Annotated in this window: 101 protein-coding genes and 4 pseudogenes (1 of these 105 running past the window's edge); 60 read left to right on the top strand and 45 right to left on the bottom strand. The window is 67.3% G+C overall.

The window, feature by feature from the left end; all coding sequences use genetic code 11:
- The 5 genes from BTE28158_RS24750 to BTE28158_RS24730 all read left to right on the top strand — a co-directional run.
- Positions 1–534: the 3' end of a maleylacetate reductase gene (locus tag BTE28158_RS24750; protein WP_151048279.1), read on the top strand. It extends 534 nt beyond the left edge of the window; 534 of the gene's 1,068 nt are visible here — the last part of the coding sequence; its start codon lies beyond the left edge, outside the window; it ends in the stop codon at positions 532–534.
- 28 nt (positions 535–562) lie between these two features.
- Positions 563–1,438 carry an intradiol ring-cleavage dioxygenase gene (locus BTE28158_RS24745; protein WP_151048277.1) on the top strand — a complete coding sequence of 292 codons (876 nt, stop codon included), beginning with the start codon at positions 563–565 and terminating at the stop codon, positions 1,436–1,438.
- Positions 1,439–1,443: 5 nt separating this feature from the next.
- Positions 1,444–1,755 carry a YciI family protein gene (locus BTE28158_RS24740; RefSeq protein ID WP_059504020.1) on the top strand — a complete coding sequence of 104 codons (312 nt, stop codon included), beginning with the start codon at positions 1,444–1,446 and terminating at the stop codon, positions 1,753–1,755.
- A 3-nt stretch (positions 1,756–1,758) separates the two neighbouring features.
- Positions 1,759–2,094: a Rieske (2Fe-2S) protein gene (locus tag BTE28158_RS24735; RefSeq protein WP_151048275.1), complete on the top strand. Its 336-nt coding sequence runs from the start codon at positions 1,759–1,761 to the stop codon at positions 2,092–2,094.
- 245 nt (positions 2,095–2,339) lie between these two features.
- A complete protein-coding gene (locus BTE28158_RS24730; RefSeq protein WP_151048273.1) occupies positions 2,340–3,428 on the top strand; it encodes a porin in 1,089 nt (362 codons plus the stop codon).
- A gap of 50 nt (positions 3,429–3,478) precedes the next feature.
- Here BTE28158_RS24730 and BTE28158_RS24725 read toward each other — a convergent pair whose 3' ends face one another.
- Positions 3,479–4,138, bottom strand: coding sequence for a glutathione S-transferase family protein (locus BTE28158_RS24725; protein WP_151048271.1), 660 nt, complete (start codon positions 4,136–4,138; stop codon positions 3,479–3,481).
- Positions 4,139–4,258: 120 nt separating this feature from the next.
- Between BTE28158_RS24725 and BTE28158_RS24720 the strand changes: the two genes are divergently transcribed.
- Entirely contained in the window at positions 4,259–5,074 is an 816-nt protein-coding gene (locus tag BTE28158_RS24720; protein ID WP_151048269.1) for an AraC family transcriptional regulator, read from the top strand.
- 120 nt (positions 5,075–5,194) lie between these two features.
- Positions 5,195–6,007, top strand: coding sequence for a hypothetical protein (locus BTE28158_RS24715; RefSeq protein ID WP_244108026.1), 813 nt, complete (start codon positions 5,195–5,197; stop codon positions 6,005–6,007).
- Positions 6,008–6,082: 75 nt separating this feature from the next.
- Here BTE28158_RS24715 and glmS read toward each other — a convergent pair whose 3' ends face one another.
- A complete protein-coding gene (glmS, locus tag BTE28158_RS24710) occupies positions 6,083–7,912 on the bottom strand; it encodes a glutamine--fructose-6-phosphate transaminase (isomerizing) (protein WP_151048267.1) in 1,830 nt (609 codons plus the stop codon).
- A 157-nt stretch (positions 7,913–8,069) separates the two neighbouring features.
- Between glmS and BTE28158_RS24705 the strand changes: the two genes are divergently transcribed.
- Positions 8,070–8,567 (top strand): Lrp/AsnC family transcriptional regulator, encoded by a 498-nt coding sequence (locus tag BTE28158_RS24705; RefSeq protein WP_124901492.1) that lies wholly within the window; start codon positions 8,070–8,072, stop codon positions 8,565–8,567.
- A 36-nt stretch (positions 8,568–8,603) separates the two neighbouring features.
- Here BTE28158_RS24705 and BTE28158_RS24700 read toward each other — a convergent pair whose 3' ends face one another.
- Together BTE28158_RS24700 and BTE28158_RS24695 are read right to left on the bottom strand one after the other, a co-directional pair.
- Positions 8,604–9,137, bottom strand: coding sequence for a methylated-DNA--[protein]-cysteine S-methyltransferase (locus tag BTE28158_RS24700; RefSeq protein ID WP_059601035.1), 534 nt, complete (start codon positions 9,135–9,137; stop codon positions 8,604–8,606).
- Entirely contained in the window at positions 9,134–10,612 is a 1,479-nt protein-coding gene (locus BTE28158_RS24695) for a DNA-3-methyladenine glycosylase 2 family protein (RefSeq protein WP_151048265.1), read from the bottom strand. The genes BTE28158_RS24700 and BTE28158_RS24695 overlap by 4 nt, the downstream gene beginning before the upstream one ends.
- Before the next feature lie 341 nt (positions 10,613–10,953).
- On the opposite strand from BTE28158_RS24695, the gene BTE28158_RS24690 reads away from it, so the two are divergent.
- Positions 10,954–12,246: an MFS transporter gene (locus tag BTE28158_RS24690; protein WP_151048263.1), complete on the top strand. Its 1,293-nt coding sequence runs from the start codon at positions 10,954–10,956 to the stop codon at positions 12,244–12,246.
- A 111-nt stretch (positions 12,247–12,357) separates the two neighbouring features.
- Here the strand turns inward: BTE28158_RS24690 and BTE28158_RS24685 are convergent, their stop codons facing one another.
- Positions 12,358–13,461 carry a LacI family DNA-binding transcriptional regulator gene (locus BTE28158_RS24685; RefSeq protein WP_124620660.1) on the bottom strand — a complete coding sequence of 368 codons (1,104 nt, stop codon included), beginning with the start codon at positions 13,459–13,461 and terminating at the stop codon, positions 12,358–12,360.
- 102 nt (positions 13,462–13,563) lie between these two features.
- On the opposite strand from BTE28158_RS24685, the gene BTE28158_RS24680 reads away from it, so the two are divergent.
- On the top strand, positions 13,564–14,400 hold the full coding sequence (locus BTE28158_RS24680; protein WP_059681075.1) for an NAD-dependent epimerase/dehydratase family protein: 837 nt from the start codon (positions 13,564–13,566) through the stop codon (positions 14,398–14,400).
- A gap of 28 nt (positions 14,401–14,428) precedes the next feature.
- Here the strand turns inward: BTE28158_RS24680 and BTE28158_RS24675 are convergent, their stop codons facing one another.
- Together BTE28158_RS24675 and BTE28158_RS24670 are read right to left on the bottom strand one after the other, a co-directional pair.
- Positions 14,429–14,749: a DUF1330 domain-containing protein gene (locus tag BTE28158_RS24675; protein WP_151048261.1), complete on the bottom strand. Its 321-nt coding sequence runs from the start codon at positions 14,747–14,749 to the stop codon at positions 14,429–14,431.
- Positions 14,750–14,969: 220 nt separating this feature from the next.
- Positions 14,970–15,431 (bottom strand): MerR family transcriptional regulator, encoded by a 462-nt coding sequence (locus tag BTE28158_RS24670; RefSeq protein WP_151048259.1) that lies wholly within the window; start codon positions 15,429–15,431, stop codon positions 14,970–14,972.
- An 84-nt stretch (positions 15,432–15,515) separates the two neighbouring features.
- Between BTE28158_RS24670 and BTE28158_RS24665 the strand changes: the two genes are divergently transcribed.
- A complete protein-coding gene (locus BTE28158_RS24665; protein ID WP_151048257.1) occupies positions 15,516–16,751 on the top strand; it encodes an NADH:flavin oxidoreductase/NADH oxidase family protein in 1,236 nt (411 codons plus the stop codon).
- A 36-nt stretch (positions 16,752–16,787) separates the two neighbouring features.
- Here BTE28158_RS24665 and BTE28158_RS24660 read toward each other — a convergent pair whose 3' ends face one another.
- The gene (locus tag BTE28158_RS24660) at positions 16,788–17,111 is read right to left on the bottom strand and encodes a hypothetical protein (RefSeq protein WP_059601050.1); all 324 of its coding nucleotides are present in this window, start codon (positions 17,109–17,111) and stop codon (positions 16,788–16,790) included.
- A gap of 620 nt (positions 17,112–17,731) precedes the next feature.
- Between BTE28158_RS24660 and BTE28158_RS24655 the strand changes: the two genes are divergently transcribed.
- Positions 17,732–18,364, top strand: coding sequence for a LysE family translocator (locus tag BTE28158_RS24655; RefSeq protein WP_151048255.1), 633 nt, complete (start codon positions 17,732–17,734; stop codon positions 18,362–18,364).
- A gap of 79 nt (positions 18,365–18,443) precedes the next feature.
- Here BTE28158_RS24655 and BTE28158_RS24650 read toward each other — a convergent pair whose 3' ends face one another.
- Complete coding sequence (locus BTE28158_RS24650) at positions 18,444–20,072, bottom strand: NADP-dependent glyceraldehyde-3-phosphate dehydrogenase (protein WP_124620667.1); 1,629 nt, start codon at positions 20,070–20,072, stop codon at positions 18,444–18,446.
- Between the two features lie 489 nt (positions 20,073–20,561).
- On the bottom strand, positions 20,562–21,512 hold the full coding sequence (locus tag BTE28158_RS24645) for a LysR family transcriptional regulator (protein ID WP_151048253.1): 951 nt from the start codon (positions 21,510–21,512) through the stop codon (positions 20,562–20,564).
- 228 nt (positions 21,513–21,740) lie between these two features.
- Between BTE28158_RS24645 and BTE28158_RS24640 the strand changes: the two genes are divergently transcribed.
- Entirely contained in the window at positions 21,741–22,769 is a 1,029-nt protein-coding gene (locus BTE28158_RS24640; protein ID WP_059601056.1) for a DUF1338 domain-containing protein, read from the top strand.
- A gap of 78 nt (positions 22,770–22,847) precedes the next feature.
- On the opposite strand, the gene BTE28158_RS24635 is transcribed toward BTE28158_RS24640, so the two are convergent.
- Genes BTE28158_RS24635 through BTE28158_RS24620 form a run of 4 tightly spaced genes read right to left on the bottom strand, consistent with a single transcriptional unit; the run spans position 22,848 to position 23,813 of the window.
- Positions 22,848–22,997, bottom strand: coding sequence for a hypothetical protein (locus tag BTE28158_RS24635; protein WP_156429781.1), 150 nt, complete (start codon positions 22,995–22,997; stop codon positions 22,848–22,850).
- Positions 22,994–23,191 (bottom strand): CsbD family protein, encoded by a 198-nt coding sequence (locus BTE28158_RS24630; protein WP_059601059.1) that lies wholly within the window; start codon positions 23,189–23,191, stop codon positions 22,994–22,996. The genes BTE28158_RS24635 and BTE28158_RS24630 overlap by 4 nt, the downstream gene beginning before the upstream one ends.
- A gap of 53 nt (positions 23,192–23,244) precedes the next feature.
- A complete protein-coding gene (locus BTE28158_RS24625; RefSeq protein ID WP_124620670.1) occupies positions 23,245–23,592 on the bottom strand; it encodes a BON domain-containing protein in 348 nt (115 codons plus the stop codon).
- A 56-nt stretch (positions 23,593–23,648) separates the two neighbouring features.
- Complete coding sequence (locus tag BTE28158_RS24620; protein ID WP_162840554.1) at positions 23,649–23,813, bottom strand: hypothetical protein; 165 nt, start codon at positions 23,811–23,813, stop codon at positions 23,649–23,651.
- Positions 23,814–24,199: 386 nt separating this feature from the next.
- Between BTE28158_RS24620 and BTE28158_RS24615 the strand changes: the two genes are divergently transcribed.
- From BTE28158_RS24615 to BTE28158_RS24600, 4 genes are all read left to right on the top strand, one after another.
- On the top strand, positions 24,200–25,768 hold the full coding sequence (locus BTE28158_RS24615) for a helix-turn-helix transcriptional regulator (RefSeq protein WP_151048251.1): 1,569 nt from the start codon (positions 24,200–24,202) through the stop codon (positions 25,766–25,768).
- Positions 25,769–25,925: 157 nt separating this feature from the next.
- On the top strand, positions 25,926–26,117 hold the full coding sequence (locus BTE28158_RS24610) for a CsbD family protein (RefSeq protein ID WP_059601065.1): 192 nt from the start codon (positions 25,926–25,928) through the stop codon (positions 26,115–26,117).
- Positions 26,118–26,546: 429 nt separating this feature from the next.
- Positions 26,547–27,698 carry a branched-chain amino acid ABC transporter substrate-binding protein gene (locus tag BTE28158_RS24605; protein ID WP_151048249.1) on the top strand — a complete coding sequence of 384 codons (1,152 nt, stop codon included), beginning with the start codon at positions 26,547–26,549 and terminating at the stop codon, positions 27,696–27,698.
- A gap of 193 nt (positions 27,699–27,891) precedes the next feature.
- Entirely contained in the window at positions 27,892–29,064 is a 1,173-nt protein-coding gene (locus tag BTE28158_RS24600; RefSeq protein WP_151048247.1) for an NAD(P)/FAD-dependent oxidoreductase, read from the top strand.
- 199 nt (positions 29,065–29,263) lie between these two features.
- Here the strand turns inward: BTE28158_RS24600 and BTE28158_RS24595 are convergent.
- Positions 29,264–29,594 (bottom strand): annotated as a pseudogene (locus tag BTE28158_RS24595) (glutathione S-transferase family protein); the annotation flags it as partial.
- A 363-nt stretch (positions 29,595–29,957) separates the two neighbouring features.
- On the opposite strand from BTE28158_RS24595, the gene BTE28158_RS24590 reads away from it, so the two are divergent.
- The 4 genes from BTE28158_RS24590 (at position 29,958) to BTE28158_RS24575 (ending at position 34,031) form a co-directional block, all read left to right on the top strand.
- A complete protein-coding gene (locus tag BTE28158_RS24590) occupies positions 29,958–31,217 on the top strand; it encodes an MFS transporter (RefSeq protein ID WP_151048245.1) in 1,260 nt (419 codons plus the stop codon).
- Between the two features lie 253 nt (positions 31,218–31,470).
- Positions 31,471–31,938, top strand: coding sequence for a RidA family protein (locus tag BTE28158_RS24585; protein ID WP_151048243.1), 468 nt, complete (start codon positions 31,471–31,473; stop codon positions 31,936–31,938).
- An 18-nt stretch (positions 31,939–31,956) separates the two neighbouring features.
- Complete coding sequence (locus BTE28158_RS24580) at positions 31,957–32,148, top strand: hypothetical protein (RefSeq protein WP_151048241.1); 192 nt, start codon at positions 31,957–31,959, stop codon at positions 32,146–32,148.
- Positions 32,139–34,031, top strand: a complete 1,893-nt coding sequence (locus tag BTE28158_RS24575) for an SAM-dependent methyltransferase (RefSeq protein WP_151048239.1) — start codon at positions 32,139–32,141, stop codon at positions 34,029–34,031. Before BTE28158_RS24580 ends, BTE28158_RS24575 begins: the two co-directional genes overlap by 10 nt.
- Positions 34,032–34,187: 156 nt before the next feature.
- Here BTE28158_RS24575 and BTE28158_RS24570 read toward each other — a convergent pair whose 3' ends face one another.
- From BTE28158_RS24570 to BTE28158_RS24550, 5 genes and pseudogenes are all read right to left on the bottom strand, one after another.
- Positions 34,188–34,760, bottom strand: a complete 573-nt coding sequence (locus BTE28158_RS24570) for a PAS and helix-turn-helix domain-containing protein (protein ID WP_124620675.1) — start codon at positions 34,758–34,760, stop codon at positions 34,188–34,190.
- Positions 34,761–34,795: 35 nt separating this feature from the next.
- Positions 34,796–35,368, bottom strand: coding sequence for a DUF5943 domain-containing protein (locus tag BTE28158_RS24565; protein WP_151048237.1), 573 nt, complete (start codon positions 35,366–35,368; stop codon positions 34,796–34,798).
- A 25-nt stretch (positions 35,369–35,393) separates the two neighbouring features.
- Positions 35,394–36,365, bottom strand: coding sequence for a dipeptidase (locus tag BTE28158_RS24560; RefSeq protein ID WP_151048236.1), 972 nt, complete (start codon positions 36,363–36,365; stop codon positions 35,394–35,396).
- A 56-nt stretch (positions 36,366–36,421) separates the two neighbouring features.
- On the bottom strand, positions 36,422–37,768 hold the full coding sequence (locus BTE28158_RS24555; RefSeq protein WP_151048234.1) for an MFS transporter: 1,347 nt from the start codon (positions 37,766–37,768) through the stop codon (positions 36,422–36,424).
- Between the two features lie 225 nt (positions 37,769–37,993).
- A pseudogene (locus BTE28158_RS24550) lies at positions 37,994–38,302 on the bottom strand (helix-turn-helix transcriptional regulator); the annotation flags it as partial.
- Between the two features lie 333 nt (positions 38,303–38,635).
- On the opposite strand from BTE28158_RS24550, the gene BTE28158_RS24545 reads away from it, so the two are divergent.
- From BTE28158_RS24545 to BTE28158_RS24530, 4 genes are all read left to right on the top strand, one after another.
- The gene (locus BTE28158_RS24545) at positions 38,636–39,835 is read left to right on the top strand and encodes an aminotransferase-like domain-containing protein (RefSeq protein ID WP_151048233.1); all 1,200 of its coding nucleotides are present in this window, start codon (positions 38,636–38,638) and stop codon (positions 39,833–39,835) included.
- Between the two features lie 13 nt (positions 39,836–39,848).
- A complete protein-coding gene (locus BTE28158_RS24540; protein ID WP_151048232.1) occupies positions 39,849–40,037 on the top strand; it encodes a hypothetical protein in 189 nt (62 codons plus the stop codon).
- A gap of 86 nt (positions 40,038–40,123) precedes the next feature.
- A complete protein-coding gene (locus BTE28158_RS24535) occupies positions 40,124–40,732 on the top strand; it encodes a pyridoxamine 5'-phosphate oxidase family protein (protein ID WP_151048230.1) in 609 nt (202 codons plus the stop codon).
- A gap of 171 nt (positions 40,733–40,903) precedes the next feature.
- Positions 40,904–42,181, top strand: a complete 1,278-nt coding sequence (locus tag BTE28158_RS24530) for an epoxide hydrolase family protein (protein WP_151048228.1) — start codon at positions 40,904–40,906, stop codon at positions 42,179–42,181.
- Between the two features lie 48 nt (positions 42,182–42,229).
- Here the strand turns inward: BTE28158_RS24530 and BTE28158_RS24525 are convergent, their stop codons facing one another.
- The gene (locus BTE28158_RS24525) at positions 42,230–43,621 is read right to left on the bottom strand and encodes an aminotransferase-like domain-containing protein (RefSeq protein ID WP_151048226.1); all 1,392 of its coding nucleotides are present in this window, start codon (positions 43,619–43,621) and stop codon (positions 42,230–42,232) included.
- A gap of 161 nt (positions 43,622–43,782) precedes the next feature.
- Between BTE28158_RS24525 and BTE28158_RS24520 the strand changes: the two genes are divergently transcribed.
- The 8 genes from BTE28158_RS24520 (at position 43,783) to BTE28158_RS24485 (ending at position 51,841) form a co-directional block, all read left to right on the top strand.
- Positions 43,783–45,069, top strand: coding sequence for a hydroxymethylglutaryl-CoA reductase, degradative (locus tag BTE28158_RS24520; protein ID WP_151048224.1), 1,287 nt, complete (start codon positions 43,783–43,785; stop codon positions 45,067–45,069).
- Between the two features lie 73 nt (positions 45,070–45,142).
- On the top strand, positions 45,143–45,640 hold the full coding sequence (locus tag BTE28158_RS24515) for a hypothetical protein (protein WP_151048223.1): 498 nt from the start codon (positions 45,143–45,145) through the stop codon (positions 45,638–45,640).
- Positions 45,640–47,019: a tripartite tricarboxylate transporter permease gene (locus BTE28158_RS24510; protein WP_151048222.1), complete on the top strand. Its 1,380-nt coding sequence runs from the start codon at positions 45,640–45,642 to the stop codon at positions 47,017–47,019. The genes BTE28158_RS24515 and BTE28158_RS24510 overlap by 1 nt, the downstream gene beginning before the upstream one ends.
- Positions 47,020–47,276: 257 nt before the next feature.
- Complete coding sequence (locus tag BTE28158_RS24505; protein WP_124901471.1) at positions 47,277–48,320, top strand: alpha/beta fold hydrolase; 1,044 nt, start codon at positions 47,277–47,279, stop codon at positions 48,318–48,320.
- Positions 48,320–48,856 carry a cytochrome P460 family protein gene (locus BTE28158_RS24500; protein WP_174920144.1) on the top strand — a complete coding sequence of 179 codons (537 nt, stop codon included), beginning with the start codon at positions 48,320–48,322 and terminating at the stop codon, positions 48,854–48,856. The genes BTE28158_RS24505 and BTE28158_RS24500 overlap by 1 nt, the downstream gene beginning before the upstream one ends.
- Before the next feature lie 278 nt (positions 48,857–49,134).
- Positions 49,135–49,491, top strand: a complete 357-nt coding sequence (locus BTE28158_RS24495; RefSeq protein ID WP_151050718.1) for a DUF4148 domain-containing protein — start codon at positions 49,135–49,137, stop codon at positions 49,489–49,491.
- A gap of 82 nt (positions 49,492–49,573) precedes the next feature.
- Positions 49,574–50,365 (top strand): alpha/beta fold hydrolase, encoded by a 792-nt coding sequence (locus BTE28158_RS24490; RefSeq protein ID WP_124901504.1) that lies wholly within the window; start codon positions 49,574–49,576, stop codon positions 50,363–50,365.
- Positions 50,366–50,437: 72 nt separating this feature from the next.
- A complete protein-coding gene (locus tag BTE28158_RS24485) occupies positions 50,438–51,841 on the top strand; it encodes an amidase family protein (protein WP_151050716.1) in 1,404 nt (467 codons plus the stop codon).
- 187 nt (positions 51,842–52,028) lie between these two features.
- On the opposite strand, the gene BTE28158_RS24480 is transcribed toward BTE28158_RS24485, so the two are convergent.
- Positions 52,029–52,643: a LysE family translocator gene (locus tag BTE28158_RS24480; protein ID WP_151050714.1), complete on the bottom strand. Its 615-nt coding sequence runs from the start codon at positions 52,641–52,643 to the stop codon at positions 52,029–52,031.
- Positions 52,644–52,869: 226 nt separating this feature from the next.
- Between BTE28158_RS24480 and BTE28158_RS24475 the strand changes: the two genes are divergently transcribed.
- Positions 52,870–54,021 carry a porin gene (locus tag BTE28158_RS24475; RefSeq protein WP_124620732.1) on the top strand — a complete coding sequence of 384 codons (1,152 nt, stop codon included), beginning with the start codon at positions 52,870–52,872 and terminating at the stop codon, positions 54,019–54,021.
- Positions 54,022–54,087: 66 nt separating this feature from the next.
- On the opposite strand, the gene BTE28158_RS24470 is transcribed toward BTE28158_RS24475, so the two are convergent.
- Complete coding sequence (locus BTE28158_RS24470) at positions 54,088–55,107, bottom strand: zinc-dependent alcohol dehydrogenase family protein (protein WP_151050712.1); 1,020 nt, start codon at positions 55,105–55,107, stop codon at positions 54,088–54,090.
- A gap of 127 nt (positions 55,108–55,234) precedes the next feature.
- Here BTE28158_RS24470 and BTE28158_RS24465 point away from each other — a divergent pair, with 127 nt between their 5' ends.
- Together BTE28158_RS24465 and BTE28158_RS32590 are read left to right on the top strand one after the other, a co-directional pair.
- Positions 55,235–56,188 (top strand): LysR family transcriptional regulator, encoded by a 954-nt coding sequence (locus BTE28158_RS24465; RefSeq protein WP_059601159.1) that lies wholly within the window; start codon positions 55,235–55,237, stop codon positions 56,186–56,188.
- 96 nt (positions 56,189–56,284) lie between these two features.
- Positions 56,285–56,446 (top strand): annotated as a pseudogene (locus BTE28158_RS32590) (antibiotic biosynthesis monooxygenase); the annotation flags it as partial.
- A gap of 22 nt (positions 56,447–56,468) precedes the next feature.
- Here BTE28158_RS32590 and BTE28158_RS24460 read toward each other — a convergent pair.
- Both BTE28158_RS24460 and BTE28158_RS24455 read right to left on the bottom strand, forming a co-directional pair.
- Positions 56,469–57,335, bottom strand: a complete 867-nt coding sequence (locus BTE28158_RS24460; protein ID WP_059601162.1) for a hypothetical protein — start codon at positions 57,333–57,335, stop codon at positions 56,469–56,471.
- 141 nt (positions 57,336–57,476) lie between these two features.
- Positions 57,477–58,409 (bottom strand): LysR family transcriptional regulator, encoded by a 933-nt coding sequence (locus BTE28158_RS24455; protein WP_059601165.1) that lies wholly within the window; start codon positions 58,407–58,409, stop codon positions 57,477–57,479.
- Between the two features lie 203 nt (positions 58,410–58,612).
- On the opposite strand from BTE28158_RS24455, the gene BTE28158_RS24450 reads away from it, so the two are divergent.
- The 4 genes from BTE28158_RS24450 to pdeR all read left to right on the top strand — a co-directional run bounded on the left by BTE28158_RS24450 (position 58,613) and on the right by pdeR (position 67,323).
- Positions 58,613–59,386: a putative hydro-lyase gene (locus BTE28158_RS24450; protein WP_151050710.1), complete on the top strand. Its 774-nt coding sequence runs from the start codon at positions 58,613–58,615 to the stop codon at positions 59,384–59,386.
- A 195-nt stretch (positions 59,387–59,581) separates the two neighbouring features.
- Entirely contained in the window at positions 59,582–60,880 is a 1,299-nt protein-coding gene (locus BTE28158_RS24445; RefSeq protein WP_059601170.1) for an MFS transporter, read from the top strand.
- A gap of 121 nt (positions 60,881–61,001) precedes the next feature.
- On the top strand, positions 61,002–64,640 hold the full coding sequence (locus BTE28158_RS24440; RefSeq protein ID WP_151050708.1) for a hydantoinase B/oxoprolinase family protein: 3,639 nt from the start codon (positions 61,002–61,004) through the stop codon (positions 64,638–64,640).
- A 679-nt stretch (positions 64,641–65,319) separates the two neighbouring features.
- The gene (gene pdeR / locus BTE28158_RS24435; RefSeq protein ID WP_124620746.1) at positions 65,320–67,323 is read left to right on the top strand and encodes a cyclic di-GMP phosphodiesterase; all 2,004 of its coding nucleotides are present in this window, start codon (positions 65,320–65,322) and stop codon (positions 67,321–67,323) included.
- A gap of 51 nt (positions 67,324–67,374) precedes the next feature.
- Here pdeR and BTE28158_RS24430 read toward each other — a convergent pair whose 3' ends face one another.
- Positions 67,375–68,238, bottom strand: a complete 864-nt coding sequence (locus BTE28158_RS24430; protein WP_124620748.1) for a crotonase/enoyl-CoA hydratase family protein — start codon at positions 68,236–68,238, stop codon at positions 67,375–67,377.
- Between the two features lie 714 nt (positions 68,239–68,952).
- On the opposite strand from BTE28158_RS24430, the pseudogene BTE28158_RS24425 reads away from it, so the two are divergent.
- Positions 68,953–69,618, top strand: a pseudogene (locus BTE28158_RS24425) (amino acid transporter); the annotation flags it as partial.
- 42 nt (positions 69,619–69,660) lie between these two features.
- Here BTE28158_RS24425 and BTE28158_RS24420 read toward each other — a convergent pair.
- Complete coding sequence (locus BTE28158_RS24420; RefSeq protein WP_059601183.1) at positions 69,661–69,906, bottom strand: hypothetical protein; 246 nt, start codon at positions 69,904–69,906, stop codon at positions 69,661–69,663.
- Positions 69,907–70,072: 166 nt separating this feature from the next.
- Between BTE28158_RS24420 and BTE28158_RS24415 the strand changes: the two genes are divergently transcribed.
- Together BTE28158_RS24415 and BTE28158_RS24410 are read left to right on the top strand one after the other, a co-directional pair.
- A complete protein-coding gene (locus BTE28158_RS24415) occupies positions 70,073–71,959 on the top strand; it encodes a DUF3857 domain-containing transglutaminase family protein (protein WP_151050819.1) in 1,887 nt (628 codons plus the stop codon).
- A gap of 56 nt (positions 71,960–72,015) precedes the next feature.
- Positions 72,016–72,183, top strand: coding sequence for a hypothetical protein (locus BTE28158_RS24410; RefSeq protein WP_170296458.1), 168 nt, complete (start codon positions 72,016–72,018; stop codon positions 72,181–72,183).
- Positions 72,184–72,276: 93 nt separating this feature from the next.
- Here the strand turns inward: BTE28158_RS24410 and BTE28158_RS24405 are convergent, their stop codons facing one another.
- Complete coding sequence (locus tag BTE28158_RS24405) at positions 72,277–73,326, bottom strand: AraC family transcriptional regulator (protein WP_151050813.1); 1,050 nt, start codon at positions 73,324–73,326, stop codon at positions 72,277–72,279.
- Positions 73,327–73,396: 70 nt separating this feature from the next.
- On the opposite strand from BTE28158_RS24405, the gene BTE28158_RS24400 reads away from it, so the two are divergent.
- Positions 73,397–74,608: an MFS transporter gene (locus BTE28158_RS24400; protein ID WP_151050811.1), complete on the top strand. Its 1,212-nt coding sequence runs from the start codon at positions 73,397–73,399 to the stop codon at positions 74,606–74,608.
- Between the two features lie 138 nt (positions 74,609–74,746).
- Here BTE28158_RS24400 and BTE28158_RS24395 read toward each other — a convergent pair whose 3' ends face one another.
- On the bottom strand, positions 74,747–75,214 hold the full coding sequence (locus BTE28158_RS24395; protein ID WP_151050809.1) for a MarR family winged helix-turn-helix transcriptional regulator: 468 nt from the start codon (positions 75,212–75,214) through the stop codon (positions 74,747–74,749).
- An 82-nt stretch (positions 75,215–75,296) separates the two neighbouring features.
- Between BTE28158_RS24395 and BTE28158_RS24390 the strand changes: the two genes are divergently transcribed.
- Both BTE28158_RS24390 and BTE28158_RS24385 read left to right on the top strand, forming a co-directional pair.
- Positions 75,297–75,665 carry a hypothetical protein gene (locus BTE28158_RS24390; RefSeq protein WP_124620756.1) on the top strand — a complete coding sequence of 123 codons (369 nt, stop codon included), beginning with the start codon at positions 75,297–75,299 and terminating at the stop codon, positions 75,663–75,665.
- A gap of 94 nt (positions 75,666–75,759) precedes the next feature.
- Positions 75,760–76,377, top strand: a complete 618-nt coding sequence (locus BTE28158_RS24385) for a glutathione S-transferase family protein (RefSeq protein WP_059601195.1) — start codon at positions 75,760–75,762, stop codon at positions 76,375–76,377.
- Positions 76,378–76,449: 72 nt separating this feature from the next.
- Here BTE28158_RS24385 and BTE28158_RS24380 read toward each other — a convergent pair whose 3' ends face one another.
- The 5 genes from BTE28158_RS24380 to BTE28158_RS24360 form a co-directional block, all read right to left on the bottom strand.
- Entirely contained in the window at positions 76,450–77,172 is a 723-nt protein-coding gene (locus tag BTE28158_RS24380; RefSeq protein ID WP_151050807.1) for an HAD family hydrolase, read from the bottom strand.
- A gap of 28 nt (positions 77,173–77,200) precedes the next feature.
- Entirely contained in the window at positions 77,201–78,172 is a 972-nt protein-coding gene (locus BTE28158_RS24375; protein ID WP_151050805.1) for an ornithine cyclodeaminase family protein, read from the bottom strand.
- A gap of 150 nt (positions 78,173–78,322) precedes the next feature.
- Positions 78,323–79,453 carry a DSD1 family PLP-dependent enzyme gene (locus BTE28158_RS24370; protein WP_124620760.1) on the bottom strand — a complete coding sequence of 377 codons (1,131 nt, stop codon included), beginning with the start codon at positions 79,451–79,453 and terminating at the stop codon, positions 78,323–78,325.
- Positions 79,454–79,566: 113 nt separating this feature from the next.
- Positions 79,567–80,493, bottom strand: coding sequence for a LysR family transcriptional regulator (locus BTE28158_RS24365; RefSeq protein ID WP_124901455.1), 927 nt, complete (start codon positions 80,491–80,493; stop codon positions 79,567–79,569).
- Positions 80,494–80,698: 205 nt separating this feature from the next.
- Positions 80,699–81,613, bottom strand: a complete 915-nt coding sequence (locus BTE28158_RS24360) for an NAD(P)/FAD-dependent oxidoreductase (protein ID WP_151050803.1) — start codon at positions 81,611–81,613, stop codon at positions 80,699–80,701.
- 143 nt (positions 81,614–81,756) lie between these two features.
- On the opposite strand from BTE28158_RS24360, the gene BTE28158_RS24355 reads away from it, so the two are divergent.
- The 4 genes from BTE28158_RS24355 to BTE28158_RS24340 all read left to right on the top strand — a co-directional run bounded on the left by BTE28158_RS24355 (position 81,757) and on the right by BTE28158_RS24340 (position 87,681).
- Positions 81,757–82,197: an RrF2 family transcriptional regulator gene (locus BTE28158_RS24355; RefSeq protein ID WP_059601208.1), complete on the top strand. Its 441-nt coding sequence runs from the start codon at positions 81,757–81,759 to the stop codon at positions 82,195–82,197.
- Between the two features lie 269 nt (positions 82,198–82,466).
- Positions 82,467–83,057: a DUF2760 domain-containing protein gene (locus BTE28158_RS24350; protein WP_151050801.1), complete on the top strand. Its 591-nt coding sequence runs from the start codon at positions 82,467–82,469 to the stop codon at positions 83,055–83,057.
- Complete coding sequence (locus BTE28158_RS24345; RefSeq protein ID WP_124901453.1) at positions 83,054–84,895, top strand: Hsp70 family protein; 1,842 nt, start codon at positions 83,054–83,056, stop codon at positions 84,893–84,895. The genes BTE28158_RS24350 and BTE28158_RS24345 overlap by 4 nt, the downstream gene beginning before the upstream one ends.
- Positions 84,896–84,900: 5 nt before the next feature.
- The gene (locus BTE28158_RS24340) at positions 84,901–87,681 is read left to right on the top strand and encodes an Hsp70 family protein (protein WP_174920142.1); all 2,781 of its coding nucleotides are present in this window, start codon (positions 84,901–84,903) and stop codon (positions 87,679–87,681) included.
- A 153-nt stretch (positions 87,682–87,834) separates the two neighbouring features.
- Here the strand turns inward: BTE28158_RS24340 and ctlX are convergent, their stop codons facing one another.
- Positions 87,835–88,836, bottom strand: coding sequence for a citrulline utilization hydrolase CtlX (ctlX, locus tag BTE28158_RS24335; protein WP_151049975.1), 1,002 nt, complete (start codon positions 88,834–88,836; stop codon positions 87,835–87,837).
- Positions 88,837–88,895: 59 nt separating this feature from the next.
- Entirely contained in the window at positions 88,896–89,975 is a 1,080-nt protein-coding gene (gene ocd / locus BTE28158_RS24330; protein WP_124901451.1) for an ornithine cyclodeaminase, read from the bottom strand.
- A gap of 295 nt (positions 89,976–90,270) precedes the next feature.
- Here ocd and BTE28158_RS24325 point away from each other — a divergent pair, with 295 nt between their 5' ends.
- Positions 90,271–90,702 (top strand): Lrp/AsnC family transcriptional regulator, encoded by a 432-nt coding sequence (locus tag BTE28158_RS24325; protein ID WP_006753967.1) that lies wholly within the window; start codon positions 90,271–90,273, stop codon positions 90,700–90,702.
- Positions 90,703–90,920: 218 nt separating this feature from the next.
- Here the strand turns inward: BTE28158_RS24325 and BTE28158_RS24320 are convergent, their stop codons facing one another.
- On the bottom strand, positions 90,921–92,342 hold the full coding sequence (locus BTE28158_RS24320) for a sensor histidine kinase (RefSeq protein ID WP_151049973.1): 1,422 nt from the start codon (positions 92,340–92,342) through the stop codon (positions 90,921–90,923).
- The gene (locus BTE28158_RS24315) at positions 92,329–92,994 is read right to left on the bottom strand and encodes a response regulator transcription factor (RefSeq protein WP_124901449.1); all 666 of its coding nucleotides are present in this window, start codon (positions 92,992–92,994) and stop codon (positions 92,329–92,331) included. The genes BTE28158_RS24320 and BTE28158_RS24315 overlap by 14 nt, the downstream gene beginning before the upstream one ends.
- Positions 92,995–93,230: 236 nt before the next feature.
- Between BTE28158_RS24315 and BTE28158_RS24310 the strand changes: the two genes are divergently transcribed.
- Positions 93,231–94,247 carry an ABC transporter substrate-binding protein gene (locus BTE28158_RS24310; RefSeq protein WP_059601225.1) on the top strand — a complete coding sequence of 339 codons (1,017 nt, stop codon included), beginning with the start codon at positions 93,231–93,233 and terminating at the stop codon, positions 94,245–94,247.
- 113 nt (positions 94,248–94,360) lie between these two features.
- Positions 94,361–95,680 (top strand): MFS transporter, encoded by a 1,320-nt coding sequence (locus BTE28158_RS24305; RefSeq protein ID WP_151049970.1) that lies wholly within the window; start codon positions 94,361–94,363, stop codon positions 95,678–95,680.
- 150 nt (positions 95,681–95,830) lie between these two features.
- Here the strand turns inward: BTE28158_RS24305 and BTE28158_RS24300 are convergent, their stop codons facing one another.
- Together BTE28158_RS24300 and BTE28158_RS24295 are read right to left on the bottom strand one after the other, a co-directional pair.
- On the bottom strand, positions 95,831–97,627 hold the full coding sequence (locus tag BTE28158_RS24300; RefSeq protein WP_151049969.1) for a sensor histidine kinase: 1,797 nt from the start codon (positions 97,625–97,627) through the stop codon (positions 95,831–95,833).
- Positions 97,624–98,271: a response regulator gene (locus tag BTE28158_RS24295; RefSeq protein ID WP_151049967.1), complete on the bottom strand. Its 648-nt coding sequence runs from the start codon at positions 98,269–98,271 to the stop codon at positions 97,624–97,626. Before BTE28158_RS24295 ends, BTE28158_RS24300 begins: the two co-directional genes overlap by 4 nt.
- A gap of 282 nt (positions 98,272–98,553) precedes the next feature.
- On the opposite strand from BTE28158_RS24295, the gene BTE28158_RS24290 reads away from it, so the two are divergent.
- Positions 98,554–99,006 (top strand): hypothetical protein, encoded by a 453-nt coding sequence (locus tag BTE28158_RS24290; RefSeq protein WP_124620809.1) that lies wholly within the window; start codon positions 98,554–98,556, stop codon positions 99,004–99,006.
- A gap of 102 nt (positions 99,007–99,108) precedes the next feature.
- Complete coding sequence (locus tag BTE28158_RS24285; protein ID WP_151049965.1) at positions 99,109–101,127, top strand: LssY C-terminal domain-containing protein; 2,019 nt, start codon at positions 99,109–99,111, stop codon at positions 101,125–101,127.
- Between the two features lie 179 nt (positions 101,128–101,306).
- Here the strand turns inward: BTE28158_RS24285 and BTE28158_RS24280 are convergent, their stop codons facing one another.
- Both BTE28158_RS24280 and BTE28158_RS24275 read right to left on the bottom strand, forming a co-directional pair.
- A complete protein-coding gene (locus BTE28158_RS24280; protein WP_151049963.1) occupies positions 101,307–103,787 on the bottom strand; it encodes a flavin-containing monooxygenase in 2,481 nt (826 codons plus the stop codon).
- A complete protein-coding gene (locus BTE28158_RS24275) occupies positions 103,774–105,501 on the bottom strand; it encodes a GMC family oxidoreductase (RefSeq protein WP_151049961.1) in 1,728 nt (575 codons plus the stop codon). Before BTE28158_RS24275 ends, BTE28158_RS24280 begins: the two co-directional genes overlap by 14 nt.
- 368 nt (positions 105,502–105,869) lie before the next feature.
- On the opposite strand from BTE28158_RS24275, the gene BTE28158_RS24270 reads away from it, so the two are divergent.
- Positions 105,870–106,913 carry an AraC family transcriptional regulator gene (locus tag BTE28158_RS24270; protein ID WP_124901442.1) on the top strand — a complete coding sequence of 348 codons (1,044 nt, stop codon included), beginning with the start codon at positions 105,870–105,872 and terminating at the stop codon, positions 106,911–106,913.
- 74 nt (positions 106,914–106,987) lie between these two features.
- On the top strand, positions 106,988–107,497 hold the full coding sequence (locus BTE28158_RS24265; protein WP_151049959.1) for a GNAT family N-acetyltransferase: 510 nt from the start codon (positions 106,988–106,990) through the stop codon (positions 107,495–107,497).
- 8 nt (positions 107,498–107,505) lie between these two features.
- Here BTE28158_RS24265 and BTE28158_RS24260 read toward each other — a convergent pair whose 3' ends face one another.
- Positions 107,506–108,459 (bottom strand): CgnE/CgnB domain-containing protein, encoded by a 954-nt coding sequence (locus BTE28158_RS24260; protein ID WP_151049958.1) that lies wholly within the window; start codon positions 108,457–108,459, stop codon positions 107,506–107,508.
- 58 nt (positions 108,460–108,517) lie between these two features.
- Positions 108,518–108,640, bottom strand: a complete 123-nt coding sequence (locus BTE28158_RS32840; protein ID WP_006752127.1) for a hypothetical protein — start codon at positions 108,638–108,640, stop codon at positions 108,518–108,520.
- A 192-nt stretch (positions 108,641–108,832) separates the two neighbouring features.
- On the opposite strand from BTE28158_RS32840, the gene BTE28158_RS24255 reads away from it, so the two are divergent.
- Positions 108,833–109,066: a hypothetical protein gene (locus tag BTE28158_RS24255; RefSeq protein WP_151049956.1), complete on the top strand. Its 234-nt coding sequence runs from the start codon at positions 108,833–108,835 to the stop codon at positions 109,064–109,066.
- A gap of 77 nt (positions 109,067–109,143) precedes the next feature.
- A complete protein-coding gene (locus BTE28158_RS24250; RefSeq protein ID WP_059601250.1) occupies positions 109,144–110,391 on the top strand; it encodes a YbfB/YjiJ family MFS transporter in 1,248 nt (415 codons plus the stop codon).
- Between the two features lie 45 nt (positions 110,392–110,436).
- Here BTE28158_RS24250 and hpaC read toward each other — a convergent pair whose 3' ends face one another.
- Entirely contained in the window at positions 110,437–110,982 is a 546-nt protein-coding gene (gene hpaC / locus BTE28158_RS24245) for a 4-hydroxyphenylacetate 3-monooxygenase, reductase component (RefSeq protein WP_151052638.1), read from the bottom strand.
- 331 nt (positions 110,983–111,313) lie between these two features.
- On the opposite strand from hpaC, the gene BTE28158_RS24240 reads away from it, so the two are divergent.
- Complete coding sequence (locus tag BTE28158_RS24240; RefSeq protein ID WP_151052636.1) at positions 111,314–111,946, top strand: response regulator transcription factor; 633 nt, start codon at positions 111,314–111,316, stop codon at positions 111,944–111,946.
- Positions 111,947–112,019 lie beyond the last annotated feature (73 nt).

Genomic DNA, 112,019 nt, shown 5'->3' with positions numbered 1-112,019 from the left:
CTCTACGCGGAAGATGCGAACCCGGTGATCAGCCTGATGGCCGAGGAGTCGATCCGTGCGCTCGGCGAGGCACTGCCCGCGATCGTTCGCGCGCCCGACGACCGCGAGATGCGCAGCCGCGCGTTGTATGGCGCATGGCTCGCCGGCACGTGTCTCGGCGCGGTCGGCATGGCGTTGCACCACAAGCTGTGTCATACGCTCGGCGGCACCTTCAACCTGCCGCATGCGCAGACGCACGCCGCGATGTTGCCGCATACCGCCCACTACAACCATGCCGCGGCGCCCGACGCGCTGCGCCGTGTCGCGCGGGCGCTGGGCGGCACCGACGCGGCCGACGCCGGCCCGCTGTTGTTCCGGTTGAATCGGCAACTGGGCCAGTCGGCGGCGCTTGCCGACATCGGGATGCCGGAAGCGGGCCTCGACGAAGCCGCCGACCTCGCCTGCCGGAATCCGTATGCGAACCCGCGGCCGATCGAACGTGCGCCGATTCGCGAATTGCTTCAGCATGCGTGGGAAGGGCGCGAGCCGCATTGAGCGGCCGGCTGCATCACAGGAGACGAACGTGACGAATGAGCATCATGATGACGGCGATACGCGGCTGACCGAGCAGGTCGTCGCCAGCTTCGACGGTACGTCGAACCCGCGCTTGCGCGTGCTGATGCAGAGCCTCGTGCGGCATCTGCATGCGTTCGTGCGCGAGACGCAGCTGACCGAGGCCGAGTGGATGGCAGCGATTCGCTTCCTGACCGAAACCGGGCAGATGTGCGACGACGTCGTGCGCCAGGAATTCATCCTGCTGTCGGACACGCTGGGCGTGTCGATGCTGGTCGATGCGATCAATCATCGCTTCGCCACCGGCGCGACGGAAACGACCGTATTCGGCCCGTTCTACATAGAAGGCATGCCCGAGCGCGCGTATGGCGAGAACATGGCGTTCACGCCCGGCACGCCCGTCGTCGTGCATGGCCGCGTGCTCGACACCGACGGCGCGCCGGTGCGCGACGCCGTGCTCGACGTGTGGCAGACCGCGGAGAACGGCATGTATTCCGGGCAGGACAAGGCGCAGCCGCACGGCAATCTGCGCGGCCGCTACCGGACCGATGCAGAAGGCCGTTATGCGATCACGACGATTCTGCCGGTCAGCTACCCGATTCCGACCGACGGCCCGGTCGGGAAGATGCTCGATGCCACCGGCCGTCATCCGTGGCGGCCCGCGCATCTGCACTTCATGATCGACGCGCCCGGCTACCGCAAGCTCGTCACGCATCTGTTCGACGAGGAGGACGCGTATCTGAACTCGGATGCCGTCTTCGGCGTGAAGCCGTCGCTGATGGTTGCCTATCGTCCGCGTGCGGCGGGCGATGAACTCGCGCGCCGGGTCGGATTGAGCGGCGCATACCGCGAAGCGACGTACGACTTCGTGCTCGACCGGAACTGACCAACATGGCGCGATTCTTTGCAGTGTTTGCGACGGACCAGCCCGGGATGCGCGAAGTGCGCGACCGCGTGCGGTCCACGCATCGGACCTATCTTCGCGCCGCCGCGCAGCACGGCGTGTATGTGCGGCTCGGCGGGCCGACGCTCGATCCGCAGGGCGATGCGATGAACGGCACGCTGCTCGTCGTCGAGGCGGACGACATCGATGCGGTGATGCAGTTCGTCGGCAACGATCCGTACGTGAAAGAAGGGCTGTTCTCGCGGGTGGAGGTTCGACCGTGGGACTGGAGCCTTGGCAATCCCGAGCGGAGAGCGTGAGTCATGGGTGACGCGCAACTCTGCCGCTTCTCCGATGTGCCGGATGGCGGGGCATGGGTCGTCGACGAAGCGTGCATCGGGCGTCCTGTCATCGTCGTGCGGCGTGGAGAACAGGTGTGGGCTTACGTGAATCGTTGCCCGCATTTCTCGGTTCCGCTCGACTTCGTGCCGGGCAACGTTTCCTGTTACCGATCCCAGGTGCTGATGTGTGCGCATCACAGCGCGCTTTTCAGGTTCGACGATGGCGTGTGCATCGACGGACCGTGTTCGGGTGCCGGGCTGGAAGCCGTGGCTGTCGAGGTGGATTCGGCGGCGTGGGTGATTTGTCGGAGCGCTTGATTCGGAAGGTCGGATTGCCCAGCGGAAATCGGGCCGTGCGGTAATCGAATCACGCGGGATGAAATGGAGAATGAGCGGGACTTCATTCGTTCAATTCAATCAGTAAAGCTAATCGAATACCAGTTTTCCGACCTGGATGAATGCGAAGCCGGGCCGGGGAAGTCGTTGTTTCACGAAGCATCGGGCGAGTACCCGCGAGACAGTGGGCGACCGGTTCGCATTGACAGAAAAAAGACGGAGACACAATGAAACTGAGGTTTGGAGCAGTCGCGATGCTTGTCATCGCGCAGGGTGCATACGCGCAGAGCAGCGTGACCATGTTCGGTCTGATCGACAGCGGCATCTCGTATGTCAGCAACGAGGCTGGTGGAAAGAACGTCAAGTTCGACGACGGCATCTTCACGCCGAACCTGTTCGGCTTGCGCGGCACGGAAGATCTCGGTGGCGGATATCACGCAACGTTCGCGCTCGTGAACCAGTTCTCGATGGCGAACGGCAGCATCGTCGGGACCGGACTCTTCGGGCGCAACGCATACGTGGGCATCGAGAGCGACCGGTTCGGCGGCGTCAGGCTGGGTAATCAGTACGACTTCATGGTGGATTCCCTGTTTGCGAAGGGGAACGCGATCTCGATGGATCTTACGGGGCTGTACGGGTTCAGGAATGGCCCGTTCCAGCGTCTCGCGCTGCCGGGCAATCCGACCGGCGCATTCGACTGGGACCGCACGGCGGGCAGCAAGCCGGTCGCGAATTCGGTCAAATACAGCTCGCCGACGATTGCCGGGTTTTCCGGGGGCGTGATGTATGCGTTCGGCGGTGTGGCCGGTTCCGTCGGCGCGGACAATACCGTGAGTGCCGGGCTGAACTACGAAGCCGGGGCGTTCGGTGTCGGTGCGGCCTATACGAACGAGAAGTATGGTCCGGCGCCCGGCACACCGTCGACCAGTGTGCGCAACTGGGGCGTCGGGATGCACTATGACTTCGGCGCGGTCACCGCGAAGGCGCTGCTGACCACCGTACGCAATTCGTTCAACGACGCAGGCGTGTGGATGGCCGAAGCGGGTGGGGTGTGGCGCATCCGGCCGGATGTCTTTCTCGGCGCGAAGTACATGTACATGAAGGGCAACGAAGCTGTGAACGACAACCACGCGCATCAGGTCAGCGTCGCGTTTCAATACCTGTTGACGAAACGGACGATGGTTTACGTGTCCGCGGATTATCAGCGCGCGAACAGCGGGGCGAACGCGCAGATCAACGGCGTGCTCGATCCGAACGGGGCGTCGAGTTCAGCGAGTCAGGCCGTGGCGCGCGTCGGGGTGCATACGATGTTTTGACGGGTTGCGGGGCGGAACATGCATCGAGGTCCGCCCCCCCCCGCACCGGACTATCTCGCAGCGGACGCTGCCTCCTTGGCCTTGTCCTGCTCCGCCGCGAGTGCCGCATCTGCCGCCTGCGCGCGCTGGATGGCCGGGCGAGCCAGCACGCGATCGATATAGGCGCGCATGCGCGGCGTCTCGGGCACCAGCTTGAACATCGTGGTCCAGTTCAGCGCAGAGCCCCACAGCACATCTGCCGCCGTGAAGCGCTCGCCCAGCAGCCAGGGCCCCTGTGCCAGTTGCGCATCGATCGCGTTGATGACGGCATCGAAGTCGCCGTAGGGTGACGTCGAGTAAGCCGCGGGCGGACGATTCATCGAGCGGTCGACGATGGCCGGCTCGAAGCACGAGCCATAGAACATCATCCAGCGCAGGTACGGGCCGCGCAGTGAATCGCCCGGCGCCGGCGACAAGCCGGCTTCCGGATACAGTTCCGCCGCGTACATGTAGACGGCGGCCTGCTCGGTCACGATCACGTCGCCGTGACGCAGTGCGGGCACCTTGCCCATCGGGTTGATGCGGAGGTATTCGGCGTCGTGATGTTTGCCTGCGGAGAGGTCGAACGCGTGCAGTTCGTAGTCGGCGCTCAGTTCCTCGAGCAGCATCCGCGCGCCGGCCGATCGGCTGCGCGGCGAGTGGTACAGGGTCAGGTGACGGTCTTGCGGCATCGCGGGCTCCGGTGTGCGTTCGGGACAAGTATTCCAATGTAGGACGGCCGTGCGGCTTCGTCTTGGAAAAATCCGCTGTGGCGGTGCATCATCACGCCGTCACCTCAACGGTTCGTCACCATGGCCGACTTGCGTAACGTGACCGAGACGCCCAAAGGCGTCGTCGGCCCGAAAGCCTTCAATCAGCGCTTCCGGCTGAATCGCTATTACCCGTGTGCCGAACTGGCCGGGGTGCTGGATCACCACTGGATCGTCGAATGGGATCTGCGCGACCAGCCGCCGTATGTGCAGCGCACGCTGCCGTATCCATGCGTCAACCTGGTGTTCGACCGGCGGCAGACGGGGATCTTCGGTGTGGTGTCGGGGGCGTTCGAGACGACGCTGGCCGGCGCCGGGAGGGTGATGGGCTCGAGGTTTCGGCCGGGGGCGTTCCGGGCGTTCTTCGGCAAGCCTGTGCATTTGTCCACAGACAAGGTGCTGCCCGTGTCGACGCTGCTCGATTGTGGCGATGCGCAAGCCGAAGACGCCGTGCTCGGTGCCGAGGCGGATGCCGGGATGGTGGCCGCCGCGGAGGCGTTGCTGTTGCGGGTGCTGCCGCCGGCCGATCCTCAGGTCGAGCGCATTCATTCCATCTTGCAGATGCTGCAGCAGGACCTCGGGCTCACGCAGGTGCGCGATCTGGCCGAGCGCGCGGGGTTGAGCGAGCGCACGCTGCAGCAACTGTTTTCCGACTATGTGGGCGTGTCGCCGAAGTGGGTGATTTGTCGTTATCGCCTGCATGAGGCCGCGGACAAACTCGCCGGCGGCGAGCCGGTCGATCTCGCGGAACTGGCTCAGGCGTTGGGGTATTTCGACCAGGCGCATTTCACGCGCGATTTTCGGAAAATGGTGGGGAAGGCGCCGGCGGAGTATCGGCGGGGGGATGGGCGGGGATGAGGGGCAGGCTATTGATCGGCGACCGTACCATGGGTAACTTCAAACGGTGGGTGCGTTGCCGGTCAATCCACCCTATAGTGCTCGTCGTTGACCGATCTGCGAGAAAATCAGGAGTTCGCCGTGCTTCACATCAAATCCGAGTTGCGTCGTTCGAACTTCGCGTGGGTCGTCGCCTTGGCGATGATGCTGGCGCCAGTGGCGGCGCATGCGGAGGCGGAGGCTGTCGACGGCACGGCGCGCATCGCGCCCGTTGCCGATCACGAGACCTCGCCCAGCCGGCCGATTGTCGGCGACGATCCGGTTGCAATCCGGGATGCGCTGAAGAAGCAGCACGTCAGCGCTGCCACGCCGTCCTTGAGTGCACGGGTTCGCGGCCTGGTCTCCAGCGCCACCGATCGGCATGGCCCGAACCCCGACCTTGCAGCCGTCGATCTCGATCGTGACGTGACGTTCGTGGTGCCGGTGCGGTACGGACTGAGGTACCGGTCGCAGCAGCACCTGCTGACGCTGGACGTCGACCTGTTCGACGCGGAGCGCGACGACCGGACGAGCATCCTGCTCAGAAAGGTCACGACGGGGCCGCGAGGACGAGGGCTCGTGATTGCACCCGAAGCGAAGGCAAAAGGGTACATCCAGCAGGTCGACATCATCGAACTCGAGTCCGGGCAAGGGAAAAAGACCACGGTTCGCAGCCGCATGCGGCTTTCGCCCGCCGTGTACGCCCAAGCGCATGGCGACTTCGCGCTCGTTTTTTCCGGGCGCTTGGTTCGGCCTTACCTGACCGAACAAGTCGAACACGCCGAACCGAGCATCGAGGAGCCCACCGACATTACGACCCGGATCTCCACGTTGCACATGGATCTCCAGTCCATCCGGCTGGTGAGCCCGTCGAGCGGTGTCGTGCTGTCGAAGAAGCTGAGTTTGTCGAAGTAGCGATTTTCTTGTGCGAGGCGATGATTCTGATTGGGCGCCGGCGTGGCCGTGGCGGAAAAAACCGCACGGCCACCCTCACTCCACCGTCACCGACTTGGCAAGATTCCTCGGCTTATCGATATCCGTCCCCCGCGCCAACGCCGCGTGATAAGCCAGCAACTGCATCGGCACCGTATGCAGGATTGGCGAAAGCGGCCCGTAGTACTCGTTAAGCCGAATCACCTCGATCCCCTCACTCGGCACCAACCCGCAGTCCACATCCGCGAACACGAAAAGCCTGCCGTTGCGCGCGCTGACCTCGTGCATGTTCGACCTGAGCTTTTCCAGGAGCACGTCATTCGGCGCCACGGCAATGACGGGCATTTCGTTACTGACCAAAGCCAGCGGCCCATGCTTCAACTCCCCTGCGGGATAAGCCTCCGCGTGGATATACGAAATCTCCTTCATCTTCAGCGCGCCTTCGAGCGCGATCGGATAATGCATCCCGCGTCCGAGAAATAGCATGTTGTCGCGTCGCGCGAGCAGCTCCGACCAGCCCATGATCTGCGGCTCCAGCGCAAGCACCTTCGACATCGCATCGGGCAGATGCCGCAGCGCACGCAGATGCGCCTTCTCGTCGTCATCGCTCAACCGCCCGCGCACCTGTGCCAGTGACAAAGTCAGCAAGAACAGCGCCACGAGCTGCGTCGTAAAAGCCTTTGTCGAAGCCACCCCGATCTCGATCCCCGCACGCGTGACGAACTGCAGCACGCATTCGCGCATCAGCGCACTCGTCGCGACGTTGCAGATCGCGAGCGTATGCGTCATCCCGCGCTGCTTCGCGACATGCACGGCGCCGAGCACGTCGGCCGTTTCGCCGCTCTGCGACACCGCGACGACCAGCGTGCGCGGATTCGGTACGCTGTCGCGATAGCGAAACTCGCTCGCGATCTCGACGCTCGCCGGCAGCTTCGCGATGCTCTCGATCCAGTATTTCGCGGTCAGCGCCGCGTGATAACTGCCGCCGCACGCGAGCAGCAACACCGAGTCGATGTCGTTGAACACGCGCCACGCCCCGTCGCCGAACAGCTCGGGCATGATCGACCCGACATCGAGCAACGTATCGGCCACCGCCTGCGGCTGCTCGAAGATTTCCTTCTGCATGTAGTAGCGATACGAGCCGAGGTCCGCCGCGCCGCTGTGCGCGGCCACCCGCTGCACCGCGCGCTCGACGCGCTGGCCGGCCGCGTCGACGATCCAGTAGCGATGCAGCTGAATATCGGCGACGTCGCCATTCTCGAGGTAAGCGATACGATCGGTGATGCCCGACAACGCGATCGCATCCGACGCCAGGAAATTCTCGCCGTCGCCGACACCGACGACGAGCGGCATCCCGTCGCGCGCACCGACGATCCGGTGCGGTTCGTCGCGGCACATCACCGCGATCGCATAGCTGCCGCGCAGCCGCGCGACCGCGCGGCGCACCGCGTCGAACAGGTCGCCGTCGTACAGGTGGTCGATCAGGTGCGCGATCGCTTCGCTGTCGGTCTGGCTCGCGAACACGTAACCGTGCGTCTGCAATTCCGCGCGCAGTTGATCGCAGTTCTCGATGATGCCGTTGTGCGACAGCGCGATGCGCGCGTTGTCGTCGCTCGGCGAGAAGTGCGGATGCGCGTTGAGCGTGACGGGCGCGCCATGCGTTGCCCAGCGCGTATGCGCGATGCCGGTGTAGCCGGACAGCGCGTGCGCGGCGATCTCGCGCTGCAGGTTGGCGACGCGGTCGACGCTGCGCGCCCGTGCCAGCGCACGGTCGCGATAGACCACGACGCCGCACGAGTCGTAGCCGCGGTATTCGAGCCGCTTCAGCCCGTCGACGAGGTTCGGCAGGATGTCCCGCTGGGCCACCGCCCCGACAATTCCACACATATCGCGCTCCGTAAATGTCCTGTCTGGACCCATGACAGCGATAGTAGAAGCGGTCGAGTGGAATTAAATTTCAAAATACACAAGAAAATGAAGCAGACGAGACGTCGGCTATTATGCTGAAATTAAATTTCACGAACCTGACCGGAAGGAGCCGCCGATGGCTGGCATCACGCTCGACGACCTCGACCTGCGCATTCTCGCGATCCTGCAGGACGACGCATCGGTGTCGAACCTGCAACTCGCCGAGCGCGCGCTGTCGTCGCCGCCGACGTGCATGCGCCGCGTGCGGCGGCTGACGGAAGCGGGCGTGATCCGCCGCCAGGTTGCGGTGCTCGACCCGGTCGCGATCGGCACGGCCGTCACGGCGTTGATCGAGATCAGCCTCGACCGGCAGACGGCGGAAGACTACGACGCATTCGAGGCCTACGTGTGCGCGGAGCCGGCGGTCACGCAGTGCTATCGCGTGTCGCCGGGGCCGGATTTCGTGGTGGTGGCCGATCTGGCCGACGTCGCCGAATACGACGCGTTCGCGCGGCGGCTGTTCACCGGCGCATCGAACGTCCGCAACGTGCGGACGTTCTTCTCGACGCATCGCGCGAAGTTCGAGGCGAACGCGCGGGTCACGCATGCGATGCGCAAGCGCGGCGACGCCTAGACCGCACGACACACGTCGAACGGCAGGCGCGCGGCGTCAGAACGCGAACGTCTGCTGCATCGGATGGCGCTCGCCGCGCGCGAACCCGGCGCCTTCGAGCGACAACAACGCGCGTTTGCGATCGATGCCGCCTGCATAACCGGTCAGGCTGCCCGACGCGCCGATCACGCGATGGCACGGCACCATGATCGATACCGGGTTGCGGCCGACCGCGCCGCCGACGGCGCGCGCGGCACTCATCGGCAGCCCGACGCGTTCGGTGATGTCGCCGTACGACACGAGCTTGCCGAACGGAATCGCGAGCAGTTCCTTCCACACGCTGCGCTGAAACGCGGTGCCGCGCAGATGAATGGGCACCGAGAAGGTTTCGCGCGTGCCGGCGAAATATTCGGCGACTTCTTCGGCAACCTTGCGCGCGAGCGGCGACGCGTTGCGTACGTCCGCATCCGGTGCGATCCCGAGCGACGGATAGTATTTCTGGCCGACGAAGAAGAGGCCCGTCAGGGCATCGTCTTCGATACGGATGGCGATGTCGCCCAGTGGGCTCGGAATCAGATGAGCGGGAGTCATCGCGAAGCTTCTCCATGAAGGCGCCACACATGCAGTGCGGCATACGCGCGCCATGGCGCCCAGCGCACCGCTTGCGGCGCCGATGATGCGATGCTGCGCGGACGCTCGGTGGCGGCGGCGCGCGGCGCAAGCCACGCGTCGTCTGCGGGGAACGCGTTCGGCCAGGCCATCGCACGCATCGCGACATACTGCACCGCGCGTTCGTCGAAGCCGGGCAGCGCGCGCAACGCAGCGAGCGTCGCATCGAGCGGCGCCATCGGTTCGAGCGCGAGCGTGCCGTCGGCGACTGCACGTGCGAGCGACACGATCGCCCGCGCCGCATCACGCGCCGCGCCGATCGCTTCGAGCGCCGCCGGCGGCACCCTCGCCAGCGTCGCGGCGGAAGGCAACGCATGCTTGAGCCCCGGCGGTGCGTGGTCCACCGGCGTGCCGAAGCGTTCGGCCACACGCGCCAGCACGGCGCCTGCCTGCATCGCAGCCAATCGTTCGCCCGCGATCGCACGAATCGCGATCTCGAGCCCGTCGAACGCGCCGGGCACGCGCAGGCCGGGCGAGCCGTCCGCGAGTTCGCCCAGATGCGCGTCGATCACGTCGGGGCGGCTGTCGAGATCGAACAGCCGCCGCACGCGCGCGAGCACGGCCGGGACGACGGGCGTCAGCGCGGGCGACACGGTCACCGCGAGCGCGAACCGCTGCGGCACGTGCGTGACGGACAGCCAGCCCGTCACCTGAGCGTCGCCGTGCCCGTTCGGCAGGGCGACGACGCGGGCATAGCCGTGCGCATCGATACGCTCGACGCCGTCGAGCTGCCGCTGCGCGAGGAAGCGCATCAATTCGGCCCAAGCGAACGGCGGCCGGTACGGTAGCGGGAAGGTCATGTCGCCACTGGCGGATGCGCCGGCGCCCTTGCGCAGGCGCAGCGGATTGAGACCGTAGCGCTGGCGGAACAAATCGTTGAAGCGTCGTACGCTGCCGAACCCGGCAGTCGAAGCAACCACGGCTACCGGCAGCGCGGTGTCGGTCAGGAGGCGCTTGGCCATCAGCAGACGGTGCGTCTGCGCGAATTCGACCGGCGACACGCCGAACTGCGCGGCGAAGATTCGGCGCAGATGGCGCTCGGTCACGCCGACTCGCCGCGCGAGCGCATCGACGGAGTGCGCGTTCAGGAAACCGTCCTCGATCAGCGAGGCGGCCGCGTCGGCGAGATTGCCGGACAGGTCGAGCAGCCCGTGGCCCGGTGCGAGCTCGGGGCGGCACCGCATGCACGGCCGAAAGCCGGCTTTTTCCGCGGCGGCGGCGGTCGGGTAATAACTGCAGTTCCGCGCCTTCGGTGGTTTCACCGGGCAAACGGGGCGGCAATACACGCCCGTCGTCGACACACCGACGAAGAACCAGCCGTCGAAGCGGCGGTTCCGCGAAAGCAGGGCGTCGTAGCAGGTGTCTGGATCGAGGTGCATGAGACGACTGTAAACCATCCGTGCCGCCGATTCCGGCTGGAATCGGACATGTGTATCGACGCGCCGGCTCGCGTCATGGCCCCCTTTCGCACACGGGAAAATCCCGAAAAAACGGTTAATGCCACTTTGCGAAACAGTCGTCTTTTTTGCGCGGCCGGATTTGAGATGACTCATCGAAATCCCCGACTGACACGGTACCGGGCCAAGCCCTATCCTTTGAAAAACGTTTTCCAGAACTCGACGGACGAGCGGCCGTGCCACGCAAGGGGCGGGCCGCCGTCCGCTCCGGCGCCCGTCGCCGGTCACGGACAGACAACATCCAGCGGCGCGACGGGCGCGGCCGCGCATCGGAGACACTCATGCAATCTGCCGTCGTCGGCGCGGTGCGCGCGGCCGCCAGCCGCTACCGCTGGACCGTCTGTGCGCTGCTGTTCTTCGCGACCGTCATCAACTACATGGATCGACAGATCCTCGGCCTGCTCGCGCCGATGCTTCAGCACGACATCGGCTGGAGCCAGGTGCAGTACGGCCGCATCGTGATGGCGTTTTCCGCGTTCTATGCGATCGGCCTGCTCGGCTTCGGGCGCATCGTCGACTGGCTCGGCACGCGCATCTCGTATGCGGTCGCGATGCTGGTGTGGAGCATCGCGGCGATGCTGCACGCGGCGGTCGGTTCGGTGATGGGCTTCGCGGCCGTGCGCGCGCTGCTCGGGATCGGCGAGGGCGGCAACTTCCCGGCCGCGATCAAGACGACGGCCGAATGGTTTCCGCGTCGCGAGCGCGCGCTTGCCACCGGTATCTTCAACTCGGGCGCGAACATCGGCGCGGTGTTCGCGCCGGCGATCATCCCGGCGATCGCGGTGGCCTACGGATGGCGCGCGGCATTCGTGATCATCGGCGCGATCGGCATCGTATGGCTCGCGGTCTGGCTGGTGATGTATCGCACGGCCGACACGCGCGCGCTCGCCGCGGAATACGACGAGCCGCGCGACGAAGCCGAAGCGCTCGACGCGGCGAACGCGGATGCCGGTGCGCCGCGCTGGGGCGAACTGATCCGCAAGCGCGAGACGTGGGCGTTCCTGATCGGCAAGTTCCTGACCGACCCCGTGTGGTGGTTCTACCTGTTCTGGCTGCCGAAGTGGCTCAACGAGTCGCGCGGGATGGACATGCAGCATATCGGCCTGCCGCTCGTGTGCATCTATGCGCTGACGACGGTCGGCAGCATCGGCGGTGGCTGGCTGTCGTCAATGCTGTTGCGCGCGGGCTGGAGCGTGAACGGCGCGCGCAAGACGGCGATGCTGATCTGCGCCTGCTGCGTGCTGCCGATCGCGTTCGTGTCGCAGGTGCAGAGCCTGTGGGGCGCGGTGCTGATCGTCGGCCTCGCGGCCGCCGCGCACCAGGGCTGGTCGGCGAACCTGTTCACGACGGCGTCCGACCTGTTCCCGCGCCGCGCGGTTGCGTCGGTTGTCGGCATCGGCGGGATGGCCGGTTCGATCGGCGGCGTGCTGTTCTCGGAAGTGATCGGCCAGGTGCTGCAACGCACGGGCCACTACTGGGTGCTGTTCGCGATCGGCGCGCTGGCCTACCTGCTCGCGCTGGCGGTCATGCACGTGCTCACGCCGAAGATGAAGCCAGCGAAGCTCGACGCTTGATCGCGTGCCGGCAAACGAACGCGCCGCCCGGAGGCGGCGCGTTTTTATTTGCGATGCACAGCGGCGCAGTGACGACGAAGCGTCAGCAGGCGGCGGACTCGACCGCGCAATTCAACCGGCCGCGGCCGTCGATGCACGCATGATCAGTCGCGGCTCGAACGTCGAATAGCTGGCGTCGGTGCGCCCGGCGAGCGCGTCGATCAGTTTCTGCATCGCGAGCTCGCCCATGTTCTCGCTCTGGATATCGATGGTGGTGAGCGCGGGTGCCGCGTATTCGCCGTACGGCACGTTGTCGACGCCGGCGACGGACACGTCCTGCGGCAGCCGGAACCCGAGCGACGCGGCTTCCTTCATGAAGCCGAGCGCGATCAGGTCGTTGTAGCAGATCACGGCTTGCGGACGGTTCGGGCCGAGCATCACGCGCGAGCATGCGCGCTCGCCGGCTTCGGCGGTCGGCGCATGCGCATCGTGCACGTCGAGCGTGAGCCCCGCTTCGGCGAGACAGTCGCGCGCGCCCTGGATCCGTTCGTCGTTGACGCGCGCGGGGCCGAAACCGAGGTACGCGATGCGCGTATGGCCGAGATTGAGCAGGTGGCGCGCGAGCATGTAGGTCGCGAGCCGGTTGTCGATGCCGACGCTCGGAATCGGCAGGCCGGGGCTGCGCCTGAGCAGCACGAGCGGCTTGTGCAGGTCGAGCATCCAGCCGGCCTGGTCGTCGGGCATCCGCGTGCTGACGATCAGCCCGTCGACGCGCTGCGCGAGCGCCTCGATCAGCGAGCGTTCGCGCGCCTGGTTCTCTTCGGTATCGACGAGCAGCAGCGTGTAGTCGTGCTGGAGCGCGACGCGGTTCGCGCCCTTGACGACGTTCGTGAAGTGCGGGTTGCTGATGTCGAGGATCACGAGGCCGATGGTGCGCGTGCGCCCGGTGATCATCGAGCGCGCGAGCGGGTTCGAACGGTAGCCGAGCCGCTCGATCGCTTCCTTGAGCCGCGCTTCGACGGTTGGCGAAAAGCGTTGCGTGCCGTTTACGTACTTGGATACCGTCGCGACCGACACACCGGCTTCCGCCGCCACGTCGCGGATCGTCGGGGAAACTTTTTTCATCGGAAGGGTAACGTTTTCGTTCGATTGCACCGGATTGTGGCAGAAAAAGCCGGCGTCCGGCCACCGACCGATATCGGGAAAGTGCGGATGGCTGCGGGCAGATTCGACCATTGACGTTCGGCTTTTGTCCCGCGTATAGTTGGAAAACGTTTTCCGATTCCGTCGGGTTCGGACGACGTCCAGGACACTTCAGAACAGATTCAAGGAGATTCGATGAACGCCACATCCACCGGCGCACGCAAGCCGTTCGGGCGCCTGCTGCTGACCGGCGCGGCCGGCAACCTTGGCCGTCAGGTGCGCGGCGCGCTGGCGAGCTGGGCCGACATCGTGCGCGTGAGCGACATCGCCGCGCTGGACGATGCGGCCCCGCACGAGGAAATCCGGGTCGTCGATCTGGCGGACCGGCCGGCGGTGATGGCGCTCGTCGACGGTGTCGACGCGATCGTCCACCTCGGCGGCATTTCGGTCGACGCGCCGTTCGACGATCTCGTCGATGCGAACATCACCGGCACGTACAACCTGTACGAAGCCGCGCGCAAGCATGGTGTGAAGCGCGTCGTGTTCGCGAGCTCGAACCATGCGATCGGTTTTCATCCGGTCACGGAAGTGCTCGACGCCGATTCGCCGCTGCGCCCCGACAGCCTGTATGGCGTGACGAAGTGCTTCGGCGAATCGCTGTCGCGCTACTACTTCGATCGCTTCGGGATCGAGACGGTGTGCCTGCGGATCGGTTCGTCGTTCGAAGTGCCGAAGAATCCGCGCATGCTCGTGACGTTCCTCAGCTATCGAGACTTCATCGAGCTGGTGCGCTGTTCGCTGCTGACGAACCGCGTCGGCCATGCGATCGTGTACGGCGCGTCGGACAACCCGGTGAAATGGTGGGACAACACGAAGGCCGGCTTCCTCGGCTTCCGCCCGCGCGACAGCTCCGAGCAGTTCGCCGGGTTGTTCCCGGTGACGGCGCCGACCGCCGACTACGACGATCCCGCGCAGCGGTTCCAGGGCGGCGGGTTCGTCGTGGGCGAGCCGATGGAGCGCAACGCGAAGTAAGGATCGCAGGCGCCGCCGGCGTCGCGGATCAGCGCAGGATGTCCGTCGCCTTGTGCCGTTCGTCCATGCCGTCGATCAGGATCAACGGGCCGCTCGCGTGCCGCGCGCGCAGCGGCTGGATCTGCCGGTAAGCATCCGATTCGTACCACGTGCGCGCTGTATCGAGATCGGGAAACGCGATCGCGATCAGGTCGCCGCGCCACACGCCTTCGCGCACGTCGGGCCGCGCGCCGTGAATCACGAAATGACCGTCGAACGGCGCGAGCGTGCCGTCGATGCGTTCGAGGTATTCGACGATGTCGTCGCACATTTCAACGTCGTGCAGGTGGGCGATGGCGTAGGCGGTCATGGCGGGCTCCGTGGCGTCGACGCGATGCGTCGATCGGTGAAGCCATGATCGGCGCGCGGGCGGCGCGCGTCGATTACCTGCGACGTAAGCACATTCATGTGGCCGTGCGCGATGCCGGCCGCGCGTGGGCCGCGCATACTGCATACCGCGTGTCGCGTGTCGCGTGTCGCGTGCCGCACACCGCGTGCGGCACGTCACGGACATCGGGCGCGCGACGCACTCACGCGTGCTTGCGGATCGGCCGCGGGTGCGGCACAGGTTCCGGCTCCGACTCGGCGGCTTCCTTGCACAGCTTGTCGAGCATGCGTTGCGCGGCGCCCGCGCAGTCCTCGCCGGCGGGCTTGTTCGCGATCTCGTCGATCAGCGCCTGCAGGTTGCGCCGGTTCTGCGCGAGCCGCTGTTCGAGCAGCGCGATTTCGTCGACCTTGTTCCGCAACGCCTGCAGCAGTTCGTCGCGCGGCCACGCGCCGAGATCGGGCGGCAGCACCGCGCGGATCTCGTCGAGCGCGAAGCCCGCGCGCTGCGCGCGGTCGATGATCGCGAGCCGCGTCAGCGCTTCCGGCCCGTATTCCCGATAGCCGTTCGCCTGCCGGCGCGCCGGCTCGAGCAAGCCGCTCGCTTCGTAGAACCGGATGCGCGATGCCGCGATGCCGCTGGTTCGCGCCAGTTCGCCGATCTTCATCTTTGTGCTCCAGGGGGGGGGGGGCTTGACCTTGAAGCTGACTTTAAAGTTATGGTTGGGCATCGTCAATCGAGGATGTTCACCATGAACCTGTTTGCGCCCCTCACACTGCCCAATGGCGCGGTGATCCCGAACCGGCTCGCCAAGGCCGCGATGGAAGAGAACATGGCCGATGCGGACCACGCGCCGTCCGACGCGTTGCTGCGCCTGTACCAGGCGTGGGCGGACGGCCGGGCGGGCCTGATCCTGACCGGCAACGTGATGGTGGACGGCCGCGCGATGACGGGGCCGAACGGCGTCGTGCTCGACAGCGACGCGCATCTCGACCGCTTTCGGCGGTGGGCGCAGGTCGCGCGCTCCGGCGGCGCGCACGTGTGGATGCAGATCAACCATCCGGGGCGCCAGATGCAGGCGGCGCTCGGCCAGACGACGCTCGCGCCGTCGGCCGTGCCGCTCGCGCTCGGCGCACTGTCGAAGCAGTTCCCGGTGCCGAAGGAGATGACGGAAGCCGACATCGTCGACGTGCGGCAGCGCTTCGTGCGCGCCGCGCAGCTCGCCGAGCAAAGCGGCTTCACCGGCGTGCAGATCCATGCGGCGCATGGTTATCTGCTGAGCCAGTTCCTGTCGCCGCTGACGAACCGCCGGCAGGACGCGTGGGGCGGCAGCATCGAGCACCGCGCGCGGCTGCTGCTCGACATCGTGCGCGACGTGCGCGCGACGGTGTCGCCGGCGTTCGTCGTGTCGGTCAAGCTGAATTCGGCCGACTTCCAGCGCGGCGGCTTCAGCGCGGACGATGCGAAGCGCGTCGTCGAACTGTTGAATCCGCTCGGCGTCGATCTCGTCGAGCTGTCGGGCGGCAGCTACGAAGTGCCGGCGATGCAGGGCGAGGCGCGCGACGGGCGCACGCTGGCCCGCGAAGCGTATTTCCTCGAATTCGCACGGGACATCACGGCCGTCGCGGCCATGCCGCTGATGGTCACGGGCGGAATCCGGCGCCGCGCGGTGGCCGAGCAGGTGGTCGCCAGCGGCGTGGCGATGGTCGGCATCGCGACCGCGCTGTCGATCGAGCCGAACCTGCCGCGCGACTGGCAGGCCGGCAAGGACAGCGCGCCGGCGCTGCAGCCGATCCGCTGGAAGAACAAGGCACTGGGTGCGCTGGCCAACATGGCCGTCGTGAAGTTCCAGCTCGCGAGGTTGAGTGTCGGGCGGCGCACGCACCCGGGCGTGTCGCCGCTGCGCGCGCTGGTGGCGCAGCAACTCGCCGCGCAGTGCCAGACGCGGCGTTACCGCAAGTGGATGGCCGGGCGGGCGGCGCGCTAGCCGCGAAGGCGCCGCGTTGGACTGCCCGATGCCCGCTCACACCGGATACGCATCGTCGACCTTCAGGTTCGCGAGCCGGAACAGCGTGCGCAGCGTCTGCGGATGAATGTCGCGGTGCGCGGCGAGCGACGTCAGCATGAAGTCGAGGACCTTCGCGTAGCGCAGCAGCACGAGGCAGCGCGCGAGATCCGCGTTGCCGCCGCGCATGCCTTCGGCGAAGTGGACCATCTGGGTCGACAGCGTGCGTGCCATCTCGAGTTCCATCTGCTGTTTTTCCGTCCACTCGGGCTGCGGCTGGTCGAGCAGTTTCGCGAGAAAGATCTGGAACGACGTATCGGATGAGTTGGGCAGCGCATCCATGAAGAGCCTCGTAACTTGCGTGGATCGTTCGGGCGTGTCCGATGGAGGGTCCCGATCCGGGTTCATGTCCGCGCCGATCGGTGGCGCGACTGTCATCCGACGGGAATGCACGTTCCGTACCAGCCCCGCGATCCAAGTGTTGAGCAATGTTGACGCCGGGCGCGGCAGCGGTCGTCGCGTCCCGCCGATACTGGCTTGCACGGAAAATCGAGAAGGGAATCCATACGCTGCGCGCGAGCGCGAGCGGCAGCGCGACAGGGGCCGGATGAATGAAATGCTTCAGCGATGTAACGTAACGCCGGGCTGAAACCGGCCGTGTGTTTCGGTCGACGAATCGGGGAATGTCGTGTCTCGCGCGTGCCGGTGCCGCTCCCGGCGTCGGCACGAGGTCGGGACGCTCTCGCGCGGCGAGCCGCGGCGTCACCCGCCTCACGATGAAAGCGCACGATGGATGCGCCGGATGTTTCATATCCGAGACGTCTCGTTCGCGGCCCGCCGGATGCATGCGCAACCTGTGGACGCGCGGCGCCCAACTGGCCCAGCGAATAACCGGACAACTGTCCATGGGCAGCCGCGTCGTGTTTGCGAACAATCATCGCATCATCTCCGCGAGGTTCGACATGAGCGCCCACGCCTTCTTCTCGGCGAATCTGCTGCTGGCCTACACGGCCTATTTCGTCGGTACGGTCAGCCCCGGCCCGAGCAATCTCGCGATCATGTCGGTCGCCGCGAACCACGGCCGCAAGGCGGCGCTCGCGTTCGCGCTCGGCGTCATCTCGGGCTCGATGTTCTGGGCGGCGGTGGCCGCGCTGGGCGTGTCGGCCGCGCTGCTCGCCTGGTCGCAGTTGCTGGTCGCGATCAAGCTGTTCGGCGGCGTGTACCTGCTGTGGCTCGCGTTCAAGTCGGGCCGCACCGCGTGGTCGGCCAAGGCGGCCGCCACGCCGAAGGCGACGGCCGATCGGAAGCTGTCGCGCTTCTACGCACGCGGCGCGATGCTGCATCTGACGAATCCGAAAGCGATCCTGGTGTGGGTGTCGATCGTCGCGCTGTCGTCGAACGGCGCGGGCGCGTCGCACGGCGCCGTCGTGCCGGGCTGCATCGCGATTGGATGCCTGGTGTTCGGCGGCTATGCGCTGGTGTTCTCGACGGACGGTGCACGCCGGCTGTACGTGCGCGGACGCCGCGCGATGGAAGCGTGTCTTGCCGTGGTGTTCGGCGTGGCGGGGATCCGGTTGCTGGCGTCGAACGTGTGAACGGACAACCCGCACGCGTCCAGCCAGACGAACGATCCGCCGCGCGAACACGCGGCGGATCGGCTTCGGCGCTTCAGATTCAGAAAATGAAGCCCGTGTTGATGAACTTCGAGTAGTGATCCGACACGATCGAATCGAGCAGCTGCTTGCTGCCGTCGGTCTGCTTCGCCGCGACCATCGAGCGGATCGAGAACGCACGCAGCGCGTCGGTCACCGACAGCGTGCCTTCCGCCGAATCCTTGCGCCCCGCGAACGGGAACACGTCCGGCCCGCGCTGGCACTGGCAGTTGATGTTCACGCGGCACACCTGGTTGACGAGCGGATCGACGAGCGCGCCGATCTGCGCCGGATCGGAACCGAAGATGCTGACCTGCTGGCCGTGCTCCGACGTCGTCACGTAGTCGAGCGCGGTTTCCACGTCGTCGAACGGCGCGACCGGAATGATCGGCCCGAACTGTTCCTCGCGATACAGCTTCATCCCTTCGGACACCGGATACACGACGGCCGGGTAGAACAGCGTCTTGCTGAATTCGCCGCCCGAATGGTTGACGACCTGCGCGCCCCTGGCCTTCGCGTCGTCGATCGCGTCGGTCATGTACGCGGTGCGATGCATGCCCGGCAGCGGCGTGATGCTGACGCCTTTTTCCCACGGCATGCCGATCTTCAGCTGCTCGAGCGCGGCGGTGAAGCGCTTCAGGAATTCGTCGACGATCGAACGATGCACGAGCAGCATCTTCAGCGCGGTACAGCGCTGGCCATTGAACGACAGCGCGCCGAGCAGGCACTCCTTCACGGTGAGATCGAGATCGGCGTCGGGCAGCACGATCGCCGCGTTCTTCGCATCGAGGCCGAGGATCGCGCGCAGGCGGTGCGACTTCGGATGCTGCTTCTTCAGGTGATCGGCGACCTTGCTCGAGCCGATCAGCGCGAGCACGTTGATCTTGCCCGACGCGAGCATGTGCGGCACGACCACCGCGCCCGGCGCGTAGATCGTATTGATCACGCCTTTCGGGAACGCGTCGCGGAACGCCTCGAGCAGCGGCTCGAACAGCAGCGTGCCGTACTGCGGCGGCTTGAATACCACGGTGTTGCCCATCAGCAGCGCGGGGATCAGCGTCGCGAAGGTCTCGTTCAGCGGATAGTTGTACGGCCCCATGCACAGCACGACGCCGAGCGGCGTGCGGCGGATCTGGCCGATCGTGCCTTCCGCGATCACGAAGCGCGAGTTCGCGTTGTCGAGCTCCTTCAGCGCGTCGATCGTCTGCGTCATGTACGTGACGGTGCGGTCGAACTCCTTCTGCGAATCGGCGAGGCTCTTGCCGATCTCCCACATGATCAGGTTCACGACCAGCTCGCGCTGCGCGACCATCCGCTTGATGAAGTCCTGCATGCACGCGATGCGCTGCTCGACCTTCATCGTCGGCCACTCGCCGCGGCCCGAGTCGTACGCGCGCACCGCGGCGTCGAGCGCCGCATCGCTTTCCGTCTCGCTCATCACCGGATAACTGCCGATCTCCATCTGCGCGACGCTGCCGTCCGGCTGTCGCACGCACACGGGCGACAGCACGGTCTTGGTCGCGCCGTCCCACGGGCGCAACTCGCCGTCGACCAGCGACACGCGCTGGTGGATCGGCGCGGCGAGCCGGAACTCGGCGGGGATGTCTTGATAGGCGGGAAACAGCTGCTGCAGGGAGGCGGAATCGGGCATGACGGTCTCGTTTGACGGGGTGTCCGGGAAGGACGGGCGATGCGGAATCCTGAGCTGAACGATCCTCGAACCTGAATCGGCATCATGACGCGCGGACGAAGCGGCGTCACGCGGCGGCATGGCCGAAACGCGGACTGGAACCAGTTCCATTTAAAAGGAACGCCGAACCGATTGCAAGATTTGCCGAACGCGATCGCACGATGCGTAAGCTATTTGAAGGAATGTGTCCGAATGGCGGGTATAAGTCGCCTGGTGCATGCGCAAACGTTTCACTTCGGCCGGATTGGGCGGATAATGGCCCGGCGCGGCGAAGCAAAAATTGCCCCGGAACCTGAGAGAAAACACACGCAGTGAAGAAATGAGAGAAGGTCCGCCGCGCTGCCGAAGCGAGGTCGGCTGCCCGGAGCGCCGGGTCGGGGTTGCCCGCCCGGCGCGCACCGGACTTTCGCAGCCGGCCACCCGCGTCGCCCGACCTCGCGATGCCTCGCGTTATTCGACGTCCTCGTCGTCTTCATCGTCCTCCATTTCGTTCTCGTCCCGCCCCGGCGCCGCATACGCGCTCGCCTGCTCCAGCAACCATGCACGAAACGACTCCAGCGGCTTGCTGTGACTGAGCTCCGTCGGATAAACGAGGTAGTACGCCGAATCGCCAACCGTGGCCGCGTCGCACGGCACGACGAGGCCGAGCTGCTGCAACTGCTCCTCGACGAAGAACTTCGGCACCAGCGCGATCCCGAGCCCGGCCGCGGCCGCGCTGATCAGCATCGTGTGCAACTCGTAGCGCACGCCCTGCATCGTGCGGATGTCCTCGATGCCGTGCGTCTCGAACCATTGCGCCCAGGCGCCGGGACGCGTGGTCGAGTGCAGCAGCGGATAGGCGAGCATATCCTCCACGCGTTCGACCGGCCCGTCGAGTAGCGCGGGCGAGCAGATCGGCACGACTTCCTCGCCGAACAGGTAATCGGACGACGTGCCGGGCCAGGTCGGCTTGCCGTAGTGGATCGCGGCTTCGAAGTGCGTGTCCTCGAACGAGAACAGGTCGGTGCGGCTGCCCATGTTCACGCGCACGTCCGGCGTGCGGTCATAGAAGCTCTTGATGCGCGGGATCAGCCAGTGCGACGCGAAGGTCGGCAGCACCGCGAGCTCCAGGTAGCCGCCGCCGCTGCCGTGCGCGATGATCGACAGCGTGTCGCGATCGAGCGCCTCCAGCGCGCGCCGCACCTGCGTGCCGTACAGTTTGCCGGCGCGCGTCAGCACGACGCGCTGTTTCACGCGCGCGAACAGCCGCACGCCGAGGCTTGCCTCGAGCGTCGCGATCTGCCGCGATACCGCGCTTTCGGTCAGGAACAGTTCCTTGGCCGCGTGCGTGAAGCTCTCGTGGCGCGCCGCGGCTTCGAAAGCCACGAGCGCACCCATGTTGGGGATCTTGAATTTGCGCATGATGCTCGTTTTGTCTGACGAACGGACCCGCCCGCGGCGGGCCGGAGGACGAGTGCGGAGACGGCCGATAATTCCAAAAACTCATCACGTCTCAATTTAATCTCGCTTTACGCCCCGCTGCAACCCTTTGAATAATGCATCCCACGCAAGGCCAGGCGCCCGCTGGGCGGCCGGCCAATCGAGTTGCCGGCACGCTTGCCGGCGGTCCCCCGAAACACGAGAATCCTGATGCGCAATCCGAATATCGAGAGCCTGCTGACGAAGCTGCTGGGACAGGCGAAGACCGACGCCCTGTTCGCGACCCTGAACATGCCGGCCATCCTCGACGAATGGGAAACCGACGTCGTCACGCGCGCGGAAATCGCGCAGGCGATGAACATGGCGCTGTTCGAAGGGCTGCTCGAACGTTCGGCGAACGGCCGCGCGTACACGGCCGATGCGATCGAAAACGGCGGCTCGGTCTACTTCGACCACGGCGCGCTGCGAACGGTGCGCTGGCCGCACACGGGCGCGCTGCCGCCGGGCGAAGCCGCGTTCACGCGCATCCTGCGTCCGCTCGGCTTCCGCCTGAACGGCCGTTATCCGCTCGACAAGCTCGGCATGACCGGTCGCGCGTATGCGCATGAAGACGCACCGGACGAGATTGCGCAGTTCTTCGTCAGCGAACTGCATCCGGAGCGCTTTTCCAGGGAATTTCAGCAGGCCGTGACGAATGTCGTGAGCTCGTCGCGCGATCCGCTGTCGCCGGCGTCCGTCGCGCTGCTGTGGGAGATCGAGCGTGAAGGCTGGCTCCCGCTCGACGCCGCGCATGCGCTGCTGCCGGAGATCGTCGGCGCATTCGCGCGCCAGCACGACCTGCCGAACGAACTCGACTACGAGACGCTGCTGCTCGAATCGGCCGAGATGGCGTGGATCGCGACCGAAGGCAACGCGTTCAACCATGCGACCGATCGCGTGGCCGACGTGTTCAAGCTATCCGATGACGAGAAGGCGAAGGGCCGGCCGATGAAGCCGGAAGTCGAGCGCTCGCGTTCGGGCCGCGTGTTCCAGACCGCCTATCGCGCGGACATCGTCGAGCGCGAATTCCGCACGCGCGACGGCGGGACCGTGAAACGCAACGTGCCGGGCTCGTTCTACGAGTTCATCACGCGCCGCCGCACGTTCGACCAGGCGGCGCGCCGCTGGGTGACGGACCTGCGTTTCGACGCGGGCAACGCGCAGGGCATCTTCAAGATGACGGCGAACGCGGCGAAGTAGACGCCACGCACGCAGACAAACGGGCCGGCGGCTGTTGAAAGCCGCCGGCCCGCTTGCGTTGGATGGGCGGCGCGATCGTTAGAACAGGTGCGTGACCAGGTAGAACAGCACCAGCACGCCGAGCGGTACGCCGAGCAGCCATGCGATCAGATATTTGCCCATGTCGTGGTCCTCCGCGTGGCCGCGATGCAGGACGCATCGCGGCGGGGTGAGGCGACGTCGCGTCAAAGGTCGCGATCGAACTCCTTCAACTGCTTCTCGGCTTCGTCGCGTGCGATCCCGTAACGCTCCTGGATCCTGCCGGCCAGATAGTCGCGGTTGCCTTCGGCGACCGCGAGATCGTCGTCGGTCAGCTTGCCCCACTTGGCCTTCAGCTTGCCGGTCAACTGCTTCCATTGACCCTTGATCTTGTCTTCGTTCATCGTGTGCTCCTGGAATAAGGGGAAAAAAGCGCGACGCTCGGCCGCGCGACGGTTCAGGCCTTCGCCTTCAGGCCGGATGCGTCGACGTGCTTCACGCCCTTGATCGAGCGCGTCACGGCGACGGCCTTCTTCACCGCGGTCTTCGACGGCAGCACGCCCGTCAGCGTGACGACGCCATCGACCGTCTTCACGTTGACGTGGACGCTTTTCACGCCGTCCGTGGTCGCGAGTTCGCTCTTCACCTTGGTCGTGATCCACGTGTCGGTGACGGGCTGGTTCGATTCCGCCTTCATGCCGTCGTCGGTCGACGACGATGCCTGTGCGTTCGTGAGCGGGGCGGCGCAAAGCAGGAACGCCGCGCTGACGGCGAGCAGCGCCGACAGGTTCGAGGTCTTGTTCATGGATGTGCTCCTTCGATTGACGTGGTGGATGGGAATCGGCGCAGGCGCGCCGTGCGTTACCGTGCAATCGGCGTGTCGTAGCCGGGCTCGCGCGGCGGCATGTCGGGGCGCGGCACGTCGGGCGGCAGCGGCACCGGCGGATCGGTGCCAGGCGACGGTTCGGGCGGATGGTCCGGGGCCGGCTCGGGTCGCGTCGGATCGGGTGTCTGATGCAGCTTCATCAGGGGATCCTCCTCTGCGGTATGAAAGGGCGGCGCATGGGCGCCGATGCACTACCAGCGTACCGGCGCGAATGCACGCGGACATCGCGCAAATTCACCGGATCGGCTAGTGCGTTTGCACGGGGACGGAACGAAGGAGCGGGAACGGGACGTGCGTCGTGATGCGCGCGATGCGGGATGATCGGCGCGCCAGTCGTGCCGCGCGCAGCTCGGCGGGATAGCGCACGCAAGCGGAGCGGCGTGCGAATGTACTATTGCGCATGGTGCATCCGCGCCTGTCGATTGCATCGGCCGCACGCGATCATCGCGTGCACGCGCCAGCCGGCGCAGGTTGGCGCGGAGGCGACCGGCCCGTCAACCATGTCGACCATGTGGACCACCGATCAATGGACGAACGCGTAAACGAACAGGCGCTGAAGTCGCATACCGACAGGCGCCAGCTGCACCAGATCATCGCGGGGCTCGCCGAGGGCGTGATCCTGATCGAGCCCGACCAGCGCATCGTGTGGGCGAACGAGGCCGCGCTCGCGATGCACGGCGTCACCGAGCTCGACGCGCTCGGCGCGGACGTCACCGAGTATCGCGAGCGCTTCCGGCTTCGCTACCGGAACAATCATCCGGTGCGCGACGGCCACTATCCGATGGATCGCGTGATCGCGGGCGAGGAATTCAGCGACGTGACCGTCGAAGTCGAATCGGCCGCCGACGAGAACGTGAGCTGGGTCCACCGCATCCGCAGCCTCGTGCTGACGAACGCGGCCGGCGAGCCCGACTGCCTCGCGCTCGTGCTGCACGATGCGACCGAATGGGCGAGCGCCGAGGACCGCTTCGAGCGCACGTTCAACGCGAACCCGGCGCCGGCCGTGATCTGCCGGCTCGACGACCTGCGCTACGTGAAGGTCAATCAAGGCTTCCTCGAGATGACGGGCCATGCGCGCGACGACGTGCTCGGCCGCTCCGTCTACGAAGTCGACGTGCTCGAACAGGCCGAGCGGCGCGAACTCGCGATCGAGCGGCTGGGTGACGGCGCGACGATCCCGCAAATGGAGGCCGTGCTCAAGTGCGCGGACGGCGGCACGAAGGCGGTGGTGGTTGCCGGGCAGCCGATCGACATGAACGGCGAGGCGTGCATGCTGTTCACGTTCATGGATCTCGAGCCGCGCAAGCAGGCCGAGCTCGCGCTGCGGCAGAGCGAAGAGCGTTTCGCGAAGGCGTTCCGGATGGCGCCGGTCGCGACCGCGATCGTCACGGCCGGCCGCTTCGAGCTGCTCGACGTGAACGATGCCTTCGTCGGGATGGCCGGCCATGCGCGCGACGATCTGCTCGGCAAGTCGGCGGACGAGATCGGGCTGTGGGCCGACCGCGGGGCCCGGCAGCGCATCGACAGCCAGCTCGCGCGCGACGGCAACGTGCGCAACGCGGACGTGCAGATCCGCACGCGCGACGGCGACGTGCGCGATTGCGTCGTGTCGGCCGAACCGGTCGCGATTCACGGGCAGGATTGCCTGCTGATCGCGCTGCTCGACATCAGCGACCGCAAGCGCACCGAGATGGAGCTCGTCTATGCGATCGAGACCGCGATGCAGGACGCGTCGTGGTTCAGCCGCACGCTGATCGAAAAACTGGCGAACGTGCGGCGCGCGAATGCGCCGGACGCGGGCGCGCAGTTGTCGGACCTCACCGCGCGCGAGCGCGACGTGTTCGACCTGCTGTGTCACGGCCTCGCCGACAAGGAGATCGCCGCTCGCCTCGGGCTCGCGCCGAACACGGTCCGCAATCACGTCGCGACGATCTACGCGAAGCTCGACGTGCATAGCCGCGGCGAGGCGATCGTGTGGGCGCGCGAGCGGGGGATCGTCGGCGCGTCCGACACGAACGGCGTGCGGGGCGAGAAGGGTGCCGAGAAGGGCGGCGAGAAGGGCGGCGAGAAGGGCGGCACGAGCGGCAAGGACTGACGCCAGGCGTCGGGCCATCGGTGCGAATGCACCATGCAGGCTGGTGCATCCGCATCTGCCGCGCGCGGCGCGCGGCTGCGATCCTGTCCACTCGGCGGTGCGGCGCAGGCTGCCGTGCCGTCGGCTCTCTCTCCCCAACTCATCGCAGGAGACGACCATGGACAGGAATCGCATCGAAGGCAAACTCAAACAAGTGAAGGGTTCGGTCAAGGAAGCGCTCGGCAAGGTGACGGGCGACCGCGAGACGGAAGCGGAAGGCGTGGCGGAACAGCAGGCCGGCGAGGTCCAGGAGAAGGCCGGCGAGGCGGCCGATGCCGTGCGCAAGCAGACGGGCACCGACAGGCATTGACCGGCCCCGCGTCATCGACCGAATCGCGCGATGTGCCGAGCGTTGCCGCTGCCTGATTCGGTGATGATTCTTCATCGGCATTACCCCCGCTCAGCCTCGGTGCAACGGGGCATGCGCGCACGCCGCTGATGTTTCTTCTCCCCGGCCCGCCGTCGCGCGGGCCGCGTGCCGTCGGTAGCGTCGGCACTTGATGACAATTCCTCACAACGTAGTTCCGATATTTCGTTTGCTGCACGCGTATTGGCTACCCACAATCGGTTCACCTCTTTCGCGCCGACAGGTTTCCCGGAGAAGGAACCGCGAAGATCGACCGGCAAGTGACGCGCCATCGGCGCCAGGCCGGCGACAGAACAATCACCGGCACGCGGGAGGTCGCCGGCGCGCGATGATCGCGCGTCGCATCCCGACCCACAGAAGAAGGATTGGCTGATGACGTTCCGCATTCGTTCGCTTTCCGGTATTGCACTGACCGCCGCGATCCTCGCGTTCCAGACGGGCGCGGCCCACGCGCAGGAGACGGTCGTCAAGGTCGGCGTGGCCGTGCCGCTGACCGGCGGCGGCGCCGCGTACGGCAAGGACATCGAGAACGGCGTGCGCATGGCCGTGGATGAAGCGAACGCCGCGCACACGACGATCGGCGGCAAGCCGGTGAAGTTCGTCGTCGCGTCGCAGGACGACCAGAGCGATCCGCGCATCGGCGTGCAGGCCGCGCAGCAGTTGACCGACGCGCAGGTGGCCGTCGTGATCGGCCACTTCAATTCCGGCACGACGCTGCCCGCATCGAAGATCTACGCGAAGGCCGGCATTCCGATGATCACGCCGTCGGCGACCAATCCGGACATCACGCGCGCCGGGCTCGGCACCGTGTATCGCGTGATCGCGACCGACGCGCAGAACGCCGGCAACGCCGGTTCGTATGCGGCGAGTGTGACCAAGGCGAAGCGCATCGCGATCATCGACGACCGCACCGCGTTCGGCCAGGGCGAAGCGGACGAGTTCGAGAAGGCCGCGAAGGCGAACGGTGGCACGATCGTCGCGCGCGAATTCACGAACGACAAGGCCGTCGACTTCAGCGCGCAGCTCACGAAGATCAAGAGCACGAATGCCGACCTGGTGTTCTTCGGCGGCCTCGACGCGCAGTCCGCGATGCTGGTCAAGCGCATGCGCCAGCTCGGCATCCGCGCGCAGTTCCTGGCCGGTGGCGGCGTGATGAACGCGAATTTCATCAAGCTCGCCGGCAACGCGGCCGAAGGCGCGGCCGTGTGGGAATACGGGCAGCCGCTCGCGCGTCTCGCGAAGGGCAAGCAGTTCGAAACGAAGTTCCGGCAGAAGTACGGCGTCGACATGCTCGCTTATGCGCCGTTCGCGTACGACGCGACGTGGATCGCGATCAACGCGATGCAGAAGGCGAACTCGACGAAGCCGGCCGATTTCAACGGCGCACTGAAGGGCACGCGCTACGACGGCATCACCGGCACGATCGCGTTCACGAACACGGGTGACCTGAAGAACCCGAGCTCGACGCTGTATGAAGTGAAGAACGCCGCGTGGCAGCCCGTCACCACGCAAACGGCGGACTGAATACCCGAACGCGCGCGGACTTTCGCGGCGACGCAGGACGTGCTGAAATAGCCGGAGCGATCGGATGCGGTCGCGGCGCACGTCGGGGCGATTCGCCGGGTGGTCCGCTCGCACGGCGCCGCGCGCGACGCGGCACGAACAACCTTCGGCGCGGCCGGCCGGCCGCGCCTTTCACGTGCAACTGGAGTCAGTCGTGAGTTCTCAAGTCGTCATCGTCGGCGGTGGTGTGATCGGCAGCTCGATCGCCTATTTTCTGCGTGCTACCGATCCGACGGTGTCCGTGACCGTCATCGAACGCGATCCCACCTATGCGAGGTCGTCGTCGGCGCTGTCGGCCGCGTCGATTCGCCAGCAGTTCTCGACGCCGCTGTCGATCGAGATGTCGCTGTTCGGGATCGACTTCCTGCGCACGATCGGCGAACGGCTCGAGGTCGACGGTACGCGGCCGTCGATCGATCTGCACGAAGGCGGTTATCTGTTTCTCGCGACGCCGGCGGGCGATGCGACGCTGCGCGAGAACCATGCGCTGCAGACGAAGCTCGGCGCGGATATCCTGCTGATGGATCGCGATGCGCTGCGCGCGAAGTTTCCCTGGCTGAACGTCGACGATCTCGTGTCGGGCTGCTATGGCGTGAGCGGCGAAGGGTGGTTCGACGGTTACGGGCTCGTGCAGGCGCTGCGCAAGAAGGCGCAAGCACTGGGCGCGCGGTATGTTCCGGCCGATGTGACCGGCGTCATTCGCGACGGTCGCAAGGTCACGCACGTGATGACGAACGACGGCGAGCGCTACGCATGCGACACGCTCGTCAACGCGGCCGGTGCGTGGACGCGCACGCTGTCGTCGATGATGGGCATCGACATCCCCGTGTATGCGCGGCGTCGCAGCATCTTCAACGTGTCGTCGCCGGCGAAGCTGACCGATTGCCCGCTGCTGATCGATCCGACGGGCGTGTATTTCCGGCCGGAAGGGCGCACGTACATCTGCGGAACATCGCCGAGCCCGGATCGCGATCCCGACGACCTGCCGCTCGACGAGGTCGATCACGACCTGTTCGACGAGGTGATCTGGCCGACGCTCGCCAATCGCGTGCCGGAGTTCGAAGCGCTGCGCGTGGAGAACTGCTGGTCCGGATACTACGAGTACAACGTGTTCGATCACAACGCGATCATCGGATATCACCCCGAACTCGACAACGTGGTGTTCGCGAACGGGTATAGCGGGCACGGGCTGCAGCAAGGGCCCGCGACGGGGCGTGGAGTGAGTGAACTGATCCTGGGCGGGCGGTATGAATCGCTCGACCTGTCGTCGCTCGGCTGGGAGCGTGTGCTCGAAAACCGGCCGATCGTCGAAAAGAACGTCGTGTAGCGCGGCGTGACCGCCCGGTGTGGGGTGGGCGGGATTCTCCTTGTGTCTCAATCTGATTGGCCCGGCTTCGCCGGGCTTTTTTTGCTCATCGCGGATTTCCGGGGAGATGCCCGATAAGGACGTCGGTGACCGGCCACCTGCAACCATTCTCACGAGTGCGTTCGAGATTCCTCATGTGACCGCCTGCAACCGGCTCGGGTCAACGGGTAGCGAATACGGGCGGATCCCGCACGCTCTCGCGCTCCGGCATTCTCGCGCACCAGGCTCGAGTCGCCTCGCATTCGTCATGCACCGGCAGCTTCACCAGCATCGCAAAGATTAAACCACCGATGACGGTGATGTCGGCCATCGAGAACTTGTCGCCCTCGACATCCTGTTGTCGTTGCGGCACGGCATCGACATAGCGCATGCCTCGTAGCGCCTTCGCGTCGACGAAACCCCCACTCCGGGTTTTGATACGTCTCGACGTCGCGGCCCAGCCCGGGCGTACCGTGGCGGAAATAAACGCTGATGGCGTCGAGCACCCCCAGCCGTCGATGCTGGCGCCTGGATTGACTGGTTCCTCGGATACGGCCCTTGATCCGCGTTCCCGATCTTCTTGTCGCGAGCACGTAGTCGATCCTGCCGGATTTGCCGGTCGCGCGGCAGCCTTTGTCAAGCGTTGCTCACGCACTCTTTCCGATTTCGCTTGCACCTGACGTTACGTCAGCTTTTATGTTCGATACCGACGAGGCGGTCCGGGCATGGCTTGGCGCTGGAGCAGGCTCGTGATCCGAACGACGCGTATGTGCATGGCCACCACGTGCTCCGCCCGTCGACCGCGCGCTGGCGCAGCGCGACCGGCGCGCGCGAATGCGTCCACTTTCCGGATTCATCAGTAGGGAGACGATTTCATGGCGTCAGCCGCCGAACTGAAACAGAACGCTTCGCTGTATTTCCTGGCGTTGGGCGCCTTTGCGATTGGAACCGAAGGATTCATGCTCGCGGGGCTGCTGCCGATCATCGCGACGGATCTGTCCATCACCGTCGCGGTGGCGGGGCAGCTCGTCACCGTCTTTTCCCTATCCTATGCGATCAGCTCGCCGATCCTGACGACGGTTAGTGCAGGCGTCAACCGGCGGCGCTTCCTGATCGTCGCGCTGCTGTGCTTCACCGCCGCCAATTTCGCGGCTTGTGCATCGCCCGGCTATCTGTCGCTGCTGGCCGCGCGCGTCCTGCTGGCCGTGTCGGCGGGCCTGTATATGCCCAGCGCGAATGCGCTCGCCGGCTCGCTCGTTACGCCGGAGCGTAGGGGGCGCGCGCTCGCGACCGTCCATGGCGGGGTTACAGTCGCCGTCGCACTCGGCGTGCCGCTCGGCGCGTGGATCGGCGGTCAATTCGGCTGGCGAGCGACGTTCGCCGGCATCGGTGTGCTGTCCGCGGTCGTGACGCTCGGGGTGATGGTCGGCTTGCCGCGCGGGATCGGCACGTACCTGTCGGTACCGTCGCTCGCGCAACGTGTGGCCGTCGGGCGGCAGCCTGCCGTGCTGGTCACGCTGCTCATTACGATCCTATGGGCCGCGGGCATCTGGTCCATCTATCCCTATCTGGCGCCGTTCCTGACGGGCCGCCCCGGCTTCAGCTGCGCGCAAGTGGGCGCCGTGCTGCTGTTGTACGGCGTGTTTGCCGGCGTCGGCGTGTTCATCAGCGGCCGTGCAACCGATCGCTTCGGCAGCGGGAGGGTGCTGATCGTCTGCCTGATCGTGATGATGCTGTCGTATGGGAGCCTGACCGCCAGTGCGCTGCACCTGGAACCCGCGCATGCGCGAATCGCGATCCTCATCGCGATCGCCGCGTGGGGCGCGGCGGGCTGGGCGTTCAACCCGGCCCAGCAAACCAATCTGATCGGCATCGCCGGCCTTGACGTCGCGCCAGTCTCGCTGTCGCTCAATTCATCGTTCACGTATCTGGGCTTCGCGCTCGGCGCGGCGCTCGGGTCGTTCATCGTTGCGTACCGCTCTGTGACGGACATCGGCGCGATCGGTGGACTGTGCGAGTTCGCCGCGCTGCTCATCACGCTGGCCGCGAACCGCCATGCCCGGCACGCGGCGAAGCGCGTTCACGTCGCGGTCCAAACTGCCGCCCCGCACGCCGAACGTTCGACGCAGCCATGACTCGGCGCGTACCACAAGACAACGCACGGGACACTCGTTCCGTTTGACATCGACGGCGTCAGACTGGCAGCGGTCTTGAACCGATTACCCAGATTCACGGACCGTTGTGAGCAAGTCGAACGTCGTCATACGAGGAAGATCGCCTCACTCACACGGAAGTGATTGTGAAGACGACGTCGACAGATGTGCCAAACTGATAACCGAAGCCGTTGCGCCTTTCCGGTTCAAACCGACCACTAAAACCAAGACTGCTATGACTACCGAAGAGCGACTCAAAAGTTTAGGGTTAGTGCTGCCTCCAATTCCTTCACCAATCGCCAACTTCATGAGTTGGCGACGATCCGGCCAGATTCTTTATTTGTCCGGTCAGGGGCCTCGCGATGCTTCTGGTGCGGTTATCAAGGGGAAATTAGGCCGGAACTACAGTGTCGATCGTGGCTATGCCGATGCCCGTCAAGTGGGTCTGCAGCTGTTGTCGACAATTCGGCAGGCGGCAGGGTCCCTTGATCACGTGGCGGGCGTTTTGAAAATCTTCGGCATGGTGAACGCCGAGCCGGATTTTTGCGATCATCCAAAGGTCATTAATGGCTGTTCAGACCTGTTTGTGGAGGTTCTGGGCGACCGCGGTCGACACGCCAGGTCGGCGGTTGGGATGGGTTCGCTACCCAATGGGATGTCGGTGGAAATCGAAGCGATCATCGAGATCATGAGTGGGTACTAACGCATCGACGGCGACACGATGACGAATGCAAACTCGCAGCACGGACCATTTGTCAGGGTGCATGCGCTTGTCGTAGAGCAACGATCGCAGATCATAGCGAAAACTATTTCCGTGTCGAGCGTTGCCCACGCAACCTTTGCGATTTCGCTTGCAACTGACGTGATGTCAGCTTTTATGGTCGATACCGACGACTGGGAAAAATGCGACTGAAAATCGGCGATCTGGCGAAGAAGGCGGGATTGAGCGTCCGTGCGTTGCATCACTACGATGCAATCGGATTGCTGTCGCCGTCGCAGCGCACCGACGGTGGCGCGCGCCTGTACGGGCGGGACGATCTCATCCGGCTGCATCGGATCGAGGCATTGAAGCAATTTGGGTATTCGCTTCCGGACATCAAGGCCAGCCTCGATGGTCAGTACGCAGATGCGCCGCTTCAGCTTCTGCAGCGCCAGATCGCGGAGCTCGACGCACGGGCGGCACGCGCGCATCGCCTCGGTCGTCACCTGCGATACATCGTGGACATGATCGCCACCGACGGCGAGACCACGACGACCGACTGGCTGAATGCTCTGGAGCTAATGAACATGGTTCAAAAACACCTCGATGACGACGAATTCGATGCGCTGCTGGCAGCCGGGCCGGCGTCGATGCCGTCGACCGATCCGGCATGGTCGGCGCTCATCGACGAAGTTCGCGAGGCCGTGCAGCGGCCGTTGTCGACCGACGGCGACGCGGCCATTGCGCTCGCGTGGCGCTGGATCCGGCTCGTGGTCCGGATGACCCGCAACGACCCGACGCTCGCCGCCAAGCTGATGACGATGCAGCTCGACGAGCCGCGTGCACCGCAACTCGTCGGCATCACGGCGCAGATGCTCGCGTGGATCGATGAAGCATTCGTGCACGCGCGCTGCGCGCTGTTCGCGAAGTATCTCGGCGCGTCGCAGATGGACGAGGTGCGGCGTCGCCAGTTCGCGATGATGAAAAGTCGCGCGTGGCCCACGCTGGTAGGCGATTTGCGCGCTCTGATGGAAGCCGGAGTCGATGCGGGTGCGGCACCGGTACAGTCGGTCGTCAAGCGCTGGCAGCAACTATTTCGCGACAGCTTCTGCGGAGAGGACACGGTGCTCGAGACGCGCGTACTCGATGTGATGATGCGTGAACCGGATCTGCAACTCGGCGTCGGCATCGACGATGCGTTGCTCGCCTATCTGCACAAGGCGAATTTCGCCGGCCATGACGTGATCTCGGCCAACGCCGCGCCCAAGCCGAGCGCGTTGATGGTGGCCACGCAGCGTGCTGCGCACCAGTTGCTCGATCGGCCGCTGGTGCTGGACGATCCGGTTGCCCTGGCTGTCCTCGGCGCGGCTGAAGCTCAGGCCGTGCGCGACGACATCGACCGGTTCCGGCATCCGGCTTCGGTCGGGCTGCGCAGCTCGGTGATCGTGCGTAGCCGGCTGGCCGACGACGTGTGGGCAGCGGCGCTTGAACGGGGTATTCGCCAGTATGTGGTGCTCGGCGCGGGGCTGGACACCAGCGCATACCGGCATCCCGACGCGCCAGGGCGTATCTTCGAAGTCGATCTGCCGGCGACGCAGGCGTGGAAGCAGGCGCGCTTGCGCGAGGCCGGCATCGCGGTGCCGCCGTCGCTGCATTTCGTGCCGGTTGATTTCGAGCGCGTCGGCTTGGCCGAAGGTCTTGCGCGTGCCGGTTTCGATGCGGATGCACCGACCTTATTCAGTTGGCTCGGGGTGACGATGTATCTCGACGAGGCGGCCGTCATCGATACGTTGCGCTTCATCGCCGACCGTGCCGAAGGCAGCGCGGTGCTGTTCGACTATGCGCGACCGCTGTCGAGCCTGCCTCCGATCCTGCGTATCGCGATGGAGCAGATGACGGTGCAATTCGCCGAGCGCGGGGAGCCATGGAAGAGCTTCTTCGAGTCCGAGGTGCTTGCCGGAACGTTGGTCTCGCTGGGTTTCGGCAACTGCACCACATGGGCGCCGAGCGATTTGAATCAGCTTTATTTCGCGAACCGCACCGATGCGCTGCTTCTCGGAGAGACACCCACACGTCTGGTGCTGGCGACGGTCTGAATCCCGTGCCGCTGTCGGCGCGGGTGTCGGGTAGTCGGTTGCCATCACCCGTGCGACAGCGGAGGCCGCAATCGCCCTCAAACGCTCCACGGTTTCCCGCGATGCCCCTTTTTTTCGGAGCGGGGATGCAGGATGCGCCGCTCTCGCGCGCGCAACTCACGCCAGCAGGCACGCGATCAGTTCGTGGGTCGTGCGCACCTCGTATTTCCTCAACAAGCTCGCGCGATGAATATCGACCGTGCGCGGGCTGATGCTCAGTTCCTTGCCGATTTCCTTGCTGGTGAGCCCGTGAACCAGGAATGCCGCGACGTCGCGCTCGCGATCGGTCAAGGTGCTGGTGACGTCGGGATGCTTTGCGTTCTCCGACAGGTCGGTGAAGGTCCAGATGGCCAGCTCGAAGGGCCGCTTCGGGTTGTAGCCGAAGCCGCACACGGTGACCCAGAAATGACTGCCGTCGACGCGACGCATGATGCGATCGTCGCTGAACCCCGCATGTTTCGCGAGCAGCGGCGCGAGGCGGCGGCCCGTCGTCGCGAAGTCCTTCTGCTGCGGATACAGCTTCGCGAACGACTGGTCGATGATGTCGTCGCGGGTCGCCCGGAACAGTTGCAGCGCCTTCTCGTTGCAGTCGACCATGATGCGTTCCCTGGCGACGATGGCCGCGACGGGCAGATGCCTGAAGAGATCTTCGTAGTCGAGGCTTGGCATCGTGTCGGTCATGGTCGGCATCTTGTCGACGGGTCCGAACCGTGTTCGGACCAAGGCTATCGGGCGGGTTCGCTCCCGTCGGATTGTAGCGCTTGCAACGGTTTGCGCCCGACATGAAAGACACAGCAGTAGTGTCCTTCTCCCGCGCACCGGACCTCCGAAGCATGCGCGCGCGGGCCCTTGCCCGCCGTGTCGAGCGCGGTGTCGTTGACCCAGTCCATCGCGCCGGCGAACCAGCCCGCGAACATGTAGCAGAGCTTGCCGTGCTTGTCGGGCTGCGCCAGCACGAACGACGAGTGGTGCAGATGGATGCGCGCATGCGACGTCGCCGGATCGGCTTCCGCGATGCTGAACACGCCCCAGCCGCGCTGCGACAGCCGTTTCAGATAATGTTCGAACACGGCCATGCCGCCGATGCCGTGCTGCTTCGCTTCCTTGTCGCACCAGTGATGGGCGGACTTGTAGCCGGCCGTGTAGAGAATCGACGCGTAGGCGGTGCGGCCGAGCGCTTCCTCGACGGCGACATGATTGTTCGTGAAGAAGTGACGCGGCACGTACAGCATCGGCAGCGCGTCGGTGGTCCAGACACCGGTGTCCGGATCGACGTCGATGGGCAATTGCGGTTGCATGGCGGGTGTGTATGCGTCGTACGATTCAGCCGTTCCAGACTTCGCCGAACACCCGCAGCCAGTTCTCGCCCATCACTTTGCGGATGCGCGATTCGCTCCAGCCGGCGCGTTGCATCGCGGCCGTGAGGTTCGGGAATTCGCCGATCGTTCGGATGCCTTCCGGATTGACGACCTTGCCGAAATCCGTCAGGCGACGATAGCGGCCCTTGTCGTGCGTGATCCAGTCGAAGAACTCGGTGCTGTAGCCCTGCGTGAAGTCCGTGCCGATACCGACCTTGTCCTCGCCGATCAAGTCGATCACATATTCGATCGCTTCCAGATAATCGTCGATGGTCGCGTCGGCGCCGCGTCGCAGGAACGGCATGAACATCGTCACGCCCACGAAGCCGTTTGCTTCCGCGATCTCGCGCAGCTGATCGTCCGTCTTGTTGCGCGGATGCGCCTTCAGCGCGGACGGGCAGCAGTGCGAATAGGTGACCGGCTTCTTCGAACAGGCGATCGCGTCGGACGACGTCTTCGCGCCGACGTGCGAGAGATCCACCATGATGCCGACCCGGTTCATCTCCTGAATCACTTCGCGGCCGTATCCGGACAGCCCGCCGTCGGGTTCGTAGGAACCCGTGCCGACGAGGTTCTGCGTGTTGTAGCAGAGCTGCACCACATTCACGCCGAGTTCCTTGAATACCTCGATATAGCCGAGGTTGTCCTCGAACGCATACGAGTTCTGGAAGCCGAGAATGATGCCGGTCTTGTTCTCCCGCTTCGCGCGCACGATATCGTCCGTCGTGCGCACGAGCGTGAGGATTTCGCCGTATTCGCGGATCTGCTGCTTCATTTCCGCGATGTTGTCGATCGTCTTCTGGAAGTCTTCCCACACGGAGACCGTGCAGTTGACGGCAGTGACGCCGCCCGTGCGCATGTCTTCGAACACCGAACGCTCGAATCGGGAAATGTTCAGGCCGTCGATGATGATGCTGGAGTCGTGAAGGCTGGTCATGGTGTCTGTCGATGCGTTGGATGCTTGCGGACAGGCTGCGGAAGCGGCGCCCGTGCTCAAACGGCGCCTTCGACGCCGCGCTTGGCGGACCGGGCGGCGCCCGCGATCGCCGGACCGGCTTCCTCGAGTGCCGTCTTCGACGTTTCCGGCAGGGACAGGCCGCCGATCATCGCGAAGAGCGACACGGCGATCAGGTAGTACGCGGGCGACAGGTTCGTGCCGGTCGCGGAGATCAGCCACGTGGCGACGAGCGGCGCGGTACCGCCGAAGATCGTGTAGGCGAGGTTGTACGTGATCGCCGATGCCGTGTAGCGCGTTTTCGTCGCGAACACTTCCGACATCAGCGGTGCCGTCACCACGCCCGAGAACACCGCGCCGATCGCAAGCAGCGCGACGCCGATCATCGATTGCGACAGCACGCCCGAGCCGCCGAGCGAGAACGCCGGATAAACCGACACGATGATGAAGATGCCGGTCGTGGCGATCGTCGCGCGGCGGCCGACGAGGTCGGAGAACAAGCCGGCGACCGGGCACAGGGCCGCGGCGAAGAAGAGCGCGAGCACCGTCACGAGAAGCGACGTGCCGCGAGACAAGTGCCCGGCCACTTGAAGGTAGGTCGCGAAATACGTCGTGAACGTATAGAACGACAGCGCCGTCACGGACACGAACGCGCCGAGCTTCAGGATATTCAACGACTGCGAGTGCAGCGTTTCCATCAGCGGGGCATGCGCGATGTCGTGCTTGCCTTCGAGCGCCTGGAACGCGGGCGTTTCATTCAGGTTCACACGCAGGTAGACGCCGATGAGGCCGACCGGTGCCGCGATCAGGAACGGCACGCGCCAGCCCCATTCGACCATGGCCTGCGACGACAGCGACGATTCGAGCAGATAGGCCACCACCGCCGCGCAAGCGAACGACGAGAAGGTCGATACCGGCACGAAACTGCCGAAGAAGGCGCGGCGGCGGCGCGGTGCATGTTCCATCACGTACGCGCATGCGCCGGCGTATTCGCCGCCTGCGGAGAACCCCTGGACGCAGCGAATGATCGTGAGCAGCAACGGTGCCCAGTAGCCGATGCTCGCGTAGGTCGGGAGCAGGCCGATCAACGTCGTCGAGCCGGCCATCATCAGGATCGTCAGCGCGAGGGTGCGCTTGCGTCCGATCCGGTCGCCGATCACGCCGAAGACGAGGCCGCCCAGCGGGCGGAATGCGAAGGCCACCGCGAACACCGCGAAAGTCTTCAGGAGCCCGATCGTTGGGTCGCCGCTGGGGAAGAATTCGCGCGTCAGGATGGTGGCGAGAAAGCCGTATGCGGCGAAATCGAACCATTCGACGAAATTGCCGATCGAGGCTGCGGCGATCACGCGTCGTAGCGTGCTGGTATCGACGTCCTGGGTGGTCATGGTCGTGTCCTCTTTATGTGGGCGCTTGGATTCGCGTCGAAAACCATGGTAAGGAGGACAATTACCTAGGTCTATACGTGTCAATTACCTAGGTAATCAGGGCGGGCTGCGAGGCTGCCGACCATTGAACCGGGCAACCGGGGTTGCCGTTTTGACGGTGTTACCGTCCCGCGAGCATGGCGCTGCGTTGTAAAAGTCGGCGCGCGGCCGATGATGAGAATGTCGTCAGAACAGGAGTCCCAGAATGGTCGCCTTGACCGCGGCTTCAGTCTTGTTGGTCGCATTCAGCTTGCGCATCGCATTGACGAGGTGAAATTTCACGGTGCGCTCGTCGACATGCATGATCTTGCCGATCTCGACGTAGGTTTTCCCCGCAGCAGACCATTGCAGCGACTCGCGCTCGCGAGCCGTCAACTCGACGGCAAAGTAGTTTTGACTCACATAGCGCTTGACCCAGGGCTCCGGATAATTGGGCTGCAGCATGAACTGCGGATTGGTCACCGGGAACGGAATGCGCAGGCCGAACGAACAATACTCGAATCCAAGTGCTCACACATCCGCCGTCAATTCCAAAAACACGTCGGCCTCGGATTTTGCCGCGGCGTATCCATTCAGATACTTCTCTTCCCATGCATGCATATCGTTACCTTTGCGGTCAATCTTGCCCCAAGGTCGCGCTAACGCCCGCTGCCACCCCTGCCAATTGATGACCAAACCGCAAGACCTAGTGCATAGATATCGTTTGCCGCGGCGTTAATGACTATCGACAATCGTGGCTCGAATTCCCGCCGTTGCGCCAGAAGCGCGCGTTGGCGGGCGGCCCCTGTCGGCTATCCCGGCCGTCGCCGCCACCCAGATCACGACGACATGTACGCGTTCACGCCCTCATTCCAGAATCCCGCCGGTTCGCCGATCCGCGAGCTGTTCAAGTACCTCTCCGAGCCGGGGATGATTTCGTTCGCCGGCGGCTACCCGGCCAGCGACCTGTTCGACGTCGACGGCCTGAACACGGCTGCCGAACACGCGTACGCGCAGCCGGTCCGCTGCCTGCAATACGGCCCGACCGACGGCCTCGCTGAACTGAAGCAGCAACTGATCGCGTTGATGGCGCGCCGCAACGTGACGTGCACGCCGGCCGAACTGCTCGTCACGACCGGTTCGCAACAGGGCCTCGATCTGCTGCTGCGCGTGATGGTCGCCCCGGGCGACGTCGTGTTGACCGAACAACCGGCGTATCCGGCGACGCTGTCGGCGATGCGCCTGCAGCAGGTGCACATCGTGACGATCCCCGTCGATGGCGATGGCCTCGACGTCGACCGCCTCGCGTCGCAACTTGCCTCCGGCGCGATCGTGCAGCCGAAGCTGCTCTACACGGTGCCGACCTTCGCGAATCCGACCGGCGCGACGCTTGCGCGCGAACGCCGCCTGAAGCTGCTGCGTCTCGCGGTGCAATACCGTTTCCTGATCGTCGAGGACGATCCCTACGGCGACCTGCGTTTCGCGGGAGAACCGGTGCCGTCGATGCTGGCGCTCGCGAACGAAGTCGAAGGCGCACGTGACTGGATCGTGCACTTCGCAAGCCTGTCGAAAATCGTCGCGCCGGGGCTGCGCGTGGGCTGGACGATCGCGCCGGCCGAAATCGCGCGGCGCTGCGTGATCGCGAAGCAGACGGTCGACCTGTGCAGCGCGCCGTGGACGCAAGCCACCGCCGCCGAATATCTCGCCGCCGGCGCGCTCGAGCGTCATCTGCCGCGCATCACGGCGGCCTACAAGCGCAAGTGCGATGCGATGTGCGACGCGCTGCGCGACGGCTTCGGCAATGCGATCACGTTCCATCGTCCCGAAGGCGGGATGTTCGTGTGGGCGCGGATCGGCGCGGTGTCGTCGGACGTGCTGCTGCAACAGGCGATCGCGAACAAGGTCGTGTTCGTGCCGGGCAAGGCGTTCTTCGCGGACAACGTCGACGCCGCTTCGCTTCGGCTGTCGTTCGCCGCGCCCGACGTCGACGCGATCCGGGAAGGCGTGGCGCGCCTCGTGCGCGCGTATGGTGCGGCGCTGGCCGCGTGAGGAGGAGAGACACATGAGCATCGTCGTCAACGACACCGCACGGATGGATGAAGCGCCGCGCATCGCCGGTATCCGTCCCGTCGAACACAAGTCGTCGCAGATCGGCGCGGGGCCGCAGTACGTCGCCGACGTGCTCGGCCGCTTCGGCGCGGATTCGACCGACACGCGCGACGCCTCAGCGGTCGTCCTCGGCTACAACTGAACCGCATGGCGGGGGCCTGCAACGCAATCCCGCCGCCGAAACGATTAAGCTGGCGTGATCGAACCACGCAGGATCGCCAGATCATCATGTCCGACATCGATATCGAATCGCTCACGGAAACGTACGACCGCCTCTGGTCGTGCCTCGAGTCCGGCGTCGGCGTACAGCGCTCGCCGTTCACCATGGTGCAGGTCGCGACGCTCGGCCTCGACGGCGCGCCGAAGGTGCGCACGATCGTGCTGCGGCAGGTGAGCCGCGCCGATCATCGGCTGTCGTTCCATACCGATGCGCGCTCGGAGAAGGTCGTGGAGCTGCGCCGCGATCCGCGTATCGCGATCGTCGCGTACGATCTCGATTCACTCGTGCAGATTCGCGCGGAAGGCGTTGCGACGATTTGCGACGACGAAGCACAACGTCGCGCGGTCTGGCAATCGAGCCGTCCGCATACGCTGCTGCTGTATCGTGCACCGCTGCGCCCGGGCACGCCGATCGAGTCGCCGGAAGACGCGCACGTCACCGCAAGCCCGGGCACGGGCACGCGCACGGCGACCACCGACGACGGCTACCGGAACTTCTGCCTGCTCCACGTCACGGTGACGCGCATCGACTGGCTCGACCTCGCCCGCGACGGCCATCGTCGCGCGGTGTTCGACGTGAGCGACGACGGCTACGAAGGCCGCTGGATCGCGCCTTGACGGCGCGGTCGCGTCCCGGCTACAAACGCGTACAAACCAGACACATCCCCGATACGTCAGACCTTTCAAATGGGCAACGCCGCGCAACCGGCGCCCGCCCGAATGAAAGCGAAGGCGCGCCCCGCCGCGCGGCATGTTCACTTTCCACTTCACGAAAGGAGATGCCGAACGATGTCTTCCACACAGTTTTCCCCGATGCGTCGCCACCTGCTGGCCACTTCCGTGGCCGCCGGCGTATCCGCGATGCTGCCCACCGCGCTGCAGGCGGCAACCGGCGGCGACGGCATACGTCCGTTTACCGCCCATATCCCCGATGAAGCGCTGGCCGACCTGCGCCGCCGCATTGCAGCGACGCGCTGGCCGGGCCGCGAGACCGTCGCCGACGAATCGCAGGGCGTGCGGCTCGCGCGCATGCAGGCGCTGCTCCGTTACTGGGGCACCGACTACGACTGGCGCAAGGGCGAGGCGCGCCTGAACGGTTTCCCGATGTTCATCACCGAAATCGACGGGCTCGACATTCACTTCATCCACGTGCGTTCGCGGCACGCGAACGCGATGCCGATGATCATGACGCACGGCTGGCCGGGTTCGATCGTCGAGCTGCTGAAGGCGATCGGCCCGCTGACGGATCCGACCGCACACGGCGCGAGTGCCGACGATGCGTTCCACGTCGTCGTGCCGTCGCTGCCGGGTTTCGGTTTTTCGGGCCGTCCGACGAAGACGGGCTGGGGCTCCGATCACATCGCGCGTGCATGGGGCGAGCTGATGGCGCGCCTCGGCTATACGCGCTTCGTGTCGCAGGGCGGCGACTGCGGCTCGGTGATCTCGCACCGGATGGCGATGCAGCGCGTGCAGGGCCTGGCCGGGATTCACGTGAACATGCCGGCGACGGTGCCGCCGGATATCGCGACGCTGCTCCAGACCGACGCGCCGGCACCGGCATCGTTGTCGCCGAAGGAGAAGGCCGCGTACGAGAAGCTCGCGACGTTCTACCGCGACAACTGCGGCTACTCGGCGATGATGGTCACGCGCCCGCAGACGGTCGGCTATGCGCTCGCCGATTCGCCGTCGGGTCAGGCCGCGTGGATGTACGACAAGATCTCGCAGTGGACCTACAGCGGCGGCGTGCCCGAACGCTCGATCCCGCGCGACGAGATTCTCGACGACATTTCGTTGTACTGGCTGACCGACACGGCGACGTCCGCGGCGCAGATTTACTGGGAGGATCACTCGAACAACTTCAACGCGGTGGACATCTCGCTGCCGGCGGCGATCACGGTGTTCCCCGGCGAGATCTACCAGGCGCCGCGCAGCTGGGCCGAGCGCAGCTATCGCAACCTGATCTACTTCAACGAAGTCGACAAGGGCGGGCATTTCGCGGCCTGGGAGGAGCCGGAACTGTTCGCCCGGGAAGTGCGTGCCGGGTTCCGGCCGTTGCGTAGCGCGTAAGCGGGGTTTGACGGGAAAACGCGGGCCGGTTGCGATGCCGGCCCGCGTTCATTGCGACGTGAGCGTCTTCAACGCGTGCGCAAACCGCTTGTCCGCCAGATACGCGACGTTGAACCGGCAATACGCGGACGGCTGATCGGCCTGCGGCGAGAACACCGCGCCCGGCGCGAGGATCACGCCGCGCTCCAGCATCGCCTGCGCCAGTGCCATCGAATCCGGCCAGCCGGGCATCGCGGCCCACAGATACAGGTTCTGCTCGCACGGCCGATAGACCTGTGCGCCGAGCCGGTCGAGCGCGTCGAGGGCGGTGCCGGTCGCACGTCGCAGCTTCTCCTGAAGATGATTCGTATGCCGGAGAAAATGCCCGTCGCTGACGATTGCGTCGAGCGTGCGCTCGCAATACTCGGAGCTGCTCACATGGGTCAGCATCTTCACGTCGGCGAGGTCGCTCGCGAGTGCCGCATTGCACGCGAGGAAACCCACGCGCAGCGCTGCCGACACCGATTTCGAGAAACTGCCGATATAGATCGTGCGGCGCAACTGATCGAGTGTCGAGATGCGCGTGAGCGAGCGTGGCCGAAGGTCGGCCAGCGCGTCGTCCTCGACGATGATCAGGTCGTGCGCCTCAGCGAGTTGCAGGATGCGGTGCGCCTTGGCCGCACTGGTATCGGTCGCGGTCGGGTTGTGCCCGACCGATTGCGTGAAGAACAGCTTCGGCCGGTAGGCGGCGATATGCTCGGCCAGCTTCGCGACATCGGGGCCGTCGATCTCGCGCGGCACGCCCACGACGTTCGCGCCGCTCAGCTTGAGCTTGCCGAACAGCGGGTAGTAGCCCGGGTCGTCGACGAGCACGGTGTCGCCGGGGCGCACGAAGTAGCGCAGCACGAGATCCATCGCCTGGTTCGCGCCGTGCGTGAGTACGATCTGCGCGGGCGATGCCTCGATTTCGTAGCCGGCGAGCTTCTGCTGCAGCGACTGGCGCAGCGGCAGATACCCGAAGCGGCTGCCGTAGCGGAACAGCGACGTGGAGCCGGTACGCATGATGCGCTGCTGGTACTGGTTCAGCCGCGTCTCCTCGAGCCATTCGATCGGCGGGAAGCCTTCGCCCAGATTGAGCACGTCGGGCTTCTCGTGAAGCTGCTCGCGCATCAGCCACACGATGTCCATCGCGCGGTCGAGCGAGCTCGGCTCGTCGATGGTGGGCGCGGCCGCCGCGCGCCGCGTGACGAAGAAGCCGGAGCCGCGGCGCGGCTCGATCAGGCCATCGGCGGCGAGCAGCTCGAACGCGCTGATCACGGTGTTCTTCGAACACCCGGACGCCTCGGCGTATTCCCTGATGGAAGGCAGTTTCGCGCCGGCCGGCAACACGCCTTCCTCGATCTGTCTGGCGAGATTGTCCGCCATGGCGCCAGACAGGCTGGCTCTTGCACGCTGTTTCATCGCGATGTTCCGTCGGGCGGATTCACTGTCATGGGTACGGATGTCCGGCTGTCTGGTCGGTCTGTACCTTTTCAATGGGTACAGCGTGACTATTATTCGGCTATCCGCTGCCCGCCGCAACCGTGGCAGGCCACACCGCCACCCCGAGACAGAACGACATCATGTCCATCGATTCCGCGTTGCCGAATTTCCGTGCGCTGACACCTGCACAACGTTTGTCCCACCTCGCCCGCGTCGTCGGGCTCGGCGATGCCGAGCACGCGCTGTTCGCTTCGCCGGGCGCGCTGCCGCTCGATACCGCGAACGGGATGATCGAGAACGTGATCGGCACGTTCGAGCTGCCGATGGCCGTGGCCGGGTACTTCCGGATCAACGATCGCGACGTGATCGTGCCGATGGCCGTCGAGGAGCCGTCGATCGTGGCGGCCGCATCGTATATGGCGAAGCTGTCCCGCGCGGCCGGCGGCTTTCGCACGTCGAGCAGCGGCCCGCTGATGCGCGCGCAGGTGCAGGTGATCGGCGTCGGCGACCCGTACGGCGCGCGGCTCGCGATCCTGCGGCACGCGGCCGAACTGATCGAACTGGCGAACGGTCGCGACAAGGTGCTCGTCGGCCTCGGCGGCGGTTGTCGCGACATCGAGGTACACGTGTTTCCCGACACGCCGCGCGGTGCGATGGTGGTCGCGCACCTGATCGTCGACGTGCGCGACGCGATGGGCGCGAATACGGTCAACACGATGGCCGAAGCCGTCGCGACCCGCATCGAAGCGATCACCGGCGGGCAGGTACGGTTGCGGATACTGTCCAACCTCGCCGATCTTCGCCTGGCGCGCGCAGAGGTACGGTACTCGGCGCAGACGCTCGCGACCGACGACTATTCGGGAGAAGCGGTGATCGATCGGGTGATCGATGCATACGTATTCGCGGCGACCGACCCATACCGCGCCGCGACACACAACAAAGGAATCATGAACGGCATCGATCCGGTGGTGGTCGCGACCGGCAACGACTGGCGCGCGGTGGAAGCCGGCGCGCACGCGTATGCGAGCCGCAACGGCCGCTACACGTCGCTGACGACGTGGGAGAAGGCCGACAACGGCGACCTCGTGGGCACGATCGAGATGCCGATGCCGGTCGGGCTCGTCGGCGGCGCGACGAAGACGCACCCGCTCGCGCGTCTCGCGCTGAAGATCATGAACGTGACGTCGGCGCAGGAACTCGGCGAGATTGCGGTCGCGGTCGGGCTTGCGCAGAATCTCGGGGCGCTGCGCGCGCTCGCGACCGAGGGGATCCAGCGCGGCCACATGGCGCTGCATGCGCGCAACATCGCGGTGGCGGCCGGCGCAACCGGCGCGGACATCGACCGGATCGCGCAACGGATGGTCGCGGCGAACGACGTGCGCACGGATTTCGCGGTCGCGTTGCTGGCAGGGCGCAGCGACGGCTGATCCGCGGCCGTCGTGCGGCATGCCGCATGACGCGCCGGTACGGCCGGCGACATATCAATCAAGGAGGAGACACATGGAACAGACCGGTTCAAGCGCCGTATCGGCGGTGCCGCATCGCGGACGGCCGTCCGCGCATGTCGATGCGTCGGCCGACACGCTCGTCGAGGTGTGGGGCGACACGGTCGCCACGAAACACCTGGCATGGTCGGTCCTGCTCGGCGTCGCGATCAGCCTCGGCGCCTTCGAGGCCGGCCGGTTCGCACTCGCGTCGTTCGTGCAGGATGCGGCCATCGCGCGGGCTTATGCAATGCTGATCGGCCTCGGCGGCTGCCTGCTGGGCGGCGTGCTGTGCGCGTTGCTGTTCAAGCCGAAGCGCACGGTGATCGAGCACGCGGCCGGCGGCCCCGAGCGCGACGAAGCGCTCCGGCAACTTGCCGAAGCATCGGGCGGCCTCGGCGCGGCAAACGACCTGTCACCGAGTGCGCGTGCCGAAATGGAAGAACTCGGGCTGCTCGACCTGTTCGCTTCCTACGAAGCGTCGTCCGCGCGGGCGCGCACGGGAGGCCGCTGATGGACGCATTCGTGCATGCGTTGCCGTCCGCGCTGGCGATGGGGCTGCTCGGCGCGATCGTGTTCTCGGGCATCGGCCTGATCTCCGGCACGGACGAAACGACGACGATCGCGCCGCTTACGCTGCTCGTCGCGCTGCTCGGCGTGCCGCCCGCCGGCGTGTTCACGTTCTTTCTCGCGGGTGCGGTGGCCAAGCACATCACGCATTCGATCCCGACGGCGCTGCTCGGCATTCCCGGCGACACGATGGCCGCGCCGCTGTTGCAGCAGGCGACGCTGCTGCGCGCGCTCGGCGTACCGCACATTGCGCTGCGCAAGATGATTTCCGGCGCGATCGTCGCCGCGTTCGTCGCGCTGCCGCTCGCGGTGCTGTTCGCGTCGCTGCTCGCACCGTTCGGCACGGCGATCGCGAAGGCCGCACCGTGGGTGTTCCTCGCGGCGGCGGTCGGGATCGCATATTTTTCGGCGGGGCGCTGGGCGTCGGTGCTGCTGCTCGTGCCGTTCGTGATGCTGGTGGTCGGGCTGCAGGCGCTGACCGGTCGTTACGGCGTGAAGCTGAGCGTCAGCTACTTCCTCGGGATCGCGATCGGTCCGTTGGTCGCCGACCTGTTCTCGATCCTGTCCCCGGCCGAGCGGCGGCGCATGCGTCGCGACGGGCCGTCGACGTTCGTGCTCGCGCCGGACGTGAAGGGCTGGCGCGGTTACTTCCCGAATCCGCTGAAGGTGCTCGACCGCGAACAGGTCGGATGGACGGTCGGGACGGCCGTCGTGTCGAGCGCGACCTTCGTGTTCAGCCCGGTCGCGATGACGGTGCTGATGGGCGAGATCGTTGGCGCGCGCGTGCGCCATGCGTATCAGCGCCTGACGACCGTGATCGCCGCGCGCAACGGCGTGACCGAGGCGACCTACATCGCGGAGGCGCTGATTCCGCTGATCGCGTTCGGGTTGCCGCTGAGCCCGGTGGCGGCAGGCCCGGCCGCGCCGCTGTTCAATGCGCCGCCGCGCTTCACGGTCGACGCGGCGAGCGGGCAAATTCACAACCTGCATACGCTGATGAGCTGGCCGGAGTTCCTCGGCTACGGCCTGCTGTCGATCCTGCTGGCGGTGCTGATCGCGTATCCGCTCGCGATGCATCACGCGCACCGCGCGGCGGCGTTCGTCGCGCGCAAGCTGAGCCACGAGGCGATCATCGCGACATTCGCGGGGCTGATCGTCGTGATCGGCGTGTGGGAAGGACAGTTGCCGGGGCTCGCGGTGATCGTCACGGTCGGCCTGTTCGGCGGGATGCTGTCGCGCCTGTTTGCATTCAACACGGGCGTGCAGTTCATGGGGTATTACGTCGCGGTGCTCAGCGTGCCGGCGATCGTCAAGCTGTTCTGAAGCGCCGGCGCACGGGGTCGCGTGTGCCGCGCGGCCCCGGGACGCGCCGTTTCGCAGGCGATTTTTGAATCGCTGTATGTCGTACCGGAACACAGATACGTTGGGATACAAAGCCTCCGGATGGTTCGGATATAAAACCGATGAAGCGATTCACAAGGGCGGCGCGGTGCCACGTGCCGCCGCCGTGAACGGCGATACCTGAACGCCCGCACGTGCCGCGGGCCACTTCCTTAGCGATCGACAATGGAGAACGCGTCATGCCTGATACCGTGAACACCCGCCGCCGCCTGATTCTGGGCACGACACTCGCCAGCCTGAGCCTCGCCGACCTCGGGTTCGGCTCGCTGGCACGCGCGCAGTCGGCGCCCGATGCGTCTGCGCCGAAGCGCGCGGCCGGCGCGGCCTCGCTCGGCAAGATCCAACAGATCGACGCGGGCGTGCTGAACGTCGGGTATGCGGATCTCGGACCGAAGAACGGCCCCGTCGTGTTCCTGCTGCACGGCTGGCCGTACGACATCTACAGCTACGCGGAAGTCGCGCCGCTGCTCACGGCGGCCGGCTATCGCGTGATCGTGCCGTACCTGCGCGGCTACGGGTCGACGACGTTCCGCTCGGCCGACACCGTGCGCAACGGCCAGCAGGCGGTGACGGCCGTCGACATCGTCGCGCTGATGGATGCGCTGAAGATCGATCGCGCGGTGTTCGGCGGCTACGACTGGGGTGCGCGCACGGCCGACATCATCGCGGCACTCTGGCCGCAGCGCGTGAAGGCGCTGGTGTCGGTGAGCGGCTACCTGATCGGCAGCCAGGAGGCGAACCGCAAGCCGCTGCCGCCGCAGGCGGAATTCCAGTGGTGGTATCAGTTCTACTTCACGACCGAGCGCGGTGCGCTCGGCTACGCGGCGAACCGCGACGCGTTCAACAAGCTGATCTGGCAGCTCGCGTCGCCGAAGTGGCAGTTCTCCGACGAAACCTACGCGCGCAGCGCCGCATCGTTCCAGAACCCCGACCACGTGGCCGTCGTGATCCACAACTATCGCTGGCGCCTCGGGCTTGCGAAGGGCGAAGCCCAATACGACGACATCGAGCGGCGGCTCGCCGCCGGCCCGGCCATCACCGTGCCGACGATCACGATGGAGGGCGACGCGAACGGCGCGCCGCATCCGGAGCCTGCCGCTTATGCGAAGAAGTTCACGGGCAAGTATCAGCACCGGACCATCACCGGCGGCATCGGCCACAACCTGCCGCAGGAAGCGCCGCAGGCATTCGCGGATGCGATCCTGCAAGTGGAACACCTGTGATGCGGGCAGACACGGGTGCGTTGCGCCGCGGCGCGCGCCGTGCGCTCGTCGCGGGCGCGCTGCTGGCGGGCGCGTGGTCGGCGAGCGGTCCGGCCGCGTTCGCGGAGCAGCCGAAGCCGGCGGCATCGCCGATCTACGGCGTGACGATCCCGCCCGGCTACCGCAAGTGGGAAATGGTCGCGCCGGCCGAGGAAGCGGCGCCGCTCGACGAATTGCGCGTGGTCCTCGGCAATCCCGTCGCGATCCGCGCGCTCGAACGGTCGACGCTACCGTTTCCGGACGGCACGATCCTCGTGAAGCTCGCGTACAAGCGCAAGCAGTCCGAAGAGTTCGCGCCGGCGACGGTGCCCGGCCAGGCGACGACCGTGCAGGTGATGGTGAAGGATTCGCGCCGTTACGCGTCGACGGGCGGCTGGGGCTTCGGGCGCTTCATCAACGGCGTGCCGGCTGATATCGGTCAGCACCAGACCTGCTTCGCGTGTCATCAGGCGCGCGTGAAGAATCACGATCTTGTGTTCACGCGGCTTGCGCCCTGATGTGACCTGACCGGATCGGTCTGACGGAAAGGCGTGCCGCGCGTGGCACGCCTTTTTTCATGGTGGGGGGCGGGCGAGCGGTGTGTTGGTTACCGGGTTTGTATCGCACTGTATCGGGAACCGCTGCGGAAACATCGGATTGCACAACGCCCCTGTTTCGGAAACATGCCGGATACGTGAGCGGGTTCTACTGTCGACATGCAGCAAACGTTCGGTGCGAGACGTTCGCACCGGATGCCGAGTGATCGATACCCCAACTTCCTCCAAGGAGAAATCTCATGAAAGCCGCTCGAATCCTCGCAGTTGCCGTGCTCGTTTCGATCCCTGCATTGTCGTTCGCCGATACCGGCCACGGCCTCACGCGTGCCGACGTGCGCGCCGACCTCATCCGGCTCGAGAAGGCCGGCTACAACCCCGCCGGCAGTGAAGCGCATTACCCGGACGATATCGCCGCCGCAGAGAGCGCCGTCGCCGCGGCGCAGCAGGTGGCACGCTCGGACCAGAACGGCCCGTCGAAGTCGCAGGACGACAACGTGGCTGCCGCGTCGGCGCGTGCCACCGGCTACGCCGCGGCCGACAAGCGCGCCGCACGGAACGCGCGGACGGACACCGACGATCTGTACGCGCATTCGTGATGCGTTGCCGCGCCTGCCACGCGCGGGCGCGGCCGCATCGGAAACACTTCAGATGAACGACACGACGGAAAGGAGCATGAAGATGATCGGTTTGACGAAACGGGTTCTGGTGTCCGCGGCGGTGCTCGGCGGGCTGTTCGGTGCGGTCGCGGCGCAGGCCGCGCCGAAGGACGACCTGAAGGGCACGAACGTCGTGCTCGTGCACGGCGCATTCGCCGACGGGTCGAGCTGGAACCGCGTGATTCCGCTGCTCGAAGCGCGCGGCTTGCACGTCGTGTCGGTGCAGAACCCGCTGAGCTCGCTGGCCGACGACGCAGCCGCGACGAAGCGCGCGATCGACGAACAGAAGGGCCCTGTCGTGCTGGTCGGCCATTCGTGGGCCGGTGTCGTGATCAGCGACGCCGGCAATGACGACAAGGTGAAGTCGCTCGTCTACGTCGCGGCATTCGCGCCGGACAACGGCCAGTCGATCGCCGACGTCACGCAGGGGTTGCCGGCCCCGTCGTGGGCCGGCGAACTGCGCAAGGACGGAGGCGGTTTCGCGACGCTGTCGGACAAGGCGATCGCGCAGGATTTCGCACCGGACCTTCCGCCCGCGCAGCAACGCGTCGTCGCGGCGACGCAAGGGCCGTGGTACGGTGGCTGCATCTCGGAGAAGGTCGCGCAGGCCGCGTGGCATGCAAAGCCGTCGTCGTTCGTTGTCGCGACGCAGGACCGGATGATCGATCCGAAGCTGCAAGAGGCGATGGCGAAGCGGATCGGCGCGACGGTCACGCGCGTGAACGGCAGCCACGTCGCGATGCTGAGCCAGCCCAAGGCCGTGGCCGACGCGATCATCGCGGCCGCGGAACGTGCGAAGCAGGATGCGCAGTGAGTGAATGCGGCGCCGCGTGGCGGATGACGTGGCGCCGTCGGTGATTGTGATGTCCTTTCACGAGGAGAAGTCATGACGCAGCAACTCTGGCAACTGTCGGCGACTGAAATTGCGAAACGCGTGCGGCAACGTGAAGTGTCCGCGCGGGAAGTGGCGGATGCCGCACTGGCCCGCCTCGACGCGGTGAACCCGGCGATCAATGCGGTGGTCGAGCATCGCCCCGACGACGTGCGGCGGCAGGCCGACGACGTCGATCGCGCGATCGCCCGCGGCGACGATCCGGGCCCGCTTGCCGGGGTGCCCGTGACTGTGAAGATCAACGTCGACGTCGCGGCGTTCGCGACGACCAACGGCACGCGGTTGCAGGAAAACCTGATCGCGAGCGCCGACAGCCCGTCGGTGTCGAACCTGAGAAAGGCCGGCGCCGTGCTGCTCGGCCGCACCAATTCGCCGACGTTCGCGCTGCGCTGGTTCACGTCGAACCTCGTGCACGGCCATACGTACAATCCACGCAACCGTTCGCTGACGCCGGGTGGTTCGAGCGGCGGCGCGGCGGCTGCCGTGGCCGCCGGGATCGGCCCGATCGCGCTCGGCACCGACATCGGCGGCTCGGTGCGTTATCCGGCCTATGCGTGTGGCGTGCATGGCATCCGGCCGTCGCTCGGGCGTGTGCCGGCATTCAATGCGTCATCGCCGGAGCGTGCGATCGGCGCGCAACTGATGTCGACGACGGGGCCGATCGCACGCACGATCGACGATCTCGCGCTGGCGCTGCGTGCGCTCGCCGCACCGGACCCGCGCGACCCGTGGCACGTGCCGGTGCCGATCGACGGTCGCCCCGTGCCGAAGCGCGCGGCGCTGTGCGTGCGTCCGCGCGGTCTGGAAGTCGTGCCCGAGGTCGAGGCCGCGCTGCGCGATGCCGCGCGACGGCTCGTCGACGCGGGATGGGCCGTCGAAGAAATCGACGATACGCCGCCGATGCGCGATGCCGCGCTGTTGCAGGAGCAACTCTGGCTCGGCGACGGATTCGATGCGCTGGCAAACGCGGTGGCAAGCGACGGCGATCCGGGCGCGGCCGCGGTGATCGCCGCCGTGCGCGGCAAGGTGCGCGATCTGCCGGCCGACGTGATCAGCCGTGCGCTCGTGCGGCGTACGACGCTGACGCGGCAGTGGCGCCTGTTTCTCGACGAATATGCGGTGTTGTTGTTGCCGGTGTCGTCCGAGCTTCCGTTTCCCGACGATCTCGATCGGCAAGGGCCGGAAGCGTTCGAGCGCGTATGGGAAGCGCAGCTCACGCTGCGGGCGCTGCCGGCGATGGGGCTGCCGGGGCTCGCGGTGACGACCGGGATCGTGAACAACGTGCCGGTGGGGGTGCAGGTGGTTGCCGCGCATCATCGCGAGGATCTGTGCTTGCTCGCGGGGCGTGACATCGAGGGGCGCGGCGCGCCGATCGTGGCAGTCGATCCGGTACGCTGATGCGGTGACGGGCGTGGTGCGTCGACGATGCGCCACGCCCGTCGGCCATCGATCCATCGTTCCATCGAAGCGCGCCGTTCGACCCGGCGCGCGATTTCATTTCGGATGCCGTTTCAACGTGTGGCGCATCGCGCGCAGGGTGTCGCAAGTGGCCCTTTTCCGTGGCGATGCGGGGCCGCAATGGCGCTCAGCGCCCGGCCAGCATCCGCCCGCCGAGCCCCATCAGCAGCAGCCCGGCCGTCGTATCGAGCACGGCCTTGCGCCGGATCAGCAGCCGGCGCACCGACGGGTGCGACGCGAGTAGCGCCATCGTGCAGTACCACGCGCCTGAAATTCCGATCGACAGCGCGACGACCGCGAGATCGAACCACGCCGGCGCATGGGCCGGCACCATCAACGCGAAGATACTGCCGTAGAACGCGACGGATTTCGGGTTCGTCATGCTGACCACGTAACCCTTCTTCGCGGCATGCCAACCGGAGGACGCGGCCGGCGCGGAAACGGCGAGCGGCTGGCGCGCGGTCAGCACCATTTTCAGGCCGAGCCAGATCAGGTACGTGGCACCCGCCAGCCGCAGCGCGCTGTGCACCCAGGCGACGTGGGTGACGAGCAGGCCGAAGCCGGCAATCGCGATCGCGGCCCAGGTGCCCGATGCGGCCGCGAGGCCGAGCCCGGTCATCACGCCGGCGCGGCGCTGCGCGACCGCGGTCGACGTGACGATCACGAAGTTCGGGCCAGGGCTGGCCACGCTCAGGAACAGGACGCCGGCGAGCGGCAGCAGGAGGGCGATGGTGGTCGACATGGCTTGGGCGGCGAAGCGACGGAAGGAGCGTTCATCTTACCCGAGCGCGACGCTCCGGCCGTCGCACGGCTGTTACCGCGATTGTTGACGGCGTTGGAAAGGTCCAATCCAGAAAGAGCAATAGGTGCCGCGAATATGACCGATTATTCTCCCGAGCGCTATACCGGCAGGCGGACACGAATGCTGTCGGACTGCTTACAAAATCAATCGCTCAGGGAGGCCTTTCATGAAACGCATCGTCGTATCCGGTGGTGTCGGCGCGGTATTCGTCTTGACCGCGGCATCGTCCGCATTTGCGCAGAGTTCCGTCACGTTGTATGGCCTCGTCGATACGGCGATCCGTTATCAGACGAATGCCGGCCCCGACGGGAAGGACCTGATCGGAATGACGGTCGGTCCCGAAACGCACAGCCGCTGGGGCTTGCGCGGCAGCGAGGATCTCGGCGGCGGCCTGTCGGCGATCTTTCGTCTGGAGAACGGTTTCGAGCTCGGCGACGGCAAGCTGCACGTCGCGAACACGCTGTTCAGCCGGCAGGCATACGTCGGCCTGTCGAGCGACCGGTACGGCTCGCTGACCTTCGGCAACCAGTACGCCCCGCTGTACGACACGATGGGCGACGTGTTCGATCCGATGACCGTCGGCGACTACTGGCAGGACAGCTGGGCGTACAACGGCATCGGCAATTACCTGACGGTGCCGAACTCGGTGAAGTACAAGTTCTCGTACAGCGGCTTCAGCGTCGATGCGATCTACGGGTTCGGCAATCATGCCGGCGCGATGGGCCTCGACAGCACGTACGGCGTCGAGCTGACCTACGCGCAAGGGCCCGCGTCGATCAACGCCGGCTACCAGCAGACCTCGGTGTCGTCCGTGAACGGCAGTTCGGTCAATGGCGCGAAGGTGAGCTTCGTGCACGTGAGCGGCGCGTATCAGGTCACGCCGTCCGTGCGCCTGCTGGCCGGCTGGCTGCACGGTCAGGACAAGACGGGCACGACGGACTTCAACATGCAGCAGGCCGGGGCGCCCACGCTCGGCGGCGGCAGCCCGAATCGCATCGACGATACGTTCTACGTCGGCGCGAACTGGCAGGCCACCGCACCGCTGCTGATCACGGTGGCCGGCTATTACGGCCATGCGCGCAATGCGGAGCGGCTCGACGGCACGCTCGGCTCCGGGATCAACTACTCGGCGACCGTGCTGGCCGAATATGCGCTGTCGAAGCACACCGAGGTGTACGGCACGGTCGATTTCGCACGCGGCAACGGCGCGTTCGCGGCCGACTATCCGGGTGCCACCAACCGGCTCACCGGCAAGGTCGACCAGATCGGCAGAACCAACAACGTCGGGGCCGCGATCGGCCTGCGCCAGATGTTCTGACGACGGCGCGCGCGGCTGGCGCGAAGCGTGCGGCGAGGAGAAGGCGGCGTGCGCCGCCTTCATCCGTCACGACACGACGCGAATCACGACCTTGCCGAAATGCTGTCCCGACTGCAGGCAGGCATAGGCCTGCGGCGCTTCGTCGAAACCGAACACGCGATCGACCACCGGCTTGATCCGTTTCGCGTCGACGAGCCGCACGACGTCGTCGAGCATCGCGCGGCTGCCGACCATGAAGCCGTGCAGCTTCCTGAAGCCGCCGATCAGCGAAAGCAGCCCGAGTTCCGGGCCGCCGAAGCTGCTGAGGCCGCCGATGACCGATACGATGCCGCCCATTTTCGTCGCGGCGACCGAGCGCGCGAGCGTATCGCGTCCGCCGACTTCGATGACGAGATCCGCGCCCGCACCGTCGGTGAGCCGCAGCACTTCATGCTGCCATTCGGGTGTCGCGCGGTAGTTGATCGTTGCGTCCGCACCGAGTGCGCGGGCGCGTTCGAGCTTTGCATCGCTCGACGAGGTCACGATCGTGCGCAGTCCGGCCGCATGCGCAAGCTGCAGCGCGATGATCGATACACCGCCCGTGCCGAGCAGCACGACCGTCGCACCCGGTCCCAGCCCGCCGTCGACGAACAGCGCATTCCACGCGGTGATGCCCGCGCACGACAGCGTTGCCGCCTCGTCGTAGTCGAGATGCGCGGGAATCGCGACGAGCGCGGTTTCGTCGGAGACGAAGCGTTCCGCGAGCACGCCGTCGAAATGCGAGCCGGGTGACCCCGAGACCTTCCGCGGCGTGGGCGGCCCGTCGATCCAGCGTGGGAAATACGTGTTGATCACGCGATCGCCCGGCTTGAACCGCGTGACGTCACGACCGGTTTCGACGACTTCGCCGGCGCCGTCGGCGACGGGTATCAGCGCTTCGGTGCCGATGCCGAGATAGTCGCCGCGCGCGAACATCAGGTCTCGATAGTTCAGTGCGGCCGAGTGGATCTTCACGACGACGTCGGTCGGCCCGACCGGGCGAAGCGTCGCGTCGACGCGGCGGAGCCCGGCAATGCCGTCCCCCGGTTTGATTTGCCATGCATGCATGTCGACTCCTTTTTCGAGATGGACCGGACTATCATAGTGTTGCACAGCGGGACGCATTGGCGAGAATTCGGCCAACGATTGTCGCCATAGCGGACACAAACTTGTCATCTCACTGGAGCGGAATTGCATGGACGAGCGGCTGAGAGGCATCGCCGAATTTGTCGACGTCGTGGAGTCGGGCAGCTTCGCGGCGGCGGCGCTGCGCCTCGGCATGACGCGCTCGGCTGTTGCGAAGATCGTCGCGCGGCTCGAACAGCGGCTCGGCGCGCGGCTCTTGCAGCGCACGACGCGCCAGATCGGCTTGACCGACGAAGGGCTCGTCTATTACGAACAGTGTCGGCGGTTGCTGGCCGAACTCGGCGAGACGGAAGCCGCGCTCGACGCGGGCCGGCGCGAGCCGACGGGGCGCGTGCGGGTCAGCGTGCCCGTGCTGTTCGGCCGGCAATGCGTGGCGCCCGTCGTGCGCCGCCTCATCGAGCGCCATCCGCGGCTTGAAATCGACGTGTCGTTCAGTGATCGCGTCGCCGATCTCGTCAACGACGGCTTCGACATCGCGGTGCGTATCGGCCCGCTGGCCGACACGAGCGCGCTGGTCGGCCGCAAGCTTGGGGTGCAGCGCATGGGCATCTGCGCGTCGCCGACCTATCTCGATCGTCATGGCCGGCCGTCGGGGCTCGACGAACTCGCACTGCACGACGGCATCGCCTATTCGCGCGGCGGGCAGCCGACGCCGTGGCGCATCATCGGCGCGGACGGCGCGGTGCACGACCATCGCCCGGCAGGCCGCCTGCGATTCGACGACCTGCAGGCGATCGCAGACGCGGCGGCATCCGGCGCGGGCCTCGCGTGGCTGCCGTGCTGGCTGATGGCGCCCTACGTGCGCGACGGCCGTCTCGCGCTCGTGATGGACAGCGACAGCGTGTCGGGCGCCGAAGTGTTCGCGGTGCGGCCGGCGTCGCGCAACGTGCCGATGAAGGTGCGCGTCGTCATCGATGCGCTCGTTGACGAGATTCCGCGCATGCTGGCGTCGGACGACGCGGACGGCGAGCGCGTGCCGCAGCGCATCGTCCACGCTTCGTAGCCACGACGCACGCGCGCGCGTTTGCGCACAGGTTCGGCCGCGACCTGCCGACCGAAGCCGAATGGGCATGCGCGGGCAAGGCCGGTCGCGACGACGCATCGCTCGACACCCGGCTACCTCGGCGAGGAGGCATGGGAGAACACCGAGGCGGGGCCGATCCGGAACGTTTGCTACCGGGAATCGGAAGCCGCGCTGCAACGGTTGATTCGGCATCCCGCGCATCTGGAAGCGAAGGCGAAGCAGGCACACTTCCCGGACGTTCGCGTGAACGACGCACCGTTCAGTTTTCGCGTTGCTGGGCGACGTCGCGCGGCGCGTCCGTCTGCGTCGCGCGCTCCCAGATCGGGAACATCGCGTTCTGTACCGACGTCTGCGCGTCGATCACCTTGCGATGATCGATGCCGGGCAGGTCGAGCAGCCGGTCGACCGCCGCCTTCGCGCCTTCCGCGTCCTGCGGGAACGCGCAGGCAAGCTGCTTGCGCGTGTCGAACAGCATCCACCACACGTCCGACACGAACGGCCCCTGGTCGTTGGTCTCGATCGCCACCGCGCCGAGTGCGGACAGCGCGATTCCGCGTATCGCGCCTTGCGGGTCGATTGCGCTGATCTGCGTGTCGGTCGCGGTGACGGTCCATCCGCCCGGCTTGCCGATCGAGCGGATCGGCACCGTGCCGGCATTCGACGCATCGGCGGCGCCGTTTTCGGCCGCGGCGGAAACCTCGCCCGCCGCGACAGCGCCTCTCATCTTGCGCTCACCGACCCACGGCAATGCCGCCGCGCCGACCATCGCCGCGATCCACAGGTAGTACCCGAATCCGAAATCGCTGATCGTTTCGACCCGTGCGTCGGTCGGCAGCGTGTGCCACGCGAGCGCGAGCACCACGACGATGCCGAGCAGCCCCGACACCGTCCGGTTCGGCTTGACCAGCGCGGCGACGAGCAGCGGATTGCCGAGCCAGGCGAACTGCAGGTCGAGCATCCCGAGCCAGCCGAGCGCGAGCACCGTGTAGCCGTGCCACCAGCTCACCGCACCGGCCCCATTGGGCGGCTCGGCGAACGCGGGCAGCAGCAGCGACGCGACATACACGGCGATGACGACGATGCGCGCGCGTTTCAGGGAAGGAGGGAAAGCGGTGCGGGTCTGCATGTCTGCCTTCTTGTTTCTTGTCGTGCAGGGGCGTGCGAAACGATGAATGCCTGACGGCCATGCCGGCATTCACAACGCGAAGCGGGTGTCACAAGTGTCGAGTGCGATTGTGTGCGATTCGCGCGGCGATGTCGAACCACCTCAAAGCGCCTCGACCAGCAACCGGTTGCTCTTTTCGCAATACTCCTGACAGGCAGCCCGCGCCGCGATCGACGCCCCGTGCACGAACTTCGGCGCGTCCGCCCGCCGCGACATCGACACGACGATCGACGGCGGCGACGGCTGCAGCGGTAGCTCGACGACCTCGCCGCTGGCGATCAACGCATCGACGAACAGCACCGGAATTGCCGCCACGCCGTAGCCGTCGCGCACGAGCTGCACGATCACCGAGATCGACGGCGAGCCGGTGATGCGCGTCTCCGACAGCGGCACGCCATGCGCGTGCGCCAGCGTGCGCACGATGTCCTCGAGCGCGCGGTGGGGCGCGGTGCCGCGACCGTAGGTCAGGATCGGCTGGCGCAGCACCTGCCGTGCGAGGCCCGTGCGCGTGGTGGGCAGCAGCCCCGCGCGCGCGATCCAGCGCACCGGATAGTTCGCGAGCGCGTCGCAGACGACCGATGCCTCGTCGCTGCCCTCCACACGAATGATCAGGTCGAGTTCGCCGGCCATCAGCCGGCGCTGCAGCACGACGCTGACGTCGACGGTCAGGTCGATCTCCAGCTGCGGGTAGTCGGCGGCGAGGCGGCGCAGGTAATGCGGCAGCCAGCTGTGCACGACCGTCTCGATCACGCCGAGCCGCAGCTTGCCGCGCAGCGCGCTTTCGCCGGCAGCGGCGGCCTGCAGCTCGTGCGTGGCCTCGACGACGGCCTTCGCATAGCCGAGCAGATATTCGCCGTTCGGCGTGAGCCGGAACTCGCGGCTGTCGCGATCGACGAGCACGGTCTGCAATTCGTCCTCGAGCGCCTTCAGGCGCTGCGAGATCGCGGCCGGTGTCGCGTGCAGCGCGGCGGCCGTCGTGCGGAAGTTGCGCAGCTTCGCGAGCGTGACGAAGGTTTCGAGGAAACGCGTGTTCATGGCGATCGGGCGGACGGTGGATGCGCAGCTTGCCGGTGAAGAAAAGTGAACGGGACCGGGGAAAACCCCGAGATCCGTTAAGAAATTCTATACACGCGGTGCAAAAAAACTCGTTGGCGACGAAATTTTTTCTTTTCTATTCTTCGCCGTATCCGCTGACGCAACCGTCATCCCGACGACATATCGATCTGCCAACGACCATCATGACGCCTACCGAATTCCGCCAGTCCGTACGCAACGGTGCATTCCGCAGCCCGACGGCCGGCCAGTGCGGCCCGTTCGCGCAAGCGAACCTCGCGATCCTGCCGGACGCGTACGCGCACGATTTCCTGCGCTTCTGCCAGGCGAACCCGAAGGCGTGCCCGCTGCTGGGCGTGGGCGAACCGGGCGCGTTCCGGCTCGACGTGCTCGGCGAGGATCTCGACATCCGCACCGACGTGCCGAGCTACAACGTATACCGCGACGGCCGCCTGACCGAGCGGGTCGAATCGCTCGAAGCGCTGTGGCGCGACGATTTCGTCGTGTTCGCGATCGGTTGCTCGTTCTCGTTCGAGGACATGCTGGCACGTGAAGGGATCGGGTTGCGCCACATCGAGGAGGGGCGCAACGTGCCGATGTACCGCACGTCGATTCCGAATCGCCGCGCGGGGATCTTCGGCGGCCAGCTGGTCGTATCGATGCGCCCGCTGCGCGGCGCTGACGCGGTCCGCGCGGTGCAGATCACGAGCCGGTTCCCGGGCGTGCACGGCGCGCCGGTCCATATCGGCCATCCGCGTGAGCTCGGCATCGCCGATCTCGGCGCCCCCGATTTCGGCGACGCGGTGACGGTGCGCGACGACGAACTGCCGGTATTCTGGGCGTGCGGCGTGACGCCGCAAACCGCGCTGATGGAGGCGAAGCTGCCGCTCGCGATCGCGCATACGCCCGGCTACATGCTGATGACGGACATCACGAACGCGTCGCTGGCCGTGTTCTGATCCGGCTGGCGCCGGCGGCCCGCACGGTTGCTGGTCTGGCCCCGACACGGCGGCGCGTCGCGACCGCAGACGATCCGCCCGACCGGAGGGCGGCGCGCAGCCGCAGCCCGGCGATCGCTAGCACGACGTACGACGCACCACGCACCACGCACGACACGCACGGTTTCGACCGCACATTTCGACAGGAGCTTCACCATGGAAAGCAAGACCCTCGCGGCGCCCGCCGCCGACCCCGCGGGCCCCGCGCGCAACGGCCTGTTCGGATGGTATGCGGACGCGCAGCCGCGCGAGCGACGCGCGTTCTGGAGCTGCAAGGTTGGCTACATGCTCGACGGGATGGACACGCAGATGCTGTCGTTCGTGATCCCGACGCTCGTCGCGACCTGGGGCATCTCGCTGGCGGACGCCGGCTTCATCGGCACGGTGACGCTGCTCGCGTCGGCGGCGGGCGGCTGGATGGCGGGCATCCTGTCCGACCGGATCGGCCGCGTGCGCACGCTGCAGCTGACGGTGCTGTGGTTCGCGGTGTTCACCGCGCTGTGCGGGCTCGCGCAGAACTACCACCAGCTGCTCGCGGCGCGCGCGCTGATGGGCTTCGGCTTCGGCGGCGAATGGACGGCCGGCGCGGTGCTGATCGGCGAAGTGATCCGCGCGCGCGATCGCGGCAAGGCGGTCGGCCTCGTGCAGTCGGGCTGGGCGATCGGCTGGGGGCTGTCCGCGCTGCTGTATGCGCTGCTGTTCTCGGTGCTGCCGGCCGAGCAGGCCTGGCGCGCGCTATTCCTCGTCGGCCTCGCGCCTGCGCTGCTGGTGGTCGTGATCCGTCGCTACGTGAAGGAGCCCGACGTCTACGAGAAGGAGAAAGCCACGCAGGCGAAGGTGGCGGACGCGCCGCGCCTCACCGAGATATTCGCGCCGAAGCTGCTGTCGACGACGCTGCGCGCGGCGCTGCTGACGACCGGCGCGCAAGGCGGCTACTACGCGATCACGACCTGGCTGCCGACGTTCCTGAAGACCGAGCGGCACCTGACTGTGATGGGCACCGGCGGCTATCTCGCGATGATCATCCTCGGCTCGTGGGTCGGCTACCTGACGAGCGCATACCTGACCGACCGCCTCGGCCGCAAGCCGAACTTCATCCTGTTCGCGGTCGGCTCGATGGTGATCGCGTTCTCGTACACGTCGCTGAACCTGACCAACGCGTCGATGCTGTGGCTCGGCTTCCCGCTCGGTTTCTTCGCATCGGGCATCTTCTCCGGGATGGGGGCGTTCCTCACCGAACTGTTCCCGACTCGCGTGCGCGGCTCCGGGCAAGGCTTCTGCTACAACGTCGGCCGCGCGATCGGCGCACTGTTCCCGTTCCTGATCGGCGCGCTGTCCAAACAATACGGGCTCGGCATGAGCATCGGCATCTTCGCGGTCGCCGCGTACGGCGTGGTGATCGTCGCCGCGCTGACGCTGCCTGAGACGCGCGGCCGCGAACTCGACGCTGCCTGAACGCGCACCCGCCCGCCACCGTTTTACCACTCCCTGTTCATCGAAGCCCTCACGCGGCGCGCGACGCGCGCCGTGCGGCGGCGCTCGTCTTTCGAATCAACGACGCATCGAGTTCATCGCCATGACTGATCGACACATCTTCCCCGTTTCCTCCGACGCCGCGCGCTGGCAATTCTGGATCGACCGCGGCGGCACCTTCACCGACATCGTCGCGCGTCGGCCCGACGGCTCGCTCGTCACGCACAAGCTGCTGTCGGAGAACCCCGAGCAGTATCGCGATGCGGCCGTGGCCGGCATCCGCCACCTGCTCGGCCTCGCCGACGGCGAGCCGATTACGCCCGAACGCGTCGACATGGTGAAGATGGGCACGACGGTGGCGACCAATGCGCTGCTCGAACGCAAGGGCGAACGCATTGCGCTCGCGACGACGCGCGGCTTTCGCGACGTGCTGCGCATCGCGTACCAGAACCGCCCGCGCCTGTTCGACCTCGACATCGTGCTGCCCGATGCGCTGTACGAGACCGTCGTCGAAATCGACGAGCGGATCGGCGCGCACGGCGACGTCGTCGTGCCGCTCGACGTGCAAGGTGCGCAAGCAGCGTTGCGCCGCGTGTTCGACTCGGGCGTGCAGGCACTGGCCATCGTGCTCATCCACGGCTATCGCTACACGGCGCACGAACGCGCGCTGGCCGACCTCGCGCGCCGGATCGGCTTCACGCAAGTGTCGGTGTCGCACGAGGTGTCGCCGCTGATGAAGATGGTGTCGCGCGGCGACACGACCGTGGTCGACGCGTACCTGTCGCCCATCCTGCGCCGCTACGTCGAGCAGGTCGCGCACGAGATGCCCGGCGTGAACCTGCAGTTCATGCAGAGCAGCGGCGGCCTGACGCGCGCCGATGCGTTCCAGGGCAAGGACGCGATCCTGTCCGGCCCGGCCGGCGGCATCGTCGGAATGGTGCGCGCCGCGCGCGCGGCCGGCTTCGACCGCGTGATCGGCTTCGACATGGGCGGCACGTCGACCGACGTGTCGCACTACAACGGCGAATTCGAGCGCGTGTTCGAGACGCAGGTGGCCGGCGTGCGGATGCGCGCGCCGATGATGAGCATCCACACGGTCGCGGCCGGCGGCGGCTCGGTGCTCGGTTTCGACGGCGCGCGCCTGCGCGTCGGGCCCGAATCGGCCGGCGCGAACCCGGGGCCGGCCGCGTACCGGCGCGGCGGCCCGCTGACGGTGACCGACTGCAACGTGATGCTCGGCAAGATCCAGCCCGATCACTTCCCGCGCGTATTCGGCCCGCATGCGGACGAGCCGCTCGACCGCGACGTCGTGGTCGCGAAATTCGCCGCGCTCGCCGACGAGATCCACGCGGCGACCGGGCGGCGCGACACGCCCGAGGCGCTGGCCGAAGGGTTCCTGGAAATCGCGATCGGCAGCATGGCGAACGCGATCAAGAAGATCTCGGTGCAGCGCGGCCACGACGTGTCGCGCTACGTGCTGATGACGTTCGGCGGCGCGGGCGGCCAGCACGCGTGCGGCGTGGCCGACGCGCTCGGGATGACGCAGGTGTTCGCACATCCGCTCGCGGGCGTGCTGTCCGCCTACGGGATGGGGCTTGCCGACCAGACCGCGATGCGCGAGCGCGCGGTGGAGGCCGTGCTGTCCGATGAATCGTTGCCGGCGCTGAATGCCGCGCTCGACCGGCTGACCGACGAAGCCGTCGGCGCGCTGCTCGAACAGGGCGTGCCGCCGGAGCGCATCGCGACCGAGCGTCGCGTGCACCTGCGCTATCAGGGCACCGATTCCGCGCTCGACGTGCCGGCCGGCAGCGTCGCGGCGATGCAGCGGGCGTTCGAAGCCGCTTACCGGCAGCGTTACGCGTTCCTGATGCCCGGCACGCCGCTGGTCGCCGAACTGGCATCGGTCGAGGCGATCGGCCGCTCCGATGCGCCGGTCGAGATCGCACCGCTCGTGCCGCGCGACGAGGGCGCGGCGCCGCACGCGCACGGCGCCGTGCGTTTCTATTCCGGCGGCCAATGGCATGACGCGGCGCTGTACGTGCGCGACACGCTGCTCGCCGGCGACGCGATCGATGGCCCCGCGATCGTCGCGGAGAAGAACGGCACGACCGTCGTCGAACCCGGCTGGCGCGCGCGGATGACCGCGCAGGGCAATCTCGTGCTGACGCGCACGACGCCGCTGCCGACGCGCCGCTCGCTCGGCACCGACGCCGACCCGGTGCGGCTCGAGATCTTCAACAACCTGTTCATGTCGATCGCCGAGCAGATGGGGCTGCGGCTGCAGAACACCGCGTATTCGGTGAACATCAAGGAGCGGCTCGACTTCTCGTGCGCGATCTTCGACGGCGACGGCAACCTGATCGCGAACGCGCCGCACATGCCCGTGCACCTGGGCTCGATGGGCGAGAGCATCCGCACGGTGATCGAGCGCAACCGCGGCCGCATGCGCGACGGCGACGTGTTCATGCTGAACGACCCGTATCACGGCGGCACGCATCTGCCGGACGTGACCGTCATCACGCCGGTGTTCGCGGACGGCTCGGACACACCGCTGTTCTACGTCGGCTCGCGCGGCCACCACGCGGACATCGGCGGCACCACGCCGGGCTCGATGCCGCCCGATTCGACGCACATCGACGAAGAGGGTGTTCTGATCGACAACTGGCAGCTCGTGTCGGCGGGCGCGCTGCGCGATGCCGACACACGCGCGCTGCTCGCGTCGGGCCGCTATCCGGCGCGCAACGTCGAGCAGAACATGGCCGACCTGCGCGCGCAGATCGCGGCGAACCAGAAGGGCGTCGACGAACTGCGGCGGATGGTCGAGCAGTTCGGCCGCGACGTCGTGCTCGCGTTCATGCGACACGTGCAGGACAACGCGGAGGAGGCGGTGCGGCGCGTGATCGGTGCGCTGCAGGACGGCGCGTACCGCTATCCGCTCGACAACGGCGCGGAAATCCATGTCGCGATCCGCGTCGATCGCACGGCGCGCCGTGCGGAGATCGACTTCACCGGCACGTCCGCGCAGCTCGACAACAACTTCAACGCGCCGAAGGCCGTCTGCATGGCCGCGGTGCTGTACGTGTTCCGTACGCTGGTCGGCGACGACATCCCGCTGAACGCCGGCTGCCTGAAGCCGCTGACGGTGATCGTGCCGGCGCGATCGATGCTGAACCCCGAGTATCCGGCGGCGGTCGTGTCGGGCAACGTCGAGACGTCGTCGGCGATCACCAATGCGCTGTACGGCGCGCTCGGCTGCGTCGCATCGAGCCAGGGAACGATGAACAACTTCACGTTCGGCAACGATCGCTACCAGTACTACGAGACCATCGCCGGCGGCAGCGGCGCGGGCGACGGTTTCGCGGGCGTCGGCGCGGTGCAGACGCACATGACGAACTCGCGGCTGACCGACCCGGAGGTGCTCGAATGGCGCTTCCCGGTGCGGCTCGACTCGCATCGGCTGCGCGCGGGCTCCGGCGGCGGCGGACGCTGGCGCGGCGGCGACGGCGCGGTGCGGCGGATCCGCTTCCTCGAGCCGATGACCGCGTCGATCCTGTCGAACAACCGGATCCACGCACCGTTCGGCGCGGCGGGGGGCGAGGCCGGCGCGCTCGGCCGCAACACGATCGAGCGGGCGGACGGCACGGTCGAGACGCTCGAGCACGTCGGCCGCGCGCAGATGGCGCCGGGTGACGTGTTCGTCGTCGAAACGCCGGGCGGCGGCGGTTACGGCGTGGCGGGCTGAGCGGCGCGGCGAGGCAATGCAACGCGCGGAAGCGGTGCGGCGGCGCGCCCGCCGGACGGTTTTTGCGCGTCGCGGCCGGGTAATCGCACCGGTTCCATCACATGCCGCCGCCGTGCCTGCGCGAGGCGGCGATATAGTCGCTCGCACTGATCGGCCCGCTATTGCACGAGTCATGGGAATAATGACGCGCATTCCCGCATGAGCGGAAATGGAAATTCCCCATTCCGCGTGCCGCCCAACGCGATCCGACCCCGCCAGAAGGCAATTGGGGGCAGATCGTTGACGGGCGATGGCGATTCCCCGAAAACGCCCGCCTGGCAAGGCGCGCCGAGGGATCCGCCGGCCCCGCTCAGGGCCGCTGCGAGCACCCGCGCGCCGGTCGCCGATCACGAAAAATCCCGCGTGCCAATCGAGTGCCGATTCCTTGACACCCCGTGTCAAATGTGAGTGCCAATCCTTGTCGTCATTTGATAAGATGGCTTCCATCATTCGCTTGGAAACCTGCGCGCGACATGCGCGAACGCCGGTTCGCATTGGTTGGAAACAAGTACGGAACGAGGGCCGCTGGCACAGTCATCACGACTGCCCCGCCGGGTACCCGCGCAGCGCGCCCGGGGATCGGTGGCGGCCGGCTCGCCTCCGTCTACACTGTGCGTTTTTTCTGGATCGGGGCGTGTCCATGGATGACGAAAACGATAGCGCCGTGCTCGAAGCGCATCTCGGTACGCGTAGCCCATGCTGGCGTCTCGGCAGCGACAGCAATGCGCTCGAACTGGCCGCCGTTCGCGGCATGACCAATGTCGCGGTGGCACTGACCGGCGAGCAGGCTGCGCGGATCCGCGTGCTGACCGGCGTCACGTCGCACCTCGTGCTCGAACTCGCGCTGTTCGGCGATCCGGTCAGCCTCCATCTGGTCGGCCGGAAGGTCGATACCGCCAATTGGGCCGGCACGGCCTCCGCCTATTCCGATACCGCGTCCGTCGCGAGCGACCTCGCGCACGGGCTCGCGTTCGCCGAGCAGGTCGTGTCCGAAGTGAATTCGCTCGTCGTGATCCTCGACCGCAACGGCATGGTGCAGCGCTTCAACCGCCTGTGCGAGGAAGTGACGGGCAAGCGCGAGGTCGACGTGATCGGCCGCAGCGCGTTCGAGCTGTTCATGAGTCCCGAGCAGGGGGCGCAGTCACGCAGCAACATCACCGGCTTTTTCGAGAGCAACCGCTCGTTCGCGGTCGAGCGCTACATCAACACGGTCAACGGCCCGCGCCTGTTCCAGTTCCGCAACAAGTTCGTGCAGAGCGGCAGCGGTGTCGACGAGCAATATCTGATCTGCTCGGGCATCGATGTCACCGAGGAGCGCAAAGCGCAGCAGCGGCTCACCGAACTCGCGAATACCGACGTGCTGACCGGCTTGCCGAACCGTCATGCAATCAGCGAGCGCATTCGTGTCGCGCTGGCCGCGGACCGCACCGACGTGCGCGGCCAGGTCGGCATCCTGTTCCTCGATCTCGACAACTTCAAGCGCGTCAACGACCACTACGGGCACATCACCGGCGACCGCCTGCTGCAGGACGTGTCCGCGGTCATCGGCGGCTGCCTGCCGTCCGGCGCGACGCTCGCGCGGCTCGGCGGCGACGAATTCCTGGTGCTGTTCGAGCACGGCACGCGGCCGCTGCTCGAGGCGACCGCGCAGATCATCCTCGAGCGGCTGCGTACGCCGATCCACCTCGGGCTGGTGGAGGTCTACACGAGCTGCTCGATCGGCATCGCGATGTATCCGCAGCATGGCGATTCGCTCGAAACGCTGATCCGCAGCGCCGACACCGCGATGTACGTCGCGAAGGAAGAGGGCAAGCATACGTACCGCGTGTTCTCGCTGGAGATGAACCAGAAGGTCGCTAAGTACATGTGGCTCGACACGAACCTGCGCAAGGCGCTCGAGGAAGAGCAGTTCGTGCTGCACTACCAGCCGGTCGTCGACATCGCGACCGGCGACGTGCACAGCGTCGAGGCGCTGATCCGCTGGCAGTCGCCGGATCGCGGGCTCGTCGCGCCGATCGAGTTCATCCGTTTCGCGGAGGAGTCGGGGCTGATCGGGCCGCTCGGCCGCTGGGTGATGCGCACCGCGGCCGCGCAGGCCGCCGCGTGGAAGGCGAAGGGGCTCGGCGTGCGGATCGCGGTGAACGTGTCGGCGCGGCAGTTGCAGGACATGAACATCGTCGACCAGTTCGCGTCGATCCTCGACGGCGCGGGGCTGAAGCCGAGCCTCGTCGACATCGAGCTCACCGAAAGCAGCTTCATCGAGGACGAGGAATCGGCGCACGAGCTGATGAAGCAGTTCCGCCAGCTCGGCGCGGAGATTCACCTCGACGATTTCGGCACCGGCTATTCGTCGCTGTCGCAGTTGTCGCGGCTGCCGCTCGATTCGATCAAGCTCGATCGCACCTTCATCACGGGCATCGACCGCAACCCGCGCTCGCAGGCGCTGGTGCGCTCGGTCGTGTCGCTCGCGAAGGCGCTCAGTTTCTCGGTGGTCGCCGAAGGTGTCGAGACGCACGCGGAAGCCGAATTCCTGAAACAGATCAACGTCGATCACGCGCAGGGGTTCTACTTCGCGCGGCCGATGCCGGCCCAGGCGTTCGAGGCCTGGCTCGCGGAAACGAGAAAGCTCAGGCTGATCGCCTGAGCTCCACCGCATGACGGGCGCCGCCGCTTTCGCGGCGGCGCTTCGCTCACATCACACCGTGCGCAGCTTCGACACGCGCCGGTTCTGCAGCATCACCAGACGTTCCATGTACGCGAGATCCTTCGGCTCGATCGTGAACGCCGCGTGAACCCATTGCTCGGTGATGTCCATCAGCTCTGAACGCGTGAGATTGAACACGCGCTCGCGTGCACGCAGCATCGCGCGGATGCCGTTCAGCTTCGGTTTCATCACGTCGATGAAGGTGCGCGTTGCGAGATACGCGTCGCCCGCGTCGAACGTCTGGTCGATCAGCCCGCGATCCTCGTACCACTCGGCCGCATGCGCCTCGCCGGACGAGATCAGCGATTCCGCGACCCCTCGGTCCGCCTTCCGTGCGACCAGCGAATAACCGCCCATGCCCGGGAACAGGTTGAACGCGATCTCGGGAAAGCCGAGTTTCACGCCCTTCTGCGCGAGCATGTAGTGGTGCGCGAGGGCGGCCTCGAAGCCGCCGCCCAGCGCGCTGCCCTCGACCATCGCGATCGAGATCGCACCGGTGCCGAAGCCCGTGTAGATCTCGTACACGCCGTCGATGCACGAGCGCGCGTAGGCCATCAGCTGGTCGCGGCGGCCGCTGCGGATCGCGTCGACGAAGAAGCTCAGGTCGCCGCCGACGTTGAACAGCTCGGGGACGAGCGAGCCCGTCACCCAGAAGTCGAACGGCAGGCCCGAGTCGCGTGCGACGCGCGCGAGATGGATGATGTCGGTGACGAGTTGCTGGTTGAAACACGGCCGCGGCTCCGATCGCAGCATCATCCACATGACGTTGCGGCCTTCTTCGTAGAACGCGGTCAGTTGCGTGAGTTCGCCGGCTTCGTAAAACGGACGGCACGCCGGATGGGATTGGAGTTGCATGGTATGTCCTCGTGAGATGTGGTTTTCAAGAACCGCCGCGGCCGGCGTCGTGGAAACATGGCCCCCGGGCGGCGCCGGCCGCGAGGCACCGCCATTGTTGCGCGCGCACAAATGTCGAATTGCGCGGAGCAACGCATGAACGGGACGCGAGTGGGCAGCGCGTTCGGCGCGAACCGTGCGAGCCATGCGAATGACGCAATCGATGTGATCGTTCGGCGGGAAAATGACGACGAGGAAGGCCGGGATTGGGCGCGGCGTCCGGGGCGCGCGGCGGTGAGGGTCGTCGGTGTGACGATGCGGTGAGCGTTCGCGCGACCGGGCCGTCGGCCGGTGCGGTTACGCGGCCGAGGGGCGGCGCGACATGTCGGTCGCTTACGCGTTGAAAGCGGCGCCGCGCCGTCGGTCGCGTCTCATGGAATGTGCGGACTGGTGCGGCGGCCGGGCGTCGGCTAGCGTTAGAGGATGACGCCGCCGCGCCCGGCGTTCCGGGAGGGGACCATGACCGCATTCCAGAAGATGTGGCAGCTGCTCGTCGGAAAGCCGCCGGACCCGCTCGATCCGCGCACGCGCCACGCGATCGCCGTGACGCCGTTGCTGGCCTGGGTCGGGCTCGGCGCCGACGGGTTGTCGTCGTCGTGCTACGGCCCGGAGGAGGCGTTCCTCGCGCTCGCGCACCACACGCCGCTCGCGCTGTTTCTCGCGTGTGCCACCGCGGCGACCGTGCTCGTCATCACGCTGGTCGAGAAGTTCACGGCCGGCGGCTGGCTCACGGTGCTCGTGACGAGCGCGGTGATCGCGCTGTGCTTCATGATCAACCGCCACTACGCGTACACGCGCGCGCAGCTCGCGAAGGAGGACGCGCTGTTCTCGGGGGCGCCGCCGGAAGTCGACGAAGCGACCGCGCCCGGCAAGCCCGACCCATCGCAACCGACGGCCGTGCTGCTGGTCGGCAAGCATCGCGGCGCGAGCATGCATGCGCTGCTTTGGGTCAACCGGCTGTTTCCCGGGCACTTCCGCAACGTGATCTTCCTCGCGGTCGGCGAGGTCGATGCGAAGGCGTACGACGGGCACGAACATCTCGAGCGGCTGCGTCACTCGATCACCGAAGCGCTCGAATACTACGTCGCGCACTGTCGCCGCCACGGCATCGCCGCCGACTACCGGATAGCGTTCGGTACGAATCCCGTCGTGGAATTCATGAACCTCGCATCGTCGACGCTCGATGACTATCCGAACGCCGTGTGCTTCGCGAGCAAGCTGATCTTCCGGCGCGTGAATTTCCTGACCGCGTGGTTGCACAACCAGACACCGGTCGAGTTGCAGGCGCGCCTGCATGTCGAGGGCAAGCAGATGGTGCTGCTGCCGATGAACGTCGGGTAGCGGTGGCGCGGCAAGCGCGTGAGCGACTGCCGGTGGCAGCCGTCAGGGTTGATGATGCCGATGCGGGCGGTTGGGCCGCCGCAGCGGCGGATGACGGAATTTGGCTCTCAGCCGGTCGCGCCCCGGACGCTTGACGAAGAACAGCACGGCGAGCGCGACGAACGCCAGCAGCACGACGATTTCCACGATCCCGTTTTCCATGGTGCCTCCTCGTCGAGCGCGGACGATCCATCGCCGTCGTTCGGCGATCGAGCCGATGCCGGCGGCCGCACGCGATGACGCTTCCATGTCTCATTGTAGGTCGGCGCGCAACGGCTTGACGCGTGCGGGTGCGGCGCCCACACTGGCCGACACGAGGGGGGCGCGGTCAGCCCTGTCCGCTGCGTGACCGCGCTTTCCTTGAACCGCGACGAGGTGCGATGTGGTGCGCTTTTCTGTCGGCCTGGCCGGCTGGATGCTGGCATGCGCCGCCGCGTTCGGCGCATCGAATGCCGTCGGTGCGACGCCGGGCGCGGGCCCAACCGTGGACGCAGCGAACGACGTGGCCGACGAAGCGCCCGTCACGCTCGTCAGCGATGTCCACGAATTCGTGATCCAGCACGACGGTTCGCTCGACGAGCACGACGATTCGACCTTGCGCGCGAACAACGCGAACGGCATCGATGCGGTTGCGCAGCGCTACGTGTGGTTCGACAAGAACCTGGAGAAGGTCGACCTGCTCGCGGCCGAGACGATCGATCGCGACGGCGTCGCGCATCCGGTCGGCCCCGACGGCATCCGCGACGTCCAGGAGCCGCGCTCGGCCGGCGCGCCGACGTTCCAGGACGGGTTGCTGCGCACGGTCGTGTTTCCGGGTGTCGAGGCCGGGTCGGGCACGCGCATCGCGTTCCGCAAGTCGCGCACGAGGCCGGTCAACGCGGGTTATTTCGGCTACTACGTCGAGCCGTCGCGCGAGCCGGTGGAGAACCAGCGGCTGATCTTCGACGTGCCGGCCGACATGACGCTGCACGCGGACGCGCGCGGCTACGTCGCGCTGCCGCCCGTGACCGCGAACGGCCGCACGCGCTACGAATTCGACTACCGGCACGGCCCTTACGAGCGCATCGAGAGCGGCGCGGTCGGCTACCCGACCTACGGCGACCGGCTCATGGTCTCCACGCTGCCTGACCATGCGGCGTTCGCCGCGCGCTACCGCAACGCGGCCGTCGATCCGAGCGCGAACGATCCGGCCGTCGTGCAGCTCGCACGCGCGCTCACCGCCGACGCCGCCGATCCGCACGACAAGGCGCGCGTCCTGTACGACTGGGTGCAGGCGAACGTGCGCTACGTCGGGTTGTTCCTGGGCGAGACGGCCGCCGCGCCGCATCGCGTGACGGACATCCTGCGCAACCGCTACGGCGACTGCAAGGACCACGTCGCGCTGTTCGGCGCGTTGCTCGCGGTGGTCGGCATCCGCAGCGAACCGGTGCTGATCAATCTCGGCTCCGTGTACACGCTGCCGTCGGTGCCCGGTTACGGCGGCGGCGCGATCAATCACGCGATCACGTGGCTGCCCGATCTCGGCCTCTACGCCGACACGACGACGGCCGGCATCGCGTTCGGCTACCTGCCGCCGATCGTGATGGATCGGCCGGCGCTGCTCGTCGACACCGGCGTGCTGTCGCGCACGCCCGCCGTGCAGCCGAAGCGCCGCACCGCGCGCGTGGCGATCGATGCCGCGCAACCGGGCGCCGCGCGGTTTCACGCGCTCGTCGAGGACGACGGCTGGACCGCCGAGCTCGAACGCACGCTGTTTCGCCGCGCAGCGCCCGACCGCATCCGGCAGCTCGCGAACGAACGCCTGCGGCAAAGCGGGCTGCGCGGTAGCGCGCGGATCACGACGAGCGATCGCCGTGCGACGGGCGGCCCGTTCGATGTGACGTATGACGGCACGCTCGATCACTTCGTGTGGCCGGACGGCACGACCGCCGTGCCCGTGCTGTCGAGCCTCACGGGCGGCATCGCGACGCAGGTCGAGGGCTGGCTGGCCGAACCCGTACGCACGCAGCCGTGGACGTGCATCGGCGGAAGTTTCGAGGAGACCGGCCAGATCGCGCTGCCGGCCGACGTCGCGGTGAGCGACCTGCCGACCGATGCGGCCGTGCACGACCGCTTCGTCGACTTCGCGTCGCATTACGTATTCGATGCGGCCACGCGCATCGTGCAGGTCACGCGGCGGATGACGGCCGAATTCGGCCGCCAGGTCTGCACACCCGACGAATTCACGGCGCTGCGCGCGTCGCTCGAACGCATCGAACGCGACACGCAGGCGCAGATCGTCGTGCGGGCGAAAGGGCATTGAGCGGGCAGCGGCAATGAGCGCGTCGCCGTCATCGGCCGGCGCGCAGGAGCGACATCATGACGGAACGGGAACACGAGATCGCCGACCTGGCGAAGGAATTGCTGGGCCGGATCGTGCAGGGCGCGATGACGAACGGCGAGCCGGTGGATGCGCAACAGTGCGCGGCATTGGCCGTGGAGTGCGCGACGGCGCTGGTGGACAAGCTCGACGCGTACAGCGGTTGAACGCAATCGTCGCGTGCGACGGCGCATCGAGCGATGCCGGCGTGCCTCGGCAGGCGTTCGCTTGCTCCCGCGCTGCACGCGAAGCGTTACACGTCACACGTCGGCGTGCGTGTCGCCGTCCGCACGCACGGCGCCCGGCGGCCTGCCGACCACGCGCTTGAACGCGCGGCTGAACGCGGCCAGCGAACCATAGCCGAGCCGGTACGCGACGGCTTCGATCGTCTCGCCCTCGCGCGCGATCCACTGCGCGGCGAGCCGCATCCGCAGCTCGGTCAGGTAGCGCACGGGCGTCATCCCGGTCGCCGCGAGAAAGCGCTCGGCGAACACCGAGCGCGACACGCCCGCTTCGGCGGCCAGCTCCGCGACGCTCCAGTTGCGGCCCGGGTCGCGATGCAGCGCGACGATCGCGCGGCCCAGCTTCGGCTCGCGCAGCGCCTGCACCCAGCCCGCCGCGTCGCCGCATCCGCTCTCGACCCAGCCGCGCACGATGAACGCCGCGACCACGTCCGCGAGCCGCGCGAGGATGCCCGCGAAGCCCGCGCGCTCGGAGCACGATTCGCGTTCCATCGCGTCGAGCATCGGGCGGATTTCCGGGTAGCGCGCGAGCAGCGTGCCGACGTGCATGAACTCGGGCATCGCGCCGACCAGCGGCTGCATGCCGCCGAGGTCGAGCTCCATGCATGCGCTGAAGATCAGCGCGTCGCCGGCGCCCGGCTCCGTCGTTGCGCAGGCCGCGGGCGACGTGCCGGCCGATGCCACCGATGCGACCGTATCGCAGATCTTCGCGGCTTCGAAGCCGTGGATCTCGCGGCACGGCGCATCCGGATCGGACACCAGCGCATGCATGCGTCCGTGCGGCAGCAGGATTGCATCGCCGGCCTCGAGCCGCATCGTTGCGCCGGCCTCGTCGCGCAGCAGCACGGGCCCGCGCCCGACGAAATGGAACTGCGCGCGGCCCGGCGCCTGGCCGAAGCTCAGCCCGAACGGCCGTGCGACCTGGATGCGGCGGTACTGGACGCCGCTCAGGCGCATCCCCAGCAGCAGCTCGCTGACGAGGTCGTGCACGTCGGGGACGGGAGGAAGCAGGGGCTCGGACATCGCGAAATTCGGACGATCGATCAATAAGAGCGGATTGTATGTCATAGACCGTCCTGTCGTCGTTCCTTACGATACGCCGTCATCAGTATTTTCCCTACACGACTCGGAACGACGCATGAATCCCGGAATCTCCTCTGCCGCCAGCACGGCGGCCCCCCGCGAGCCGGCCTGGGGCGCTGTCTTCGCGATGACGCTTGGCGTGTTCGGTCTCGTCACCGCCGAATTCCTGCCCGCGAGCCTGCTCACGCCGATGGCCGACAGCCTCGGCGTGACCGAAGGCGTGGCCGGCCAGGCCGTCACGGCCACCGCGACGGTCGCGCTCGTCACGAGCCTGCTGATCTCGGCGCTGACGCGCACGATCGACCGCCGGCGCGTGCTGCTCGCATTCTCGCTGCTGCTCGTCGCGTCCAATCTCGCGGTCGCGTTCGCGCCCGACCTGACGACGCTGCTGATCGGCCGCGTCGTGCTCGGCGTCGCGCTCGGCGGCTTCTGGACGATGGCGACCGCCACCGCGATGCGGCTCGTGCCGACGGCGATGGTGCCGCGCGCGCTGTCGATCATCTTCAGCGGCGTGGCGGTCGCGACGATCGCCTCCGCGCCGATGGGCAGTTATTTCGGGCACCTGATCGGCTGGCGCAACGTGTTCCTGATCGCGGCCGGGCTCGGCGGTCTCGCGTTCGCGTCGCAGGTGATGACGCTGCCGTCCATGCCGCCGAGCGGCACGACGCGGCTGCGCACGCTCGTCGACGTGCTGCGCCGGCCGACCGTCGGCCTCGGGATGTTCGCGACGATCCTCGTGTTCACCGGTCATTTCGCGTTCTTCACGTATCTGCGGCCGTTCCTCGAACAGGTCGCCGGCGTTGGCGTGAACGGGCTGTCGGCGATCCTGCTCGGCTACGGCATTGCCAATTTCGTCGGCACGTCGCTCGCGGGCCGCGTGCTCGAACACCGGCTGCGGCCGATGCTGATCGGGATGCCCGCGCTGATGGTCGTGCTCGGCGTCGCGCTCGTCGCGCTCGGCCGCGCACCGATGATCGACGCGGTGCTCGTGGCGTTGTGGGGGATGGCGTTCGGCGGCGTGCCGGTCGCATGGTCGACGTGGGTCACGCGCACCGTGCCCGATGAGGCCGAAAGCGCGGGCGGGCTGATCGTCGCGGCGATCCAGCTCGCGATCGCGACGGGCGCGGCGGCAGGCGGCGTCGTGTTCGACGCGAACGGCGCGGGCGGCGTGTTCCTGGGCGCGGCCGCGGTGCTGGCCGTGGCGGTCGCGACGATCGTGACCGGCGTGCCGAAGCGGGTGGGCGTGGCGCCGGCGCTCGCCGAGTGAGATGCATGCGGGCGATCGACGCGAGCGCGGATCGGCCTGCTGTTCGGACCGGGGAGAAACCGGCGTGTCTGGATGAAGTGACCCGCGCGGGCACGCTGCACGTTGCGGCGCGCCCGCTGTCACCGCGTGCGCGCCGCGTCAGCCGCGCGTAGCCGGATCCTCCGACAGCGCGCGCAACTGCCCGCGCAACACATCGACTTCGCCCGCTGCGAACGGCCGTTCGATCTCGGCGTGCGTTTGCTGCCATAGCGGGAATGCTTCGGCCAGCAACTGATGGCCGGCCGGCGTGAGTTCGAGCAGGCGGCTGCGCTTGTCGTTCGGATCCTGCGTGATTTTGAGCAGCCCGCGCCGCTCGAGCGGCTTGAGCGCGGCGGTTAGCGTGGTGCGGTCCATCGCGAGCAATGACGCGACCGATTTCATCGCGGCCGGCTGCGGCCGGTTCAGCGACATCAACAGCGAAAACTGGCCGTTGGTGAGATCCAGCGGACGCAGCACATCGTCGAAGATGCGCGCGAGATTACGCGCCGCGCGCTGCATGTGCAGGCACAGGCAGCAATCGCGCACCATCAGCGTCGTTTCGAAGGGGAGCTGTTCTTTGCGTGCCATGTTGCAATTGTGTTGATATCAACCTATTGTGTCAAGGGCGGGGAGCGGCAGCCCGTCGTTCCCGCCATCGGACGGAGGAAGCATGAGTGCGCAACAACAGTTGTATCTCGCGGTATTCCTCGGCAGCAAGGATAGCCCGGGCATGAAGGCGTGGATGGCGCTGCCCGAGGACGAGCGGCGTGCGCGGGAGCGCGAGGGGATCGCCGCGTGGCACGCGTGGGTCGACCGGCATCGCGATGCGATCGTCGAGCTCGGCGGGCCGCTCGGCAAGACCAAGACCATCGGCGCGGGCGGCGTGACGGACACCACCAATGCGATGAGCGGCTTCACCGTCGTGCGCGCCGCATCGCACGACGCGGCCGCCGCGCTGTTCGAAGGCCATCCGCATTTCACGCTGTTCCCTGGCGACGCGATCGACGTGATGCCGGTGCTCGCGGTGCCGGGCATGTGAGCGGCGACAGGCGCTGCGTGCGCGATCGTCGCGGCCGATGGGCCGTCGCCTGCGCGCGGCGATTTTCCCCGACATTATCGATGGAGACATTGCGATGAAGCTTTACGGATTCGCCGGCACGCGCTCGCAACGCGCGCTCTGGGGGCTCAAGGAACTGGATGCGGATTTCGAGTTCGTGTCGGTCAACCTGCTCGAGGGCGAGCACAAGCGGCCCGAATTCCTGCGCCTCAATCCCGCCGGCAAGGTGCCCGTGCTCGTGGACGGCGACCTGGTGATTCCCGAGTCGGCCGCGATCGTGCTGTATCTCGCGGACAAGTACCCGGAGAAGGCGCTGTTGCCCGTCGATCTGGCGCTGCGCGCGCAGGCCTATCGGTGGGTGATGTTCGCGGTGACGGAGCTTGAACAGCCGCTGTGGCGGATTACGCGCCATTCGTTCCTCTACCCGCCCGAAAAGCGCTCGCCGGCCGATATCGAGCTGGCTCGCGAGGATTTCGCGACGATGGCCGCGATCCTCGACAAGCATCTCGAAGGACGCGAATTCATCGTCGGCGACGCGTTGACGGTGGCCGATTGCGTGACGGTCTACCTGATCGACTGGGCGAGCGAATGCCACCTGATCGAACCGTTCCCGCAATTGCGCGCGTATCTCGAGCGGCTTTATGCGCGACCGAAGGCGCCGCAACGGATCGCGGACGCGCGCAAGGCGGCGTGAAACGGTAGTCGGTCGTGCCGATGGGGGCGATCGACCTCGACCGCGCGAACTCGCAGTCTTGCGGGCTCGCGGTTACGACGCGTCGACGGGGCCGCCGAGCGCACGGCACAGCGCCGACAAGTCGCGAACGGTCAGATGCGGGGACGGGGCACGTCGCGCGGCGTGCTCCGCTTCCGTCCCCGGGTGGCGCACGACCCATGCTGCCTGCAGCCCCGCATTCAACGCGCCGACGATATCGAGGTGAAAGTCGTCGCCGACGTGGAGCAGTTCCGCCGCAGGCACGCCGAGTTTCGCGGCGGCCGCATGGAAGATTTCCGGCTCGGGTTTCGCGAACCCGCACGCACGCGCGCTGAGCGTTTCGCGGAAGAACTCGCCGCCGCCGGTCAGCCGAAGGTCCGCATTGCCGTTCGTCACCGCGATCAGCGGAAATCGCGCGCTCAACCACTCGAGCGCCGGCAATGCATCGTCGAAGAACTCGACCTGGTTTCGCATGGAATAGAACACGTCGTACGCGCGGTCGGTCAGCGTGAGGTCTTCGTTCGCGCGTTCGAGCGCAAGCCGGATCGATCCGATGCGCAACGCGCGAAAGTCGCTGACGAGGTCCGGCCGCGAGCGTTCGTATTCGATGCGCAGCTGGCCCAGTGCCTGCGACGTGGGCACGACGCTCGCGGTAGCGGGCGCGTGCGCGATCAGCCACGCATGCAGCGACGCCTCGGCCCGTTCGACGGACGGTCCGAACGGCCAAAGCGTGTCGTCGAGATCGAACGAGAGGGCGGAAACTCTGGATAGGCGCATGGCGATGGAAGATACCACGCAGTGCCGTTCACCACGGCCACGGGATCGAACGTCCCGCGTCGTTTTCGAGGGCCTGCCGGTACAGGAAACGCGCAACGGTCAGGTCTTGCAGCGCGAGTCCCGTCATGTCGAACACGGTGATCTCGTCCGGCGATCGATCAACGGGCACGGTGCCGGCCAGCACGTCGCCGATTTCAGCACGCGGCAGATCGGGCGCCCATTGGCATTCGCCGATGCTGCGCGCCTGCTCGCGATCGTCCACGAAAATGCGCGCGCGCGCCAATACGCCTTCGGGAAGCTCGCGCTTGCCCGCAGTGTCCGCGCCGACGCAGGTCAGGTGGGTGCCGGGCTGAACCGCGTCCGCGTCGAACAGCGGGCCGCCGCCCGGCGTTGCCGTGATGACCACATCGCTGTCGGCCACGGCATCGTTCCGGTCCCGTGCGACACGGATGTCGCAACGTTCGCGGAATGCCGATTCGAACACCGCGTCCGGTTCGCCGCTGACGTTCACATACTGCACCGAGCACCGTTGCGGCAGCAGACTGAGCGCATAGTCGAGCTGGACGCGCGCCTGCACGCCGGTGCCGAACACGCAGATGCGGGTACTGTCGCGGCGTGCCAGCGCCTGCAGGCCGAGGCCGCCGGCCGCACCGGTCCGGGCGGTGGTGATCGCATTGCCGTCCATGATGCAGAGCGGACGGCCGGTGGCCGGATCGAACAGCGCGATCGTCGCCTGATGCGGCTCGCCGCCCCGGCTTCGATTACCGGGCCAGAAACCGGCTGCCTTGAAGCCGAGCAGATCCTGGCCCGCGACGTCGCCGGACTTGATGCCGAACACGCCGCCGGTGTGCAATCTTTCGCGCACGACCGGGAACACGCGCCCCGCACGTCGACTGTGCAGCACGAAGGCTTCGCGCACCGCCGCCATCACCGGTTCGGCTTGAAGGGCCGGTTCGACGACATCCCGGTCGAGAAGAAGGAGGTGGGCGTCAGTCGGCATGGTGGGAGAGCCTGTCGGATGCGATGCGAATCGCGATCTTTAAAGTTTGTATAGTTTTGGAAAAATAGTCAATTCCGATCGGGCGAGGGTGCGGTGGCCGGTTTCGTCGTTCGACATGCGTCGCTGCACTGGTCGTCGCCTTCAGGTGTCCTACCATCCGTAGAAGCGCGGCCAGGTCTGCACGGTGCCGTCGCTGCCCAGCGCGTGGTATTCCGGGTGCTGCGCACCGGTCGCGCATGCATGGTTCGGGAGGATCCGCAAACGGGTGCCGATCGGAAACCGCTTTGCGATCGCGGTGTCGGCCATTCCCGCGCGAGACACGATGCCGTGCTCCTGGTTGGCCGCGCTCATCACGTACTCGCCGAGCACTTCACCGTCTTCGGTACACACCTGCCCGTAGCCGAAATCCCGCGCCTGCCGCTGCGTGCCGCGATCGCGGCTCATCGCCATCCAGCCCGCGTCGACGATGGCCCAGCCTTTTTCTTCCTGGTGTCCGATGACGGTGGTCAGCACCGACAGCGCGATGTCGGACAGCGCGCACACACCGACGTTGTGCATCACGAGGTCGAACAGCACGTACACGCCCGCGCGGACTTCCGTCACGCCGTCGAGGTGCTCCGCGGACAACGCGGTCGGCGTCGAACCGATGCTCACGATCGGGCAGGGCAACCCCGCGGCCCTGAGGCGCTCCGCGGCGCGCACGGTCCGGCTGCGCTCCTGTTCGGCGATCGCGACCAGCGCGTCGCGGGTGTCGTAGTCGTAGCTGGAGCCCGCATGCGCGAGCACGCCGCCGAGCGTCATCCCGCCGTCGACCAGCGCGCGGCCGACGTCGATCAGCAGGTCGTCGTCGGGCACGATCCCCGAGCGGTGACCGTCGACGTCGACCTCGATCCAGACTTCGAAGCGCTCGCCGTGCTCGCGCCCGAATTCGGCGATGGCGTGCGCGGTCTGCAGGCTGTCGGCGACGATCTTCAGGTCGCAGCCCTGCCGGCGCAGCGCGAGCGCCTGGCCGAGCCTGGCGGGAATCATCCCGACCGCATAGACGATGTCGCGTACGCCGCCCGCGAAGAATTGTTCGGCCTCCTTAAGCGTCGACACCGTGATGCCCTGCGCACCGGCCGCGATCTGCGCGTCGACGACATGCTGGCATTTGGTGGTCTTCACGTGCGGCCGGAACCTGACGCCGAGCGCGTCCAGATGCGCCTGCATGCGCGCGATGTTATGACGCATGCGACCGACGTCGATCAATGCGGCGGGGGTATTCGGAAGCGGGATGCCCATGGTGCGTTGCCTCGGTGGTTTGCCGACAGCGAACACTGTAGGGTGTTTGGCCAGCAGCGTGTTTAACGTGTGCCAAATTGATCATTAAGCGCGATTTAATCGCGGGAAGCCGCTCATGCCTTGCCGCGCCACGGCGGCGGATCGAAAAATCGCGTCGCGGCTTCGAGGAAGACCCGTTGTCGCGCGGAGCGGCCGGTGCGCGACGGCAGCAGCGCGGTCACTGGCGCGGGCGGCAGATGCCAGTCGGGCAGCAGCCTGACCAGCTTGCCGCTGGCCAGCAGCGGCGCGACGTCCCACTCGGAGCGTTCGACGATGCCGAGCCCGGCCAGTGCCCAGTCGGTGATGACGGTGCCGTCGTTCGACGAAAGCGCGCCCGTGACGCGAATCACCGCCGATCGCCTGGATTCGCCCTTGCCATCGCCGGCTTGCGAGAAGCGCCAGCGCGGAACGTCCTCGTCGTTTTCGCGCAGGCACAGGCAGTCGTAGCGGGCGAGATCGGACGGATGGTCCAGTTCGTTGATGCGCCGCGCGTAACCGGGGCTCGCGCACAGGAAGCGCTCGTTGGGCGCGAGCGGATAGCCGATCCACGACGACGACTTCAGGCTGCCGACATGGACGACCACGTCGGCCCCCGACGCGCTGGTCAGCGGACTCTCCGACAGGTGCAGCGAGATTTCGAGCTTCGGATGCGCGCGTTGCACGTCACGCACGATCCGCGCGACGTACTTGCGCCCGAAGCCGAACGGCGCGACGACGCGCAGCGTGCCCTGCACGTCGCCGTGATCGCCGGAGATGTTGGCCGGCAGTGCCTCGACGCGCTCGAGAATCCCGACGGCTTCCTGGTACAGCCGCTGACCCTCGTCGGTCAATGCGATCCCTTTCGGCCGCCGCACGGCGAGCCGGACATTGAGTCGCGCCTCCATCCGCTGCAGGCGGATCGTGACCGCGGGCGGGGTGAGGTCGAGCAGGCGCGCGGCGGATGCCAACGAGTGCGACGCGCCGATCGCGCGCACGAGTCGAAGATCGTCGAGGTCGAGCATTTCGTATCTTTTAATGCTGATGTTGCTGAGCATTAAACACCACATCGCATGATGAATCCATCGACGCATGTTCGGATATCGACAAGCGTTTGTGAGGATCGACGTGCGGGAATGCCTGCCCGGCGAACGGGGTTGGCGTTGACCGGGCCATCGCGCAGGGAAAGCGGGATGACGCTGCGTCACCCCGCACGCCGCTTCGTTCACTTCACGCGTCGAGCCCGAAAATCAACGACCGATGCGCGCCCACGCCGGCCGCGACGCCGGATGCCGACGCGAACGTCGCATTCGTCATCAGGCTCGACGCATCGCCGGCCGCGAACACACCGGGAACGCTCGTCTGCTTCCACGTATCGACGCGAATCGCCGTGCCCAGCGGCCCGTCGTCGAACGCACAGCCGAGCTGTCGGGCGAGATCGCTCGCCATCTCCGTGCGCGCGCCGATGAACAACGCATCGATCGGCACGACTTTCCCGTCGGCGAGCCGCAGCGCGTCGATCCGCGGCGCTTCGCCGAGGATCTCGACGACCGGCGACCGTTCGATACGCACGCCTCGCGCGGCGAGCAATGCGGCTTCCTCCTCGTTCGCTTCGACTACGCGTTGCGTGAACCACGTCGTCGGTCCCCAGTCCGGAATCAGGATCGCCTGATGCACGGAAAGCGGATGCGTCGCCAGCACGCCGAGTTGCCGGCCCGACACCTCGTAGCCATGGCAATACGGACAATGCAGCACGGTGACGCCCCAGCGTTCCGCGAGCCCCGGCAGCGCGGGCAGTTCGTCGCGGATGCCGGTCGCGAGGATCAGCCGCTCGGCGCTTGCACGGCTGCCGTCCGCCAGTGTCACGTGAAAGCGGCCGTTCGCATCGCGCTCGGCGGTGCGCGCCTCGCCGGCGATCCGCTGCACGGTCGGATAGGTCGCGAGTTGCGCGGCGGCTTCCGCGACGATCTGCGCAGGCGGCTTGCCGTCCTGCCCGAAAAATCCGTGCGCATGTTCGGCAAAACGATTACGCGGCCGCCCGGCATCGATCACGAGCACGCGGCGCCGCGCGCGTGCGAGCTGCATCGCGGCCGACAGCCCGGCAAAGCTGCCGCCGATCACGATCACTTCATGATGGCTCTGCATGTGTTCACCCCTTTCCTGAATCCGTATCAAGCGAAGAACGTGCTCCGATGGCGGCCAACTCATGAAACACGAGAAGTTGCATGATAGGCCGATGGTATCATTCATGCAACTTCATAAGTTTCGAGAGTGGGAGCCAACCGTCCGTGAGAACCGATAGCCGTTTGTCGCGCATGCTGCATGCGCTGATCCACATGGACCAGGCCGACGGCCCGCTGACGTCGGAGGCGATCGCGGCGATGCTGTGCACGAATCCGGTCGTCGTGCGGCGATTGCTCGGCGGGCTGCGCGACTGCGGCTACGTGCAGTCGGAGAAAGGGCATGGCGGCGGGTGGGCGCTCAGCGTCGCGCTCGACGACATCACGCTGCTCGACGTCTATCGCGCGGTGGGCGAGCCGCCGGTATTTTCCGATCTGGTGGCCGAGGATGCACCCGAATGCCTGGTCGAACAGGCGGTCAACGCGCATCTGTCGGCCACGCTGAAGGAGGCCGAAGCGGTGCTGCTTGCGCGCTTCGGGGAGGTCACGCTCGGCATGCTGTCGCGCGATTTCGAGGCGAAGGCGGCGCGCCGCCGCAAGCCGCGCTGACGCGCCGCAACATCGCGACCGTCACCCGACCGTCACCCTGTAGCCGGCAGTCCGACGCATCCGGCGCGGCGCGAAACCCGCGCGCCGCCGCGTTCTGTCCCCCAACTTCTGCCCGGTTCGCCCGCCACAGGGCAAAATACGGGTTTTCCGCACCCGAGAGGGCGCGCCCGAATCATGCGCCGGGCGGCGGCAGTGCGCAATCGCACGCCGCCACCGGGCGCCCAGGCAAGATGCTCGCCGTGTCGCGAGCCCACAGGAGTCCAGACCCCATGCCCGAATCCAACCTGTCCTTCTTCGGCCGGCTGTCGCTGGCCGTCGGCACGTTCTTCTCCGTGATCGGCAACCGCGAGTTCGCGGCCGGCGTGCTGCGCGTGCGCGACGGCGCCCCGGCACCGGTCGCCCCGGCGCCGGTTGCGCCGGCCCCCGCCGCGGCTCCGGCGCCCGCGCCCGTGAAGGCTCCGGCCCCCGAGCTGCGCGAAGCGAGCCCGCAAGCCGCGCTGCAACTGCTCGGCCTGTTGCAGCGCGATGCGCGCTTCATCGACTTCGTCGAGGAAGACATCGCCGGCTATGCGGACGCCGACATCGGCGCTGCCGCACGCCTCGTGCACGACGGCTGCCGCGCTGCGCTGCGCGAGCACTTCACGATCGTGCCGGTGCGCGATGAAGCCGAAGGCAGCCGCGTGACGCTGCCGGCCGGCTTCGACGCGACGGCCGTGCGCGTGACGGGCAACGTGGTCGGTTCCGCGCCGTTCACGGGTACGGTCAGCCATCGCGGCTGGCGCGTGGCCGACGTGCGCCTGCCGAAGCTGACGGGCAGTCACGACGCATCGGTGGTTGCACCGGCGGAGGTGGAACTGTGAGCGATCCGCGCTATTCGATCGGTATCGACCTCGGTACGACCCATTGCGCGCTGTCGTACGTCGACAGCGCCGCGAGCGACGGCGAAAAGATCACGCAGCAGGTGCTGCCGATCGCGCAGCTGACCGCGCCCGGCGCGCTGGAGTCGCGCGACCTGCTGCCGTCGTTCCTCTATCTTCCGCATGAAAGCGAGCTGACGCAGGGCGACCTGACGCTGCCGTGGACGGCCTCGCGCGGCTTCGCGGTCGGCGAAATGGCGCGCACTCGCGGCGCGGGCACGCCAATCCGCCTCGTCTCGAGCGCGAAGAGCTGGCTGTGCCACCCGGGCGTCGACCGCCGCGCGGCGATTCTGCCGAGCGATGCGCCGCCCGAAGTGTCGCGCGTGTCGCCGCTGGAAAGCTCGATCCGTTATCTGACGCACCTGCGCGAAGCGTGGGATCACGCGCATCCCGACGCGCCGTTCGCCGACCAGGACGTGACGGTCACGATCCCCGCGTCGTTCGACCCGGCCGCGCGCGAACTGACGGCGGAAGCCGCGCGTGCCGCCGGTTATTCGCGGATGACGCTGCTCGAGGAGCCGCAGGCGGCGCTCTACAGCTGGATCCAGAAGAGCGAAGGCGGCTGGCGCAAGCAGGTGCAGGTCGGCGACCTGATCCTGTGCGTGGACGTTGGCGGCGGCACGACCGACCTGTCGCTGATCGCGGTGGTCGAGCGCGAAGGCAACCTGGAACTGCATCGCGTGGCGGTCGGCGAGCACATCCTGCTCGGCGGCGACAACATGGACCTCGCGCTCGCGCACGTGGTCGCGCGCAAGCTCGCGCAGCAGGGCACGCAGGCGGATCCGTGGCAACTGCGTGCGCTGACCTACGCATGCCGCTCCGCGAAGGAAACGCTGCTGTCCGACCCGACGACCGATGCGGTGCCGCTCGTCGTGCCGAGTCGCGGCTCGAAGCTGATCGGCGGTTCGATCCGCACGGAGCTCACGCGCGCCGAACTCACGCAGACGATCCTCGAAGGCTTCTTCCCGCAGGTCGATGCGGCCGCGCGCCCGGTGAGCCGCGCGCGCGTCGGCCTGACGCAACTCGGCCTGCCGTATGCGCAGGACGCGGGCATCACGCGCCATCTCGCGGCGTTCCTCGGCCGCCAGGTCGCGGCGCTCGACACGCTCGAAGGCGTGCAGCGCACGCTGCCGCAAGGCGCGACGTTCCTGCATCCGACGGCCGTGCTGTTCAACGGCGGCGTGTTCAAGTCGACGCTGCTCACGCAACGCGTGCTCGATACGCTCAACAGCTGGCTCGCCGCCGAAGGCGCGCCGCCCGCCCGCCTGCTCGAAGGCGCCGATCTCGATCTGGCGGTCGCGCGCGGCGCGGCTTACTACGGTTACGTGAAGCGCGGCCGTGGCGTGCGTATTCGCGGCGGCACGGCGCGTGCGTACTACGTCGCGATCGAGTCGGCGATGCCCGCGGTGCCGGGGCTGGAGCCGCCGGTGCAGGCGCTGTGCGTCGCGCCGTTCGGGATGGAGGAAGGCTCGGACGCGGCGCTGCCGCCGCAGGAGTTCGGCCTCGTCGTCGGCGAGCCGGTGCAGTTCCGCTTCTTCGGATCGTCGGTGCGCCGCCAGGACCAGGTCGGCACGCTGCTCGATTACTGGTCGCCGGAAGAACTTCAGGAACTCGAGGAAATCCAGGCGACGCTGCCCGCCGAAGGGCGCACGGTCGGCGAGATCGTGCCCGTGAAGCTGCATGCGCGCGTGACCGAAGCCGGCACGCTCGAACTCGAGGCGATCCCGAGCGGCACGGACGAGCGCTGGAAGGTCGAGTTCGACGTGCGCGGCGCCGCCTGAGCACGATGAAGCGCTATACGGTCGGCATCGACCTCGGCACGAGCAATACGGTCGTCGCGTACGTCGAAGCCGGCTCCGACGCGATCCGCGTGTTCGACGTCGAGCAACTGGTCGGCCCCGGCGCGGTGGCCGCGCAGCCGCTGCTGCCGTCGGTGCGCTATCACCCGGCGGCCGGTGAGCTCGCGGCGGACGCGCTGAGGTTGCCGTGGCAGGCGGCCGGCGCGCGCGACGCGGCCGCCCGTTCGGGTGGCGGCCGTGACGGCGCCGCTGGTGACGCGCTGCCGCCCGTGATCGGCCGCTATGCGCGCACGCTCGGCGCGCAGGTGCCGGGCCGGCTCGTGACGAGCGCGAAGAGCTGGCTGTCGCACGCATCGGTCGACCGGCTCGCCGCGATCCTGCCATGGGGCGCGGCCGACGGCGTCGACAAGGTGTCGCCGGTCGACGCGAGCGCCAGCTATCTCGCGCATGTGCGCGACGCGTGGGATGCCCGTTTTCCCGATGCGCCGCTCGCGAAGCAGGACGTGATCCTGACGGTGCCCGCGTCGTTCGACGACGGCGCGCGCGCGTTGACGGTCGAGGCCGCGCGGCGCGCGAAGCTGCCCGCGCTGCGGCTGCTGGAAGAGCCGCAGGCCGCGTTCTACGACTGGCTGTACGGCCGGCGCGAAACGCTGCGCGACACGTTCGCCGACGCGCGGCGCGTGCTGATCTGCGACGTCGGCGGCGGCACGACCGATCTCACGCTCGTCGATGTCGCACCGGGCGACGGCGGCGAGCCGACCTTTACGCGCGTCGGCGTCGGCAATCACCTGATGCTCGGCGGCGACAACATGGACCTCGCGCTTGCGCGCCTGGTCGAAACGCGGCTGACCGAGCCCGGCACGCGGCTGTCGGCCGCGAGCCTGTCGCAGCTCGTCGAGCGCTGCCGTGCCGCGAAGGAGCGGCTGCTCGGCGACGATGCACCGGCGTCCGTCACCGTCACGCTGCTCGGCGCGGGCAGCAAGCTCGTCGGCGGTGCACGTTCGGCCGAACTGACACGGCAGGAAGTCGAACAGATCGTCGTCGACGGTTTCTTTCCGCAGGTCGAGGCCGGCGAACTGCCGCGCCGCGCGCGGGCGGCGATCGTCGAATTCGGGTTGCCGTATGCGAGCGACCCTGCCGTCACGCGGCACGTCGCCGCGTTCCTGAACCGTCACGCGGAAGGCCCGCTGCCCGACACGCTGCTGCTCAACGGCGGCGTGTTCCGTGCGGGCGCGCTCGCGGGCCGTCTCGCGCAGACGCTCGGCGCGTGGCGCGGCGCGCCGCTCGACGTGCTGCACAACGCGCATCCGGACGTGGCCGTCGCGCGCGGCGCGGTGGCGTATGGCCTCGCGCGCGCCGGGCATGCGCCGCGCATCGGCGGCGGTTCCGCGCGCAGCTATTTCCTCGTGCTGGACGACGGCGCCGGCGACGCAGCCGCGCGCGGTGTCTGCCTGCTGCCGCGCGGAGCGGAAGAGGGCCGCGAGATCCGGCTGGAGGATCGTACCTTCGCGCTGCAGCTCGGGCAGCCGGTGCGTTTCCACCTCGTGTCGACGGTGGCCGACACCGCGTACCGGCCCGGCGATCTCGTCGCACTCGACGGCGGCGATTTCGTGCGGCTGCCGCCGATCGCGACGGTCGTCGAGCGGCAGGCGGGCAGCGATGCGCGCGAAACGCCGGTGAAGCTCACCGCGTCGCTGACCGAGGTCGGCACGCTCGAAATGCATTGCATCGCGACCGACGACGCGGCACGCCGCTGGCGGCTCGAATTCCAGTTGCGCGGCGACGCGCCGGCGCACGGCGGCGACGATGCATCCGCGCGGCATCCGCGTCTCGACCACGCGATCGAACTGATCGAGCGCTCGTTCGGCAGCAAGGCCGCGGACGTCACGCCGAAGGACACGCGCCGGTTGCGCGCGCAGCTCGAACAGGTGCTCGGCCCGCGCGAAGAGTGGGACGTCGCGCTCGCGCGCGAACTGTTCGACGCGCTGCTTGCGCGGGCGCGGCGCCGCCGTCGCTCGGCCGATCACGAACGCGCGTGGCTGAACCTCGCCGGTTATTGCCTGCGCCCGGGCTTCGGCCATCCGCTCGACGCATGGCGCATCGAGCAGCTGTGGCCGCTGTTCGACGACGGCATTCAATACGTGAACGACGGGCAGGTGTGGTCCGAGTGGTGGACGCTGTGGCGGCGCGTGGCCGGCGGCCTCGACGACGATGCGCAGACGCAGGTGCGCGACGCGATCGCGTTCCTCGAACCGTCCGACGACAAGCGGCGCAAGCTGCCGTTCGATCCGGGCAAGGTCGGCCCGGCCGACATGACGCGGCTGTCCGCGTCGCTCGAACGATTGCCCGTCGAGCGCAAGGTCGAGCTGGCCGAGCGCCTGATCGCGCAATTGCAGAAGCCGGCCGAGCGCGCGCTGTGTGCGTGGGCGCTCGGGCGCATCGGTGCGCGCCGGCCGTTCTATGGCAGCGCGCACAGCGTCGTGCCTGCGGAAGTCGCCAATGGCTGGCTCGACGCGCTGTTCGCGCTCGACTGGAAGCAGGTCGAGCCGGCCGCGTTCGCGGCCGCGCAGATTGCCCGGATGACGGGCGACCGTTCACGCGACCTGCCGGACGATACGCGCGACGCGGTGATCAAGCGTCTGTCGGCCGCGAATGCGTCGACGGCATGGATCGACATGGTGCGCGAAGCGATCGCGTTCGACGAAGCCGACACGGCGCGCGTGTTCGGCGAAACGCTGCCGGCCGGGTTGAAGCTGCTGGCCGGGTGAGTGGCGCGATGTGCTCCGGTATCGTTCGGATACCGGAGCATTTCGCGGCGTTGCCGATGCGGGCTGACGCGCGCCGATTCAATGCCCTTCGAACAAAAAAACGGCTGCCGTTGCATCGCATCGGCAGCCGTTTGCGCTTTGTGAGCCTGTCGGTCAGATAGGCGGCGTCGTCTCGCGTGGCAATGCGGCCGACTCCGCGGCGATCGCATCCGGCGCGGCCGCCCGCCGCGCGAGATGAATCCCCGCGAGCATGCAGCGCACCGATCCGCCGGCCAGTTCGATCGTCGGCACGTCGAGCGGCAGCAGCCGCGCGGAGCGCTCGATCACCGCACGCTGGTCAGGTGTGAGGCAATCGAACGCGCGTCGCGACAGCGCAAGCACGCGCCCGTTGCTTCCCGACAATTCCAGCGTATTGCCTGCGAAATTCGCGATCTGCGACTGATCGAGGGCGATCACCGCACGTCCCGTTTCGGTCAGGCGTTGCGCGATCTCGACGCGGCGCCGGCCGTCGGCGATCAGGTCGAGGCCGACCATCGCGAACTCCGTCGCGACGCTCATCATCACGTTCGTGTGATAGATCGGGCGTCCATCGGCGTCGGCCGTATCGAAGCAGATCGGCTCGAAATTGAAATGCGTGCAGAAGCGTTCGAGCGCGACCGGATCGGCACGGCGCGACCGCGCGGTATAGGCGATCCGCGCGACGTGGTCGAGCACCATCGCGCCGGTGCCTTCCAGGAACACGTCGTCGTATTCGAGACCCGAATAGTCGATCACGTCCTGCACGCGATACTCGGCCTTCAGCATTTCGACGATGTCCGCACGCCGCTCGCGGCGGCGGTTCGGGCTGTGCATCGGATACAGCGCGACGTGGCCGCCCGGATGCGTCGAGAACCAGTTGTTCGGGAACACGGAATCGGGCGTGTCGTGCTCGCCGTGGTCGTCGAACACGTGCACGCGCACGCCCGCATCGGCGAGCGTCTGCGCGGCGGCCGTGACTTCGTCGCGTGCGGCGGCGGACACCGACGACGTGTCGGTCGAGCCGCCCCCGGCCGTGCGCTGGAACGCGTTGTCGGCCGCGGTCTGCGGGTTCGGCAGGAAACGGTGCGGCCGGATCATCACGACGGCGGCCGGCGCCTGGATCGATACGAGATTCATGGAAGGCAGGAGCGAAAGGCAGGGAACCGGGCAGCGCACGGGCCGCCCGGCGTTGACGGTCAGCGCGCGAATGCGGCGACGGCTTCGGTGACGAACGCCGCGTGACCCTGCGCGATCGCGGCCGGGTCGTCGATCAGCGCGAACAGGTTCTTCGGGTCGACGGCCGGCGGAATCAGCGCGATCTCGACCCCCGCGTTGTGCTGCTGCGCGAGCGCGTACAGGTAGCGCAGCGCCGAGTAGTCCTCCAGCGCGAAGCCGACCGAGTCGAACACGGTGACTTCGTCCGCGCGTTCGCGGCCGGTCGTTTCGCGTTGCAGCACGCGCCACAGTTCGGTGACAGGGAAGTCGGCCGGCATCTGCTGGATCTCGCCTTCGATGCGCGACTGCGGCTCGAATTCGACGAACACGCGGCCCGCCTGCAGCACGCCCGCTTCAAGCTCGGTCTTGCCGGGGCAATCGCCGCCGACCGCGTTCAGGTGCATGCCGGGCTCGATCATGTCGGCCGTGACGATCGTCGCGTACGCCTTGTCGGCGGTGACGGTCGTCACGATGTCGGCGCCGCGCACGGCGTCGGCGGTCGATGCGGCGCGCACGACGCGCAATTCAGGGTATGCGGCGAGGTTCTGCACGAGCTTGTCGGTCGCGAGCGGATCGACGTCGAACACGCGGATTTCGTCGATGCCGAGCAGCGTGTGGAACGCGATCGCCTGGAATTCGCTCTGCGCGCCGTTGCCGATCAGTGCCATCGTGCGCGAGTCGGGGCGTGCGAGACCCTGCGCGGCGAGCACCGACGTGGCGGCCGTGCGCAGCGCGGTCGTCAGCGTGAGTTCGGCGAGCAGCAGCGGGTAGCCGGTATCGACTTCGGCGAGCGCGCCGAATGCCATCACCGTGTGCATCCCGCGCGTCGCGTTGACGGGGTGGCCGTTCACATATTTGAACGCGAACAGCGACGCGTTCGCGACGGGCATCAGTTCGATCACGCCGTCGCGCGAGTGGCATGCGACGCGCGGCGACTTGTCGAAATCGGCCCACTGCAGGTAATCGGCGCGCAGCGTGTCGACGAGTTCGCGCAGGAACGTCGTGACGCCGGTTTTGGCGATCAGGCGGGCGGTGGCGGGAACGTCGAGGAAGCGAGTCATCGGTCTGTCTCCATTGTCTTTGCCGGTACGGGTGTCCTGGCATTCCGGTCGACCGGGCGATGCTTCGGTGCGGGCGCGGGCTTGCTGAAAAGCGGCGGCACGGCGTATTCGGCCGGTCGATGGAGTCATTATTTCCGGGAGTCGAGCCAACAAAAAGACGGCAAAAGTGGCAGATTTATCGATAGACTTGTCAAAATGCCAGCCATATCCGGCAGTTTGCCCGGTTCGCGCTGGTCGGAATGCGCAGCCTCCGGCACGCTGGCGGCCGGTTCACGCTCAACAGGAAGGCCCCTTCATGATCACGCTCGACGACGTCGACCGGCAGCTGATCGCGCTGCTGCGCGACAACGCGCGACTGCCCGTCGTCGCCCTGGCGAAGGAATTGCGCGTCGCGCGCGCGACCGTGCAGAACCGGCTGACGCGGCTGGAGAAAAACGGCGTGATCGTCGGTTATACGGTACGGCTCAAGCCGGCGGCCGAACGGCACCGGATCCGCGCGCTGATGTCGATCGCGGTGCAGGGCAATCGCGGCGCCGAGGTGGTGAAGGTGCTGCGCGGGCATCCGAATGTAGCGTCGATCCACAGCACCAACGGCCGCTGGGATCTCGTCGCCGAGCTGCATGCCGATTCGCTCGAGCATTTCGATCGCGTGCTCGGCGCGATCCGGCTGATCGACGGCATCGCGAGTACCGAGACGAGCATTCTGCTGTCGACGCACAAGGCGTAGCTATCCAGTTGCATTGCTATTGCTGAAGTTGCGATGCTGCGGATGTCAGGAAACGCGCCGACGTCGACACGTTGTGGTGGCCGTTCTGCGGCCGCCAGTATGGACCGGCTGGTGGCGCGACATGAGGGGCACAATGCCGACGACGATCGCGACAGCGACGACTGAGCGTCTGTCGCCATGTGGCGTTCGATCGGTCGTATGTCAGATCATACGGTAACCTAAGCTTTGCCTGCGCGCTGCGTCGCCGCCCTCGGAAACGTCATCACCACCGCGAACCCGCCGGCATCCGGAAACGCGAACCCGATGCGCCCGCCGTGCGCTTTCATGACTTCCTGCACGATCGCGAGCCCGAGCCCCGACCCGGTTCGACGCTCGCTGCCGTCCGGCGCGATCCGGACGAACGGCTGCAATGCCGCCTCCCAATGCTCGCGCGGAATCCCCCGCCCGTTGTCGGTGACGGTCAGCGTCACCGCTTGATCCGCGTTGCCCGCGCTGGCGACCGACACGACGATATCGTCTGCATGTCCATGCAGCAGCGCGTTGTGCAGCACGTTCGACAACGCCTCTTGCAGACTGATCGCATCGCCGTCGATCCACGCATGCGGGGCGTCGCTCGCGAACGCGACGGCCACATCGCGCGTGTCCGCGAGCGGAATCGTGCGGCCGAGCACGTCCTTCGCGAGCGCGACGAGTTCGACGGGTTGCAGCGGCACGACCTCGGTGCGATGAATCACCATCGCATGATTGAGCAACTGCCCCGTGAGGCGGCCGACGTCCGCGCTGGTCGCGCGCAGCGCGTCGAGCCGTGCCGCATGGCGCGCGGGATCGGATTCCCCGTCGAGCAATTCGATCTGCGCGTCGAGCCGCGCGAGCGGTGTGCGCATCTGGTGCGCTGCGTCGGCGATGAAGCGCTGCATTGCGTTGATGCGCTCGGCCAGGCGGTGTATCAACCCGTTGATCGAGCCGATGATCGCGTCGATCTCGCTCGGCGTGTCGACGGCCACGGGCCGCAGGTCGGCCGGGTCGCGCGCGGCGATGAGCGTGCCGATCTGCGCGAGCGGGCGCAGGCCGCGCCGGATCGCGAGGCCGCTCGCGCCGATCGCGAGCACGCTCATCAGCAGGATCAGCGTCCACACCTTGATGCTCATGTCGTTCGTGAGCTGCTGGCGCGCGTTGGTGGTTTGCGCAACGGTCACGAGCGCCCAGCCGGGCGTGCTTTCCTCGGGCATGTAGCGCGCGATGGTCGCCGTGCGGATTCGGTGCCCCTGGTAGACGGCGTTCGCGAACGCGGGGCCCTGTTTCGCGGCGGCGAGCGTCGCGGGGCTCGCGAGATCGTTGTAGCCGGCCACGACGACACCGCGCGAATCGACGACCTTGTAGTAGACGAGGTCGTAGCGCGACAGCGTCGACAGCGCGGCGACGGGCGGGTTCAGCGCGAGCACGCCGCCTTGCACGTAGAGGTTCTCCGCGACCTGGATCGACGCGCCGGCGAGCAACTGGTCGTACGCGCGTTCGGCGGCGACGCCCGCGTAGTAGCGCGCGATCGCCGCGAGCGCGAGCGCGCCGGTCGCGACGACGAGCGCGATGAACAGCAGCGTGCGCCCGAACAGGGTCTTCGGGAACCAGTCAATGCGCGGCAATCTGATACCCCATCCCGCGCGCGGTGCGGATCTCGACCGAGCTGCCCTGCAGCTTCCTGCGCACGCGTGTCACGTACTGCTCGACCGCGTTCGCGGTCGGCTCGTTGCCGAAGCTGAACAGCTGGTTCAGCAGTTCGTCCTTGGAGAAGATCCGCTGCGGGCGGCTTGCGAGAATCTCGAGCAGCGCGAATTCCTGGCGCGACAGCGACAGCGGCTGGCCGTCGAGTTCGGCAAGCCGGCTGCTGCGGTCGATCACGAGGCCGCCGAGCGTCAGCACGTCATTCGCATGGCCGCTGTTGCGGCGCAGCAGCGCCTGCACGCGCGCATCGAGCTCGCGGTAGTCGAACGGCTTCACGAGATAGTCGTCGGCGCCGAGGCCCAGGCCGCTCACCCGGTCGTCGATCGCGGAACGTGCGGTAACGAGCAGCACCGGCGTCGTGCTGCCCGACGCGCGCAGGTTGCGCAGCACCGAGAAGCCGTCGAGGCCGGGCAGGTTCGCATCGAGCACGACGAGGTCGAAGCGCTCGACGCGCAGCAATCCGTTCGCGGTCGAGCCGTCGGTTTCGAGATCGACGGCATGGCCGAGCCGCGCGAGGCGGCTGCGGATCGCCGCGCCGATTTCGGCATCGTCCTCCACGACAAGAATGCGCATGGTGCCGTTTGCAGGTAGATGAGTTAGGGGTTTTCCCGGGGCCGGGATGTCAGCATTTTCTCAGACTCGCTCGATAACCTGTGTTCAGCCGGAACGAGCGATGACGGCATTAATACCAGAGGAGACGGCAACATGCAGCATGTCACGGGCACGACGAAGGCGCGGCCGAATGCACGGCGAAGCCTGACGCGGGCTGCCGCGTCGTCGCTTGCCGCCCGCGGTACGCAGGCGTGCGCATGACGACGTCGCCCCGCCGCCGCGCGTTGCTCGCCGCCGGCCTCGGCATGCTTGCCGCACCGTCGCTGGTGCGCGCGAAGCCGCGCACGGTGCGGATCTCGAAAGGCTACGGCGTGCTGTACCTGCCGCTGCTCGTGATGGAGAAGCAGCGCTTGTTCGAGCAGCACGCGGCGCGGCACGGCGTGCGCGAGGTCGCGGTCGACTGGGTGCTGCTCGACGGCGGCAATTCCGTCAACGACGCGATGATGGCCGGCACGCTCGATTTCGCGGGCGCCGGCGCGCCGGGCTTCATCGAGCTGTGGGCGCGGGCACGGGGGATTCCGAACGTCGAGGTGATCGGCATCAGCGGATTGTCCACGACGTCGCTGTCGCTCAATGCGAATCGGCCGGGTCTCGCGTCGCTGCGCGACTTCACGCCGTCCGACCGGATCGCCGTACCGGGCATCCGCACGTCGCTGTCGGCGGTCGTGCTGCAGATGGTCGCGAGCCGCCAGCTCGGCGCGAAGCATTTCGCGCAACTCGATTCGATCACCGTGAACCTGCCGCATCCGCAAGCGATGCAGGCGCTGATCCGCCGCGAGAACGGCGTCACGGCGCACTTCACGTCACCGCCGTTCTCGACCCTCGAGTTGCGGCAGCCGGGCATTCATCGCGTCGTGAATTCGGTCGACGTGCTCGGCCCGCTGACGCTCGACGTCGTGTTCGCGCCGAAGCGGCTCGTCGATACGGAGCCCGCGCTGGCCTCGGCATTTCTCGGCGCGCTCGACGAAGCGAACCGCCTGATCGCGCAGGACCCGCGCGCGGCGGCCGCGCTGTATGCGGCCTCGTCGGGTGTCGGCGTGTCGCACGACGACGTGATGCAGATGCTCGCCGCGCCGGACACGCGTTTCTCGGTGCGGCCGAACCAGCTGATGGACTACGTCGAATTCCTGTATCTCGCCGGCACGATCAAGGCGAAGCCGCGCGCGTGGCACGAGATGTTCGCGCCGATGCTCGACGACTACCGGACCGGCTGATCGCCGCCGTCCGTCGCCGGACCCCGATTTCATCGAACACCCCCGCGCCCGCGCGTGCATCGCGCGCGGCGCCGATTCAACCGACAAGCAACCGATTCACGGAGGAGCCCGCAGTGAATACCACCGAAACCCTGGACCCCGCGTCCGCCGAAGAGCAGCGCATCATGTCGAAGATGGCGCGGCGCCTGCTGCCCATCCTCGTCGTGATGTTCCTGATCGCATTCATCGACCGGCAGAACGTCGGCTTCGCGAAATTGCAGATGGTGCACAGCCTCGGGATGACCGAGGCCGCGTTCGGTCTCGCGTCGTCGCTGTTCTTCATCGGCTACCTGCTGTTCGAGGTGCCGAGCACGCTCGCGCTGCATCGCTATGGCGCACGCGTGTGGCTTGCGCGGATCATGCTGACGTGGGGCCTCATCACCGTGCTGATGGGCTTCACGACGTCGATGCCCGCGTTCTGTTCGCTGCGCTTCCTGCTCGGGATCGCGGAGGCCGGCTTCTATCCGGGCGTGATCTATTACCTGACGCTGTGGTTTCCGCAGAGCTACCGCGCGAAGGTGCTCGGCATCTTCACGCTGGGCAGCGCGCTCGCGAACATGCTCGGCTCGCTGGTCGGCGGCGTGCTGCTGGGCCTGAACGGCGTGTGGGGGCTCGCGGGCTGGCAGTGGGTGTTCGTGGCGACGGGCATCCCGGCGGTGATCGTCGCGATCGTCGTGTTTCGCGTGCTGCCGGCGTCGTTCCGCGATGCGCCGTTCCTCGACGAACGCGAGAAGCAGATCGTCGCGGCCGCGCTCGAACGCGAGAAGCCGGTGCAGGCAGAACATGCCCAGCCGTGGAAGGCGCTACTCGATCCGCGCGTGATGCTGTTCGCGGCGACCTACATGCTGATGTCGACGTCGTTGTACGGCGTCACGTACTGGCTGCCGACGATCGTCAAGTCGTTCGGCGTGTCGAGCAGCACGAACGGCTTGTTGAGCATGCTGCCGTGGGCGCTCGCGGTATTGCTGCTGCTGTGGCTGCCGTCGAAGCTGCGCCGCGCGAAGAGCATCCTGCGCACGATCGCGATCGTCGCGGCGCTCGGTGCGCTCGGCTTCCTGCTGAGCCTCGTGCTGCCGTCGACGCCGTTGCGCTTCATCGCGCTCGTGCTCGGCGGTGCGTGCATCCCGCTGCTGTATCCGTGCTTCTGGTCGATGCCGCCGCGCTACTTCACCGGCGCGCGTGCGGCGGCGAGCGTCGCGGCGATCAACTCGATCGGCAACCTCGGCGGCTTCTTCAGCCAGAACCTGATGCCGTTCGCGGGCAAGGTGACGGGCACCGCGTTCGGCCCGATGATCGTGCCGATCGTGTGCCTCGCGCTGCTCGGGATCGGCGCGCTGGTCGCGTGGTCGCGCTCGGAGCGGGCGATGTCCAGATCCAACCTGGGACGATGCTGAAAGCCGCACGCGCAGCGATGGAGACCGATCAGGCGAATGGCAGCGATCGGCGAAAACGTTCGAACAACTCACCATCCTGACCGTTCGTCATCAGCGGGAAGGGACGACGACTGACCCCCGCAGCGGCATTCCGCCGCTGCATCCTCACCCTTACCCGTGCGTCCGCGACGCCCCCGGTGCTTCATGCGCGATCGCCACATGCGCCGACGCCACCGGGATGTCCACCTCCACCGTCGTTCCCTCGCCGAGCGTCGTATCGATCCGCAGCGTGCCGCCGACGAGATACGCGCGCTCGCGCAAGCCGACCAGCCCGAACGATCCCGACTTGCGCGGCGCACCGGGATCGAATCCCGCACCGTCGTCTCGAATCGTCAGCGTGATCGTCTCGTCACGATAAACGAGCGCCACGGTCGCGCTCGACGCAGCCGCGTGCCGCGCGACGTTCGCGAGCGCTTCCTGCGCGATGCGGAACACGGCCGTCGCATACGGTTCGTCGAGGTGCAATTCGCCCGGCTCGACGTGCAGCGCGCACGCCATGCCGTGTCGGTGCCGGAAATCCTCCACGAGCCATTGCATCGCGGCCGCAAACCCGAGGTCGTCGAGCATCAGCGGGCGCAGGTCCGTCGCGATGCGCCGCGTGGCCGTCACCGCGCCGCGGGCGAGCGCATGCATCGCCGCGATCTTGCGCGCCAGCGTCGCATCGTCCTGCGGCACGCGGTCGAGCAGCCATTCGAGATCGTTCTTCAGCGTCGCGAGGGTCTGCGCGAGTTCGTCGTGCAGTTCGCGTGCGATGCGGCGCTGTTCGGCCTCACGTGCGCTCGCGCTGATCGCCGCGATCTCGCGCAGCTCCTCGCGCGACGCCTGCAGCGCCCGCTCCGCGCGCACGCGCTCCTCGACTTCGCGCCGCAGGTCACGGTTCGACGCGCTCAACTGCGCGGTGCGGGCCGCGACGCGCTGCTCGAGCCGTTCGTTCGCCTCGTTGAGCTGCGCGCTCTTCTGCACGACGAGCAGGTGCTGATAGCGCGCGCCGGCCAGCGCGCGCACCGTCTGCGCATGCAGCCGGCCGTTCTCGAACAGCAGCGCGAACAGCACGACGCCGGACGCGACGAGCCCGTAGGTCCGCCCGGCGTAGAAGCCGAGGTCGAAGCGTCCGTGGTTCAGCATCGACGACAGCGCGATGTCGAACAGCCATGCGACGAGCACGATCATCACCCACAGGTCGAGCACGGAATGATGGCGCCGCTGCCGCCACATCAGCACGAGCGCGGCAAGATTCAGCGCCCAGACGACCGCGATCGCGTTCGTCATCGTCGAGGCCATCCGGTTGCCCTGCATGATGCGGGGCAGCAGGTCGTGGCCGGCGGTCGCGAGCAGTGCGAGCGCGCCGGTCGCGCCGGCCGTCAGGGCGATGCAAAGCAGCAGCGGAATCGCCGCGCGGCGCTGCTCGAGCGACGGCGGATGCGCGCGCGGGGCCGCGCGCAGCAGCGCGTATGCGGCGACTGCCAGCGGAAAGCCGCCGTGCCAGAACAGATAAAGCCACGCGGTGGTCTGTTCACCCGCGCCGAGCAGGCCCGTCGGCGCGAACAGCCCCGGAAAGGTCAGCATGTGCGTGCCGGCCATGAAGCCCGTGAACAGGTAGCCGCCGGCGAGCGCGAGCAGCGATTTCTCGCGCAGGATCGCGTACTGGCCGAGCAGCAGGCCAGCCGTCACCATGTCGTTGACGACGATCGCCGACTGGTACACGGGGATGAAGCCCGACACGTGGGCAAGCGGCACGCCGGCGAACGGCGCGAGGGCGATGAAGATCATGGCCGACACGACGACTGTCGCAATCGCGAGCCGCCGCTCCCGCCGGTCGGGCGGCAGCGACGACATGAACAGGCGCGACGGCTCCGACGCGTCGTCGTCATCGGCCGCGGCCGGGCGGAAGCGGAATGCGGGCATCATGCGTCGTCGATGCCGAGATCGAGATCGTGGCGCATCGCGTAGCGCACCAGCGCGGCTTCGTGCGGCAGCTCCATCTTCTCGAGGATGCGCGTCTTGTAGGTGCTGACCGTCTTCGCGCTCAGCGTGAGGTCCGCCGCGATCCGCGTGACCGTCTGGCCCGCGACGATGCGGCGCATCACGTCGAGTTCGCGATCGGACAACCGCTCGTGCGGCAGGATTTCGGACGGCGCGCGCATCGTGTGCGCGAGGCTTTCGGCCGCCGACGCGCTCACGTACACGCCGCCGGCCGCGACCTTGGTGACGGCCTGGACGAGTTCGGCGGTCGCGCTGTCCTTCGTCAGGTAGCCGGTCGCGCCGGCCTTGAACGTGCGCGCCGCGTACTGGGTTTCCGCGTGCATCGTCAGCACCAGCATGCGCAGCGATGGCACCTGCGTCTTGACCAGCCGGATCAGCTCGATACCGGTCGGCGCGGGCATCGACAGGTCGAGCAGCAGCACGTCGGCGGCGCAACGCTCGGCCAGCGCGAGCGTGGCCGCGCCGTCGCTCGCCTCGCCGACGATCTCGAAACCGCCGGCCGTTTCCAGGATGTGACGCAGTCCGTCTCGCATGACTGCGTGATCGTCAGCCAGAATTACCCTGATCATCTAGCGGCCCTCTTTTGGATGACGCGGCTGCGGTTCTTCTGATCAATATATGCCGCCGAATCGGGAAGTGGTGCTCCCGCGGGACATTTTTGAGACATCTGGGGGTCGAATGTGTCTTGAAGCGAAATAATCGTCGTGAAATGGCTCGGGCGGTAGGGGCAGACGGGGAGGGTATTCCCGAGGAATCGTCACTGCCGGGCAGACGGCGTGCCTCGCGGCCCAACCTGATTCAGGGATAAACTGGTGCCCGATTGCATCGTCCAGACCCGAGGAGCCGCCACGATGATCGATCTTGCCGACATCCTGCCGTCCGCGTTGCCTGCCGCCGTCGCGTGGGCCGACGCGCAGGCGGCTCACGGGCTCGCACGGGGCGTGCCGCTGACGCCTGCGCAGGCCGACGACGCGCGTACCGTGGGCGTCGCGCAACCGGAGCGAATCCGCGTCGTGGTCGCCGACCGGCTGCCGTTCCCCGACACGCCGGCGCTGGGCGCGATCGCGCGCGACACCGGTCTGCTGTCGCCGGGGACGATCGGCCTCACGCTCGGCCATGCGGTGTTCGTGCTGCGCGGCCACGACACGCGACGGCTGCTCACGCACGAATTCCGCCATGTGCATCAGTACGAGGAAGCCGGGTCGATCGGCGCGTTTCTCGCGCGCTATCTGCACGAGATCGCGACCGTCGGCTACCACGACGCGCCGCTCGAGGCCGACGCGCGGCAGCACGAGTTCGACTGACGCCACCGGCCGGCGCGAACGCGCACACACGCCAATGAACCTTCCTCACGCCATCGCCGGCCCGGTGCGGAACCGTCGCGCCGCCACGCCGCGCGGCCCGCGATGAGCGCCACGATCCACGCGTGGCTCAGTGCGATTGGCGCGCACCCGGCGCTGGTGCTGGCGATCGTGTTCGCCACGGCCTGTGCCGAGGCGATCGCGTTGATCGGCACGGTCGTGCCGGCCGGTGCCGTGATGTTCGCGGCCGGCACGCTGATTGGCGCGGGCGCGCTCGACGGCTGGACGGTCGTCGGCGTCGCGGCCGCCGGCGCGATCGTCGGCGACGGGATCAGCTACGAGCTCGGACGCCACTACGGCGGTGCGATCCGGAATGGATGGGTCCGGCTGGGCTACGCGGATGCGTATGCGCGCGGCGAGCAGTTCGTGCTGCGCCACGGCACGAAGAGCATCGTGCTCGCGCGCTTCCTGGCGCCAGTGCGCGCGGTCGTGCCGGTGGTCGTGGGGTGCGCGACGCTGCCGCGCCGGTCGTTCTATCCGGTCAACGTCGTGTCGGCGCTGATCTGGGCGCCGGTGCACATCGCGCCGGGCATCCTGTTCGGCGCGTCCGCGCTGCTGGCCGCGGCGATCAGCGTGCGGGTCGCCGCGATTCTGCTGGTGGTCGCCGCGCTGGTCGCGCTCGTGTGGATCGGCGTGCGTGTCGCGCTGCGGCGCGGCTGGCCGCTGCTGCACCACGCGCTCGTCGCGGCCATGTACGCGTGCATACGCCGCTGGCCGCGGTTCGGCGCGCGGGTGCACGACATGTTCGTGCGCGTGCGCCGCCTGCCGGGCGCGGTGCCTGTGTTCGCGCTGCTGTTCGTCGGCTGCGTGTGGCTGTTTGCCGGCATCGTTCAGGACGTCGTCGCGAACGATCCGCTGATGCACGCCGACATCGCGCTGTATGCGTTCCTGCAGAACCTGCGCACGCCGCCCGTGGATGCCGCGATGCGCGCGCTCGCGGTGCTGCACGGGCACGATACCGGGCTGATCGTCGCGGCCGCATTTCTCGTCTGGCTGATGATCCATCGCTGCTGGGTGACGTCAGCATGGTGGCTCGCGACGGTCGGCATCGCGGTCGTGCTCGTGCCGGCGTTCGGCGCCGGCTTGCCCGGCACGATGCCCGCGAACCTGCCGCCCGGCGCGCTGCACATGCCGCTGCCCGACGCCGATGCGGCGTTTGCGATGCTCGCGAGCAGCGGCATCGGCTGGGTGCTCACGCGCGACCGGCCGGCGCTGTGGCGCATCCCGGTCGTGACGGCGGTCGTGCTGTGGATCGTGCTCGGTGGTTTCGCGCGGCTGTACGTCGGCGATACGTGGTTGTCGGGCTTGCTCGGCGGCTGGAGCCTCGGGCTCGCGTGGTTCGCGATGCTGGCGGGCGCCTATTCGTACTGGCGCGTGCGCGAGCACGTGCAGCCGCGGGGCGCACTCGTCGCGGTGCTCGTCGTGCTCGCGACGACCGGCGTCTGGACCGTGCCCGCGCAATGGCAGCTCGATCGGGCGGCGCGTCCGCACGTGGGCGACGTCGTCGCGATGACCGTGGATCAGTGGCTGCGGGGTGGGTGGCAGCGCGTGCCGACGCGGCGCTCCGAGATCGGCGGCGATCGCGAGGAATATCTGCCGCTGCAATGGTGCGCGACGTCGGACACGCTCGATCGCCATCTGTCGCTGGCCGGCTGGCAGCGCGCGACGCCGTGGTCGCCCGCCACGACACTGCGCTGGCTGCTGCCGCAGGCGCCGGCCGATGCGCTGCCCGTGCTGCCGCGCTACACGCATGGCCAAAGCACGCGCCGGGTGTTCGTGCGTGTCGATCCGGCCCGTCCTGACAGCCGCCTCGTACTGCGGCTGTGGCGTTATCCGTATGTGCTGCAGGACGCGCTCGGCACGCGGCCGCTGTGGTACGGCGCGCTGTATCGCGAGACGCTGCATCGGCCCGCGCGACTGATGACGATCGTGCGCACGACGACCGTCGACGATGCGGCGACGATCGCGCAGGCGCTGAAGATCGAGCCGACGATCGAGCAGCCGCCTGCGGGGATGAGCGCGGCGCCGGCCGCGATGCTGCTCGTGTGGATGGTGCAGCCTTGAAGCGCGTGCGGCGCATCGGGCGTGCGCCGGTTGCGCCGGGACGACGGACAGGCGCAGGCCGACCGTCTCGAGTGCCGCGAGCAGAAGTCGATCGGCTTGCCCCACGCAACGGGTATGTCCATGTGCACGCCGGTCGTGTATTCGCCAAGCGTGAAGCACTTGCCGGCAACGCCGGAACTTCACGGCGTCGTCGCCGTCGCCGCCACCCGCTGCGCAGCAAACCCTGCCAGCGTGCGCAACGCGTCCCGCGCCGAGCGCAGGTAAAACGCCTGCAGATGAAACACGTGCCAGCGCGCGGTATGAATCTCGAGCCGGCACGGCACGCCGCAGGCGAGCGCATGCGTCGCGAGTCGCTGCGCATCCGACAGCAGCACTTCCTGATCGCCGGCCTGCACCAGCATCGGCGGCAAGCCGCGCAAATCGGTGTCGAGCGGGCCGCGCGCCGCAGCCGAGCCTGCGCCGTGATACCAGCGCAACCCCTGCTCGAGCCAGCCGCGCCGGATCATCGGATCGTCGTGGCGGCGCGATGCGAGCGTCTCGCCACCCAGCGTCGGGTCGGTCACGGGCGAGATCAGCAGCAGCGCGGCCGCGGCCGGCTCGCCGCGCTCGCGCAGCGCGATGGCCAGTGCCAGCGAGAGCGCGCCGCCGGCCGAATCGCCCGCAATCACGATCCGGTGCGGCGCGTAGCCCTGCACCCGCAACGCGTCGTATGCGGCCAGCGCGTCGTTCAACGCCGCCGGGCTCGGATGCTCGGGCGCGAGCCGATAGTCGGGTACCCACACCGGCAGGCCGGCTTCGGCCGCGAGCCGGGTCGTCACGCCGCGATGGGTATGGGGGCCGCCGAGACAGAACGCGCCGCCGTGCAGGTAGAGGATCGCGCCGCCCGCGTCGCCGTGCTTCGGCGCGATCACTTCGACCGGCACGCCGGCGGCGGACGTCCGGTAGCGCAGCGTGCCGCTCGCACCCGGCATCAGCGGCGACAGCAACGCGACGACGCGGCGCTGCATGCGCGCGCCGAACGGCGGCCCGATCAGCGGCCGGAACGCGACGCGCAGGAAACCGCGCAACGACGCGGCGGCAAGCGCTTCCACGCGGCCGGCGGGCGGCGTGATAACGGTGCCGTGCGTCGGCGTGACGGCGCCGTGTGCCGGCGTGGCGGTGTCGGGCAGCGGCTGCGTGAAGCGGTACGCGGACAGTCCCGTGAAGCGCGTGATCCATCGATAGGTCAGCGTGAAGCCGGGCCAGTTCGTGCTGTTGTGGCCGGACGCATCGACGTACCAGCTCTTGCAGCCGCTCCACACCGAGCCGTCGAGCCGCTGCTGCACGTGCGTGTTGTAGCGCCGGTAGCGGCGCGGATCGACGTCGATCGCGCGTGCGCCGTCGCGCCGCAGCGCGCGCACGCAGCGCATCACGTGCGCGATCTGGCTTTCGAGCATGTAGACGATCGAGTTGTGGCCGAGGTTGGTGTTCGGGCCGTACAGCATGAAGAAGTTCGGGAAGCCCGGCACCGTGAGCCCGAGATACGCCTGCGCGCCGCGTCGCCAGGCGTCGTTCAGGTCGAGGCCGTCGCGGCCGGTGATGCGCATCGGCGACAGGAACGCAGTCGCCGCGAAACCGGTGCCGTAGACGATCGCGTCGACCGGATGATGCACGCCGTCGTCGGTCTCGATGCCGGTCTCGGTCACGCGCCGGATGCGCTGCGTGACGAGCTCGACATTGTCGCGGTCGATCGCGGCGAGGTAGTCGCTCGACAGCAGGATCCGCTTGCAGCCGATCGGATAGTCGGGCGTCAGCCGTTCGCGCAGCGCAGGGTCGCGCACGTCGCGCGCGAGCAGCTTGAGAAACGGCCGGCCGACCGCGACATCCATCAGCCCGTGCAGCCGCGTGAACGCGATCGCACGCGATTCGTAGCGCACGTAGATCGACGCGCGATGCAGCTTCATTGCCCACGGCAGCCGGCGGAACAGCGCCCGCTCCCACGGACGATACGCGCGGTCCGGACGCGGCATCACGTAGGCCGGCGAACGCTGGAACACGACGAGGCGCTCGACGTCGCCGGCGATCGCAGGCACGAACTGGATCGCCGATGCGCCGGTGCCGACCACGGCGACGCGCTTGCCCGCGAGCGGATAGTCGTGATCCCAGTGCGCGGAGTGGAAAGCGCGGCCGCGAAACGTGTCGATGCCGGGCAGGTCGGGCATCGCCGGGCGGCTCAATTGTCCCGTGCCACTGACGAGCATGGCGGTGCTGAGCGTCGTGCCGTCGGCGAGCGTGACGTGCCACAACGCACGGGCCTCGTCATACTGCGCGCGCTGGACGTCGGCGCCGAAACGCAGATGGCGCGCGAGGCCGTACTTGCGCGCGCAATGCTGCAAGTACGCATGGATTTCGGGCTGCGGCGCGAATACGCGCGACCAGTCCGGGTTGGGCTCGAAAGAGAACGAGTACAGATGCGAGGGCACGTCGCACGCGGCGCCCGGGTAGCGGTTGTCGCGCCATACGCCGCCGACGTCGTGCGAGCGTTCGACGATCACGAAGTCGCGAATGCCGGCGCGTTGCAGTGCGATTGCCATGCCGATGCCGGCGAAGCCGGCGCCGATGATGATCGCCGACAGCGGCGCGGCCGGTTCGGCGGAACGGGAGGCTTCAGGCGACGACATGGCGGGTCTCCTCGGTATGAATCGCATCGTGCGAATCACACGATGCAGGAACGGCGTCGCGATGCGCTGGCGCAAGCACCGCTTCGCGTTCCGCGTTGGCGGATGATCGTGCCGGCACGCGTCGCACGTCTCGAATCAGGTCGACGGCCTTCTCGGCGATCATGATCGTCGGCGCATTGGTATTGCCGCCGATCAGCGTCGGCATGACGGACGCATCGACGATGCGCAGCCCCGTGACGCCATGCACGCGCAATTGCGGATCGACGACCGCGAGCGCGTCGTGTCCCATCCGGCACGTGCCGACCGGGTGATACACGGTGTCGGTGCGCCGGCGCAGCACGTCGCGGATCTCGTCGTCGGTCGTCACGTTCGCGGTGAACATGTCGCGCGTGATCCATTCGGCGAGCGCCGGTGCTTCCATCAGCGTGCGCGTGAGCCGGAAGCCGGCGACCATGTCGTCGAGGTCGCGCGGATCGTCGAAGAACGCGGGGTCGATGCGCGGCGCGGCGAGCGGATCGGCGCTGTGCAGCGTGACCGAGCCGCGGCTGCGCGGCCGCAGCAGGCACACGTGGCACGACAGCCCGTGGCCGGCATGCAGCCGGCGCGCATGATCGTCGACGAGCGCGACGACGAAGTGCAACTGGATGTCGGGCGCATCGAGGCCGGGCCGCGTCTTGAGGAAGCCGCCGCCTTCCGCGAAATTCGACGTCAGCATCCCGCGCCGTTCGCGGCGAAAGCGCGCGAACTCGCGCAGCATGCGCAGGCCGCCGCGCGCGGACACGCCCATCGTGTCGACGCCGCGCACGCGGTAGCCGAGGATGAAGTCCGGATGATCCTGCAGGTTGCGGCCGACGCCGGGCAGGTCGGTGCGCACCGGAATGCCGAGCCGCTGCAGTTCGCGGGCCGGACCGACGCCCGACAGCATCAGCAGCTGCGGCGTCTGCAGCGCGCCCGCCGCGAGCACGATTTCGCGCCGCGCGCGCAGCGTGCGAACCTCGCCGCGCTGCCGCACCTCGACACCCGTCGCGCGCGTGCCGTCGAACAGGATGCGCAGCACCTGCGCGTGCGTTTCGACCGTCAGGTTGTCGCGGCGGCCGATGTGCGGCAGCAGGTATGCGCGCGCTGCGCTCCACCGCTCGCCGTGCTTCTGCGTGACCTGGTACAGGCCGACGCCTTCCTGTTGCGCGCCGTTGAAGTCGTCGGTGAGCGGCAGGCCGGCCTGTCGCGCCGCTTCCAGGTAGCGCGCATGGAACGGGTTGCCGGTGCGCAGGTCGCTGACCCACAACGGGCCGTCGCGGCCGTGAAAGGCGTCGTCGAAGCGCTCGTTGTGCTCGCTCAGGCGGAAGTACGGCAGCACGTCGTCGTAGGACCAGCCTTCGTTGCCGAGCGCGGCCCAGCCGTCGTAATCGACGCGATGGCCGCGAATGTAGACCATCGCGTTGATCGCGGACGAACCGCCGAGCGCCTTGCCGCGCGGCTGATAGCCGATGCGCCCGCCGAGCCCCGGCTGCGGCACCGTGTCAAAAGCCCAGTTGTTCACGCGGGTCGGCAGCATCACGACCGCGCCGGTCGGCGCGTTGACGATCGCGTTGTCGCCGCGGCCGCCGGCCTCGAGCATGCAGACGGTGACGGCCGGGTCCTCGGTGAGGCGCCCCGCGACGACGCAGCCGCCCGAACCGCCGCCGACGACGATGTAATCGAACGTTGTGCTCATGAAATCGTCTCCCGATGGTCGATGGTTCACGCGCTGCACGCCTGTGCGTGCAGCGGCGGGTCGAAGCGCCTGTCGGACGGCGCGCTGCAGCTGCAGCTGCAGCGCCCGGTGTCGTTGCGGGACTCGTGCCGCGCGCGCGAGCGTGGTCCGCGATGCCAGCGGTCGAATGCGTTGCGCGGGAGTTCGAAGCGGGCGGCGAGGTCGGATGGGCGACTCGGTCGCATGGTGTCTCCTCCGGGGGGCGTTGGCGTCGTTCACGCGACGACTGATGACGCCGATGGTGCGGGCCGCATGGGAAAACACCAATGCTGCTTCGGGACAATTGTTTTAGTATTTGGGCCAAGTCGGCGCTTCGAGGGTTTCTCCGCATGAGCTTCTGGGACTTCACCCGGAGTCCGGCCAGCGCGCGGCTGCTGGTCGATTTCGGCGACGAACGCGGCGTGCCGCGCACGAAGTTGCTGGCCGGCACGGGCCTCGTGGACGCGCAGCTCGACGATCCGAAGGTCGAGGTGACGGCCGCGCAGGAACTGCGGTTGACCGGCAACCTGCTGCGCGCGCTCGGGCGCGCGCCGGGCCTCGGGTTCGAGGTCGGACAGCGCTATCACTTCTCCGCGTACGGCGTGTGGGGCTACGGGCTGATCGCGAGCGCGACCGCGCGCGACGCGCTGGCGCTCGCGATGCGCTTCCTGCCCCTCACGTATGCGTTCACGGTGATCACGTACCGCGAGGAGCCGGAGACGGGTGTGCTGAATTTCGGCGCGCCTGAGCTCGATGCCAGCCTGAGCCGGTTCCTCGTCGAGCGCGACATGGCGGCCGCTGCCGTGCTGCTGCAGGAGATCGGCGGGGGCGATTTCGCGTTGTCGCGCTTCACCATGCAGGCTGCTCGTGCGACGAGCGCGTCCGCTTCCACGCCCGTGCTGCGCATCGCCGGCGTCGAGCCTGCGTTCGGCGCGCGCGCGAACAGCCTTGCATTCGATCGCGCGTTTCTCGATCGGCCGCTGCCGCATGCGAACCCGCTGACGGTTTCGATGTGCGAGCAGATGTGCAGCCAGTTGGTCGACGCGCGGCGCGCGCGGGTCGGCACGTCGGAGATGGTGCGGCAATATTTGACGGCGGCGCCCGGTAACGTGCCGTTCTCGCTCGAGGACATGGCGCGGCTGATGAGCACGAGCCCGCGCACGCTGAAGCGCCGTCTGCAGGAAGAAGGCACGACGTTCCGGGTGCTGCTCGCGCAGGCGCGCGGCATGATGGCCGAGACGCTGCTCGGCGATGCGCACTTGTCGCTGACGGAGGTGGCCGAGCGGCTCGGCTTCAGCGACCTGTCGAGTTTCTCGCAGGCGTTCAAGCGCTGGTATGGCGTGCCGCCGGGCGCTTATCGCAGCGGCCTGTTGCGCGACGGTGGCCCGCAATGACGCTCCGACGCCGTGTCGCGCCACGCGCGTCGGCTCGCACGCACATTTCCCGATCCCTTCACGAGAGAACCCGCATGATCACGCTTCGCCCGATGACCGAAGACGATTTCCTCCGCTTCTGGCCCACGTACCACGCGATCGTCACCGCGCAGGAGACCTATGCATTCGATCCGGCGGCGACGCGGGAGGCCGCTCGCGCGCAGTGGCTCGACGCGCCGCTCTGCACGTGGGTCGCCGAGGAGGATGGCGTGCTGCTCGGCTCGTACTACCTGAAGGCGAACGCGGCCGGGCCCGGCAATCACGTGTGCAACTGCGGGTATATGGTTGGCGAGGCCGCGCGCGGCAAGGGCGTCGCCCGCCTGATGTGCGAGCACTCGCAGCAGGTGGCGCGCGAACGCGGCTTTCTCGCAATGCAGTTCAATTCGGTGGTCGCGACCAACGAGGTGGCGGTGGCGCTGTGGCAGAAGCTCGGCTTCGAGATCGTCGGCCGCTTGCCGCGCGCGTATCGCCACGCGCGGCTCGGCTTCGTCGATTGCCTGGTGATGTACAAGTGGCTCGGCGACACGGCGGCCGCCGAAGCCTGATTCGACAGTCAGACGGCGAACGCGCCGTCGAACACGATCCGCTCGTCGAACGCGAGCGTGCCGCGCGCGAAGATCAGGTCGAGGTGGTGGCTGCCGTTCGCGCCGCCGCCGAGGCCGAGATGCAGCCCCGGATGGCGTTCCTCGAACCCGGCGTTGCGGCCGTACAGCGCGCGGATGCCCAGGTTCGTGCCGATACCGAATTCTTCGATGCGCCGGTGATTGTCATGCCGGTCGAGGTACGACGCGAAGTCGCGCCGGAAGCCCGCGTCGTCGCTGTCGAAATCGACGATCAGGCTGTCTTCGACGTGCAGCGTCGCGAGCCGCTCCGTCACGCGGTACTTGATCGCAAACGGCACGGTGCCGAGGAACGTGCCGCTGAATACGATCGAGCCGTGCAGGTCGGTGACGTGCGTCGCGATCTCGCCGGGCACGACGTCGAGATTGCCCATCCCGTCCACGCTCGTCCATTTCTGGTCCGGTGAAAGCGAGCCGGTCAGCGTGTTGCCGGCTTCGTCGATGAAGTGGATCCGCGATGCGCGTGCGGCCGCTTCGATCAGCCGGCCGTTGCGCGCGGCGATGTCGTCGAGCGATTCGGCGAACGCTTCGTCGAGATGTGGGCCGTAATCCTTGAACAGTACCGACTTGCTCCAGTGCTCGACGATCGCGGGACGGATCGCGGCCAGGAACGGCGGGCCGCTCGGCGAGGGTGTCGGCAGGCACGACGAGTCGTACAGCAGCACGAACAGATCCGCGCGCGCGAGCGCGGCGGCGATGTCGGCGGGCGGGGTGGTTTCGAGGCAGAGGGTCGTCGCGTCGAACGAGTCGGGCAGGGCGGAAAACGCGCGCAACGCGACGTCGCGGTTGCGGGTGTCGTAACCGACCAGGAGTTTGCCCGTTTCGCCGCGTGCGAGCTTGTCGCGCAGCGCCGGGTGACAGCCGAGCGCGCGGTGCAGGTTCAGCATGCGTGTCTCCGGAAGCGGCGGAAGGGCCGCGGCCCTTCCGCGGGAACGGGCTGGCCGCTCAGACAGGCCAGAGCGCGGTGCCGAACGGCACCACGGCATCCTCGACCATCATGTCGACGGCCTCGGGGTGCGTGTCTTCCTGCATCCAGTCAAGCAATTCGATCTGCCGGGTTTCCTGCATGTCAATTCTCCTGTGGTGAACATGAGCGATTCAACATGAAAGCGCGGTAAAGGGATTACCGCCGCTCGTCCGGAATTTTTTGAGTGCCGGGCGAGTGGCGTCGATATTAGTCTGATGATTTGCCGAATGCAACGCGTTGCATCGTTTTTAGCTGTGGTGTGCTAAACAAGCGGGTTCGCTGCATATCGCGCAATGAAGGCGAATGAATCGGATCGTGAAGGCCGTGGATTAATTGTTTTGAATATCGAGGCCGTCAATGATGAGTTCATTCATGTGATTTATTTAAATTGCGAGTGCAATCGCGTCGATCGTTTCGGTTTTCATCATTCGCGAACGATGCGCACGCGGCTGGCGTTCATGCGAACTGTCCGCCAGCAGTCGACGAGCCGGCTCCGGCGGCTGCCACGATTTTCTGGCACCATCTGACGACTTCGCGTGCGGGCCGCAGCCGCGCGCGCACCGCCGTCCCGGCGGCACGATGCGAACCACGATGGAGACATGCGATGCGCACAGCGCCGCAACCGGAGCACGCCGGCCGAGCACGGCCGCATGCCGGCGCCACCGAATCCGACCGGATGGCAGCATGGCGGCTCGCGATCTGCCTGTCGCTCGGCAGCGCGATCGCGCTCGGCCTCGCGCGCTTTTCGTATGCGTTGCTGCTTCCGCCGATGAAGGTCGATCTCGGCTGGAGCTTCGCGCAGGCCGGCGCATTGAACACCGCGAACGCGGCCGGCTACCTGATCGGCGCGCTCGTCTTCCCGTTCCTGTCTCGGCGCTGGCGCACCGGCACGCTGCTGGCGGCCGGCTGCGCGCTGACCGCGGTGCTGATGGCCGCATGCGGGTTCTCGTCCGGCATGAACGCGCTGCTCGTCGAACGGCTCGCGACAGGCGTCGGCAGCGCGCTGATCTTCATCAGCGGCGGCGTGCTGGCGGCGCGGCTCGCGTCCGCGTCGCCGCGCGATGCGGGGCTGCTGCTCGGGCTCTATTACGGCGGCACGGGGTGGGGCATCGTCGCGTCGTCGCTGCTCGTGCCCGCGACGCTCGTACATCGCACGCACGGATGGCAACCCGCATGGTTCGCGCTCGCGGTCGCGTGCGTGCTGTTCTCGGCGATCGCCGTGGCGGCGGCGCGTCGCATCGAGCATGCGCACGCGGCACCGGCCGTGCGGCGCGACGGCGCCGCGCCGGCGGCGAGCGCGAGCCCCGCGCGCTTCGCGCTCGCGCTCGCGGGCTACGGACTGTTCGGCGTCGGCTATATCGGCTACATGACGTTCATCGTCGCGCTGCTGCGCGGCACGGGGATGAGCGGCACGGTCGTGTCCGCGTTCTACGTGATGCTCGGCGTCGCGACCATCGTGTCGGCGCGGCTGTGGTCGGGGTTGCTCGACCGGATGCGCGGCGGCCAGGCGCTGGCCGTGCTCAATGCGTTGCTCGGCGTGGCGACGCTGATGCCGGCGCTGTTCGCGCATCCGGCGGCCGCGTTCGCGTCGGGCGTGCTGTTCGGCGCGACGTTCCTGTCGGCGGTCGCGTCGACGACCGCGTTCGTGCGCCACAATCTGTCGCCGGAAGGCTGGGCGAAGGGCATCAGCGCGTTCACGACGATCTTCGCGTTCGGGCAGATCGCCGGGCCCGTCGCGATCGGCTGGGTATCCGACAGCGCGGGGCTCGCGCGCGGGCTCGTGTATTCGGCGCTGACGCTGTTCGCGGGCGCGGCGCTCGCGGCGGGACAGCGCGCGTTGCGCTCGGCGTAGCCCTGCGCGATCGGCGAGCGCGGCACCGTTTTGTTACCCCGACCGTTACCGCACGCAGGCGGTACGCGATACGCGATGGAACGCGCGGCTGAAGTAGATGAGGCTGTCGCCGTCGTTGCGCACGCGAATCGACGTCGCCTCGATGAACATCACCGAATGCGAGCCGACTTCCTTCATGTCGGCGATCGTGCCTTGCAGGCTCGCGAGCGCATCGCGCAGCACGGGCACATCCTGCTCGCCGCGATCCCACACCGGCAGCTCGAAGCGGCGCTCCATCGGCAACTCGGTGAGTCCTGCGAAATGCCGCGCGAGCAGTTCGTGCTCGGCCGGCAGCACGTTGATGCACACATGACGATTGCGCTCGAAGGTCGCATGCATCGCGCTCGACCGGTTCAGGCACACGAGCAGCGTCGGCGGCGCGTCGGTGACGGAACAGACGGCGCTCGCCGTGATCCCGCAGCGGCCGTGCGGCCCCGCGGTCGTGATCACGTTGACGGCCGCGCCGAGGTGGGCCATCGCTTGCCGGAAGGCCTGTTGCGCGGCGGTGGGTTCGGCGCGCGCCGGTTGCGGGGTATCGGACGGTGCTGACATGGGCGCTCCTGGGTGAATGAGGTGGCGATCGTGCGAGCCGTCGATGCGGCATCGAATCGTCGACGATGCAGCAAGCGTACGCCGCGAAAAAGCCGGCGAACATTCGCACGATTGACGATGAAGATGGCGTTCCCGCCAACGCATCTAAAGGTTCTACCTAGATGCGCGGCACGGCGCGCGGAAAAAAGTGCGATGGAGCATCGATGCGGCACGTGAAGGGGTATTCAGCGCATTTTCTGCTCGTTATGATGTGCCGCACACCCCGACGAACGACGCCTGCCTCACCCGCGGCGCGTGCGATGCCGATACCGATATCTTGCGAGACACCCCGATGACGTCACCCGCTCCGATCGTATACATCGTCGACGACGACAGCGGCATGCGGACGTCGCTCGCCTGGCTGCTCGAGTCGGTCGGCATCGCGTCCGAAGGCTTCGCGAATGCCGCCGATTTTCTCGCGCGCTTCGACGTGAACCTGGTCGCGTGCCTGGTGCTCGACGTGCGGATGCCGGAGAAAAGCGGTTTCGACGTCCAGGCGGAACTGAACGCGCGCGGCGCGACGCTGCCGGTGATCTTCGTGAGCGGACACGGCGATATCCCGATGTCCGTGCGCGCGCTGCAGAACGGCGCGATCGATTTCGTCGAGAAGCCGTACAACTCGCAGCAGATGCTCGAGCGCGTGCAGCGCGCGTTGCGGCTCGCGCAGCAGCGGCACGCGGTCGGCCAGCGGCATCGCGAGCTGCGCCAGCGGCTCGACGCGCTGACCGCACGCGAGAAGGAGGTGCTGCGCGGCGTCGTCGACGGCAAGGGCAGCAAGCAGATCGCGTCGGATCTGTCGATCAGCGTGAAGACCGTCGACGTGCATCGCGCGAGCATCAAGGAGAAGCTCGGTGCGACGTCGATCGCCGCGCTGGTGCGCGACGTGATGGTCGTGTGGGGGGGCGACGGCGACACGCCGCGCTAGTGTCCTGTTCCGCTGATTCGCGAGCAAAGTCGATGCAGCTTTTCGAGGATGGAATCGGCTGAGGCGGTCCAGA

Origin of the sequence: Burkholderia diffusa, from assembly GCF_902499115.1 — a bacterium.
GTDB classification, from domain to species: Bacteria; Pseudomonadota; Gammaproteobacteria; order Burkholderiales; family Burkholderiaceae; genus Burkholderia; species Burkholderia diffusa.
Note: the sequence above shows the minus strand (reverse complement) of the source record. Positions and strands in the feature narration are given on the sequence as shown.

What these genes read in the sequence shown, in the direction of transcription:
- BTE28158_RS24740 (WP_059504020.1), top strand. Translation starts at nt 1,444, where the DNA reads ATGGCGCGATTCTTTGCAGTGTTTGCGACGGACCAGCCCGGGATGCGC.
- BTE28158_RS24735 (WP_151048275.1), top strand. Translation starts at nt 1,759, where the DNA reads ATGGGTGACGCGCAACTCTGCCGCTTCTCCGATGTGCCGGATGGCGGG.
- BTE28158_RS24730 (WP_151048273.1), top strand. Translation starts at nt 2,340, where the DNA reads ATGAAACTGAGGTTTGGAGCAGTCGCGATGCTTGTCATCGCGCAGGGT.
- BTE28158_RS24725 (WP_151048271.1), bottom strand. Translation starts at nt 4,138, where the DNA reads ATGCCGCAAGACCGTCACCTGACCCTGTACCACTCGCCGCGCAGCCGA.
- BTE28158_RS24720 (WP_151048269.1), top strand. Translation starts at nt 4,259, where the DNA reads ATGGCCGACTTGCGTAACGTGACCGAGACGCCCAAAGGCGTCGTCGGC.
- glmS (WP_151048267.1), bottom strand. Translation starts at nt 7,912, where the DNA reads ATGTGTGGAATTGTCGGGGCGGTGGCCCAGCGGGACATCCTGCCGAAC.
- BTE28158_RS24705 (WP_124901492.1), top strand. Translation starts at nt 8,070, where the DNA reads ATGGCTGGCATCACGCTCGACGACCTCGACCTGCGCATTCTCGCGATC.
- BTE28158_RS24700 (WP_059601035.1), bottom strand. Translation starts at nt 9,137, where the DNA reads ATGACTCCCGCTCATCTGATTCCGAGCCCACTGGGCGACATCGCCATC.
- BTE28158_RS24695 (WP_151048265.1), bottom strand. Translation starts at nt 10,612, where the DNA reads ATGGTTTACAGTCGTCTCATGCACCTCGATCCAGACACCTGCTACGAC.
- BTE28158_RS24690 (WP_151048263.1), top strand. Translation starts at nt 10,954, where the DNA reads ATGCAATCTGCCGTCGTCGGCGCGGTGCGCGCGGCCGCCAGCCGCTAC.
- BTE28158_RS24685 (WP_124620660.1), bottom strand. Translation starts at nt 13,461, where the DNA reads ATGGTCGAATCTGCCCGCAGCCATCCGCACTTTCCCGATATCGGTCGG.
- BTE28158_RS24680 (WP_059681075.1), top strand. Translation starts at nt 13,564, where the DNA reads ATGAACGCCACATCCACCGGCGCACGCAAGCCGTTCGGGCGCCTGCTG.
- BTE28158_RS24675 (WP_151048261.1), bottom strand. Translation starts at nt 14,749, where the DNA reads ATGACCGCCTACGCCATCGCCCACCTGCACGACGTTGAAATGTGCGAC.
- BTE28158_RS24670 (WP_151048259.1), bottom strand. Translation starts at nt 15,431, where the DNA reads ATGAAGATCGGCGAACTGGCGCGAACCAGCGGCATCGCGGCATCGCGC.
- BTE28158_RS24665 (WP_151048257.1), top strand. Translation starts at nt 15,516, where the DNA reads ATGAACCTGTTTGCGCCCCTCACACTGCCCAATGGCGCGGTGATCCCG.
- BTE28158_RS24660 (WP_059601050.1), bottom strand. Translation starts at nt 17,111, where the DNA reads ATGGATGCGCTGCCCAACTCATCCGATACGTCGTTCCAGATCTTTCTC.
- BTE28158_RS24655 (WP_151048255.1), top strand. Translation starts at nt 17,732, where the DNA reads ATGAGCGCCCACGCCTTCTTCTCGGCGAATCTGCTGCTGGCCTACACG.
- BTE28158_RS24650 (WP_124620667.1), bottom strand. Translation starts at nt 20,072, where the DNA reads ATGCCCGATTCCGCCTCCCTGCAGCAGCTGTTTCCCGCCTATCAAGAC.
- BTE28158_RS24645 (WP_151048253.1), bottom strand. Translation starts at nt 21,512, where the DNA reads ATGCGCAAATTCAAGATCCCCAACATGGGTGCGCTCGTGGCTTTCGAA.
- BTE28158_RS24640 (WP_059601056.1), top strand. Translation starts at nt 21,741, where the DNA reads ATGCGCAATCCGAATATCGAGAGCCTGCTGACGAAGCTGCTGGGACAG.
- BTE28158_RS24630 (WP_059601059.1), bottom strand. Translation starts at nt 23,191, where the DNA reads ATGAACGAAGACAAGATCAAGGGTCAATGGAAGCAGTTGACCGGCAAG.
- BTE28158_RS24625 (WP_124620670.1), bottom strand. Translation starts at nt 23,592, where the DNA reads ATGAACAAGACCTCGAACCTGTCGGCGCTGCTCGCCGTCAGCGCGGCG.
- BTE28158_RS24620 (WP_162840554.1), bottom strand. Translation starts at nt 23,813, where the DNA reads ATGAAGCTGCATCAGACACCCGATCCGACGCGACCCGAGCCGGCCCCG.
- BTE28158_RS24615 (WP_151048251.1), top strand. Translation starts at nt 24,200, where the DNA reads ATGGACGAACGCGTAAACGAACAGGCGCTGAAGTCGCATACCGACAGG.
- BTE28158_RS24610 (WP_059601065.1), top strand. Translation starts at nt 25,926, where the DNA reads ATGGACAGGAATCGCATCGAAGGCAAACTCAAACAAGTGAAGGGTTCG.
- BTE28158_RS24605 (WP_151048249.1), top strand. Translation starts at nt 26,547, where the DNA reads ATGACGTTCCGCATTCGTTCGCTTTCCGGTATTGCACTGACCGCCGCG.
- BTE28158_RS24590 (WP_151048245.1), top strand. Translation starts at nt 29,958, where the DNA reads ATGGCGTCAGCCGCCGAACTGAAACAGAACGCTTCGCTGTATTTCCTG.
- BTE28158_RS24585 (WP_151048243.1), top strand. Translation starts at nt 31,471, where the DNA reads ATGACTACCGAAGAGCGACTCAAAAGTTTAGGGTTAGTGCTGCCTCCA.
- BTE28158_RS24580 (WP_151048241.1), top strand. Translation starts at nt 31,957, where the DNA reads ATGACGAATGCAAACTCGCAGCACGGACCATTTGTCAGGGTGCATGCG.
- BTE28158_RS24575 (WP_151048239.1), top strand. Translation starts at nt 32,139, where the DNA reads ATGCGACTGAAAATCGGCGATCTGGCGAAGAAGGCGGGATTGAGCGTC.
- BTE28158_RS24570 (WP_124620675.1), bottom strand. Translation starts at nt 34,760, where the DNA reads ATGCCGACCATGACCGACACGATGCCAAGCCTCGACTACGAAGATCTC.
- BTE28158_RS24565 (WP_151048237.1), bottom strand. Translation starts at nt 35,368, where the DNA reads ATGCAACCGCAATTGCCCATCGACGTCGATCCGGACACCGGTGTCTGG.
- BTE28158_RS24560 (WP_151048236.1), bottom strand. Translation starts at nt 36,365, where the DNA reads ATGACCAGCCTTCACGACTCCAGCATCATCATCGACGGCCTGAACATT.
- BTE28158_RS24555 (WP_151048234.1), bottom strand. Translation starts at nt 37,768, where the DNA reads ATGACCACCCAGGACGTCGATACCAGCACGCTACGACGCGTGATCGCC.
- BTE28158_RS24545 (WP_151048233.1), top strand. Translation starts at nt 38,636, where the DNA reads ATGTACGCGTTCACGCCCTCATTCCAGAATCCCGCCGGTTCGCCGATC.
- BTE28158_RS24540 (WP_151048232.1), top strand. Translation starts at nt 39,849, where the DNA reads ATGAGCATCGTCGTCAACGACACCGCACGGATGGATGAAGCGCCGCGC.
- BTE28158_RS24535 (WP_151048230.1), top strand. Translation starts at nt 40,124, where the DNA reads ATGTCCGACATCGATATCGAATCGCTCACGGAAACGTACGACCGCCTC.
- BTE28158_RS24530 (WP_151048228.1), top strand. Translation starts at nt 40,904, where the DNA reads ATGTCTTCCACACAGTTTTCCCCGATGCGTCGCCACCTGCTGGCCACT.
- BTE28158_RS24525 (WP_151048226.1), bottom strand. Translation starts at nt 43,621, where the DNA reads ATGAAACAGCGTGCAAGAGCCAGCCTGTCTGGCGCCATGGCGGACAAT.
- BTE28158_RS24520 (WP_151048224.1), top strand. Translation starts at nt 43,783, where the DNA reads ATGTCCATCGATTCCGCGTTGCCGAATTTCCGTGCGCTGACACCTGCA.
- BTE28158_RS24515 (WP_151048223.1), top strand. Translation starts at nt 45,143, where the DNA reads ATGGAACAGACCGGTTCAAGCGCCGTATCGGCGGTGCCGCATCGCGGA.
- BTE28158_RS24510 (WP_151048222.1), top strand. Translation starts at nt 45,640, where the DNA reads ATGGACGCATTCGTGCATGCGTTGCCGTCCGCGCTGGCGATGGGGCTG.
- BTE28158_RS24505 (WP_124901471.1), top strand. Translation starts at nt 47,277, where the DNA reads ATGCCTGATACCGTGAACACCCGCCGCCGCCTGATTCTGGGCACGACA.
- BTE28158_RS24500 (WP_174920144.1), top strand. Translation starts at nt 48,320, where the DNA reads ATGCGGGCAGACACGGGTGCGTTGCGCCGCGGCGCGCGCCGTGCGCTC.
- BTE28158_RS24495 (WP_151050718.1), top strand. Translation starts at nt 49,135, where the DNA reads ATGAAAGCCGCTCGAATCCTCGCAGTTGCCGTGCTCGTTTCGATCCCT.
- BTE28158_RS24490 (WP_124901504.1), top strand. Translation starts at nt 49,574, where the DNA reads ATGATCGGTTTGACGAAACGGGTTCTGGTGTCCGCGGCGGTGCTCGGC.
- BTE28158_RS24485 (WP_151050716.1), top strand. Translation starts at nt 50,438, where the DNA reads ATGACGCAGCAACTCTGGCAACTGTCGGCGACTGAAATTGCGAAACGC.
- BTE28158_RS24480 (WP_151050714.1), bottom strand. Translation starts at nt 52,643, where the DNA reads ATGTCGACCACCATCGCCCTCCTGCTGCCGCTCGCCGGCGTCCTGTTC.
- BTE28158_RS24475 (WP_124620732.1), top strand. Translation starts at nt 52,870, where the DNA reads ATGAAACGCATCGTCGTATCCGGTGGTGTCGGCGCGGTATTCGTCTTG.
- BTE28158_RS24470 (WP_151050712.1), bottom strand. Translation starts at nt 55,107, where the DNA reads ATGCATGCATGGCAAATCAAACCGGGGGACGGCATTGCCGGGCTCCGC.
- BTE28158_RS24465 (WP_059601159.1), top strand. Translation starts at nt 55,235, where the DNA reads ATGGACGAGCGGCTGAGAGGCATCGCCGAATTTGTCGACGTCGTGGAG.
- BTE28158_RS24460 (WP_059601162.1), bottom strand. Translation starts at nt 57,335, where the DNA reads ATGCAGACCCGCACCGCTTTCCCTCCTTCCCTGAAACGCGCGCGCATC.
- BTE28158_RS24455 (WP_059601165.1), bottom strand. Translation starts at nt 58,409, where the DNA reads ATGAACACGCGTTTCCTCGAAACCTTCGTCACGCTCGCGAAGCTGCGC.
- BTE28158_RS24450 (WP_151050710.1), top strand. Translation starts at nt 58,613, where the DNA reads ATGACGCCTACCGAATTCCGCCAGTCCGTACGCAACGGTGCATTCCGC.
- BTE28158_RS24445 (WP_059601170.1), top strand. Translation starts at nt 59,582, where the DNA reads ATGGAAAGCAAGACCCTCGCGGCGCCCGCCGCCGACCCCGCGGGCCCC.
- BTE28158_RS24440 (WP_151050708.1), top strand. Translation starts at nt 61,002, where the DNA reads ATGACTGATCGACACATCTTCCCCGTTTCCTCCGACGCCGCGCGCTGG.
- pdeR (WP_124620746.1), top strand. Translation starts at nt 65,320, where the DNA reads ATGGATGACGAAAACGATAGCGCCGTGCTCGAAGCGCATCTCGGTACG.
- BTE28158_RS24430 (WP_124620748.1), bottom strand. Translation starts at nt 68,238, where the DNA reads ATGCAACTCCAATCCCATCCGGCGTGCCGTCCGTTTTACGAAGCCGGC.
- BTE28158_RS24420 (WP_059601183.1), bottom strand. Translation starts at nt 69,906, where the DNA reads ATGGAAGCGTCATCGCGTGCGGCCGCCGGCATCGGCTCGATCGCCGAA.
- BTE28158_RS24415 (WP_151050819.1), top strand. Translation starts at nt 70,073, where the DNA reads ATGCTGGCATGCGCCGCCGCGTTCGGCGCATCGAATGCCGTCGGTGCG.
- BTE28158_RS24410 (WP_170296458.1), top strand. Translation starts at nt 72,016, where the DNA reads ATGACGGAACGGGAACACGAGATCGCCGACCTGGCGAAGGAATTGCTG.
- BTE28158_RS24405 (WP_151050813.1), bottom strand. Translation starts at nt 73,326, where the DNA reads ATGACATACAATCCGCTCTTATTGATCGATCGTCCGAATTTCGCGATG.
- BTE28158_RS24400 (WP_151050811.1), top strand. Translation starts at nt 73,397, where the DNA reads ATGAATCCCGGAATCTCCTCTGCCGCCAGCACGGCGGCCCCCCGCGAG.
- BTE28158_RS24395 (WP_151050809.1), bottom strand. Translation starts at nt 75,214, where the DNA reads ATGGCACGCAAAGAACAGCTCCCCTTCGAAACGACGCTGATGGTGCGC.
- BTE28158_RS24390 (WP_124620756.1), top strand. Translation starts at nt 75,297, where the DNA reads ATGAGTGCGCAACAACAGTTGTATCTCGCGGTATTCCTCGGCAGCAAG.
- BTE28158_RS24385 (WP_059601195.1), top strand. Translation starts at nt 75,760, where the DNA reads ATGAAGCTTTACGGATTCGCCGGCACGCGCTCGCAACGCGCGCTCTGG.
- BTE28158_RS24380 (WP_151050807.1), bottom strand. Translation starts at nt 77,172, where the DNA reads ATGCGCCTATCCAGAGTTTCCGCCCTCTCGTTCGATCTCGACGACACG.
- BTE28158_RS24375 (WP_151050805.1), bottom strand. Translation starts at nt 78,172, where the DNA reads ATGCCGACTGACGCCCACCTCCTTCTTCTCGACCGGGATGTCGTCGAA.
- BTE28158_RS24370 (WP_124620760.1), bottom strand. Translation starts at nt 79,453, where the DNA reads ATGGGCATCCCGCTTCCGAATACCCCCGCCGCATTGATCGACGTCGGT.
- BTE28158_RS24365 (WP_124901455.1), bottom strand. Translation starts at nt 80,493, where the DNA reads ATGCTCGACCTCGACGATCTTCGACTCGTGCGCGCGATCGGCGCGTCG.
- BTE28158_RS24360 (WP_151050803.1), bottom strand. Translation starts at nt 81,613, where the DNA reads ATGCAGAGCCATCATGAAGTGATCGTGATCGGCGGCAGCTTTGCCGGG.
- BTE28158_RS24350 (WP_151050801.1), top strand. Translation starts at nt 82,467, where the DNA reads ATGCCCGAATCCAACCTGTCCTTCTTCGGCCGGCTGTCGCTGGCCGTC.
- BTE28158_RS24340 (WP_174920142.1), top strand. Translation starts at nt 84,901, where the DNA reads ATGAAGCGCTATACGGTCGGCATCGACCTCGGCACGAGCAATACGGTC.
- ctlX (WP_151049975.1), bottom strand. Translation starts at nt 88,836, where the DNA reads ATGAATCTCGTATCGATCCAGGCGCCGGCCGCCGTCGTGATGATCCGG.
- ocd (WP_124901451.1), bottom strand. Translation starts at nt 89,975, where the DNA reads ATGACTCGCTTCCTCGACGTTCCCGCCACCGCCCGCCTGATCGCCAAA.
- BTE28158_RS24325 (WP_006753967.1), top strand. Translation starts at nt 90,271, where the DNA reads ATGATCACGCTCGACGACGTCGACCGGCAGCTGATCGCGCTGCTGCGC.
- BTE28158_RS24315 (WP_124901449.1), bottom strand. Translation starts at nt 92,994, where the DNA reads ATGCGCATTCTTGTCGTGGAGGACGATGCCGAAATCGGCGCGGCGATC.
- BTE28158_RS24310 (WP_059601225.1), top strand. Translation starts at nt 93,231, where the DNA reads ATGACGACGTCGCCCCGCCGCCGCGCGTTGCTCGCCGCCGGCCTCGGC.
- BTE28158_RS24300 (WP_151049969.1), bottom strand. Translation starts at nt 97,627, where the DNA reads ATGATGCCCGCATTCCGCTTCCGCCCGGCCGCGGCCGATGACGACGAC.
- BTE28158_RS24295 (WP_151049967.1), bottom strand. Translation starts at nt 98,271, where the DNA reads ATGATCAGGGTAATTCTGGCTGACGATCACGCAGTCATGCGAGACGGA.
- BTE28158_RS24290 (WP_124620809.1), top strand. Translation starts at nt 98,554, where the DNA reads ATGATCGATCTTGCCGACATCCTGCCGTCCGCGTTGCCTGCCGCCGTC.
- BTE28158_RS24285 (WP_151049965.1), top strand. Translation starts at nt 99,109, where the DNA reads ATGAGCGCCACGATCCACGCGTGGCTCAGTGCGATTGGCGCGCACCCG.
- BTE28158_RS24280 (WP_151049963.1), bottom strand. Translation starts at nt 103,787, where the DNA reads ATGTCGTCGCCTGAAGCCTCCCGTTCCGCCGAACCGGCCGCGCCGCTG.
- BTE28158_RS24275 (WP_151049961.1), bottom strand. Translation starts at nt 105,501, where the DNA reads ATGAGCACAACGTTCGATTACATCGTCGTCGGCGGCGGTTCGGGCGGC.
- BTE28158_RS24270 (WP_124901442.1), top strand. Translation starts at nt 105,870, where the DNA reads ATGAGCTTCTGGGACTTCACCCGGAGTCCGGCCAGCGCGCGGCTGCTG.
- BTE28158_RS24265 (WP_151049959.1), top strand. Translation starts at nt 106,988, where the DNA reads ATGATCACGCTTCGCCCGATGACCGAAGACGATTTCCTCCGCTTCTGG.
- BTE28158_RS24260 (WP_151049958.1), bottom strand. Translation starts at nt 108,459, where the DNA reads ATGCTGAACCTGCACCGCGCGCTCGGCTGTCACCCGGCGCTGCGCGAC.
- BTE28158_RS32840 (WP_006752127.1), bottom strand. Translation starts at nt 108,640, where the DNA reads ATGCAGGAAACCCGGCAGATCGAATTGCTTGACTGGATGCAGGAAGAC.
- BTE28158_RS24255 (WP_151049956.1), top strand. Translation starts at nt 108,833, where the DNA reads ATGAAGGCGAATGAATCGGATCGTGAAGGCCGTGGATTAATTGTTTTG.
- BTE28158_RS24250 (WP_059601250.1), top strand. Translation starts at nt 109,144, where the DNA reads ATGCGCACAGCGCCGCAACCGGAGCACGCCGGCCGAGCACGGCCGCAT.
- hpaC (WP_151052638.1), bottom strand. Translation starts at nt 110,982, where the DNA reads ATGTCAGCACCGTCCGATACCCCGCAACCGGCGCGCGCCGAACCCACC.
- BTE28158_RS24240 (WP_151052636.1), top strand. Translation starts at nt 111,314, where the DNA reads ATGACGTCACCCGCTCCGATCGTATACATCGTCGACGACGACAGCGGC.